General features: G+C 56.4%; 97 protein-coding genes, 1 tRNA gene and 1 pseudogene (2 of these 99 only partly in view). 45 read left to right on the forward strand and 54 right to left on the reverse strand.

Features of this window, described 5'->3' with window-relative positions; genetic code table 11:
* Window positions 1–1,920, reverse strand: the 5' portion of a protein-coding gene (locus ACSC94_RS10735) for a putative bifunctional diguanylate cyclase/phosphodiesterase (protein ID WP_435640834.1). It extends 261 nt beyond the left edge of the window; only the first 1,920 of its 2,181 coding nucleotides appear in the window; its start codon is at window positions 1,918–1,920; the stop codon falls past the left edge of the window.
* Between the two features lie 289 nt (window positions 1,921–2,209).
* Window positions 2,210–3,565 (reverse strand): dihydroorotase, encoded by a 1,356-nt coding sequence (locus tag ACSC94_RS10740; RefSeq protein WP_435640835.1) that lies wholly within the window; start codon window positions 3,563–3,565, stop codon window positions 2,210–2,212.
* A gap of 101 nt (window positions 3,566–3,666) precedes the next feature.
* Between ACSC94_RS10740 and ACSC94_RS10745 the strand changes: the two genes are divergently transcribed.
* From ACSC94_RS10745 to lptB, 3 genes are all read left to right on the forward strand, one after another.
* On the forward strand, window positions 3,667–4,551 hold the full coding sequence (locus tag ACSC94_RS10745) for a response regulator (RefSeq protein ID WP_435640836.1): 885 nt from the start codon (window positions 3,667–3,669) through the stop codon (window positions 4,549–4,551).
* A gap of 56 nt (window positions 4,552–4,607) precedes the next feature.
* On the forward strand, window positions 4,608–6,023 hold the full coding sequence (gene cysS / locus ACSC94_RS10750) for a cysteine--tRNA ligase (protein WP_435640837.1): 1,416 nt from the start codon (window positions 4,608–4,610) through the stop codon (window positions 6,021–6,023).
* Window positions 6,024–6,255: 232 nt separating this feature from the next.
* The gene (gene lptB / locus ACSC94_RS10755) at window positions 6,256–7,002 is read left to right on the forward strand and encodes an LPS export ABC transporter ATP-binding protein (protein ID WP_435640838.1); all 747 of its coding nucleotides are present in this window, start codon (window positions 6,256–6,258) and stop codon (window positions 7,000–7,002) included.
* A 1-nt stretch (window position 7,003) separates the two neighbouring features.
* Here lptB and ACSC94_RS10760 read toward each other — a convergent pair whose 3' ends face one another.
* Together ACSC94_RS10760 and ACSC94_RS10765 are read right to left on the reverse strand one after the other, a co-directional pair.
* Window positions 7,004–7,606, reverse strand: coding sequence for a hypothetical protein (locus tag ACSC94_RS10760; protein WP_435640839.1), 603 nt, complete (start codon window positions 7,604–7,606; stop codon window positions 7,004–7,006).
* Window positions 7,603–8,571: a hypothetical protein gene (locus ACSC94_RS10765; protein WP_435640840.1), complete on the reverse strand. Its 969-nt coding sequence runs from the start codon at window positions 8,569–8,571 to the stop codon at window positions 7,603–7,605. Before ACSC94_RS10765 ends, ACSC94_RS10760 begins: the two co-directional genes overlap by 4 nt.
* A 139-nt stretch (window positions 8,572–8,710) precedes the next feature.
* Here ACSC94_RS10765 and rpoN point away from each other — a divergent pair, with 139 nt between their 5' ends.
* The 4 genes from rpoN (at window position 8,711) to ACSC94_RS10785 (ending at window position 12,801) form a co-directional block, all read left to right on the forward strand.
* Window positions 8,711–10,219, forward strand: a complete 1,509-nt coding sequence (rpoN, locus tag ACSC94_RS10770; RefSeq protein WP_435640841.1) for an RNA polymerase factor sigma-54 — start codon at window positions 8,711–8,713, stop codon at window positions 10,217–10,219.
* A 371-nt stretch (window positions 10,220–10,590) separates the two neighbouring features.
* Window positions 10,591–11,208: a ribosome hibernation-promoting factor, HPF/YfiA family gene (gene hpf / locus ACSC94_RS10775; protein ID WP_435640842.1), complete on the forward strand. Its 618-nt coding sequence runs from the start codon at window positions 10,591–10,593 to the stop codon at window positions 11,206–11,208.
* 541 nt (window positions 11,209–11,749) lie between these two features.
* On the forward strand, window positions 11,750–12,229 hold the full coding sequence (locus ACSC94_RS10780; protein WP_435640843.1) for a PTS sugar transporter subunit IIA: 480 nt from the start codon (window positions 11,750–11,752) through the stop codon (window positions 12,227–12,229).
* A 383-nt stretch (window positions 12,230–12,612) separates the two neighbouring features.
* The gene (locus ACSC94_RS10785; protein ID WP_435640844.1) at window positions 12,613–12,801 is read left to right on the forward strand and encodes a hypothetical protein; all 189 of its coding nucleotides are present in this window, start codon (window positions 12,613–12,615) and stop codon (window positions 12,799–12,801) included.
* 78 nt (window positions 12,802–12,879) lie between these two features.
* Here the strand turns inward: ACSC94_RS10785 and ACSC94_RS10790 are convergent, their stop codons facing one another.
* The 3 genes from ACSC94_RS10790 to ACSC94_RS10800 all read right to left on the reverse strand — a co-directional run bounded on the left by ACSC94_RS10790 (window position 12,880) and on the right by ACSC94_RS10800 (window position 14,111).
* Complete coding sequence (locus ACSC94_RS10790) at window positions 12,880–13,119, reverse strand: DUF1150 family protein (RefSeq protein ID WP_435640845.1); 240 nt, start codon at window positions 13,117–13,119, stop codon at window positions 12,880–12,882.
* Window positions 13,120–13,227: 108 nt separating this feature from the next.
* Window positions 13,228–13,704: an Hsp20 family protein gene (locus ACSC94_RS10795; RefSeq protein WP_435640846.1), complete on the reverse strand. Its 477-nt coding sequence runs from the start codon at window positions 13,702–13,704 to the stop codon at window positions 13,228–13,230.
* Between the two features lie 221 nt (window positions 13,705–13,925).
* The gene (locus tag ACSC94_RS10800) at window positions 13,926–14,111 is read right to left on the reverse strand and encodes a zinc-finger domain-containing protein (protein WP_435640847.1); all 186 of its coding nucleotides are present in this window, start codon (window positions 14,109–14,111) and stop codon (window positions 13,926–13,928) included.
* Between the two features lie 128 nt (window positions 14,112–14,239).
* On the opposite strand from ACSC94_RS10800, the gene ACSC94_RS10805 reads away from it, so the two are divergent.
* Both ACSC94_RS10805 and ACSC94_RS10810 read left to right on the forward strand, forming a co-directional pair.
* Window positions 14,240–14,644, forward strand: coding sequence for a hypothetical protein (locus ACSC94_RS10805; protein ID WP_435640848.1), 405 nt, complete (start codon window positions 14,240–14,242; stop codon window positions 14,642–14,644).
* 32 nt (window positions 14,645–14,676) lie between these two features.
* Window positions 14,677–15,372, forward strand: coding sequence for a hypothetical protein (locus tag ACSC94_RS10810; protein WP_435640849.1), 696 nt, complete (start codon window positions 14,677–14,679; stop codon window positions 15,370–15,372).
* Here the strand turns inward: ACSC94_RS10810 and ACSC94_RS10815 are convergent.
* From ACSC94_RS10815 to ACSC94_RS10840, 6 genes are all read right to left on the reverse strand, one after another.
* Window positions 15,369–16,286, reverse strand: a complete 918-nt coding sequence (locus ACSC94_RS10815) for an LptA/OstA family protein (protein ID WP_435640850.1) — start codon at window positions 16,284–16,286, stop codon at window positions 15,369–15,371. The two genes, ACSC94_RS10810 and ACSC94_RS10815, sit on opposite strands and share 4 nt — an antisense overlap.
* A complete protein-coding gene (gene lptC / locus ACSC94_RS10820) occupies window positions 16,283–16,975 on the reverse strand; it encodes an LPS export ABC transporter periplasmic protein LptC (RefSeq protein WP_435640851.1) in 693 nt (230 codons plus the stop codon). The genes ACSC94_RS10815 and lptC overlap by 4 nt, the downstream gene beginning before the upstream one ends.
* Window positions 16,972–17,601: a DedA family protein gene (locus ACSC94_RS10825; protein WP_435640852.1), complete on the reverse strand. Its 630-nt coding sequence runs from the start codon at window positions 17,599–17,601 to the stop codon at window positions 16,972–16,974. The genes lptC and ACSC94_RS10825 overlap by 4 nt, the downstream gene beginning before the upstream one ends.
* A gap of 24 nt (window positions 17,602–17,625) precedes the next feature.
* Entirely contained in the window at window positions 17,626–18,657 is a 1,032-nt protein-coding gene (locus ACSC94_RS10830; RefSeq protein WP_435640853.1) for a KpsF/GutQ family sugar-phosphate isomerase, read from the reverse strand.
* A gap of 17 nt (window positions 18,658–18,674) precedes the next feature.
* Window positions 18,675–19,289 carry a ribonuclease D gene (locus ACSC94_RS10835; RefSeq protein ID WP_435640854.1) on the reverse strand — a complete coding sequence of 205 codons (615 nt, stop codon included), beginning with the start codon at window positions 19,287–19,289 and terminating at the stop codon, window positions 18,675–18,677.
* A 96-nt stretch (window positions 19,290–19,385) separates the two neighbouring features.
* Window positions 19,386–19,472 (reverse strand) — tRNA-Leu (locus tag ACSC94_RS10840).
* 233 nt (window positions 19,473–19,705) lie between these two features.
* On the opposite strand from ACSC94_RS10840, the gene ACSC94_RS10845 reads away from it, so the two are divergent.
* Together ACSC94_RS10845 and ACSC94_RS10850 are read left to right on the forward strand one after the other, a co-directional pair.
* Complete coding sequence (locus ACSC94_RS10845) at window positions 19,706–20,554, forward strand: DNA-binding response regulator (protein ID WP_435640855.1); 849 nt, start codon at window positions 19,706–19,708, stop codon at window positions 20,552–20,554.
* A gap of 501 nt (window positions 20,555–21,055) precedes the next feature.
* Window positions 21,056–21,394, forward strand: coding sequence for a hypothetical protein (locus tag ACSC94_RS10850; protein WP_435640856.1), 339 nt, complete (start codon window positions 21,056–21,058; stop codon window positions 21,392–21,394).
* A 15-nt stretch (window positions 21,395–21,409) separates the two neighbouring features.
* Here ACSC94_RS10850 and recR read toward each other — a convergent pair whose 3' ends face one another.
* The 4 genes from recR to ACSC94_RS10870 form a co-directional block, all read right to left on the reverse strand.
* Entirely contained in the window at window positions 21,410–22,021 is a 612-nt protein-coding gene (gene recR / locus ACSC94_RS10855) for a recombination mediator RecR (protein ID WP_435640857.1), read from the reverse strand.
* Entirely contained in the window at window positions 22,018–22,866 is an 849-nt protein-coding gene (locus ACSC94_RS10860) for an FAD-binding oxidoreductase (RefSeq protein WP_435640858.1), read from the reverse strand. The genes recR and ACSC94_RS10860 overlap by 4 nt, the downstream gene beginning before the upstream one ends.
* A 44-nt stretch (window positions 22,867–22,910) precedes the next feature.
* Window positions 22,911–23,660 (reverse strand): LolA family protein, encoded by a 750-nt coding sequence (locus ACSC94_RS10865; RefSeq protein ID WP_435640859.1) that lies wholly within the window; start codon window positions 23,658–23,660, stop codon window positions 22,911–22,913.
* 110 nt (window positions 23,661–23,770) lie between these two features.
* A complete protein-coding gene (locus tag ACSC94_RS10870; RefSeq protein ID WP_435640860.1) occupies window positions 23,771–26,326 on the reverse strand; it encodes a DNA translocase FtsK 4TM domain-containing protein in 2,556 nt (851 codons plus the stop codon).
* A 389-nt stretch (window positions 26,327–26,715) separates the two neighbouring features.
* On the opposite strand from ACSC94_RS10870, the gene ACSC94_RS10875 reads away from it, so the two are divergent.
* The 4 genes from ACSC94_RS10875 to ACSC94_RS10890 all read left to right on the forward strand — a co-directional run bounded on the left by ACSC94_RS10875 (window position 26,716) and on the right by ACSC94_RS10890 (window position 29,308).
* The gene (locus tag ACSC94_RS10875; RefSeq protein ID WP_435640861.1) at window positions 26,716–27,084 is read left to right on the forward strand and encodes a hypothetical protein; all 369 of its coding nucleotides are present in this window, start codon (window positions 26,716–26,718) and stop codon (window positions 27,082–27,084) included.
* A gap of 57 nt (window positions 27,085–27,141) precedes the next feature.
* Window positions 27,142–28,095 (forward strand): SPFH domain-containing protein, encoded by a 954-nt coding sequence (locus tag ACSC94_RS10880; protein WP_435640862.1) that lies wholly within the window; start codon window positions 27,142–27,144, stop codon window positions 28,093–28,095.
* Between the two features lie 192 nt (window positions 28,096–28,287).
* Window positions 28,288–28,728 carry an NfeD family protein gene (locus ACSC94_RS10885; RefSeq protein WP_435640863.1) on the forward strand — a complete coding sequence of 147 codons (441 nt, stop codon included), beginning with the start codon at window positions 28,288–28,290 and terminating at the stop codon, window positions 28,726–28,728.
* Window positions 28,729–28,744: 16 nt separating this feature from the next.
* Window positions 28,745–29,308, forward strand: a complete 564-nt coding sequence (locus ACSC94_RS10890) for a hypothetical protein (protein ID WP_435640864.1) — start codon at window positions 28,745–28,747, stop codon at window positions 29,306–29,308.
* A 15-nt stretch (window positions 29,309–29,323) separates the two neighbouring features.
* Here the strand turns inward: ACSC94_RS10890 and ACSC94_RS10895 are convergent, their stop codons facing one another.
* On the reverse strand, window positions 29,324–29,503 hold the full coding sequence (locus tag ACSC94_RS10895; protein ID WP_435640865.1) for a hypothetical protein: 180 nt from the start codon (window positions 29,501–29,503) through the stop codon (window positions 29,324–29,326).
* Between the two features lie 267 nt (window positions 29,504–29,770).
* On the opposite strand from ACSC94_RS10895, the gene ACSC94_RS10900 reads away from it, so the two are divergent.
* Window positions 29,771–30,412 (forward strand): c-type cytochrome, encoded by a 642-nt coding sequence (locus ACSC94_RS10900; RefSeq protein WP_435640866.1) that lies wholly within the window; start codon window positions 29,771–29,773, stop codon window positions 30,410–30,412.
* Between the two features lie 94 nt (window positions 30,413–30,506).
* Here ACSC94_RS10900 and ACSC94_RS10905 read toward each other — a convergent pair whose 3' ends face one another.
* From ACSC94_RS10905 to earP, 4 genes are all read right to left on the reverse strand, one after another.
* Complete coding sequence (locus tag ACSC94_RS10905) at window positions 30,507–30,956, reverse strand: DNA polymerase III subunit chi (RefSeq protein ID WP_435640867.1); 450 nt, start codon at window positions 30,954–30,956, stop codon at window positions 30,507–30,509.
* 12 nt (window positions 30,957–30,968) lie between these two features.
* Complete coding sequence (locus ACSC94_RS10910) at window positions 30,969–32,513, reverse strand: leucyl aminopeptidase (RefSeq protein WP_435640868.1); 1,545 nt, start codon at window positions 32,511–32,513, stop codon at window positions 30,969–30,971.
* A 148-nt stretch (window positions 32,514–32,661) separates the two neighbouring features.
* Window positions 32,662–33,219 (reverse strand): elongation factor P, encoded by a 558-nt coding sequence (efp, locus tag ACSC94_RS10915; protein ID WP_435640869.1) that lies wholly within the window; start codon window positions 33,217–33,219, stop codon window positions 32,662–32,664.
* A gap of 18 nt (window positions 33,220–33,237) precedes the next feature.
* Window positions 33,238–34,425: an elongation factor P maturation arginine rhamnosyltransferase EarP gene (gene earP, locus ACSC94_RS10920; protein WP_435640870.1), complete on the reverse strand. Its 1,188-nt coding sequence runs from the start codon at window positions 34,423–34,425 to the stop codon at window positions 33,238–33,240.
* Window positions 34,426–34,766: 341 nt separating this feature from the next.
* Between earP and ACSC94_RS10925 the strand changes: the two genes are divergently transcribed.
* Window positions 34,767–35,468 carry a tetratricopeptide repeat protein gene (locus ACSC94_RS10925; protein ID WP_435640871.1) on the forward strand — a complete coding sequence of 234 codons (702 nt, stop codon included), beginning with the start codon at window positions 34,767–34,769 and terminating at the stop codon, window positions 35,466–35,468.
* Between the two features lie 54 nt (window positions 35,469–35,522).
* On the opposite strand, the gene ACSC94_RS10930 is transcribed toward ACSC94_RS10925, so the two are convergent.
* Entirely contained in the window at window positions 35,523–37,142 is a 1,620-nt protein-coding gene (locus ACSC94_RS10930; RefSeq protein ID WP_435640872.1) for a leucyl aminopeptidase, read from the reverse strand.
* A 100-nt stretch (window positions 37,143–37,242) separates the two neighbouring features.
* On the opposite strand from ACSC94_RS10930, the gene lptF reads away from it, so the two are divergent.
* The 4 genes from lptF to ACSC94_RS10950 all read left to right on the forward strand — a co-directional run bounded on the left by lptF (window position 37,243) and on the right by ACSC94_RS10950 (window position 41,399).
* Window positions 37,243–38,415, forward strand: a complete 1,173-nt coding sequence (lptF, locus tag ACSC94_RS10935) for an LPS export ABC transporter permease LptF (protein ID WP_435640873.1) — start codon at window positions 37,243–37,245, stop codon at window positions 38,413–38,415.
* Window positions 38,412–39,551, forward strand: a complete 1,140-nt coding sequence (gene lptG, locus ACSC94_RS10940) for an LPS export ABC transporter permease LptG (RefSeq protein ID WP_435640874.1) — start codon at window positions 38,412–38,414, stop codon at window positions 39,549–39,551. Before lptF ends, lptG begins: the two co-directional genes overlap by 4 nt.
* A gap of 211 nt (window positions 39,552–39,762) precedes the next feature.
* Window positions 39,763–40,524, forward strand: a complete 762-nt coding sequence (locus ACSC94_RS10945) for an MlaA family lipoprotein (protein ID WP_435640875.1) — start codon at window positions 39,763–39,765, stop codon at window positions 40,522–40,524.
* 218 nt (window positions 40,525–40,742) lie between these two features.
* Complete coding sequence (locus ACSC94_RS10950) at window positions 40,743–41,399, forward strand: MlaC/ttg2D family ABC transporter substrate-binding protein (protein WP_435640876.1); 657 nt, start codon at window positions 40,743–40,745, stop codon at window positions 41,397–41,399.
* Between the two features lie 77 nt (window positions 41,400–41,476).
* On the opposite strand, the gene ACSC94_RS10955 is transcribed toward ACSC94_RS10950, so the two are convergent.
* The 4 genes from ACSC94_RS10955 to ACSC94_RS10970 form a co-directional block, all read right to left on the reverse strand.
* Window positions 41,477–44,167, reverse strand: coding sequence for a DotA/TraY family protein (locus tag ACSC94_RS10955; RefSeq protein WP_435640877.1), 2,691 nt, complete (start codon window positions 44,165–44,167; stop codon window positions 41,477–41,479).
* A gap of 183 nt (window positions 44,168–44,350) precedes the next feature.
* Entirely contained in the window at window positions 44,351–47,101 is a 2,751-nt protein-coding gene (locus ACSC94_RS10960; protein WP_435640878.1) for a DotA/TraY family protein, read from the reverse strand.
* A 103-nt stretch (window positions 47,102–47,204) separates the two neighbouring features.
* Window positions 47,205–49,925 (reverse strand): DotA/TraY family protein, encoded by a 2,721-nt coding sequence (locus ACSC94_RS10965; protein ID WP_435640879.1) that lies wholly within the window; start codon window positions 49,923–49,925, stop codon window positions 47,205–47,207.
* Window positions 49,926–50,152: 227 nt separating this feature from the next.
* Complete coding sequence (locus ACSC94_RS10970) at window positions 50,153–51,457, reverse strand: site-2 protease family protein (RefSeq protein ID WP_435640880.1); 1,305 nt, start codon at window positions 51,455–51,457, stop codon at window positions 50,153–50,155.
* An 84-nt stretch (window positions 51,458–51,541) separates the two neighbouring features.
* Here ACSC94_RS10970 and ACSC94_RS10975 point away from each other — a divergent pair, with 84 nt between their 5' ends.
* Complete coding sequence (locus ACSC94_RS10975) at window positions 51,542–53,674, forward strand: P-loop NTPase fold protein (RefSeq protein WP_435640881.1); 2,133 nt, start codon at window positions 51,542–51,544, stop codon at window positions 53,672–53,674.
* 53 nt (window positions 53,675–53,727) lie between these two features.
* Here the strand turns inward: ACSC94_RS10975 and ettA are convergent, their stop codons facing one another.
* Window positions 53,728–55,407, reverse strand: a complete 1,680-nt coding sequence (ettA, locus tag ACSC94_RS10980) for an energy-dependent translational throttle protein EttA (RefSeq protein WP_435640882.1) — start codon at window positions 55,405–55,407, stop codon at window positions 53,728–53,730.
* Window positions 55,408–55,581: 174 nt separating this feature from the next.
* Here ettA and ACSC94_RS10985 point away from each other — a divergent pair, with 174 nt between their 5' ends.
* Complete coding sequence (locus tag ACSC94_RS10985) at window positions 55,582–56,247, forward strand: hypothetical protein (protein WP_435640883.1); 666 nt, start codon at window positions 55,582–55,584, stop codon at window positions 56,245–56,247.
* Here the strand turns inward: ACSC94_RS10985 and ACSC94_RS10990 are convergent.
* Window positions 56,244–57,035 (reverse strand): hypothetical protein, encoded by a 792-nt coding sequence (locus ACSC94_RS10990; protein ID WP_435640884.1) that lies wholly within the window; start codon window positions 57,033–57,035, stop codon window positions 56,244–56,246. The genes ACSC94_RS10985 and ACSC94_RS10990 overlap by 4 nt on opposite strands.
* A gap of 195 nt (window positions 57,036–57,230) precedes the next feature.
* On the opposite strand from ACSC94_RS10990, the gene ACSC94_RS10995 reads away from it, so the two are divergent.
* On the forward strand, window positions 57,231–57,965 hold the full coding sequence (locus ACSC94_RS10995) for a Tellurium resistance protein TerA (protein WP_435640885.1): 735 nt from the start codon (window positions 57,231–57,233) through the stop codon (window positions 57,963–57,965).
* Window positions 57,962–58,750, forward strand: a complete 789-nt coding sequence (locus tag ACSC94_RS11000) for a TerD family protein (protein ID WP_435640886.1) — start codon at window positions 57,962–57,964, stop codon at window positions 58,748–58,750. The genes ACSC94_RS10995 and ACSC94_RS11000 overlap by 4 nt, the downstream gene beginning before the upstream one ends.
* A 93-nt stretch (window positions 58,751–58,843) precedes the next feature.
* On the opposite strand, the gene ACSC94_RS11005 is transcribed toward ACSC94_RS11000, so the two are convergent.
* Window positions 58,844–59,350, reverse strand: a complete 507-nt coding sequence (locus ACSC94_RS11005) for a hypothetical protein (protein ID WP_435640887.1) — start codon at window positions 59,348–59,350, stop codon at window positions 58,844–58,846.
* An 83-nt stretch (window positions 59,351–59,433) separates the two neighbouring features.
* Window positions 59,434–60,921: an exodeoxyribonuclease VII large subunit gene (gene xseA / locus ACSC94_RS11010; protein ID WP_435640888.1), complete on the reverse strand. Its 1,488-nt coding sequence runs from the start codon at window positions 60,919–60,921 to the stop codon at window positions 59,434–59,436.
* Between the two features lie 173 nt (window positions 60,922–61,094).
* Between xseA and ACSC94_RS11015 the strand changes: the two genes are divergently transcribed.
* From ACSC94_RS11015 to mbfA, 4 genes are all read left to right on the forward strand, one after another.
* The gene (locus ACSC94_RS11015) at window positions 61,095–62,612 is read left to right on the forward strand and encodes a pyridoxal phosphate-dependent aminotransferase (protein ID WP_435640889.1); all 1,518 of its coding nucleotides are present in this window, start codon (window positions 61,095–61,097) and stop codon (window positions 62,610–62,612) included.
* Window positions 62,613–62,658: 46 nt separating this feature from the next.
* Window positions 62,659–65,820, forward strand: coding sequence for a bifunctional proline dehydrogenase/L-glutamate gamma-semialdehyde dehydrogenase PutA (gene putA / locus ACSC94_RS11020; RefSeq protein WP_435640890.1), 3,162 nt, complete (start codon window positions 62,659–62,661; stop codon window positions 65,818–65,820).
* 35 nt (window positions 65,821–65,855) lie between these two features.
* Window positions 65,856–67,187 (forward strand): EAL domain-containing protein, encoded by a 1,332-nt coding sequence (locus ACSC94_RS11025; RefSeq protein WP_435640891.1) that lies wholly within the window; start codon window positions 65,856–65,858, stop codon window positions 67,185–67,187.
* Between the two features lie 110 nt (window positions 67,188–67,297).
* On the forward strand, window positions 67,298–68,254 hold the full coding sequence (gene mbfA / locus ACSC94_RS11030; RefSeq protein ID WP_435640892.1) for an iron exporter MbfA: 957 nt from the start codon (window positions 67,298–67,300) through the stop codon (window positions 68,252–68,254).
* Window positions 68,255–68,260: 6 nt separating this feature from the next.
* Here mbfA and ACSC94_RS11035 read toward each other — a convergent pair whose 3' ends face one another.
* Window positions 68,261–69,343 carry a prepilin-type N-terminal cleavage/methylation domain-containing protein gene (locus ACSC94_RS11035; RefSeq protein WP_435640893.1) on the reverse strand — a complete coding sequence of 361 codons (1,083 nt, stop codon included), beginning with the start codon at window positions 69,341–69,343 and terminating at the stop codon, window positions 68,261–68,263.
* 102 nt (window positions 69,344–69,445) lie between these two features.
* Between ACSC94_RS11035 and ACSC94_RS11040 the strand changes: the two genes are divergently transcribed.
* Window positions 69,446–70,972: a vWA domain-containing protein gene (locus ACSC94_RS11040; RefSeq protein WP_435640894.1), complete on the forward strand. Its 1,527-nt coding sequence runs from the start codon at window positions 69,446–69,448 to the stop codon at window positions 70,970–70,972.
* A gap of 22 nt (window positions 70,973–70,994) precedes the next feature.
* Here the strand turns inward: ACSC94_RS11040 and ACSC94_RS11045 are convergent, their stop codons facing one another.
* Complete coding sequence (locus ACSC94_RS11045; protein WP_435640895.1) at window positions 70,995–71,465, reverse strand: nucleoside deaminase; 471 nt, start codon at window positions 71,463–71,465, stop codon at window positions 70,995–70,997.
* A 41-nt stretch (window positions 71,466–71,506) separates the two neighbouring features.
* Here ACSC94_RS11045 and ACSC94_RS11050 point away from each other — a divergent pair, with 41 nt between their 5' ends.
* Window positions 71,507–72,505: a pseudouridine synthase gene (locus ACSC94_RS11050; protein ID WP_435640896.1), complete on the forward strand. Its 999-nt coding sequence runs from the start codon at window positions 71,507–71,509 to the stop codon at window positions 72,503–72,505.
* A pseudogene (locus tag ACSC94_RS11055) lies at window positions 72,505–73,038 on the forward strand (RsmD family RNA methyltransferase); the annotation flags it as partial. The gene ACSC94_RS11050 and the pseudogene ACSC94_RS11055, both read left to right, overlap by 1 nt.
* Here ACSC94_RS11055 and ACSC94_RS11060 read toward each other — a convergent pair.
* Window positions 72,932–74,080: an HAD family hydrolase gene (locus ACSC94_RS11060; protein ID WP_435640897.1), complete on the reverse strand. Its 1,149-nt coding sequence runs from the start codon at window positions 74,078–74,080 to the stop codon at window positions 72,932–72,934. The pseudogene ACSC94_RS11055 and the gene ACSC94_RS11060 overlap by 107 nt on opposite strands.
* 52 nt (window positions 74,081–74,132) lie before the next feature.
* Window positions 74,133–74,975: an undecaprenyl-diphosphate phosphatase gene (locus ACSC94_RS11065; RefSeq protein WP_435640898.1), complete on the reverse strand. Its 843-nt coding sequence runs from the start codon at window positions 74,973–74,975 to the stop codon at window positions 74,133–74,135.
* A gap of 66 nt (window positions 74,976–75,041) precedes the next feature.
* Between ACSC94_RS11065 and ACSC94_RS11070 the strand changes: the two genes are divergently transcribed.
* The 3 genes from ACSC94_RS11070 (at window position 75,042) to ACSC94_RS11080 (ending at window position 77,411) form a co-directional block, all read left to right on the forward strand.
* Window positions 75,042–75,242: a hypothetical protein gene (locus tag ACSC94_RS11070; RefSeq protein ID WP_435640899.1), complete on the forward strand. Its 201-nt coding sequence runs from the start codon at window positions 75,042–75,044 to the stop codon at window positions 75,240–75,242.
* 416 nt (window positions 75,243–75,658) lie between these two features.
* Window positions 75,659–76,279, forward strand: a complete 621-nt coding sequence (locus ACSC94_RS11075) for a YceI family protein (RefSeq protein WP_435640900.1) — start codon at window positions 75,659–75,661, stop codon at window positions 76,277–76,279.
* A 40-nt stretch (window positions 76,280–76,319) separates the two neighbouring features.
* Window positions 76,320–77,411, forward strand: a complete 1,092-nt coding sequence (locus ACSC94_RS11080; protein WP_435640901.1) for a cytochrome b/b6 domain-containing protein — start codon at window positions 76,320–76,322, stop codon at window positions 77,409–77,411.
* 67 nt (window positions 77,412–77,478) lie between these two features.
* Here the strand turns inward: ACSC94_RS11080 and ACSC94_RS11085 are convergent, their stop codons facing one another.
* Both ACSC94_RS11085 and ACSC94_RS11090 read right to left on the reverse strand, forming a co-directional pair.
* The gene (locus ACSC94_RS11085) at window positions 77,479–80,160 is read right to left on the reverse strand and encodes a LysM peptidoglycan-binding domain-containing protein (RefSeq protein WP_435640902.1); all 2,682 of its coding nucleotides are present in this window, start codon (window positions 80,158–80,160) and stop codon (window positions 77,479–77,481) included.
* A gap of 129 nt (window positions 80,161–80,289) precedes the next feature.
* On the reverse strand, window positions 80,290–83,034 hold the full coding sequence (locus ACSC94_RS11090; RefSeq protein WP_435640903.1) for an ankyrin repeat domain-containing protein: 2,745 nt from the start codon (window positions 83,032–83,034) through the stop codon (window positions 80,290–80,292).
* A gap of 297 nt (window positions 83,035–83,331) precedes the next feature.
* Here ACSC94_RS11090 and ACSC94_RS11095 point away from each other — a divergent pair, with 297 nt between their 5' ends.
* The 3 genes from ACSC94_RS11095 (at window position 83,332) to ACSC94_RS11105 (ending at window position 85,584) form a co-directional block, all read left to right on the forward strand.
* Window positions 83,332–84,000, forward strand: coding sequence for a glutathione S-transferase family protein (locus tag ACSC94_RS11095; RefSeq protein ID WP_051054872.1), 669 nt, complete (start codon window positions 83,332–83,334; stop codon window positions 83,998–84,000).
* Between the two features lie 99 nt (window positions 84,001–84,099).
* On the forward strand, window positions 84,100–85,035 hold the full coding sequence (locus tag ACSC94_RS11100; protein ID WP_435640904.1) for an SDR family oxidoreductase: 936 nt from the start codon (window positions 84,100–84,102) through the stop codon (window positions 85,033–85,035).
* 144 nt (window positions 85,036–85,179) lie between these two features.
* Window positions 85,180–85,584 (forward strand): hypothetical protein, encoded by a 405-nt coding sequence (locus ACSC94_RS11105; protein ID WP_435640905.1) that lies wholly within the window; start codon window positions 85,180–85,182, stop codon window positions 85,582–85,584.
* A gap of 9 nt (window positions 85,585–85,593) precedes the next feature.
* Here ACSC94_RS11105 and ACSC94_RS11110 read toward each other — a convergent pair whose 3' ends face one another.
* From ACSC94_RS11110 to ACSC94_RS11125, 4 genes are all read right to left on the reverse strand, one after another.
* On the reverse strand, window positions 85,594–87,666 hold the full coding sequence (locus ACSC94_RS11110) for a PAS domain-containing protein (RefSeq protein WP_435640906.1): 2,073 nt from the start codon (window positions 87,664–87,666) through the stop codon (window positions 85,594–85,596).
* A 167-nt stretch (window positions 87,667–87,833) separates the two neighbouring features.
* Window positions 87,834–88,127: a hypothetical protein gene (locus ACSC94_RS11115; RefSeq protein WP_435640907.1), complete on the reverse strand. Its 294-nt coding sequence runs from the start codon at window positions 88,125–88,127 to the stop codon at window positions 87,834–87,836.
* Window positions 88,128–88,272: 145 nt separating this feature from the next.
* Window positions 88,273–88,869, reverse strand: coding sequence for a thioredoxin family protein (locus tag ACSC94_RS11120; protein ID WP_435640908.1), 597 nt, complete (start codon window positions 88,867–88,869; stop codon window positions 88,273–88,275).
* 42 nt (window positions 88,870–88,911) lie between these two features.
* Window positions 88,912–91,050, reverse strand: a complete 2,139-nt coding sequence (locus tag ACSC94_RS11125) for a protein-disulfide reductase DsbD family protein (RefSeq protein WP_435640909.1) — start codon at window positions 91,048–91,050, stop codon at window positions 88,912–88,914.
* A 267-nt stretch (window positions 91,051–91,317) separates the two neighbouring features.
* On the opposite strand from ACSC94_RS11125, the gene ACSC94_RS11130 reads away from it, so the two are divergent.
* The gene (locus tag ACSC94_RS11130; RefSeq protein WP_435640910.1) at window positions 91,318–93,312 is read left to right on the forward strand and encodes an acetoacetate--CoA ligase; all 1,995 of its coding nucleotides are present in this window, start codon (window positions 91,318–91,320) and stop codon (window positions 93,310–93,312) included.
* A 53-nt stretch (window positions 93,313–93,365) separates the two neighbouring features.
* On the opposite strand, the gene ACSC94_RS11135 is transcribed toward ACSC94_RS11130, so the two are convergent.
* A complete protein-coding gene (locus ACSC94_RS11135; RefSeq protein ID WP_435640911.1) occupies window positions 93,366–95,510 on the reverse strand; it encodes an ankyrin repeat domain-containing protein in 2,145 nt (714 codons plus the stop codon).
* Between the two features lie 327 nt (window positions 95,511–95,837).
* On the opposite strand from ACSC94_RS11135, the gene ACSC94_RS11140 reads away from it, so the two are divergent.
* The 4 genes from ACSC94_RS11140 (at window position 95,838) to ACSC94_RS11155 (ending at window position 100,313) form a co-directional block, all read left to right on the forward strand.
* Window positions 95,838–97,073 carry a pyridoxal phosphate-dependent aminotransferase gene (locus ACSC94_RS11140; RefSeq protein WP_435640912.1) on the forward strand — a complete coding sequence of 412 codons (1,236 nt, stop codon included), beginning with the start codon at window positions 95,838–95,840 and terminating at the stop codon, window positions 97,071–97,073.
* 36 nt (window positions 97,074–97,109) lie between these two features.
* Window positions 97,110–97,688, forward strand: a complete 579-nt coding sequence (locus tag ACSC94_RS11145; RefSeq protein WP_435642175.1) for an RNA methyltransferase — start codon at window positions 97,110–97,112, stop codon at window positions 97,686–97,688.
* A 112-nt stretch (window positions 97,689–97,800) separates the two neighbouring features.
* Window positions 97,801–98,328 (forward strand): invasion associated locus B family protein, encoded by a 528-nt coding sequence (locus ACSC94_RS11150; protein ID WP_435640913.1) that lies wholly within the window; start codon window positions 97,801–97,803, stop codon window positions 98,326–98,328.
* A gap of 437 nt (window positions 98,329–98,765) precedes the next feature.
* Complete coding sequence (locus ACSC94_RS11155; protein ID WP_435640914.1) at window positions 98,766–100,313, forward strand: peptidoglycan DD-metalloendopeptidase family protein; 1,548 nt, start codon at window positions 98,766–98,768, stop codon at window positions 100,311–100,313.
* 55 nt (window positions 100,314–100,368) lie between these two features.
* On the opposite strand, the gene ACSC94_RS11160 is transcribed toward ACSC94_RS11155, so the two are convergent.
* Complete coding sequence (locus ACSC94_RS11160; RefSeq protein WP_435640915.1) at window positions 100,369–101,301, reverse strand: 2-hydroxyacid dehydrogenase; 933 nt, start codon at window positions 101,299–101,301, stop codon at window positions 100,369–100,371.
* Between the two features lie 228 nt (window positions 101,302–101,529).
* Between ACSC94_RS11160 and ACSC94_RS11165 the strand changes: the two genes are divergently transcribed.
* Window positions 101,530–102,033, forward strand: a complete 504-nt coding sequence (locus tag ACSC94_RS11165) for a Rap1a/Tai family immunity protein (protein WP_435640916.1) — start codon at window positions 101,530–101,532, stop codon at window positions 102,031–102,033.
* Here ACSC94_RS11165 and ACSC94_RS11170 read toward each other — a convergent pair.
* From ACSC94_RS11170 to ACSC94_RS11200, 7 genes are all read right to left on the reverse strand, one after another.
* Window positions 101,964–102,728, reverse strand: a complete 765-nt coding sequence (locus ACSC94_RS11170) for an SURF1 family protein (protein WP_435640917.1) — start codon at window positions 102,726–102,728, stop codon at window positions 101,964–101,966. The genes ACSC94_RS11165 and ACSC94_RS11170 overlap by 70 nt on opposite strands.
* 7 nt (window positions 102,729–102,735) lie before the next feature.
* A complete protein-coding gene (locus ACSC94_RS11175; protein WP_435640918.1) occupies window positions 102,736–103,104 on the reverse strand; it encodes a DUF983 domain-containing protein in 369 nt (122 codons plus the stop codon).
* Between the two features lie 78 nt (window positions 103,105–103,182).
* On the reverse strand, window positions 103,183–104,058 hold the full coding sequence (locus tag ACSC94_RS11180) for a cytochrome c oxidase subunit 3 (protein WP_435640919.1): 876 nt from the start codon (window positions 104,056–104,058) through the stop codon (window positions 103,183–103,185).
* A gap of 85 nt (window positions 104,059–104,143) precedes the next feature.
* The gene (locus tag ACSC94_RS11185; RefSeq protein WP_435640920.1) at window positions 104,144–104,821 is read right to left on the reverse strand and encodes a cytochrome c oxidase assembly protein; all 678 of its coding nucleotides are present in this window, start codon (window positions 104,819–104,821) and stop codon (window positions 104,144–104,146) included.
* A 28-nt stretch (window positions 104,822–104,849) separates the two neighbouring features.
* Window positions 104,850–104,975 carry a hypothetical protein gene (locus ACSC94_RS11190; RefSeq protein WP_435640921.1) on the reverse strand — a complete coding sequence of 42 codons (126 nt, stop codon included), beginning with the start codon at window positions 104,973–104,975 and terminating at the stop codon, window positions 104,850–104,852.
* Between the two features lie 24 nt (window positions 104,976–104,999).
* Complete coding sequence (gene cyoE, locus ACSC94_RS11195) at window positions 105,000–105,917, reverse strand: heme o synthase (protein WP_435640922.1); 918 nt, start codon at window positions 105,915–105,917, stop codon at window positions 105,000–105,002.
* A 56-nt stretch (window positions 105,918–105,973) separates the two neighbouring features.
* On the reverse strand, window positions 105,974–108,670 hold the full coding sequence (locus tag ACSC94_RS11200; protein ID WP_435640923.1) for a M16 family metallopeptidase: 2,697 nt from the start codon (window positions 108,668–108,670) through the stop codon (window positions 105,974–105,976).
* A gap of 238 nt (window positions 108,671–108,908) precedes the next feature.
* On the opposite strand from ACSC94_RS11200, the gene ACSC94_RS11205 reads away from it, so the two are divergent.
* On the forward strand, window positions 108,909–110,360 hold the full coding sequence (locus ACSC94_RS11205; RefSeq protein ID WP_435640924.1) for a TldD/PmbA family protein: 1,452 nt from the start codon (window positions 108,909–108,911) through the stop codon (window positions 110,358–110,360).
* A 71-nt stretch (window positions 110,361–110,431) separates the two neighbouring features.
* Here the strand turns inward: ACSC94_RS11205 and ACSC94_RS11210 are convergent, their stop codons facing one another.
* The 4 genes from ACSC94_RS11210 to ACSC94_RS11225 form a co-directional block, all read right to left on the reverse strand.
* On the reverse strand, window positions 110,432–111,754 hold the full coding sequence (locus tag ACSC94_RS11210; protein ID WP_435640925.1) for a TldD/PmbA family protein: 1,323 nt from the start codon (window positions 111,752–111,754) through the stop codon (window positions 110,432–110,434).
* Between the two features lie 155 nt (window positions 111,755–111,909).
* Window positions 111,910–113,448: a S41 family peptidase gene (locus ACSC94_RS11215; RefSeq protein ID WP_435640926.1), complete on the reverse strand. Its 1,539-nt coding sequence runs from the start codon at window positions 113,446–113,448 to the stop codon at window positions 111,910–111,912.
* 162 nt (window positions 113,449–113,610) lie between these two features.
* Complete coding sequence (locus tag ACSC94_RS11220) at window positions 113,611–115,134, reverse strand: S41 family peptidase (protein WP_435640927.1); 1,524 nt, start codon at window positions 115,132–115,134, stop codon at window positions 113,611–113,613.
* A gap of 155 nt (window positions 115,135–115,289) precedes the next feature.
* Window positions 115,290–115,343 carry the end of a S41 family peptidase gene (locus tag ACSC94_RS11225; RefSeq protein ID WP_435640928.1) on the reverse strand. The gene runs 1,455 nt beyond the window's last position, so 54 of the gene's 1,509 nt are visible here — the last part of the coding sequence; its start codon lies off the right edge, out of view — the gene reads right to left on this strand; it ends in the stop codon at window positions 115,290–115,292.

Here is a 115,343-nt window from a genome sequence, read left to right on the forward strand (position 1 = left end):
CAAGCGGTCAATCGGGAATTGGCGCAGGTACGACAGGGATGAATAGCCCGTACCAAAGTCATCAATGGCCAGCTCAACGCCCAACCCGTGCAGATCCTGCAACGTATGAATGGTGTGCTGGATATCGTCCATAAACACGCTTTCCGTGACTTCCAATTCCAGCATTTTCGGATTCAGGCCTGTTTTATTCAGGATGTCGCGGACATAGGCGACGAGATCGCTTTGATAAAACTGCGCGCCCGATACGTTGATGGCGATGCGGATATCGTGGCCATTGCGGTTCCATTCCGCTGCGGCTTCGCACGCTTGTGCCAGAACCCATTCGCCAATCGGTACGATCAACCCGGATTGTTCCGCCACCGGAATGAAATCGGCCGGGGAAATATAGGCGCCGCCTTCCTTGCTGTTGTCCGGTTTGAACCAGCGCAGCAGGGCCTCGGCCCCAATCACCTTGCCGGTTTTCAAATCCAGTTGCGGCTGGTAATGCAGATCCAATTGATTTTTGTCCAAGGCTTCGCGCAGGTCGCGCAGCATCTGGAATCGCTGCTGAACGGCACGGTCGAAATCTTCGGAATATTCCTTGACCTGATCGCGCCCTTCTTCTTTCGCGCGGTTCAGGGCGATGTCAGCGTTTTTCAACACCTGATCCGGGTCGATGCCATCATCCGGGAATGTGGCCACGCCGATGGATGCGCGAATCTGGAATTGTTCATTGAACACGCGGAACGGTTCGGACCGGATCACGCCCATGACGCGGTCGGCGATATCACGCGCCACCAACCCGCCCGACAGGGCGACGGTAATGGCAAATTCATCCTCGCCCGACCGGGCGACGGTTGCGGATTCGGGCAGGGAGCTGCGCAAACGTTTGCCAACGGCCCGCAAAATGGCATCGCCAATATTGTGGCCCATGGTGTCGTTGACGTCCTTGAAATGGTCAAGGTCGAGCGCGACAACGGCGAACCGCGTCATATTATCGGCGGCGTCGCGGCTGCGGGCGTGTTCGTTCAAATTCATCACGAACTGTGTCCGGTTTGGCAATCCGGTCAGCGTATCAAAATATGCCAGCTTGTGAATCTGGTCTTCGGCTGCGGCGCGGATGCGGCGAATATTGTCGGCATTTTGTTCGATCAGATTGTGGGACAGCGCAATGGCCCCACCGATTTCATCGGTCGGATCGTACGGTGAATCCGGCAATTGCGGGTTTTCCGGGTGTTCCGCCGCGACACGCAGATTGTTGCGCATGAACATCACGGGTTCCAGAAGCCAGCGGCCCAACGCCACCATCAATACGGTCGTCACAAACGCGGACATCAACATCATGATGGTCAATGTCTGCTTCACATACGCAATCACCTGCGGCTGTACGGCGGAGGCGTCGATGCGCACTACTATATTATAAGGACGACCCAATGCCGATGGGCGGAACACCGTTTCATATGTGTCGCCATTATTGGTGCGCAATGTGCGCGTCACGCTGTTGGGGTCGCTGAGCGTGATGGTGGTTGGTTCGCCATAGCTGCGCAGGAAGTTTAAATCGGCGGCATAAATCGAAATCCCGCGCACTTTCGTGGTGGACAGCAACCGGCGAATGCCCGTGTCGTTCAATGGTGATGTGTAATAATCCGGCACATCTTCGATCATCAGGGGAACGATGGCCGTGCGTGCCGTGTCCGACAATTCCGCCAGACGGTCATTGGCATAGCTGTTCACCGTGATCCACAGCGTAAAGACCTGCACGATCAGGATGGTCAAAAACACAACCATGGCAATACGCCAGCTCAGCCGGCTGCGCCAGATTTGCGCCGGAGAATAAAGGAGCTGGTCGGTCAGGCTGCGCTTTTTAACCTGTGTTCTATTTCGCTTCGCCTTGGCCACAGTTGAAAACCCGCTCGAGTGAATTCGGGATTGAAGATGCATTTTAGACCGTAATCCCACACATAAAACTATACGTTACAAAGCTGTTGAATTTGTGCGCAGGAAGGCCCCATCCGCCCGGTAAGGCGGGCAATGAAACCCCACACACGAGTCTGATTATGGCCGCGAAGTGTTAAAAACCACTTTAAAAACGGCAAAGAAAGGGTAAAGAAACGCCCTGTAACACCCTGATTTTCAATATTTATCAGGGTTTGCTAAAAAATTTTACGTTTTTGATTAAAATTTTTCGCAATTTGCATCCATCTCTGCAAACCAAAGAAAGCCGGGCGGTTCACAGACTTTCCCGGAATCGCACCGGAACCCCGAGGGGTGTGCCGATCAATTCATCCTCGCGCATGACGATATGGCCGCGAACCACGGTCATCATCGGCCACCCGGTGACGGCCATCCCGTCATAGGGGGTCCACCCGCATTTCGATTTTTGCTGGGCGTTGGTAATGGTGCGCTCCGCTTTCAAATCGACAATCGTGAAATCGGCATCATACCCCAGGGCGATGCGTCCCTTGTTGGCGATTTGGTGAATGCGTTGCGGGCCATAACTGACCAGCTCGACAAAACGCTCCAAACTTAACCGCCCTGCATGAATGTGGTTCAGCATGACGGGCACCAACGTCTGCACGCCCGGCGTGCCACTGGGGCTGGCGGGATAGGTTTGGTTTTTTTCATCGATCGTATGCGCGGCATGGTCGGACCCCAGAATATCGATCAACCCATTATTCACCGCCGCCCACAACGCGTCTTGATGCCGTTGTTCACGAATCGGCGGGTTTTGCTGGGCCAATGTCCCCAGCCGTTCGTAACACTCCGGCGCGGCAAAGGTCAGGTGGTTGGGCAATACTTCGCAACTGGCGATGTCTTTGTTGTCCTTAATAATCTCCAGCTCTTCCGCCGTGCTGATATGCAGAATATGCACCCGCCGCCCGGTTTTACGGGCCAGCCGGATCAACCGTGTCGTGGCCGACACGCACGATTCAACCGATCGCCAGACGGGATGCAAGCGCACATCGTTACTGTCGCCCAGCAAGGTGTCCTTGTTCGCATTCATCATGGCTTCGTCTTCGGCGTGGGCGGCGACGACGCGTTTGCCATGGCGCAGGATGTTTTCAATATGTTCATCCTCCGCACACAATAAATCACCCGTGGATGACCCCATGAAAATCTTGATGCCGCACACACCGGGTAAATTTTCCCATGCGGCCAATTGGGCCGCGTTGTTTGCCGTGCCGCCGAAATAAAACGCATAATCCACCCACGGGGCGCGGGCGGCCATCTGCATTTTATCGGCCAGCGTCTCCGGCGTGATGGTCAGCGGTTTGACATTGGGCATTTCGAAAATGGCGGTCACGCCACCGCATGCCGCGGCCATGGTGCCGTGTTCAATATCTTCCTTGTGCGTCAATCCGGGTTCGCGGAAATGCACCTGCGTGTCAATGACACCGGGCAGGATATGCAGCCCCGCGCAATCCACCCGATTCGCGGTTTTTGCGGTTCTTAAGTCGCCAATAGCGACAATCCGTCCATCCCGCACACCCACATCCGTCATGACCCGCCCGCCGGGCGTCATCACCGTGCCGTGGCTCAGAATCAGGTCAAAACCGGGTGTTTCAAAGGCGGGGGCTTGGGTCATAGCGGGGGCCTGTGATATGATTAAGGTCACGTTTTTACACGGAAATTTAAGGTCCGTACGGCGATAATAGGCGGCAGGGGTCCAAAGGAAAAGCACCTTTCATGGAAATTATTCGCGAAAGCGCCGAACATCATTTTCTCACCTTCGTCGAGGTGATGCGCACCGATCCGAAAGGGTGGGTGGGAATGATTCTGGGCCTATCGCGTAAATATAATCACGACGCGATGATCAATGATCTGATGACCATTCCGGCGAAGCAGGCCGCGCTGGCCGCTGAGGGGGATCAGTGGGTCGCATATTTTTCTGAAAAAATCGGCATTCTGGACAAACCGACGCTCTATCGCTTTGCCGATGGTGATGTGTTGCTGGTCACGCGCATCCTGACGGAACAGCAACAGGACCGCCTGTTCGACATGCACCGTGAAATCACGGACCAGCATAAAATTTCATCCTGTGATGTTTTGAATTTCGGGCGCGAAATGATGGTCGCGCAAAAATTGGCTGATCGTAAAATGCTGACGCAACAGCGCAGCAAGGCCTATCTGGCCATGGCCGATCAAAACCGCGTGTCGTCCATCGCCGTGCGGCGCGACCGGCGCGATGCGGCCCTGATTTTATTGGTCGAAGATGACCGCTTCACCGCCTCCTACACCACCGGAATCTTGCAAAAGGATTACGAACTGGTCCATTCCAAGGTGGGCGAGGATGCCATTCTGGCCTATATCGAACACGCCCCCGATGTGGTGTTTCTGGATATTCATTTGCCGGGCCTGAACGGCCATGAAACGCTGGACGCCATCCGCAAGGTGGACCCGGCGTCCTATATCATCATGCTGTCGGTCGATGCGGTGAAAGACAATATCGTCAATGCGTCCAAGGGTGGGGCATCGGGTTTCTTGAAAAAACCCTTCTCCAAGGACCGGATGCTGGCCATCGTCCAAAAATCCCCCTTTATCAAAGGGGCGAAGGTGCCTTCCTTTAACTAAATCATCCTGCTATAAATTTTCTACGGATTTTCAAACGTTTTTGACGGATCATCACCATGACCGATACGCCTGTTTTGCGGCTGCATAATTCTTTGTCGGGGGAGAAGGAAGCGTTCACGCCCGCCGACCCGAACCATGTGCGCGTCTATGCCTGCGGCCCGACGGTGTACAGCTTTGCCCATATCGGCAATGCCCGCATGGCGGTGGCGTTTGATCTGCTGAACCGTGTTCTGCGTCATATCTATCCGCGCGTGACCTATGTATCCAACATCACCGATGTAGAGGATAAAATCATCACGGCGTCGAAGGAAGCGGGCGAAGCGATTGAAACCCTCACCCGCCGCTACGAAAAGATTTATAACGACGACATGGCCGCTCTTGGCGTTCTGCAACCCGATGTGCAGCCGCGCGCGACCGAACATATCCCTGAAATGATCAAGCAGATTGAACAAATCATCGAACGCGGCCACGGTTATGCCGCCGATGGGCATGTTCTGTTCAATGTGCCGTCTTATGAATCCTATGGTGCCCTGTCGGGGCGCAGCCGTGACGATCAAATTGCGGGCGCGCGGGTTGATGTTGCGCCGTATAAAAAAGACGCCGCCGATTTCGTGCTGTGGAAACCCTCCACCCCGGATCAACCGGGCTGGGATAGCCCATGGGGGCGTGGGCGTCCGGGCTGGCATATTGAATGCTCGGCCATGGCGGAAAAACATCTGGGGCTGCCGTTTGACATTCATGGCGGCGGGGCCGATTTGAAATTCCCGCACCATGAAAATGAGATCGCGCAAAGCTGCTGCGCCCATGGGCACGAAACCGATCCGCGTGCCTTTGCGCGCATGTGGGTGCATAACGGGTTCGTGACGGTGGCGGGTGAGAAAATGTCCAAATCACTGGGCAATTTCCTGCTGGCCCATGACTTGCTGAAGGGTCATGCGGGTGAGGTGTTGCGCCTTGCCTTGCTGGCCGCGCATTACCGTCAACCGCTCGACTGGACCGAAAACGGCCTGCATCAGGCGCGCAAAAATCTGGATACGCTCTATCGCGCGCTGGATACTTTATCCGCTGTGCCGGATGGTGATGCCGTTGTGCATCACGGGGTCATGGCGGCCCTGTGTGATGATCTGAACATGCCGCTCGCGCTCGCCGCCTTGCTGGCCTTGGCCAAGGATGCCAACCGCACCGATTTGAGCGAAGCGGATAAAATCGCAATCAAAGCGGCGCTGAAGGGCACCGGGGCGTTGCTGGGCTTGTTGCAACAGGATCCGAAAGCGTGGTTCCAAGGAAAAGCGGGGGGCGGCGCGGCCAATGATGACGATGCCGCCATTGATGCCCTGCTGAAAGAACGGACCGAAGCCCGTAAAAACAAGGACTTCAAACGCGCCGACGAAATCCGCGATATTTTCGCCGCCAAGGGGATCGAGATCGAGGATACGCCAACCGGGCCAAAATGGCGCCGGGCTGTGAAGTAAGGGGTGTGCACCACGAATGGACACGAATTTACACGAATAAATTCACGCCCTTCATCATCGTCACCCCGGCGCCAGGAATTAATGGGGCCGGGGTCCATACGATCCATCCACTGGATACCGGCCTTCGCCGGTATGACGGTTGTTATTCGTGTAAATTCGTGTCCATTCGTGGTTTTCCTTAAAAAATCCCGGGATGACAAACAAGGCGTTTTCCGCTAAAACCGAATCCATCATGACCCCAGTTTCCAATATGCCGGCGCGCGGTCTGGTCGCGCACCATTTATCGAAGACCTACAAAAAACGTCCCGTTCTGCGCGATGTCAGCGTGCATGTGCAGCGGGGCGAGGCCGTGGCCTTGCTCGGCCCCAACGGTGCCGGGAAAACCACCAGCTTCTATATCATCACCGGTCTGATCGGTGCCGATTCCGGCATGATCATGCTGGATGGGCAAGACATCACCAACCTGCCCATGTATCGCCGCGCCCGTTTGGGCATCGGGTATCTGCCACAGGAATCATCCATCTTCCGCGGGTTGAGCGTCGAGGATAATATCCGCGCCGTGTTGCAGGCCCAGAATTTGAATCGCGAAGATCAGGAAGCCCTGCTGGATGAATTGCTGGCGGAATTTTCCGTCGACCATTTGCGCCGCGCGCCCGCCATTGCCCTGTCGGGTGGTGAACGCCGCCGCGTTGAAATCGCCCGCGCACTGGCCAGCCGCCCATCCTTCATCCTGCTCGATGAACCCCTCGCCGGGATTGACCCAATCGCGATTGGTGAAATTCGCACCTTGATTTCACATTTGAAAGATAAAGGCATCGGCGTCCTGATCACCGATCACAACGTGCGCGACACGCTCGATCTGGTTGATCGTGCCTACATTCTGCATGATGGTCATGTCTTGATGGAAGGCACACCCGCCGAAATCATCGCCCATGATGATGTGCGCCGTGTCTATCTGGGTGAAACATTCGCGATGTAAGTTACAGCGCCTGCTTGCTGTACATCGTGATGGTCAGATTCGTATTGTCATTTAATTCATGACTGTCGCGCAATTTGCGGTCCGCCATCAATTCAATGATGTTGTGAAATTTGGGGTATGTGCCATCAATGCGGCGCACATGCCATGCTTGAAAACATTCGCCACTGTCGTCGTTGCGAACGGCGCAATGCCAGGCCTGGGCAATGCCCATGCGTTGGTTGTCACGCGGTGAATAGGGGACAACGCGGTTGTTCACGATCATTTCGCGCGGAATTTCAAATTCGGGAACGAAAATGCCGTGATCCAGTTTTTCGATTCTGTCGCCATCACCGGACAGCGCATCGAAGTTGGATGGAAATTCAATCACGCCGCAATTCAATGACCCGGGGCAGAGTGTTTCCGGCCAGTCTTTTGCCGCTTCATCATCCAATGCCGTCCGTCCCGGGAAAACCATGCGGTTAAAGGCCCCTTCACCGGGCCGCACGGCGCAGCGGAAGGTTAGATGCAAGCGCCCCTGCGGGTCGAAGCCCGGCACAATAACGGGCTCCGCTTCTTTATGGGCCCCGATCAGCAATTTTGAAAAGAATTTGGAAATGCTGCTCATCGCCGTATCTCCACCCGCGGTTTTTGTGTCAGGGCCGCAATAAACTCACGGTGCCCTAGGGTTTTGGAGTGATAACCGCCTTTGAAATAGTCCATCAATCGGTCGCATTCCGCCATGGTCAGGGTGCTGAGGCTCAGGCCCGCATTCTGCAGGGCGTGGTCCAGCTCCTGCACATAGTCTTCCAGATGATCGTCGATAAATTGTCTTTTTGTTCCAGCTTCTGATCCGCACCAGACATAGCCGGATAAAATTTCGGCGATCTGCGGGATGGCGCCCTTGTTATAGGCGTCATTTTGAAACACGCGGGCCTTGTCTGTTTTGCACGCATATTGCCGCAAATGAAATGAATTCATTTCATGCGGTTTTTCAATCGATGCGGCGGCCAGAACGTGCCCGCCATTGTGATGGATAAAGCTGATCATATTCGCGGCGGTCGTACCCTGTGCATACACATCATCCAGCAGGATGAAATAAGACGGCCCTTGATGATCCTTGCGCACGAAAGGCAAATCGCCCATCTGTTCATTGGCGATGTAATCGAATTGGTGTTTCTTGCGCAATGTTTTCACCATATCCTGCCCTTTGGGGTTGGATCGGTTTAAATGCCGCGTCTCGCACAATCCGTCGGCAATAATCCAATTCACCTGCGGCATATCCTTGCGCAAGGCGGCGGCGAATTGTGCAGTCAACGACACCATGGCATGCGGCTTTTTCTTCCATGCGGATGCCGCTTTGTGTGGATAGGCAATGGTGATGTGATCCACGCTGTCCAGCGTTTCACCAACCTTGTCCAATTGCCGATCCAGCGTGTCTTTCAGCCACATGGTGGTGAAATTATTCTTGCTGCCGTTGACAAACGCCACCATCGGAAAATCATCGCGCAGTTTTAATCGCACATCGGTATTCGCCAACACGCGGGACGTGCTGGCGGCATGGGTTTGAAAGAGGCGCGTCAGAAGCGACATGGGGGCGGCGACCCGTTTTTAAAAGACCGTTTTTAAAGAACGGGGCACCGTATCGCACAGAATTGTTTTATGTCAAACATTTCAACCACATACCTACATAACCCCATGATTTCCGCCAATTTTGTGGTATATTGCTTGCATGTCCAATGTGTCCCAACGGCTGGATCTACGCCAGTCTCAAAACCTCGTCATGACCCCCCAGCTGCAACAGGCCATCAAGCTGTTGCAGATGAATAACATCGAACTGGCGGAATATATTGAGGAAGAGCTGGAGAAAAACCCGCTGCTGGAAAAGGGCGAATCGGACAATCAGGCCAGCGTCGAGGGCGATGCTGACACCACCGGGGCCGAAGACACGACCAGCCAGCAACGCGACGAAGTCGAAACCGAATTTGACGAAAGCTGGACGGGGAATGAGGCCGAAACGCCATCCTCCACCGCCGCCAATGCGGGCGATTACACCGGGGCCGATGCGTATAGCGGCACGGGCGCGGGCGGGCGCAGCAATTTTGAAAATGATGAAAATTCCCTTGAAAATACACTGACGCGCGATAAAACGCTGCGCGAACATCTGCTGGAACAGGTGGCGATGGATACGGCTGATCCGCGCGATCGCATGATTGCCGCCCTGCTGATCGATCAGTTGGATGAAACCGGGTATTTGCGCGAAGGGCCGGAAACATTGGCCGAACGGCTGGGTTGCCCGCTCGACCGGATGCAGGCCTTGCTGGCCCGTCTGAAAAAATTCGATCCGCCGGGAATCTTTGCGCGCGATCTGGCCGAATGTCTGGCCTTGCAATTGGATGATCTGGGGCAGCTTGATCAACCGATGCGCCTTTTGCTGCAAAATCTCGATAAACTGGCCAGCCATGATTACAATGCGCTGGCGCGGGCCTGCGGTGTCAATGAAACATATCTGCGCGATATGATTGATGATATCCGCGCCCTCAATCCGCGTCCGGCGTCATCGTTCGATCATTTCGTCGTGCAAACGGTGATTCCCGATGCGGCAATGCGCCCGATCCCGAAATCCGAAGGCGGTGGCTGGCGCGTTGAACTGAACAATGATGCCTTGCCGCGCGTGCTGGTCAATCAATCCTATTACACGACCGTGGCCGGACAGGCAAAAACCCGTCAGGACAAGGATTATTTAAGCGCGCAGATGAACGCGGCCAGTTGGCTGGTCAAGGCGTTGGACCAACGCGCGAAGACGATTTTGAAAGTGGCCGCGGAAATCGTGGAACAGCAAAATGCGTTCTTCCTGTTCGGGATTGAATTTCTGCAACCGCTGACGCTGAAAGACATCGCGGAAAAAATCGAAATGCACGAAAGCACGGTCAGCCGTGTAACCACGAATAAATATATCGCCACGCCGCGCGGTATTTTTGAAATGAAATATTTCTTCTCCACCGCGCTTGTGGCTGCGGATGGCACCAGCCATTCGGCAGAGGCGGTGAAGGCAAAAATCAAATCCATGATCGACGCGGAAAAGGCCGATGCGGTCCTGTCCGATGATGCCATCGTTGACATCTTGAAAGCCGAGGGCATTGATCTGGCCCGCCGCACGGTGGCCAAATACCGCGAAGGCATGAATATCCCGTCCTCGGTCCAGCGCCGGAAGCAGAAGAAAAATTCCGGGCCCGCCTGACCGACTCTTTATCTTGGTTTCATTCCTTTTTGCTGTCATTCCCGCGAAAGCGGGAATCCATACAGCATGTCCGTTCCTTTTCCATGGATTCCCGCTTTCGCGGGAATGACAAAGGAGGGGGGATTACAAAGTTTATTCTTGTCATAATTTTTATATAATTGATTTTATTAAACATTTTACCTTTCGATACGATGGGTAAGTTAAGTTGATGTCAATGATTTACGGACTAGACTCAATGATACGGGGGTATGAAGGCGCGCGATGCACCTTCTGGGATCTCCGAACCGTGGAGGATTTCGCTAAATAAGCACGTCACAATCATCCCGCCTAAATCGCAAGATTTTTCTAAACCAAATGTAAGGACGAAAACCATGGAACTATCCGTTCAAGGCAAACAGATCAATGTCGGCGACGCACTGCGCGCCCATGTCCAGGAAAAGCTGGAGGATCTGAATGCCAAATTCTTCAATCGCGCGATTGATGCGACTGTCATCTTTTCGCGCGAAGGCCATGCGTTCTTCAATGCGCATGTGTCCATTCGCATCGGTAAAAACATCAATATCGTCGCCGAATCAGAAGACACCGACATTTATGCGGCCTTTGATCAGGCTGCGGTGAAACTGGCCAAACAATTGCGCCGTTATAAAAACCGCCTGCGTGACCACCATCGCCGCAGCGAAGACATGCCGGACGATTCAATCCTGCAAGCGCGCAGCTATACCATCGCCGCCGAACAGGATGACGAAGATACAAAAGAAACCTCGGGTGAACAGGCCCCGATCATCGTCGCGGAAATGACCACGGACATCCTGACGCTCAGCGTGTCCACCGCCGTGATGCACATGGATCTGATGCACCAGAACGCACTGTTGTTCCGCAACGAAAGCCACGGCGGCCTGAACATGGTCTATCGCCGCCCGGACGGGCACGTGGGCTGGGTCGACCCGGTGGGCAACGGCCTGTCCGCGCACAAGGAAGCGGCGGAATAAAATACAGTTTCCCTTGAAACGGATAACAAGGCGGCTTCGGCCGCCTTGTTTTTTTGTAAACCACGAAGAGGGCGCGTCATCCCGGCGTATGCCGGGATCTTCCTCCGCCTTGAACAGGATTGAACCGCGACGGACGCAACGGGTTTTGTGTCCTGTTTTCCCGTTTCAGGCATTCCCGCGAAAGCGGGAATCCACACGCCCCATCCATTGGATTCCCGCTTTCGCGGGAATGCCCGGCGGTGGGGTTTGGTGAAAACGTCGCGTCCGTTGCGTCCGTAGCGGTTCAAATCTTGCGTAAATTTATCAAGATCCCGGCCCCATTCATCTCTGGCGCCGGAGTGACGGGGGAGGGGATTTATTTGCACATATGCGGCTTTCCCGTAACCGCCGTCCATCTTACGGTAATCTCAAAGTTGTGATTAAAATGAATCACGTGATTCAGAACCAGTTGGCGAACCGAATCGCGCCCTGTACAAAGGACGGCGTAGATTCTTCGCCTTATACGTTCACTTGGTTTTTAAAAGGAACGGGAAAAGACAGAATGTCCGACTCGGTATTTCACATCGACGCCGACCTGGTTTTGCCGCTGGCGAAATTGTCCACCCGCCGAAAAATCATTGACCGACTGGCCGATCTGGCCGCATCCCCTGCCTCTATGGAACCTGCCGCCATCGCTGCACGCTTGTTGCAACGTGAACGTCAGGCCACGTCCGGCATTGGTGGCGGTGTGGCCATTCCGCATTTGCGCCTGCGCCTTCTGGAACGCCCGGTCTTCGTGATGATGACATTGGCCGCCCCCGTTGATTTCGACGCGGTGGATCGCCAGCCCGTGGATATTGTGGCCATGCTGCTGTCCCCGGAAACGGATGGGCCGTTGCATTTGCGTCGTCTGGCGCGCCTGTCGCGTTTGTTGCGCGACGATATGGCCTGCACCGCCCTGCGCCGCGCCCGCAGCGAACACGACATCCGCATGGCCCTGAATGCCCCGATGGTGCGCACGGGCGGCATGTTCGCGGCGTAATTGCCCTGAAATTATTCCGGATCTATCCCAAAGAACCCCCGATTCGGTCCGATTCGCTGAAATCCGGCCCCATTCTCCACAATCACAGCACAAACAGCCTGTATAATGATATTATAGTTATGGAAATGTATAAGGATCAATTGATCGAAAAGAAGGCCGGATTCTGCGTGATTTGATACTGCCCCGCTCGACATTCATCCCGTCATCTATCCCGCGATTGCGTGTAAGCATGCTTGTCTCTTGACTTTTTCGCACGCTCGTGTATGGATATGTAAATACTCCGTAGCACAATTGCGTTGAAGGCGCTGGCCTTTCGGGACGAACCCGATCGTGAAGCAGCGCGCTATAAAAATACCCGTAAGGGCAAAGGGAGCCGATAAACCATGTTGAATATTCCGTCGATTATCCGCAGCTATAGCCGCGAACATTTCGTACCGCGTAAGGGTTTTATCCGTGGGCTGATTGTCCGCAACAGCGACTCGACCGACTCGCAACGTCACACCACCGCGCGCCAATGGCAAAATCTGCGCCTGAATTTGCGCTCCATGGCCAGCAACGATATCAAACAATAATCTGTCCACGTATTGATACAGATAAGAAAAAGCCGGTCATTGGACCGGCTTTTGTTATTTATGATCATGCGTGGTGCATTACTGCACGCGCACGGGCTCCAGATCATTCTGGCGTGTCAGAACCAAAGCCGCATCGAAATTATCATGGTACCCCAGCGGTGTACCGTCGGCGGCGTGGATGGAAAACACCTTCTGGCCGTTCAGAATGGCCGGGCGTACATACGCAAAATGTTGTACGCCAAAGCCCAGAAAATCCTGCGCGGAAATATCGCGTAAGCCGGAAGCCGATTTGCAGTCTGTTGTTTTGCAGTCCGTCATGGCTATTCCCCTTTCGGTAGAATGTATAGGAAAGATCCTAAGCAACGCTTAAGAAGGCGCGCGTTGCTTAGGGGGTGTGTGGATAGTTTCAGGTCTTATGATGGGGCCTTATTTATTCTGGCCCTCGACGTCGATCGCTTTGCGGGATGAATGACCATTTTGGCCAATCACATTTTGATCCTTGATGGCGATTTTGCGGGCCGCAGATTCGGGCTCGACCCGCTTCATTTCAATATGCAGAAGACCGCTGTCCAGTGACGCGCCGTCGACCTCGATCCCGTCGGCCAGAATGAAAGAGCGTTGGAACTGGCGCGCCGCGATCCCGCGATGCAGGTACAGGCGCGTATCGTCGTCTTCGGCTTGGCGGCCACGGATGGTCAGTTGATTGTTCTCAACCTCGACATCCAAATCGTTCATGGTGAATCCGGCAACCGCCAGTGTAATCCGCAACCCGTTCTCGCCAATCTGTTCGATATTATATGGCGGGTATCCGTCGGATGTTTTTTTGATCCGGTCCAGGGTGCGTTCAAATTGTTCAAAGCCCAGAAACAGGGGCGAATCGAATACGGTCAGGCGTGAAGTCATAATTATCCTCCTTCAAAGGTAAGCGAGGTTCGATGTTGGTCAGATCACCCGCCCCCTGATTGGCCCGAAAATTCGGCACCGTTGGTGGCGTGCAATCGATGGCCCGGCCATCCGGCACCATCCACTTAAATATATAGAAAACCCCCCGCCTTCATCAAGGCCAAGGGGGTAAAATGGGGGAGTAAAATGGGGCGTGAAATTAACTGGCGGATTTTCGCGGTTTACGCGGCTTTTTGCTCAAACTGGCGGTCGCAATACAGGCATTCCACGGTTTTCCGGCCATCGAACGTGTACCAGACTATCGGGTGCCCCAAGGCCCCGCCACCGCCATCGCAGCACACTTCGTCGCAATCTGCCTCAACCGCAATGATTTCCGGGGCTTGTGTGGGTGTGGGTTGTGTTGTCATAATAATGAAACCTTTAACGCGGCGTGCGCGGCGTTTACCAATTTGTTACCGAGTCACTTTATAAAAAAGGGGTAGGCCCGTCCAGAGGGGATCGGGCCAGCAAGCGGGAATCATCCGGGAATCATCCCATGGCGACAAAAGACGCGGTTAAAATTCCGGACTTTATTGCCAACCCCGTGACCACGGGGCGCGAAGACCGTTATGAAACGGTCATGATTGACGTGCCCAAAGTTTTGAAAAGCTGGCAAACCTCGCTCTTCTCCTATGAATGGATGCTGCCCGATGGCCGCATCAAGGATGTTGGTGAATTGCCAGAGAAAGAACAGCCCAAACGCGCCGAGGTCGAAGGCAAAATTTCCGCCGGCACCGCCTTGGAAATGCCGATCCTTGGCATTGGTCTCATGGAAAATATTGAAATCGGTTCTGGCCGTGCCACGTTCCTGACGCTGGCGGCGCATGGCGTGCGCACCATGCCCGTGCATATTCCAAAATCCAACCAGTCTGAATTCAAAGCCTTTATTGCGAAGGCCTAGCCAACAGGGGCCCCATCGGGCATCATAAATCCATGAAACATATTCAAGGTCGCCGCAATGAACGCGGCAACGTCTTCTTTTATATCTTTGTGGGTGTGGCCTTGTTCGGGGCGCTGTCTTTCGCGATTTCGCAGGGCAACCGTGGGTCCGTGCAAACATTGGAACGTGACCGCGATAAATTGCTGGCCTCCGATATAATCGAGTATGGCGAAACCATCGCCCGGGCTGTGGCGCAAATTCGCCTGCGCGGAGCAACGCCGTCACAGGTCAGCTTCGCGCACGACGATCTGTCCGGCACTTACGGCACACCGGGGGCCAATCCCGATTTCGAAGTCTTCGATCCCACAGGCGGTGGCGTTGTTTTAAAAACCATGGATGCGTCCTTGGGGGTTGGCGTGCCAACCATGTTGTTTACCGGGCATAATGAATTTATCGGTGCGGGCACAACGGCGGGCACGGCTTCGTCGGCGGATCTGATCATGCTGGTGCGTGATTTGCGCGCTGATGTATGCAAATGGGTCAATGTCGTGGTGGATATTCAGGAAGAGGGCGATGCCATTCCGGTGGATGCACAGGCCGATTTCACACTGTTTGATGGTACATATGCGGGGGCGGAAACGCTGGGCGATGATGACACCGAAGACCGCCTGCGTAACCACAGCTCCGGCTGCTTCCGCGACACGGCGGCGAACCAGTATGTTTTCTACCGTGTGTTGATCGCGCGTTAGGGCGTAACCGGCTCATCCGCAGCCGGTGCGGGAATGACCGTGATGATTGGCTTCAAATCCGTCTTTGCCGGTGTTGCCTCGGCCTTTGGCTGTACGGGCGTTTCCGCTTTCTCATTCGTCTTATCCTCTGGATAAAACACACCGCGCACGCGGCCATCGGCCCCTTTTTGCACGGTGTTTCCGGTCAATGTGCTGACATTGGTGGTCAGGTTGACGGTGGCTTTTTCGCCTTCCAGAATATTCTGGCCCCGGGTGATTTTGACATTGCCGGTGACGATCGCCGTGTTGGTGGCCGCATCATAATCGCCGCGATGGCCCGTCAGAATTTCCGTCGGGGTGGTGATTTTGATGCCGCCGGTGGCTTCCATGCGTTCCAGCTTGCGGGATTGTTCACTGTCCGCACTTTGCGCGGCGAAGAAGGCCGACATGCTGGGCGCTTCCAAAATATCTTCGCCACGGACTAGCTTGGCATTGCCAATCGCCGACAACCGCCCGCCATTCACGTCATATTCAAATTTTTCCGTGGCGGTAACCGTTTGCTCCGGCGATGTCATACGCAAATCACCGCCGGTCAATGTGGCCATGCCGCTATCCACGTCATAAATGGCGTGGTTGCCGTACGCGGTGTTGATGCCCGATGTAATCGCCACATCCGTTTCCGCAGTCAGGCGGTAAATATCCATGTTCTTGCCGTTGGCTTCGCGGTAATCGGCGGTCAGCGTTTCGGCGGCGATGATGGTATCGCCCTGTTGCGCAACGGCTTTGCCCTTGGCGATATAACGCTTGTCATTGCGATGCCATTCCAGCGTTTTATCCGCGCTGATTTCCAGCGGTTGCTGGCTGTTGTTCGTTTGGGCCATGGCCGCCGGCGTGTAAAGGGCGCACACGAGAAGCAGAGCGAGACATTTTTTCATTGCGAAAGCCCCTTCACAGAGCGGTTGAGAACCAGTGTCGCAGGCCCAGTGAAAACCAGAACGCCGCTGACGCCATCACCCTGCATGCCCGTGGCCTGTAATGTGCCCGCCGGGCCGCTGCCGCGCACGGCGTCGGTGGTGTTTATTGTCCGTGTATTCATATCAACGAACAGGGATGCGGTTTCCATCATGTACCCTTCATCCTGCGTCAAACGCACATTGCCGGTCAGGGTCAGATTCTTTTGTTCCTGACGGTATTCGCCCTGATCCGCTTCGCCCGCGATCCAGTGCCCGGATGTCAGTTTGATATCCGCCTTCGGCTTGTTCAACAGGATCAAGGTTTGATCATTATTGTCCTGTGTGGCGGATATGGCGGTGACGGTAAAGGGTTGGGCGTTGCTATCTTCGCTTTCAAAACGCGGATTGATCAGCTCGTTCCGGCCAACCGTCTGGGGCAGCAGTTCTTCCTTGCGGACCGGGGCCATGTTGTCTTCCATCTTCGGCCAGGCAATCACAACCGCGACAATCGCCAGCGCCGCCATCGGCAGCAACAGGCGCACCCACCGCATGATAAAGGTCCGGCGCTGCCCCGTCAGCCGCAGCCGCGCGCGTTCCCGCGTGCTGGGGCGTAAGAGCTGCGACAGGCGCGCCCGGTCCAGATCGTTATCATCGTCGCCGTGATGCGTCATGCTTTATCGTTCTCGGGTGCGGCGGCCTTGCTGGTGCGCATTTCTTTCCAGATATGGAAGACGGACGGCAAAACCGAAATCACGATAATCACCAGAATGATCGGCAGGATATACATGTCGATCTTGTCCTGCGGGATCAAATCGCCAAGGAAGAACCCCAGCATGGTCAGACCCAGAGCCCACGCCACCGCACCCACAATGGTGTAGATGAAAAACACGCGGTACGACATGCCCACCATACCCGCCAAAAACGGCGTGAATGTGCGGATAATTGGCATAAACCGCGCCAGAACGATGGCCATTTTGCCATGGCGGTCAAAGAAGTCGGACGTCATCTGAATGTATTTGGGCTTCAGGAATTTTTCCGTGCGCGGGTTGATGATTTTCATGCCCACGCGTTTGCCGATTTCATAGCCCAGCAAATTTCCGGTCACGGCGGCAACGAAACATCCGCCCGCCAGCCATCCAATCGGCATCAAATCCTGTCCCGCCAGAACACCAGCGGCGAACAACAACGAATCCCCCGGCATAAAGAAGCAGAACAAAATGCCGGATTCGGCAAACACCACGGCCCAAACGCCCCACATGCCCAGTGTTTCGATCAGGTGCAGAATATCAAAATGCATGGTGGTACGCCTTTATGGGGTGAATTAAACGATTCCGGCCTGCAGGCAATCCTGCAAACGGATCAATCCGGTCAGATTGTTCGCATCATCGACGACGATCAAACTGGTCAAATATTGGCCCGGTGTTTTGGTCATGACATCCACGGCCTCAACCGCCAGCGCGTCATGCGCGATGGTGCGCGGGTTCTTGCTCATGATCTCACTGACTTTGCGGGACAGCAGATCCGGGCCCATATGGCGCTTCAAATCGCCGTCGGTGATAATCCCGGCCAGCTTTTTCGATGAATCCAGTGCCAGCACAACGCCGAGGTTTTTTGCGCTCAGCATCAAAATCGCCTGATCCATCGTGGCCGATTGGTCGATGAGGGGCAGGGCGTCATAGGCATGCATCAACGCGGATACTTTTTGCAAACGCTGGCCCAGCTTGCCGCCCGGGTGCCAGACTTTGAAATCATCCTTGCTCAAGCCCATGCGTTCCAGCAACGCAACCGCAATCGCATCGCCCAACGCCAATGTCATGGTGGTGGATGTCGTCGGGGCCATGCCGATGGGGCAGGCTTCCGGCATTTGCGGCAACAACAACAACTGGTCCGCATGTTTGGCCAATGCGCTGTCCGCTTTGCTGGTGATGGCGATCAAGGTGATACCAAAACGGCGCGTATAATGGATCAGGTCGGAGAGTTCCGCACTGCCCCCGGAATTGGACAACAACAAGACGATGTCGTCTTCTGTCACCATGCCCAAATCGCCGTGGCTGGCTTCGCCCGGGTGGACGAAGAAAGACGGCGTGCCGGTGGAGGCGAATGTCGCGGCCAGTTTCTTGGCGATATGCCCCGACTTGCCAATGCCCGCCACGATCAAACGGCCCCGGCCCGTATCCTTCATCGCCTGAATGGCGGCGACGGCGCGGGCGAAATTATCATCCATCGATGCGGCCAGCGCGTTCAGCCCCGCCACTTCCGTTTCAATGGTGCGGCGGCCCGTGGCGATGTCGCGCGCGGCCTTGTCGGTGTCCATCGGCGTGGTGTCGGCGTCAAAGCGCGGTGCGGTCATCATGGCGGTCTTTCTTATCTTTAATTGTGCGCGAAAATGTCGGTTTCCGGCCAGCCCATTAAATCCAGTTGCGCGCGGGTCGGCACGAAATCGAACAATTTCTGCGCCAGCTCCAAACGGTTTTCGCGTTTCAGCATCATTTCCAGACGCTCTTTCAACGCATGCAGATGCAACACATCATTGGCGGCGTAATTCATCTGTTCCGGGCTGAGCGTATCATAACCCCAGTCGGATGATTGTTGTTGCTTGTTCAACTCAATGCCCAGAAGCTCGCGGCACAATTCGCGCAAACCGTGCTTGTCGGTATAGGTCCGGCACAGCATGGACGCCAACCGCGTGCACCACAGCGGGTTACACTCCACACCCAGATAATGTTTGATAATCGCCACATCGAACCGGGCGAAATGGAACAATTTCAAAACGCTCGGATCGCCCAGCAATTTTTTCAAATTCGGCGCGTCATATTGGCCCCGTTCAAACTGCACCAGATGCGCGGTGCCATCCCCGGCGGACAGTTGCACAACGCACAAACGGTCGCGGTGATTGTTCAAGCCCATGGCCTCGGTATCAACGGCGATGATTGTGCCGAAATTCAATCCCGCGGGCAGATCGCCCTTATGCAACGTCACGGTCATGGGTATCCCTTATGGTTAAAAAACAAAAACCCGCCACATTATCGCGGGCGGGTGATCGTCATTCAAGGCGTAAACGCCTCAATACTCTAGAATTAATGGTGCCCAGAAGAAGACTCGAACTTCCACGACCTTTCGGCCACACGGACCTGAACCGTGCGCGTCTACCAATTCCGCCACCTGGGCACGGCATTTGGATTTTTCTCCGCCTCGCGGCGAAGGCCCTTTAATTAGCGAAGCCTCATGCCCTTGTAAAGCACTATTTTGGGGCGGAATTCCCGGTTTTTGCCGATTTTGCGCCCTCTTACCCATTTTTTAAGACCAGCCTTGGCACAATGGGAAAATAGGATAGAATAATCAGACCTTTATTTAAGACATATCCCCCCGGATTTTCGGGGGTTTCAAGGGATCAGCCCACCATGAAAATCCTCGTGATTGACCGCGACAGCCTGACGACCCAGCTCGTATCCGCCCGCCTGCAAACGGCCGGCCATACGGTGGTGGAGGAAGCGGTGAAAAACAACGCGATTGAACGGCTGGGGGTGGAACCCTTTGACGCGGTCTTTATCGACCCCGCGCCGCTGAACAATGCGCGCCCGATCATTCTGGGCATTCGCCGTTCGGTGCGGAATTACCCCTATATCGTCCTGATGTCCGGGTCCATGGACCGGGTCGAAGCCCTGAAATCCGGGGCCAATGACGTGATGCTGAAACCCATCGACGGGGCGGGCCTCGAAAAAATGGGCCAGAACGCCGAACGTCTGACCAGCCTGATCGCCCGCATCGGTGACGATACCGAGGACTTCCCCTCCGCTGGCGGCGTCATCGCCAAATCCGCCTTTAACCAATTGTTCCTGTCCTGTCTGGACCGGGCCGACCGCTACGGCGAACGCTCTTTCCTCGTCTTTATCGGCATCAAAAACCACAAGGATGTGATGGAAGTGGACGGCCCGTACGCCGCTGCGGCCCTGTCCGCGCGCCTATCGCAAACATTGGTTCGCCTGCGCCGCCAAAGCGACATCATCGCGCAAACGGGTAAAAACGAATATTGCCTGATGCTGCAACGGCCCCAATACGAAACCGAACCGCTGGAAGCCGCCACCCGCTTTGCCGAGGCCCTGTCGAAAAACGCCGACCTGTCCTCCAGCGGCCAGATGGGCGTCCAGCTCTACGTCACCCTCGTCGACCTCCCCGTCGGCGCCCTCCACGCCGACCACACGGTCCAACCGGGGAACGCGACGGAATTTGCCATCGGGTCGATGGCGTAGGAGTAATTTGAGTATCTTCCATTATTTGATACTCAAAAGTTTGTCGCGACCAAACCGGGGAAGGCGTAATGCGATATAAAAGCATAGCTATAATATTTTTGTGTTGTTTAATGCTCGCCGCTTGTGCCACCCAACCCTATGCGGACACTTATGATGATGTCCCTGGATTTTTTTCTGGAATTTGGCACGGCCTGACAGCGTGGATTGCACTCATAGGGCATATTTTTGATGACAGCATAAGAATTTATGCCTTTCCCAATAGTGGCGGCTGGTATGATTTTGGTTTCCTGCTAGGCATTAGTAGCTGGGGCGGCTTATTTGCGGTCAGATAGTATGGTGCGTAAGGCAGGTGATTGGGAATTAATTCCTTGACAATGCATTGATCCAAGGCGATACTGGCCCCTGTCGCCGGGACCAATGTATCCATTTTTGCCCGGCTTTTTTGCGCGCTGACCTTCACGGTTCGGCGCGTTTTTTATTGTGATTTGAAGGAGATAAAGAATGGCAACTTTACTGCCCCGTGACAGTGATAATACCCCCATCCCCGCCGTGCGGCTGAAATCCGGTGGGGCGCATGCGTTGACCGCGGCGGCCACGTCCAGCCGGAATGCGACCGCGTTTGATGATGATACGCGGATCGTCAGTGTCTGTGCCACCGCCCCGGTTTACATTGCCTTTGGTGATGCGAGCGTGGTGGCGACTACGGCGGATCATTATTTCCCGGCCAATTTGTATTACGATTTCTGCATCGGCGGGGACCGCGTGGCGCATTACACCCATATGGCGGTGCTGCGCGTCGGGGCGGAAGATTGTTCCGTCTATGTGTCGGAAAAAGAATAGGAACGGCGCGAGGGTTTACGCCCGCGATTTCAACGCCGTGGCGATGGTGCCGTCATCCAGATAATCCAGATCGCCACCCACCGGAATACCGTGGGCCAGTCGTGTGACTTTCACGCTCTGGCCTTCGGTTCCGTGCCCTCTCAGGCGGTCGGTGATGTAATGCGCCGTGGCTTGCCCGTCCACCGTGGCGGCCAGCGCTAGAATGATTTCATCAAACCCGTCATGTCGCACGCGGTCTAGCAGCGATGCAATGCGCAGATCCTGCGGCCCGATTCCGTCCAGTGCGGACAGCAACCCACCCAGAATATGATACCGCCCCTTATACGCGCCGGTGCGTTCAATCGCCCATAAATCCGACACGCCAGACACCACGCACAACGTGCGGGCATTGCGGCTGGGGTCCTGACACACGCGGCAGGGGTCGGCCATGTCCAGATTGCCGCACGCCGAACAGGTGCGAATGGTTTCCGCCGCATGGTCCAACGCATGGGCCAGCGGTTTCATGGCCGTGTCCTTGCGTGACAGAAGATGCAGCGCAATCCGCCGCGCCGACCGTGGCCCCAGACCGGGCAGGTTGGCGAAGGCGCGGATCAACTGATCCATGGGTCCGTCATCGCGGCTGCTCATGATGGTTGGGTCCCGCCTGATTGGGTCCCGGCTGGTTGACGGCCCAGACCGCCCGCGCGGGCAGATGAATCATCTGTATGAATGTCGCCGCGCTGGGCGTTGTGCGCCAGCAATTGCGGGAGTATCGCCGACACCATCGGCGGCGGTCCGGCCACGTAAATGGATGCGCCGGATAAATCGGCGTGATCGTGAATGACGACATCGCCAACCATGCCGGCTTGGGCATCTGCCGGGCGACTTTTGTCATCGCGCACAACGGACACGAACCGGAATGTCGGGTGGGCGGTTTGCAGCGCGCGGAAATGATCGGCGATATACAGATCATCCCCATAATTGGCGCCCCAATACAACGTAATCGGACCCGGATGCCCGGTGTTCAGGGCGGATTCAACAATCGCCTTCATCGGGGATAATCCCATGCCCCCGGCAATCGCAATAATTGGTTTCACGCACCCCGGGGCCAATGTGGCATGGCCCATCGGTGCGGTGATGGTGGCGGTGTCGCCGATTTTCAATTGCGTGGCGACGTGCTGGCTGGCCGCACCGCCCGTGTTGCGGATGTGGAATTCCAGATGGTCGGTGGTGCCATTGGCATCGGGCGCATTGGCAATCGAATAAGACCGGGCGGGCAGTCCCGCCACAGCCAGATCGGCATATTGCCCGGCGCGATAGGCCAGCCGGGCATTGTTGTTCAGGCGCAAGCGGATGATGCGGATATCAGCGCTGGGCGCGTCAATCCCCTCCACCACCGCGTCAAAGGCGGCGGGTGGCGGTGTGGGGGGCAGGGCGGCGCACATCCCTGTGCATCCTGCCGGGTCGGCGCTGGCTTTCAGCGTGTCGCTCAATCGCGGTCTCCGTTTGCTGGCCATTCAAGATGCCTCGTTATACCCTATTGGTTCAGCGAACCAGCCTTTTTTTGCGGGTCGCGATAGACGAACAAATCACGCTCCAACGCAACGCCGGTCTGCATCTGGAACAATTCCACTTCGCTGACCGATCCCTGCGGGTCGATGACGCGCCATTTTTTCAACTGGAACGGCTCGCGCGTGAAGCCGAGGGTCAGGCTGCCCGCACCCGCATCGGCGGTCTGGCTCAATTTGATCTGGATCAACCCGCCGCTTTCCACGACGCTGTCGACCTTTACATCACCGGACAGGCGGATATCACTGCGCAACAGGAAATCGGCCAAAGTCTGGCCAATCGGCGCGTTGGATTGTTCACCCAGATTGGCGTCATAGAAATAAATGAACACACCATCGGCGACGACGAAATCCTTCACCGGGTCATCGTAATCAAAGCGCAATTTTCCCGGACGGTTCAGATAGAACGTCCCGATCAATTGCGTGCCATTCCCGGCGGTCAGCAAGAAGCGCGCGCGCGCTGTTTTCAATTGCTGCAACCATTGCTCGGCCTGCACGGCCATGGCGGTGGCTTGCTCGGGGCTGTAGGTGGTGACATCGGTCGGGATAGCGGGAACGGCCGCTGGCGTGGTCACGCTGGTCGCCGGGATTGCACCTGCGGCGGCCTCTGTCGCTGTGGCTTCCGTTGCCGCAGTTTGCGCGGATACACCCGTGCCAATAAATGTCGCAGCCCCCAAAAGAGCCAACCCGGTCATAATCGTCAAAATACGTGTTTTCATGGGGTCATTTGTACCCAAACAACCCGGCGAAAGAAAGGCATGAAGAAGGCCGGAACAGGGTGTATCCCGAGCCGGCCTTGCTATAAGGTTATGGTAATATATGCAAGGGGTCAGGCGTCGGAATAATCCCCGACCAGAACCTCGCGCTTGCCCGTCGCGCTGGCGCGGCTGACCACGCCTTGGCGTTCCATCTCCTCCATAATCCGCGCGGCGCGGTTATAGCCGATCTGGAAGTGGCGCTGGATAAAGCTGGTCGATGCCTTGCGTTCGCGGGCAATCAGGGCCACGGCCTTGTCGTAGAATTCATCGCAATCATTGCCGCCGCCACCTTCGCCGAACATCGCGGACATGATTTCGGAATCGCCGAAATCGCCGCCCTCGGTGACATCGTCGATATATGATGGCTCGGCCTGGCTCTTGATGAATGTCACAACATTTTCAACATCATCATCGGCGACGAACGGGCCGTGGACACGCGTGATGCGGCCACCGGACGCCATGTACAACATGTCACCCATGCCCAGCAATTGTTCCGCGCCGCCTTCACCCAGAATGGTGCGGGAATCAATTTTCGATGTGACCTGGAACGAAATCCGGGTGGGGAAGTTGGCTTTAATAACGCCCGTAATAACGTCAACCGACGGGCGCTGGGTCGCCATGATCAAATGGATACCGGCGGCCCGGGCCATCTGGGCCAGACGCTGGATCGCGTTTTCAACGTCTTTCCCGGCCACCAGCATCAGGTCGGCAAATTCATCGACCACGACGACGATATACGGAATTTCGTTCATATCCATTGGCTGTTCTTCAAACACGGGCTTGCCGGTGTCACCGTCAAATCCGGTTTGAACGCGGCGGGTCAGAACTTCGCCCTTCTTACGCGCTTCGCGCAGGCGCTCGTTATACCCCTCGATGTTCCGCACGCCCAGTTTCGACATGGCGCGGTAGCGGTCTTCCATTTCCTTCACCGTCCATTTCAGCGCAACCACCGCCTTGCCCGGCTCGGTCACCACAGGGGACAGCAAGTGCGGAATATCGTCATAGACCGACAATTCCAGCATCTTCGGATCAATCATGATGAATCGGCATTTTTCCGGCGGCAGACGATACAGCAATGACAAAATCATCGTGTTCACGGCCACGGATTTCCCCGAACCGGTGGTCCCGGCGACCAGCAAGTGCGGCATACGCGCCAAATCGGCGATAATCGGCTGACCGCCAATGTCTTTCCCTAGGATCAACGGCAATGCACCCTTGGCATCCTGCACATCCGATGTTTCCAGCATCTCGCGCATAAACACGGTCTGGCGCTTGCGGTTCGGCAATTCGATACCAATGACGTTGCGGCCCGGAATAACGGCGCAGCGTACCGATGTGGCCGACATGCTTCGGGCAATATCGTCGGACAGGGAAATGACGCGCGATGATTTCACGCCCGGTGCGGGTTCCAGTTCGTACAATGTCACCACCGGGCCGGGGTGGATGGATACAATCTCCCCCTGCACGTTGAAATCTTGCAACACGGTTTGCAGCAATTCGGCATTGCGTTGCAACGTCGCTTCGTCCATTTGCCCATCGCCCAGATTGTCCGGCAATTCGCGCAGCAAATCGGTCGACGGCAATTCCCATTCGCCATCGGTGGTGGCCAGCGCCAATTGGCGTTGCTTGGTCGATGGTTTCGGGGCCTTTTTCTTGGCCTTTTCCGGTTTGACGACTTTGGCGGCCTTTATCGGCGCGCGCAGACGCGGGGTGGATTCTTCATCCTCCTCGTCCACTTCTTCTTCGTCATCTTCGTATTCTTCGTCCTCATCGTCTTCGTCTTCTTCCTCATACTCCGCATCAATAATTTCTTCGTCATCATCGGCGGTGATACGGGCGCGGCGGGACCGGGATTTCGGGGCCTCCAATTGGGTCAGGCGTTCACGCGCCGGGGCGACGTATTCCGGATCTGAATAATGACGGATCCAATCATAAAACGCATGCGCGGCCCCAACGATCTTCTCGGTCGTCCATGCGGCCATATAGCGCAGCGAATCCCAGACATAAATCACTTCATCCTTCGTCACCGCCATGGCCAGCGGCAGACAGGCCAGCGCCCCCACAGCGGCGATCAACGCGGCAATCGTGTGCGCGCCCAATCCGGTGGATGACCCCGGCAACCATCCGGCCAGCGTGTTCAGCAAAACAACGCCGCCACTGCCGCCCAGCCAATCCTGCGTCATCCATCCGCCAGAGGGCAGGCGCGCCGCCGCCGTGGCCGTAAACAACGCCGCCAGAATGGTGAAAACAAACCGCAGGGTTAGCGGGCGGATCGGCGTGCGGCGAATAACCCGCGCACCAAGCGCGATCAGAACCAGCGCAAACACGCATGATCCAATACCCAAAGTCTGCAAAAACAAATCCGACATAAATGCGCCCGGCGTGCCCATCCAGTTTTGCGGGCCGGCCATCATTTCATTGGCGGCGCTGGCCGTATTGATCGACGGATCGGCGGGGTGATAGCTGAGCAATGCGGCGACCAGCGCCAGCCCGGCCAACGCAATCGCTCCCCCAAACCCATCGACCAGACGGTTGGCGGCAAAAGCCTGAATCCGCTCCGGCACAAAGGATGGTCCCTTTTGACGGGACGAAGAACGGGAGCGCGAGGAGCGACGGGAACGGGCCATGACGAGATACAGTCCAGAGGGGTGTGGTTATGAAAAGAATGACCCGGAGGGGCCGATTAGAAAGGGCAAGGCAGAGCGCCTTGTTCACTATTTTATCCCCAGACTCCGGCCTATACAAGCGGGGATCAGTACGGAAAATGGGGTTTTATGAGATGCCTTGCGGCCTCCCCCCACCCAACCCTCCCCCCTCGGGCGGGGGGAGGGCTTTTTCTCAATCCTCTCCTTCCCTCTTGGAGGGGATATAAGGGAGCGGGGGATAAAAAGGGCCCCGTTAACGCTTTATTAAAGTTTTTAGCCAAAATTCAGGGATGGAGAGTCCTGCGCTTTCTCCAAGCGCCGGGGTGTGTGTTTTTTGAAATTGATATTTGAGACGAAGGAAGGGGTTTTCAATGCCTTCAGCCGCTTTGCGCGATTCTGCAAAGAAATCTGCACCACCGGGCGCGATTGAATACAGCGTCTATACGTTCCAGAAATCGGGCGGGGCCTCGGGCGACCGCTGGAAAAAACACGATTCGTTTTCCGACATGACGAAAGCGGTGGAGCAGGCGGAAGGCCTGTTCGCCACGGACGAATATTGCCGCGTCGAAATCAAACAAAAATACACCGATCCAAAAAACAACCGCTGCGTCGACATGACGCTGAAAACCTATGAACGCAAAGGCGTGCGTATCTCCGGCACGGTCATGGCGCTGGGTGGGGCTGTGGCGTGTGGTGTTATTGCGTTTATCGCGGCCTATATCGTCGGCACAAAAATGTAGTTTCTTGATAATTCCCTCTTCGCGTTTAGCGCTCCTCAACACAAGGAATTTTTCTCCATGGATGGCTTTCTTTCCTTCGGTTTTATCGTGTTTATCATGTTCCTGTTCGTGGCGTTCAAGGGCGTCATCACGGTGCCACAGGGCTATGAATACACGCTGGAAATGTTCCGTCGTTACACGCGCACACTGGGCCCCGGCCTGCATCTGATCATTCCCTTTGTTGAAGGCATCGGCGCGCGCATCAATATGATGGAACAGGTGCTGGACGTGCCCTCCCAGGAAGCCATTACCAAAGACAACGCCATGGTCAAAGTCGATGGCGTTGTGTTCTTTCAGGTGATGAGCGCGGTGAAGGCCGCGTATCAGGTCTCCGAACTGAACCTCTCCATCCTCAATTTGACCATGACAAACCTGCGGACCGTGATCGGGTCGATGGATCTGGATGAATTGCTGTCGCAACGGGAAAAGATCAATCATCAATTGCTGCGCGTGGTGGACGAAGCCACAGCCCCATGGGGCATCAAAGTCACCCGGATCGAGGTGCGTGATATTTCCCCGCCGCGCGATCTGGTTGATTCCATGGCGCGCCAGATGAAGGCCGAACGTGAACGCCGCGCGGTCATTCTGGAGGCCGAAGGGATTCGCCAAAGCGAGATCTTGCGCGCCGAAGGTGAAAAACAAGCCGCCATTCTCGAGGCCGAGGGCCGCAAAGAAGCCGCCTTCCGCGACGCCGAAGCCCGCGAACGCGAAGCCGAAGCCGAGGCCCGCGCGACGCAAATGCTGTCGGATTCGATTGCGAACGGGAATGTGAATGCCATCAACTATTTCGTGGCCCAGCAATATGTGGACGCGCTGAAACAATTTGCGATTTCCCCGAACCAGAAACTGGTCTTCATGCCGCTGGAAGCCTCCGGCGTGATTGGCGCACTGGGCGGCATCACCGATTTGATCCGCGACGCCGGCTCGGCGCGCGACACCGCCGCCGCAACCAAAAGCCCGTGGAAGGAATAGCCTCTCACGTCATTCCGGCGAAGGCCGGAATCCATACGGTCTATCCAATGGATACCGGCCTTCGCCGGTATGACGAAAGGATAAAATTGAAATGAAGCAGGATGTTTGATCACGGATACACTGAACTTATTCTGGGGCTGGCCCGCGGCGTTTCGCCGCAATCAATAAACGGATAAAGGCGGAACGATAATCATGGATACACTCAATTTATTCTGGGGCTGGTTCGCCCTCGCCACGTTGTTTCTGGTGATGGAAATGATCCTGCCGGGCTTTGCGTTCCTCTGGATCGGTCTGGCGGCGGCGATTGTGGGCGTGATCGTTTTTGTGGCCCCCGTGCTAACCCTGCCGGTGCAAATCGCGTTATTCGGCGTGCTGGGCGTTGCGGCCTATTTCATCTCCCGCCGTTTCATATCGCAAAAAACCCGCGAAGAACCGGGCGGCATCGGCAGCAACGTCCATGCCCGTTATATCGGCACATCCGTCGTTCTGGATGAAGCCATCGAAAACGGCCGCGGCCGTGCCCGCGTGGGCGACACCACATGGGCCGTTGTCGGCCCTGATGCGCCTGCCGGGGCATCGGTGAAAATCATTGGATTAAAAGATGAAACGACGTTTCGGGTAGAGCCAGTTTAATAAACGGGGTCACTGCATGGAAAAGAACATTGGGCAGAAAATCTGTGATGCTCTTTTCAGTGGCGAGCGCCCACATTTTAGAGAAGTTCCCGGTGGCCTAGAAATTGTTTATCCTTGGCGTGGGCCGGGGGACGCGTTTTATATTAATAAGCAGCAAAAACGATGGATTGTGCTGCTTAATCGAACCCTGACCACCTTGTTTGTCTCTTCGGTTGCCTTGTTGACGCTGTTGTCAGATACAAATGCAATGAGCTTCGATAAACAATTTGAGGCCGTGCATATTTTGCTCTGGGTGTCGTTTAGTGTTTTGTGTGGCATTGTGTTTTTATTTGGAAAAAATGCGACGCCCTATACTGTCCCTGTGAGTGAACGGATTAAGAATACGCCTTCTTGGGTGTGGGCGTATTTTTTTATATTTTCGGCGTGGTTTTTCTTATCGCTCATAGGGTACGCCCCCATGAGCAAGATCACTTCGCTCCCATTCGTGATAATGATGCTTGTCCTAGATGGTTTCTTCGCCGTACTGGCGGCTTGGCTTCTCTGGCGCAGTAAAACAACCGGGCTCTATTTCTTCACTTAAGCCCCGGCGGCTCCATCACTCCCCATCCGGCAAATGCCCCAGCGGATCGACCTCGACCATGTTCGCCACCTGTTCAAACACGGTGGCGTTTTCTTCCATCTGGTCTTTCAGGACCGGGTTCTGTTCGGCCACGGTGCGGAAGAAGAAAGCGGCGTCGCGCAGCAGGCGGGCGGCCAGTTCGGCGTGGGTTGCCATGGGAAAATCCTCGGGTTTGGGGGTGGGGCCCCTGAACGGGGCCTGAAAAAACGATGCGGATAGTGTAGGGGCTTCAAACCGGGTCGCCTAGGTGAAATATTTTGTCATAATGTTGAATTTGTCCCATGATCCCCCGCATTCCACCCGCATCCCCCTCTTGGCTTTTTGTCCGTTTATCTGTATACCGCAAGGGGTGGGGGCCAAACGGCCAGCCACAGGTTAAACCTTTCTTTCCGTACGCGTTTTTGAGATTAGGGTCCGCACACCATGGACAACATGGAATTCAACAAAATTTTCGCCGCCGTGCTGGTGGCCGGTATTGTCGCCAGCCTGACGGGATTCATTTCCCACACGGTAATTCATCCGCACAAACTGCATGACAATGCATACAAAATCGAAGGCGTCGTCGAAGATGGCGCCGCTGGTGTTGCCGCCCCGACGGGCCCGCAACCGATTTTGGCGATGCTGGCCTCTGCGGATGTTGCACGCGGTGAACAAGCGGCCAAGGCCTGCGCGGCGTGCCACAGCTTCAACAAAGGCGGCGCCAACGGCATCGGCCCGAACCTGTATGGCATCGTGAACGCGAACAAAGCGCACTTGGCTGGATTTGCTTATTCCGATGGCATGAAAGCCAAAGGCGGCAAATGGGATTACGACAGCCTGAACCACATGCTGTGGAAACCGAAGGCCTATATCGCCGACACGAAAATGAACTTCATCGGTTTGAAAAAGCCGGAAGATCGTGCCGCTGTGATTGCATGGCTGCGCACATTGTCTGATTCTCCGGCGGGCTTGCCGTCTGCCTCGCAGATTTCGGCGGAAGAAGCCGAACTGGCGCCGCCGGCCCCGGCGGCTGAAGCAGCCCCTGCGGCGGATGCCGCACCGGCTGAGGCTGCTCCGGCACACTAAGCCAAACAGATCAAACCACATTCAATCATCCCGCTGTTCCAACGAATGGCGGGATGATTTTTTTACACTGTGATGATTGTACGGAAGAGGGCGTTTACGCCTTCTGCTCCCATCCGCCCGTTGGCGTTTGCTGCCAATAGGTGATGGCGTGGCCCGCGTCTTTGTATGTTTTCCACCGCTGCCGTGCGGCGGTGATCTGGGCCTCGTCATGCCCGTCCAGAAATTCGCACACCAAGGCGAATTGGTCGACATCCTCCGGCGCGACACCCAACCCGGTGATCAGCAAATCGGCCTTGTTCGGATTGTCGTTTCCGGCGGTGATATACACGGGCTGGTCTTCGGCAAACCCGTCTTTCTTTGTGCCGTGGGGCAGGAAGGAGTCGGGGTTATAGGTCCATAAATGCGCCGCCATTTTTTCGGCCAGATCATCATTGGGCAGGCGGACGATCACACGTTTCCCGCCGCTAATGGCCTTGGTCAAAACCTGGGGCAAAGCTTGCCCCAGATCCTGTGTTTGCAGATGGTAAAAACGAATTTCGCTCATCTGGTCTTTCTATCACGCTTTTGGCGCGGGTGCCGCTTCGGTTTTTGGGGCTTTCGGCTTTTTCTCAAAATGATCCATGATCAATTGGTTCAGCAACCGCACGCCAAACCCGGTGCCGATTTTATCGGGCATGGTCGGATGACCGAAGACGCCATTGGCCACACCTGCAATATCAAGGTGCGCCCATTTGGTTTTGCCTTCGATAAATTCCTGCAGGAACGCGGCCGCCGTGCTGGCCCCCGGTCCGCCATTGCCAATATTGACCAGATCGCTGTATGTCCCGCGAATGGCCGCGGAAAATTCGGGGCCCAACGGCATGGGCCAGCCGCGCTCGCTCACTTTGGCACCGCTGGCGCGGATGCGTTTGGATAATGTTTCATCATTCGAAAACACACCGCACATCGTGCTGCCAAGGGCGGCTTTGCACGCCCCGGTCAGTGTGGCCAGATCAATGACGGTGTGCGGGTTAAAGCGGCGCTGCACATAGGTCAGGCAATCGGCCAGAACCAGACGCCCTTCGGCATCGGTGTTTTGCACGTCGATGGTTTTGCCGTTCATCGCGGTGACAATGTCATCGACGCAATTGGCATCCGGGCCAATATCGTTGCGGGCCAGCCCCAGAACGGCGACCACATCCACGGGCGCTTTGCGTCCGGCCAGTGCGGCCATCGCGCCAATCACGGCGGCGGCCCCGCCCATATCGAACTTCATATTCGACATGTTGGTTTTCAACGACAGGCCGCCCGTGTCAAAGGTCAGCCCCTTGCCCACCAGCGCCAGCGGACGTGATGTGTCATTGCCCGTGCCGTTATAGCGCAGCACGACCATCATCGGGCGCTTGTCCGGGCTGCTGCCCTGACCCACGGCGACGAAGGCCCCGGCCCCCAAGGCTTTCAACCCGGCTTCGTGAATAATTTCCGGGTTTAACCCCAGCGGTTCCATCGCCACGCGCACGCGTTCGGCCATGGTTTTCGGGGTCAGAACGTTGGGCGGTTCGTTGGCCAGATCACGCGCCAAAAACGCCCCCGCCGCGACCGGGGCCAATTGCGCGAATTTTTCGCGCGCCGGGGTCGGGTTGGGCAGGGCGATGCGAATGGTGTAATCCGGCGCTTGCGGGGCCTGGGATTTGTATTTATCGAACGTGTAGGATTTCAGCACAAAACCATGGGCCAGATCGGCGGCCATATGGGCATTGGCCCCGCTGAAATCATTGGCCAGAATGGTGAGCGATGTCATGCCCGTTGCGGCGACCGCCGTATAAATTTTTCCGCCAATCGTTTCGGCGCGCAAACTGTCCATGCCCTTGGTCGCGCCCATGCCGACCAGAATCATTTTCTTGAAATTGCTGCCTGCCGGGGCGGGCACGGTCAGGGTCTGGCCGGTCTTGCCCTGAAAATGCAAATCGGTGGTCATGGCGTGTTGAATGGCCGCGCCCATTTGTGCCGGGGCGATCATGGTGGCCACGCCCGGGGCGCGCTTGTCATACACCGGAACGATCACGATATCGCTGGCGTGGTCGGTTTGTCCGGCTTGGCTGGTGAATGAAAAATGCGTCATGGTGCGCTCCCTTGTTCCGTCAGTTTTTTATGATTGGATGGGTAGTCTTGCGCCTCCGCGCCCGCACCGTCAAGAGACGGATATGGTGCAAGACAAAACCCCCTCCGCCACTGGGGCGAAGGGGGTTTAAGCCATTCAAAAATCAACCTTATTTCGCGCGGGAAACGTATTCGTCCGTGCGGGTGTCGATTTCAATTTTTTCGCCGATTTCGATGAAGGCCGGAACCGAAATTTCATGACCGGTGGCCAGCTTCGCCAGCTTCATCACTTTACCGGATGTATCGCCACGGGCGGCCGGTTCGGTGTAGGTCACTTCGCGAACGACTTTCGTCGGGATTTCGATGGACAAGGCGCGGCCGTCATACATGACGATTTCGCACGGCATTTCATCTTCCAGATATTTCAGGGCGTCTTCCATGTAATCCGGGGTGATTTCGTACTGGTTGTACTCGGCATCCATGAACACATAGTTGTCGCCGTCGTTATAGGAGTATTTCACTTCCTTGTGGTCCAGAACGACGTTTTCAAATTTGTCGTCGGCGCGGTAAACACCTTCGGTCGTGTTGCCGGTGATCAGGTTTTTCATCTTCAGTTTCATCACGGACGCGTTACGACCGGATTTGCTGAATTCAGCTTTCGTCACCAGCATCAGGTTGCCTTCCATGGTGACAACGTTGCCGGAGCGAAGTTCTTGAGCGATTTTCATCGTATGAATGTCCTTATATCAGTTTTGATCTTTTTGGTTCCGGATAAAGCGGACCAGCTGGTCGGCCAGATCCGCCTGTTCGGCAAGGGTGCTGGCCCAGTCTCGCGCGTGGGGGCCCAGCCGGGGCAGGGCCTCAAAAAAGTCGCGCATCACCCGGGTGCTGCCCTCTTCAAGGGCTTCTACATTCCACATTATAGTGAATTGTGCAAGCTTCTCCGCGTCTTCCGGGGCCAGATTCGCACCGTAACGGCTTAAAAACGCGCCCAGTTTGATCAGGTGGGCATTCTCCTCCTGCACATAAATCTGCCAGACCATGGGCCGCCCGGCCCAGATCGCCCGGACGAATGAATCCTCCCCCCGGACGAAATTGACGTGGCTGGTCCAGAGCAATTTGTCGTAATCATCCTGCGTCAAAAACGGCACGGTATGGATGGTGACGTGGTCGGATTGGAAATCCTTCAGCGCCGCCATATGCGTCGGGGCCACCCCGGCGGGGGCCAGGAACCGGGTTTTGATTCCGGCTCGGTCGATCACGCCCATCAGGGCGGTGACGGGTGCGTTGTCATAACAAAACAGGCTGATATCGATGATGGTCGGATCAATGGCCGGGATGCCGTGGCGGGCGCGCCATGTATTTTGGGCGGCGGTGTCCGACTGGAATGTTTTGATGTCATCCATCAATCCGGCCTCACGGCTCAGGCCCCCGGTGCGCGGGGTGAAGCCGGGGAAGAACAATGTCTTCTTCATCCCCGTCATCGGGTTGGTGGACGGGATGGCATGGACCCCATCGACCCAGTCCTCGGCACTGAGGTATTCAAGGTCGACCCAGACCGGATTCGGGGTGGTGGCTTTCATGGCCGCGATGACAGCTTGGGGCAGGTCACAGGCAAAGGCCTCGATCACCGCATCGGCCATGGGAAGGTCGGGGGTGTTATAAAATTGCCCGATGGCCTCCGCGGTCCAGCGCAGGATGGCGACCCCGTCAATGGTCTGCCGGATGGCATCCGGGTCCAGCCTCGGTTCGATCCGGGCAAAGGTTTTGAAGTCATCAACATACAGCCGGACCCCACACCCTTGGTCCCCATCTCTCCCTCTGGCCAGCTGCCGGGCAAACCGCCAGCACACCCCGATGTCCCCAAAATTGTCGATCACGCGACAGAAAAGGTCGATGGTCAGTGGGGCGTGGGTCGGGGGTGTGGGCATCATCGGATCACTGTTTGGGGTGTGATGGGTGTATAGCAGGGCGGGGCAACCGGGTTCAATCTTTTCGATTTGCCCCTCACCCCAACCCTCTCCCAGAGGGAGAGCGAGCCGGTCCCGCTGGCCCAAAAACCCTTCCCAATCGTCCCCCTCTCCCTCCGGGAGAGGGCCGGGGTGAGGGTGCCGCTCGTATGTCATGCACAAAACACTAACCCATTGATTTTATTTATACGTACAGTCGCATACGGGCTAGGTGTATGACATTTTTTGATCGGCGCGTATGCTTTTGCCAGTGTGTATGTGCGTGTATCTGTGGTAGAGTGCAACCAATTAAATCGGAGGTCCGGATGAAAGCTTTTATGCGCGAGGTCATCAATGTCGTCATAGTGTTGGCGCTCATCTGGTTTGGCATGTACGTGTCGAGTTTCGGTTTTATGTACTTGGCGGCTCGCTGGTCTACTGAGGCCCTTGCGCACGAGTATCAGGTTGAAAAGGACCGTATAGCGAAGCGCACGGAACCTTTGGAATACAACGCAACTGATTGTCAGGTGGCTTTGGGGCAAATCAATGGGTCTGCAGAATCTGAGCGCCGGGATGCCGCGATTGAAATTTGCCGCTATGTTGGTGCATGGGGAGATGCTCAAACGCAGTTTGAGTTGGGCCGTATGTACAGCGAAGGTACATATGGTGTTGCTAAGGATCAGGCGGAAGCGAATCGTTGGTTCCGGCGTGCGGCTTTGCAAAATCATGTACCTGCCCAATATAGTGTTATGTCAGCACTCTATGCGCAGGCGATAGCATCCAATGATGCTGAGGGACTTTTTCCGATTTTGGAAATGTATGGCTGGTTCTGTGTTCTGGAAAAAGGGCTGTTAAGGGTGGCTTCTTCCCCGGGGCCTGCTTTTGGGACGGATGCGGAGCGTACAGGCAAGGTATTGACTGATTTACGCCATGCCTTTGCGCAGGGCAAGAAAGCGCAAAGTTTTCCCTACAGGTTCGGTGTAGATCGTATGTGTCATGGGTATGTTCAGGTATTTTATCCAGAATAAACAAACCCCCTCGGGGTAGAGGGGGTTTGTGATTAGGTCAATTTTGTTTTCGTCTTACTCGTAATAATCCATCACCATCTGGTTCAAGACGCGAACACCAAATCCGGTGGCGCCTTTCGGGCCCAGTGGCTTGTCGGCCCCGACCCAGGCGGTTCCGGCGATGTCGAGGTGGGCCCAGGGGGTGTCGCCCTCGATGAAGTGTTGCAGGAACCCGGCGGCGGTACAGGACCCGCCATGGGGGGACCCGCTGATGTTTTTCAGGTCGGCGATGGTGGACACCATCGATTTGCGATAAAAATCGTCCAGCGGCATCCGCCACAGTTTTTCACCCGTCTTCCGGCTGGCGTCCTGCAACTGGGTCCACAGCGTTTCATCGTTGGCATAGGCCCCGGCATATTCGGACCCGAGCGCAACCATGATCGCCCCGGTCAGGGTGGCCAGATCAATGATCATCTTCGGCTTGTCATGTTTCTGGACATAGGTCAGGGCATCGCACAGGACCAGACGGCCTTCGGCATCCGTGTTCAGGACCTCAACCGTTTTCCCGGCCATCGACCCGATAATATCACCGGGGCGATAGGCGCGGTCTGATGGCATGTTTTCGGCCAGCCCGACAATGGCGACCACATCGACCTTGGCCTTGCGGCTGGCCAACGTGTGCATCAACCCGACCACGGCGGCGGACCCGCCCATGTCCATTTTCATGTCGTCCATGCCGGCGGCGGGCTTGATGGAAATGCCGCCCGTATCGAACGTCACGCCCTTGCCGACGAAGGCCAAAGGTTTGGTCATTTTCGGGGCTGCCTTGGCGGATTTCGTGGCTTTTCCGCCGGATTTCCCGGCATAACGCATAATCACCACGCGCGGCGGGCGGGCCGAACCCTGCCCCACGGCCAGATGCGATTCCATGCCCAGCTTGGCCATTTTCTTCTCATCCAGAATCTCGACATGCACGCCGAGGGGTTGCAGCATTTTTGCAATCCGTTTGGCGTAGCTTTCGGGATAAATCACGTTTGGCGGCTCGTTGGTCAGGTCGCGGGCCACATGGGTCCCGGCGGCGGCGGCGGCCAGATCGCGCTCAATCGCGGCGGCCTTGGTCGCGCCATCCAGTACAATATCGACGGATTGCAGGGTGCGGGCTTTCTTCTCGCCCTTTTTGCTGCTGCCTTTCTCGGCGGATTTATACAGGTCGAAATCATAGGCGCGCAGGCGCACACCTTCCGCGATATGGGCGGCGAGGGCATCCGCGCCAAGGGATTGTTTTGCATCGGATTTTTTGGATTTTTTGTCCGATTTTGCTGCGCTTTTTGCTGCAGCAAAAAGGGTTGCATGTTCCGTGCCTGTCGATTTCAGGGCGCTGTAAAATTTGCCCCCGATCACGGCGGCTTCGGCCGGGGTCAGATCGGCGGCTTCACCCATCCCGACCAGCATGTAACGCACCACGCCGTCCTTGTTTTTCGGGGCGGCGATCACGGCGATCTGCCCGGCCTTGCCGCTGAAATGATCTTGCGCGTCCATCCACTGGCGAATGGTCCCGCCGCTTTGTTTATTCAGGGCCTCGGCCTCCGAGCTGAACGTGCCATCGGCGCCAACGCAGGCGGCCAACGTGTCGGATTTGGACTTAGATTTGGGCTGGGGCGTTTTGGAAAAGGTGATTTTGACGGTTTTGGTCATGATTTTTCCGCTTTTTGAGAGATTTACGGCTTTGCCGCCCGGAACGGGCTTGGTATGGATAAAGGCCGACAAACTTTAACCCAGACGCGTGCCTTTTTCCATGGCTGTCTTCGACCGTTATCTGCTCAAAACCTTGCTGATCGCCACGGTGTTTATTGCCGTGGTGCTGGCGGCTATTATTTTCCTGACGCAGTCGCTGCGCTTTCTGGAACTGGTCATCAATGCCGGGGCGTCGGGCTCGGCCTTCTGGCTGCTGACCTTGCTGGCCTTGCCGCGCTTCTTTGAAATCATCCTGCCCATCGCGTTGCTGGCGGCGATTGTCTTTATCTATAACCGCATGACGATGGACAGCGAATTGGTGGTGATGCGGGCCATTGGTGCGTCGCCCGCCCGGCTGGCCCGTCCGGCCCTGATGCTGGCGCTGGGGGTTAGTGTTGTGCTGTTGATTATGACGGCGTGGCTGGCCCCGGTGACCTTGGCGGGGATGCAACATCTGCGGCAGGTGATCAAAGCGCAATATTCCAGCCTGCTGTTCCGCGAAGGGGTCTTCAACGCCGTGGCCCCCGGCCTGACCGTTTATATGCGGGAACGGCTGGACAACGGGGAACTGGGCGGGTTGATGATCCATGATACCCGGGCCGAAAACCCGACCCCGGTGACGGTGATTGCCAAGCGCGGCGTGATGGTCGCCACAGATTCCGGGCAGCAAGTCGTGGTCTATGACGGCTCCCGCCAGGCCATGGATGAAAGCACCGGCAACCTGACAAGGCTGGATTTTGACCGCTATCTGATTGATCTGCCCGAAGGATCCGGCGTGGTGCGCCAACGCTGGCGCGAGCCGGAGGAGCGGACCCTGTTCGAACTGTTCCGCCCCGACATGGCCAATGAACATGACCGCGCCAGCCGCCATGATTTCATGGTCGAAGCCCACCGCCGCATTATCAGCCCGTTTCTGGCCCTGACCTACAGCGTGATCGGGCTGGCCTTCCTGTTGCTGGGTCCGGTGGATCGGCGCGGGCAAAGCCGCCGGATCGTGGCCGCCATTGCCGCCGTGGTCGGGATTCAGGGGCTTTATCTGGCCGCCTTTAACATGGCGCAGGATCATATTGGTGGGCTGATTTTGATGGATGTGCTGGTGCTGGGGCCGCTTTTATTGTGCGGCTATCTGCTCAGCGGGGCCAGCGAAGCCATGCGGCAAAAACCATGGTGCCGCACCTTGTCGTCCCTGTTCATCTCCGGTGCGAAAAACACCAAGACCGGGGGGGCCGCATGATCAATCGCCATGCCACGCTGAACGGCTATCTGGGCCGTCTTTTCGCCCTGAATTTCCTGTTTATCACGGCCATTTTGCTGGGCGTTGTTTATCTGTTCGATACGGTCGAATTGCTGCGCCGGGCGGCGAAGCGCGATGTCGGCCTGTCCCGCGTGCTGGAGATGGGGTTGTACAAACTGCCCGAGGTGGGGCAGTTGATTTTCCCCTTCGCCATCCTGTTCGGGGCCATGTTCACCTTCTGGGTTCTGACCCGGCGCAGCGAGCTGATCGTTGTGCGGGCGGCGGGGTTCTCCGTCTGGCAGTTTCTGGCCCCGGTCATGGGTGTGGCGATCCTGATTGGCGTGCTGCAAATGGCGGTCATCAACCCGCTGGGGGCGATGATGCTGGGGCGGTATCAGGTGCTGGAAAACCGCTATTTGCTGCCCGAGGGCAACCAGATCGCCCTGTTCAAGGAAGGGCTGTGGCTGCGCCAATCCCATCATCTGGACAGCCCGTCCACTGACACCAGTGTGGACGAGGGTGTGGATGAAGGGTATGCCATCATCCATGCCGACAAAATCCAGTTGCCCGACTGGGAATTGCGCGGGGTCATGGTGTTGTTCTTTGACGGCGACAATAATTTCCTGCGCCGCATGGATGCGACCAGCGCCCGCCTGACCCGGGGGCAGTGGAATTTACAGGACGTGCAGATCAGCGCGCCGGGCGCGCGGGCCGAACGGGTGCAGCATTACGCCCTGCCAACCAAGCTGACCGCGGACGAGATCGAGGAAAGTTTCTCCTCCCCCGAAACACTGTCTTTCTGGAAACTGCCGGGTTTTATCGCCACGCTGAAGCAAACCGGGTTTGATGCCACCCGCCTGTCGATCCATTTCCAGTCCTTGCTGGCCCAGCCCTTGCTGTTTATGGCCATGGTGTTGCTGGCAGCGACAGTGTCGCTGCGGCCGCCACGCTTCCGTGGGGCCATGGCCATGGTGATGGCCGGGGTGATGATGGGGTTTGTGGTGTTCTTCCTGTCCAGCTTTCTGCAGGCGCTGGGCGCTTCGCAACAGATCCCGGTCCTGCTGGCGGCCTGGTCCCCGGCGCTGGTCACGGCCTTGTTGGGCGGGGCGGTGTTGCTGACGCTCGAAGATGGCTGATGCTTGTTTGCAACACCCTGTGTATTATCTTTGTCACACTGTCCCGAACGTCTTGAAATAAAGGCAAAAAAGGGCTACATCGGACCAGTTTTGTTAACTTGGCGTTCATGCCAATTTGATTAACTCAGGGGGTGTGGCGCGTTTTGCCATGCAGCCTGCTCTTAAAGTTTAAAAAATTCCATGAAACCCCTTCGATTGTGCGGGATGTAAAATGATGGCGCGTATTGCGTTTTTGAAATTCTCTCATGTTGTTCTGGCCGGCTTTGCTGCGCTGACCCTGTCTGCATGCAGCAGTACGCAAGCCACGGAACCGAACGATCCGCTGGAAGGCTATAACCGCGTGATGTTCGCCGTGAACGATGTGGTGGATCAGGCTGTGTTCCGTCCGGTGGCCAAGGGATATCGCTTTGCCGTACCGCAACCGGCCCGCAATGGCGTTCGTAACTTCCTGAATAACTTGCGTGCCCCGATCGATCTGGCCAACGAAACATTGCAGGGCGATTTTGCCGGCGTTGAAAACGTGCTGGTCCGTACCTCGGTCAACACGCTGATCGGCGTGGGCGGCGTGATCGACGTTGCCGGCATGGAAGGGTATGTGCATCAGCGTGAAGATTTCGGTCAGACGCTGGGCGTTTGGGGTGTTGGCCAAGGCCCGTACATCATTGTACCGCTGCTGGGACCCACCACGATGCGCGATGGCACCGGCCTGCTGGTTGATGGTTTCATGGATCCGCTGTTCTGGTACCTGTACAATATCGAGAAATTCGGCTGGTACTACGCCCGTCTTGGCGTGTCTTATATCGATGCGCGCGAAGAATTGCTGGATGCGCTGGACGATCTGCGCCGCAACTCGTTCGATTACTATGCAGCAACCCGCAGCGCCTATCTGCAGCGGCGTGAGGCGATGGTCACCGACATGTCGACGGGCGCTCTCGGGAGCCATATCCCCGACTATGACGCAGGCGAAGAATAAGCGCTTTACCGCATAATTTTCAGGAAACCGGGCCTTTTTGCGAAGGCTCGGTTTTTTATGACGCGGTCATCATCGTCATGTTTTTGCCTTTGATGTGTGTCAAACTATCTATAAAGTTTGCAGTGCATGGTGATAAGGCTGTATGGATGTGCCGATTTTCCCGTGACGTGTTTGATAAAGGAGTGTTTGAGGTGTTGATGCTGGATCGGAAAAGTGTAATGCGTGGATTGGTTTTGGGCGCGGCTGCGGCGGCGCTGCTGTCCCCGCTGGTGTCGTCTTCGGCCGTGGCCGCCGGTTCGGACGTGCGTCCGGCCTATCAGGTTGACGGCGCGTTCCTGCGCGTTGCGGATCAAAAGGGGGCTGAAAACTTCGTTGGTTCCATGGCGGGCCGGGCGATTGGGTTTTTGGGTGATGCGTCGCTGTCACAGCAACAAAAACGCGCCTCCTTCCGCAAATTGCTGGAAGATTCGTTTGATATGGCGACCATTGGCCGCTTTGCGCTGGGCACCTATTGGCGCTCGGCCTCCGAAGCGCAACGGGTCGAGTATCAGAAGCAATTCAAAGTGATGGTCGTGAACGTCTATTCCGAACGGTTCACCGAATACACGAACCAGACCTTCCGCACCACGGGCTCCCGCCCGGATGGGGAGAAGGATGTGATCGTGTCCTCCGTGATTGAATCGCCCGAAGGCAAGCCGCCGGTCAAGGTGGATTGGCGCGTGCGCAACAAGGATGGCCGGTACAAGATCGTTGACGTGATGGTCGAAGGGGTCAGCATGTCCCTGACGCAGCGTTCCGACTTCTCCTCCGTGATTCAGGCGGGCGGCGGCAATGTCCAGATTCTGTTGGATCATTTGAAGCAGAGAAACGGCTAAGCGCCCCGCGCTTCATGCGAACCCATAAAAAAACACCCGCCAGATTGGCGGGTGTTTTTTTGTTATCCCGGAGGACGTTATTGTTTCGCGAACATGCCCTGCAGGCTGCCCGCGGCCCCTCTGAGCGATCCGCTGACAGAGTTGGCGCCCATGGACACGTTGCGGACAAGGTGTTCCGCCGGGTCGCCGGAGAAGTCGCCGAAGCCGTTGACGTTCGTGCCCAGCCAGTACATGACGTGGTTCGGGATCAGGGTGATCAGCTTGAACGACGCCATGCCCATCATGTACACGATGATCGCGTAAATCACCGTATGGAAGAAATAGTCGATGGTGGAGCGCATAAATTCCCAGTTGCCCAATTGCCCAGCCAACGCGGCATCGGCCCCTTCGTTATCGAAGCCGGTCAGGTTGGAGACAACCAGATCGAAAATGCTGTTCAGCACCTGAACCTGCGCCGCGAAGATGGAGACGGCGGCAATCAGGCCAAAGACGATAAACAGCGGCCGCATAAAGATTTCAAAGATCAGGAAATACCCGTCCTTGGCCGCATCACCCGGCAAGCCATCCCCGTCGATCCGGATGTGCGCCAGCGCCCACAGCGGCACGCCCACCATGGCCTCGAACACGCCCTTGACCCAGTTGCCGACGGCAAAGAAGAAGTAAATAAAGGGCAGGAACGGCAAGACGTAATACAGCACGAAGCCCATGCTGAGCGTCATAAAGGCGACACCGCTGGCAATGCTGGAAAACGCCCCGGCCAGTGGTCCGATCCCGAACAAGCCGTTGAGCAGGTTGGATAAGGTGGCCACAGCCCCGGATCCGGCGGCAATCCCCAGATTGGTAATGGCCGAATCCACCATGGATTTACCCAAAGCGACCAATTGGGCCAGCGGGTGGGTGTTGGCGTTATCCCGCATGTTGAACAACCCTTCGGTCCCGAACAGGGCATTGATCACGTCGATAATGATGTTTTGCGATGTCGGGGTCGGAATGTTTTCCGCGCCGCTCGGCTGACCCGCCGCTTCGACGTTCCAGATGTCATAGGCGCGGTTCAATGCGGCGGACATGGCCGCACCATATTCGGTAAATTCCACCGCGACACCGTCCGACATGGTCGGCTGGTACCGCAGTTGGCTGATAATCTCGTTGTCCTTCTTGCGCTTTTCTTCCAGCACATATTCCATGATGGCCGGATATTTGGTCGGGAAGGGCAGGTTATAGGCCGCGGCAATCATCGCGCCGTTCATCTGTGCGATCTTGTTGTACCAGATGCCGCCGCCGCCCCAGCCCAGGGCCTGTTGCGTGTTCAGCCAATCGCCGCCACCAATCTGGGCCACCACGCCGTAATAAATCCACATATCGATGTTTTCATCCCACGACCGGACCAGATCATCGCGTTGCTGCGGTGTTGGCATGGTGTTGGTGATGCTGCTGGCCGTGCTGTTGGGCAGGGCTTCCTTCACCGCGGCATAGCCCGCGTTGATGAAATAGCTGGTGTTGGTTTCGTTACTGATCTGATCCCATGGTGTGCGGATCAGGCCCTCATAATAGGATTGCTGGATCGACCGCGATCCTTCTTCTTCAACATCGGTCGTGGTCATGGTGATTTTGCCGCAATAGGGCGAAACATAACCCGGTTCCTGTTTGTGGCGGATGGGGTCGCGTTCGCCGAAGACGACGATAATGTCGCCGTTCTCATAGAAATTTAAAGCCTGCTCCCAATCGGCATCCGCCAGCAGCATAAATTCCGGCGCTTTGGTCACGCTGCGGACCAGATAGGCGTTGATGCTGACGTTGCCCTCAGCCAGCAATTCATAGGATTTTTGGCAGGCGGCCAGCACCGTATAGAATTGCAACAAATCGTTGGGCTTTGGCTGGCGTGGTTCCGCGATCAGGAAATTGGGGTCGCCCAGCAACGTCGAACCCGTCAGGCGTTCGTTAAACAGGGTCCAGCCATTGCTGGCCATGTTCGATCCCCATTTGGCGGCATACAGCGCGATATATTGCGCGCCGTTCAGCCCGTAGCTGAGCGGAACCAGCAGGCCGAGCGCCACCACCATACGGATCGGGGCCCAGACATGGTTAAAGCGGCGGCCAAACGGCGTGCCGCTTTGCGCCGTTTCAACGACGATGGCAACGGCGAAATACAGGAAGATAATGACGGCAATGACCATCAGGCCAATGCTGTAGAATTGCAGCATGTCATGCAACGCGCCGTGATACGCAAACGGCCACGGCCCATCCGGAACGGCGGACCCAAGGCAGGGCGTGCCGTTGGCGACACAGGTGCCGCCGCCATTGGCGTCGGTAAACATGCCGGGAACGCCAAACACGCGGTCCAGCAGGATAAAGGCGATATCGCTTTCCGCATTCTGAATTTTAAAGAACTCTCCATACCCGGCGGGCATGGCGGCCTTGGCGCTTTGGACCATCAGGCTGAACAGCAAAATACCAATCTGCAGCAACAGCAACAGGAAGCCGAGGCAGACCATCGCGAAAATCACGATCTGGTCGACGTGGGATTTGTTGAATTGCAGGTTGCGGTAGGCCTCGCCCAGAACGTTGCTGATCCCGAATTTGCGGATGTTCTGCGGGCTTAAATACGGGTGGCCCGCGGGCAGCAGGCGCGCGGCGCGGAAGACCTGCGCCATAAAGAAGGACACGTGGCTGAATCCGGTGCCGACCAGATCCCGCGTCAACGGCAGAATCCCGGGCAGCAGTGCAAATTTCAGCACTTGCCCCGTCGTGATTCCCGTTGTGATCTTCATTTTATTATTGTCTGGCATTGATTTGCCTGGCCCCGCCTTATTGTCTCACACCACTGCTGTTGTTCAGCCCCGGATTATTAAAATTTTATTAAAATTATGGTCCACCCGGTTTCCCCGATTATACCACAACGCCTTGGTCTTTCTCCACAATCACGCACGTTCTGCGCATGATCGGGCCCTTATTTAGATTCTCCCGGCCGCATTCTCGCCCCAGCCCGCGCCACGGCCGGTCATCTGGCCGATAATGCTGCCGCCGGAGCTGAAGACAGAGTTGGTCCCCAGGAAGGCGTTTCGGGTGAGGTTTTCCGCAGCCGGTTGCAACTGGTCGCCGAAGGATTCGACCGAACCATGCATCCAGCGCAGGATGCTCTTCGGGATCAGGTCGATCAGCTTGAATGTGGATTGCGCGATCATGTACACGACCAGCGCATACAGGATCGTATAGAAAAACTGGTCAATAATGCCGCGGTAATAGGCAATGCTGCCCGTGCTGTTGGCGGCCACGGCCTGGGCGTTGGTGTGGTTAAACCCGGCCAGGTTGGACACGACGATGTCGAACATGTTGTTCAGCGTGCGCACCATGGCATAGAACACCACGATTGATGCAACCAACCCGAAGACGATCAGGATGGGTCTGATAAACACCTCCAGCAACAAATAATAGCCGTTCATGGCGGCGCGGCCCGGCAAGCCCTCGCCATCAATTTTCAGGTGCGCCAGCGCCCACAGCGGGACGCCGACCATGGCCTCGAACACGCCCTTGACCCACCCGCCAACGGCGAAGAAGAAATACAGGAACGGCATAAAGGGAATCACGTAAAACAGCACCAGCCCGATGCTCAGCCCGATCATGCCAATCCCCAGCAGGAAGCCGGACACGGCCTTGCCCATGCCGCCAACCATGGTGCCGCTGGTGACCAGACCCAGAATGCCCGACCCAGCGGAATAGCCCAGAACGGTCACGCCATGTTCAACCATGGCGCGGCCCAATGATGCCAATTGGGCCAGCGGATAGACGTGTTCGTTGCGGCGCATGTCCCACAGCCCTTCCAGACCAAACAGGACATAGATGAAATCCATCACCTGATTGCCTGTGGCGGGGCGGCGGCCGCAACCGATGTCGCTGGAAATGGCGCCGTATGAACTGTCACCGCATCCATATGTCGTGTTGTTCCACGCGACGAAGGCCTGATACATGGCCTGTGCGATCGGATACTGGCTCGGGTCCGGCAATTCGACCAGCTTGTTGCTGGAATGGTGCGGCTCGAATCGTTTGCTGCCGGTGATGGCGCTGTCTTCCTTGCGGTGCCCAGCCTGAATCTGCTCCATAATGTCCGGGAACTTTGTCGGCTGCGGCAGGTTGAACACGGCCGCGGTCAAATCGCCGTTGACCTGCGCAATCTTGTTGTACCAGATGGCGGCACCGCCCCATCCGTAAATCTTGGCATCTTCCGCCCAAGGGTAATTCCCCATCTCGGCATAGGCTTCACGCAGGGATTCTTCAATCCAGTACCGATAATCGGTCATGATGAATTGTTTTTGTTCTTCCGTCGGCATCGGCGCGTTGGGGTCGCGGTTTTGCGGCAAATAACGGCGATTGATGTTGCGGGCCCAGTCACCGATCCAGACGAAATCGGTGCCCGTGCTTTGGTTTTTGATATCTTCCCAGCCGAACAGGATGATGTTGTTGATATAGTTCCGCGTGATCAAATCCACCGGCGATTCCGTGGCCAGCGTCGTTCCGGTCGTGATGCTGGGCGCACCCTGCGACATGATCTTGAAGTTCATTTCGCCGCAATGGGGGAAGACGTACCCTTTTTCGTTTGGATACAGTTCCGGATTATATTCGCCGTAACGGATGACCATGTCCCCGCGGGTCCATTCCGCGATTTGTTGCACGGTCATGGGGTTGTTGTACATGTCGTCCAGCAGCATGTAAGACGGCGTATTGGACGTATTGCGCACCATATAGGCCTGAATTTCCCGGCCATACATGGTGCGATAAGCATCCACGCAGGTGGAGACGACCGTGAAAAATTGATAAATATCCTGCGGCATGGGTGGGAATTCAGGAATGGATGTCAGCGAGTTGGGCTCACCCAACAAAGTCGGGGCCGAAATATTATCGACGAAGCGGTTCCACCCATTGGTCGCAAACCCGGACCCCCACTTGGCGGCGTACAGCGTAATATATTGCGCCGAATTCAGGCCATAGGATACGGGCAGCAATAATCCCAGCCCGGCCACAAGGCGCAACGGCGCCCAGACGCGGTTAAAGCGCCGCCCAAACGGCGTGCCTGTTTCCGCGGTCTCCATCACAATGGTAACGATCAGATAGCCAACGATAATGGTCGCAACGATCAGCAGGGCTTCGCTGTACAAGGCGAACATGTTCTGCATCGCGCCGTGATACGCAAACGGCCACGGGCCATCGCTGACCGAACTGCCGAAGCAGGCAATGTTCTGTTCGACGCAGGACCCAAACAGGCCCGGAACGCCAAACACACGGTCCAGCAGGACGTAGGCCAGATCGTTTGTCGGGTCCGCCGGGGTGAACCAGCCCACGAAATCGGTTGGCATCGCCCCCGCCGCCTTGGCGGATCCGATGAAAAAGGCCCCGGCCAGCAGGCCGAATTGCATGGCCAGCAAAACAAAGCCGAGCAGCAGGATGAAGAAAATCACCACCTGGTCGATGTGTTTACGGTCGAATTTCAAATTCGACGCGGCCTGGAACACGACGTTGTGCAATCCATACCGGCCAAAATTCTCCGGGTTCAGATAGGGGTGTCCGGCGGGCAGTAACCCGACGACGCGATACACCAAGGCCGTGAACATCGCGATATACCGGAACCCACTCGCCATCAAGTCGCGCAATCGCGGTGCGATTCCGGGAAGGAAGGTGAATTTTAAAAACCCTTTTGGGGTCAGGTCCATGGTCGTCCTACGATGTGGTTGCCCACTTTTCTAAGCTGCAGACCGCATCCTGTGTGATGCGGCCCGTTTGAAATTATAATGCTGGTCCCACGCCCGTTGCCGGTTACGGGGTGCCGCCACCGCCGGTAATGCGCGAACCGGGTCCGCCGCCGCCCGGGCCAATGTTGCCAGCGACCGTGCCAACAGCTTTGCCCGCCAGATTCCCCGTTTGTGTCAGTGTGCCGGCCAGTTGGCTGGACATACCCATCCCGCCCATCGCGGCATACTGAACCAAACCTTCTTTCGCATCGCCCTGCGCATCGGCAAAGCCCTGAACACCCGAACCCATCCAACGCAGGATGCTCTTCGGCACCAGATCGATCATTTTGAAGCACGATGTGCCGATCATGTAGACGACGATCGTGTAAACGATGGTGAAGAAAAATTCGTCGATGACGCTGCGTTTAAATTCCAGCGGGGTGCCGCCGAACAATGTGGCGCCCGCATCCGTACCATCGAAACCGGTCAGGTTGTCGGTCACCAGCGGGAAGATTTCATTCAAAACCCGCACCATGGCCGAGAAGATGATGACGCTGGCCACCAGTCCGAACACGGTCAAAATCGGTCGGATGAAGATTTCGAAAATCATGAAATAGCCGCTCATCGCCATATCACCGGGCAAGCCATGCCCGTCGATTTTCAAGTGGGCCAGCGCCCACAGCGGCACGCCCACCATGGCTTCAAACACGCTTTTCAACCATGTCCCCACGGCGAAGAAGAAGTAGATGAAGGGCAGGAACGGCAAAACGTAATACAGGATAAACCCGACGGTCAGCCCCACCGTGGCCAATGAAACCAGCATGCCGCTGGCGACGTTCAGGAACGATCCCAGACCGGCAAATTGCGGGATTTGTGAAAACAGTCCGCCACCCATCGAGAACATCGTCGCGGCGAACAGGTTGCGCACCGTGCTGTCCACGATCCCCTTGCCGATGCCGACCAATTGCGCCAGCGGGTGAATATCCTTGTTTTCACGCATGCTGAACAGCCCGTTTGTCCCAAACAGGAAGTTCATCGTATCAAGGATGATGTTGTTCTTCGGTGTCACATCGGAATCCATGTAGACGCCAGCTTCGCCCCAGACTTTGTAGGCATGGTACAGCACTTCGGCGACCAGATAATCGTTGGGGTCTTCGAATTTAATCGGGTGGCCGTCCGACTGGTGCGGGGCGAAATAATCGGCACCGCCCAGATTTTCGTCGTGCATACGGCGCGATTCCGAAATGGTCTGCATCGGAACCGGCAAGCGGTTCGGGGACGGAATGTTAAACGCCGCGCTGAACAACGCGCCGTTCATTTCTGCAATCTTGTTGTACCAGATCCCGGCCCCGCCCCAGCCCTTGATCAATACTTCGGGCGGAACGGCAAAGCCGCCGGCGGCAATCATGTTGTCGCGGGCCGCGGTGACCTCTGCGTCAAACTGGGCGTGCATATCCTGAATCAACTGGTCGATAAAGGCCGCGCGGACGCCATCGTTACAGTTGATATCCGCATTGGATGTACCCAACGTACAACCACCTTGTGTGTTCGGCAGTTTTTTATAAGCCATGACCTCGGCAAAATCCGCAACGCGCGGGTTCTGCCACAGGAACATGATCATGTTGAAATACCCTTCCTGAACCTCCAGCGCGCCGACTTGCGTTACGGCGTTGGTGCGAACGACGATCTCACCGCAATAGGGTTTGATGCCGCCCGTATTCTGGTTGAAGTTCATCGACCCGCCGGGTGTGGGGTCGGCGGCACCGAAGGAAATGATAATGTCGTTGTTTTTATAAAACTGCAGGGCGGTTTGATAGAAGCCCGCACTGGCTGTTGGAATCTGTTGGTTGATCAGCGGGTTTTTGACCAGATAGGGCTCGATGGTGAACACCACATTGCCGGTGTTCCCCGCATTGTTCAAAAGCCGTTCATACGATTCTTTACACGTGCGGGCCATCGCCATGAATTTCACGATGGCGGCGGTGTCCGGAATGGTCGGGCGCGCGATCAGGCTTTCGTCCGACGTGCCCAACCCGTTGGTCAGGCTTTCGTTAAACAGCAGCCAGCCATTGGTGGCCAGACCGGAACCCAGTTTCGCCGCATACAGCGTGATGTACTGGCCAGAATTCAAACCGTTCGCAATCGGCACCAGCAAGCCAAGCGCAACGACCAGACGGATCGGCGCCCAGATGTGGTTGAACCGTTTGCCAAACGGTGTGCCCGTTTGCGCGGTTTCACCAACGATGACCAGAACGTAATACAAAACGACAATCACCGCGACGATCAGCATCGCCAGGCTGTAAAACTGGAACAGGCCGTGCATGGCCGTGTGGAACGGTGTTGATCCGTAGGACCCAAACATCCCCGGCACACCCAGAACCGTGTGCAACAGGATAAAGGCCACATCGTTATCGGGCGCAGGTGTGGAGAACATGCCGCCGCCAAAGGTCGGACCCGCCGCATGCGCGGTCTGCAACACCAAGCCCATGGCCAGCAGAACGAATTGCAAAACCAGAATGACAAACCCGATCAGCAGCGCGAAGAAAATCACGATCTGGTCGATGTTGGACCGATTCATTTTCAAATTGTTGGCGGCCTGGGCAATCACATGGCGAATGCCGTATTTCCCGCGATTGGCGGGATCGAGATAAGGGTGACCGTTGGGGAGCAGGCGGACCGCGTTATAAATGGCGGCCATCAGGAAGGCGAGCCAGCCAAAACCACTTTCGGCAAAGGCCCGGATCCGGGGAACAATCCCCGGCATAAAAGCATAGGCTAAAACCTGTTTTCCGCGTATTTCCTGCACTATTTCCACCACACCCGGCTTCACCACACCCGGTTTGATTTTAAGCCGGGATAGATAAAATTTTATTAAATTTTTAATTCGCCTTATTTATCCACATCCTACCACAGAATCAGGCCCTTCGGCCAAAAGTTTCAGGGGCGTGGAGGGTCGGGGCGGCGGCGCAGGGCGGGCTCTCCCCTGATTGGGGCGCGAAGCATAGTTTTCCCTAATAAAAACAATGTGTTATATTATGGTAATGCATCAGGGGCGGGCAGGACGTGGTGCAGCCCGTCCAGATTGGTCAGCAACCACGCCAAAACCATCCCGAAAATCAGGATCCGCCAGATATAGGGGTAAAAGGCCCGGGTGGTCTCAACCCCGACCATGGCTTCCATGGCGTAACGCAAGATCCAGTACCCATCCAACCCGGGCAGGGGGATCAGGTTCAGCAATCCGATCATGATCGACAGCAGGGCCATCATAAACAGGATGCCATGCACCCCGGCAACCAACCGCAACCCATCCCCCAGAATCTGGGTCTCGGGCGTGATGGTGGTGCGGTCCAGCGGCCATAAATTGCGGAAGGCATTAAACGCGCCATGGGTGAGCCGGGCAAAGGCGTGCCACCCGGTGATAACGGCCTGTTCAAATGTTTGCGGGCGGTACATGTCGCCGCGAATCTGCCCCATGTAAATCAAGGCGGGATCGGGCATGGCATCCAACGTGAAATCCGCATTGGTGACGGGGTCGATATAAACCCGATAGGGAATGGCCTGCCCGCTCGTGGAAAATAAATCCAGCACCACAATTTTCCCGACATGGTTTTTCAGCGCGTCGAACGCGGCCTGTCTGGTGGGGGTGGCCACGCCATCAACGGCGCGCACGGCGATAAGGTCCATCGGATTATGCTGGGCAATGGTGCCCAATCGCCCATGGGCGCGGTCAAATCCCCGCAAATCCGTATATTCATCCCATCGCGGCGTGATGGTGGTATCCATGACCGCTCCATCGCGCGTCAGGCGCAGGGAGATCGCGTCATCCATCGGCGTGCGCAGGGCTTGCACAATGTCTTCATACCGTTCAACGGGGCGGCCCTGAAACAGAATGATGTGATCGCCGGGCATGATGCCGGCCTGATCCGCCGGGCTGTCCACCTGCACCGCGGTGACGATGGGGCGTGTCGATGGTTGCCCGATCAACGCATAAAACCCGACAAATAAAACATACGCGAAAAAGAAACTGGCCGCCGGTCCCGCCAGCACCATAAAGAACCGGAACCACGCCGGACGCTGCGCAAAATCATCGGGGGTTTCGCGGTCGGGGTCGGTCAACTGGACCATGCCGCTGAACGGAAAAATCTTGATGCTCCACCGCGTGCCGTATTTGTCGGTGCGGCCCCACACTTCGCGGCCAAAGCCCAATGAAATGCGGGTGACATGCACGCCCAACAGACGCGCCATCAACAAATGCCCGGCCTCATGCGCCAAAAACACCACGCCCAGCGACAGCAGGAACAGAATTGTATAAACGATCTGGCTGTCGACGGGGAGCATTGTTGGTGGGTTGCCTTTCTTTTTTGGTGCAACTTTGATGCTTTTTTACTACGGTGTCCAAGTAATTTTTAATGAGAGATTGCGATGTATAAAATATTATATGACACGCCAGTAGAAGATGTTAATGACAGTGGCTTTTCTAACCACAAGGATATCGCAGAAGCGATTGTCAGGATTGTAAATCATAATAATGGCGGATCAATAGCGCTATTGGGGCCGTGGGGCAGTGGGAAGTCATCGATTATAAAGATGGTTGAGGGGCAGATTTGTAAAAACGACAGTAAGAATTTGTTCTTTATTTATGATTCTTGGCGATTTGAAAATGATCCGTCGCGGGTTTCATTTTTACAGGAGCTTTTGAATAGCGTTCCTGCAGATAAATTTAAACATTCGGAATATGGGGATGAACTAGAGGCGATTAAGACGGGAAGGACGATTCAAAAAAATAAAATTAAAATCGATTTTTGGTCCGGCCTGTTTTTTTGTGTTTATGCCTGTAGCGTTGCGGTAGCTGCAAGTAGCTTGGCGGAAGATCTGGCTCATTTTATGAGCCAGTCCGCACTTGTATCAAGTATGTACATTTTATCTATTCTTGCGCTGTTCATTTGGCCTGTATCTTTATTAATAGGTGGAAGTGATCGGTTTGGAAAAATGTTTCCTTTTGCTTTTTTTAAGAATGCAGATGTTTTTAAGGAAGTTTTGACGGAACATGAAGATCAAACGGCGACCCGCTTTCGAATTTTTTTCGAAAGAATATTGGGCGGTGCTTCGTTTGATAAAATCGTTATTGTGATTGATAACTTGGATCGACTTTCTCCGAATAAGGCTCAGGAGGTTTGGTCCTCGCTTCAAGGGATTTTTCTACAACAGGCGCATGAAAATCTTTGGGTAATTGCCCCTTTCTTGGATGATAAATTAGCTAAAGGTAGTGGGGTTGGTGGTAAGGCATTTGTTGATAAATTTTTCGACATTACGCTTCATGTCCAGCCGGCTTTGCTTCTGGATAAGCAAAATTTTATAGAAGAAAAATTGCGTGAGATTTTAGAGGCGGATTCAGGAAGTGCTGTAGAAAGGATTTCAAAACTTTACAGCTCCCTTTCGGGAGAGAGTATGAATTCTGATAAAACGCCGCGTGAAATAATCAAATTTTGTAACGAGCTTTTAGCTTTAAGGGCTGTGTGGGAAGGGGTTGATATACCTGTCACTACTATGGCGGTCTTTATTTTAAGGCGTTCGGATGTATTAAAAATGTTACTAGATAAAAATTTCTTAGGGAGCCTTTCGAGAAAAGATAAGAGATTGGTTGGTGATCAGTTTTTCGAAAAAAATATGGCGGCGTTGCACTATGGTGTTCGCCCTGAGCGCGCAATTCATGTTCTGCTTTATGAGCAAATTGAAAATTGTTTGCTGAAATCCGCGCGTTTAAATGAGGGTGGGGCATTGAATGACGCCAACCACTATCAGCAAGAATTGATTAAGCTGATGCGTTATGATGGTGCCTTGTCTGTTTTGCGAGAGATTGTGACTGATAAAATATCTTATTGGGTTCAAGATATTGATAAGGTTCTCAATGTGTTTTCCTCATTGAGTGGGCTGAATAGTTACTTTTTAAAAGATCAGAGAGAATTCCAAGCGATTTATTCTGAAATTCTTAATGAAATCAGTCATTATGGATCTGTGTTGAGTGAGAGCTCGTCTTGGGGAGGGTTTTCTCAAGATCCGTATTCTATCTTAAGAGATCTCATGTGTTTTACCCATCCTATGAATGAGGATTCGGTTAAGGGTTATGTAATAACGCGCCTGATGTCGGTCCACATTGATGCACATGATGTTTCGTATTCGCAGTGGCGGGAAGCAGTTCAGAGTGTTTGTTCTGATGATGATTTTTCTAATGTTAATTGGGGTTTGTGTAATGTTGAGGCATTATCGCCCGATGCTTTATTTTTTCGACTTAAGCGAAACTCTTTCTTAAATCATGAGCGCGTTGCTAAGGTTTTTTGTGCGTTATTAATTGCAAGTTTAAAAAAATTGGGTGGTTCTCCACAGACCTATGCGCAAGAGGTTTTTGATAAGACAGGTTTGTTAACATGGGTGGAAATGATACTAAATTCAGATTTAGTAGAGCCGGAAATGAAGGGGGAGGTTTTGTCGATGATGCGCGGTGTTTTTGGATTTAATCGATTATTTCTGAAAAATGTAGAGATGATTGCAAAATAGGGGGCTTGCGCCCCCTATTTATTGATTTTTTGTCTTCCGTTTAATGTGTGCTGTTACCCCGCCCGGCGCAGCGGTTTGTATTTGATCCGGTGCGGCTGGTCTGCATCGCGGCCCAGGCGGCGTTTGTAGTCTTTCTCGTAATCTTCGTAGTTGCCTTCGAACCACGTGACTTGCGAGTCGCCTTCGAACGCCAGAATGTGCGTGGCCAGACGGTCGAGGAAGGCGCGATCGTGGGAAATGACCACGGCGCATCCGGCGAATTGCTCCAAGGCTTCTTCCAAAGCGCCCAGCGTTTCCGTGTCCAGATCGTTGGTCGGTTCGTCCAGCAGCAGCACGTTCGCGCCGGATTTCAGCATCTTGGCCAAATGGACGCGGTTGCGTTCACCACCCGACAGGTTGCCGACTTTCTTCTGCTGGTCCGGGCCGCGGAAGTTGAAGGCCGATACATACGCACGGCTCGGCATTTCGATTTTGCCGAGTTTCAGAATATCCATGCTGTCGGAAATTTCTTCCCAGACGTTTTTTTCACCATCCAGTGCATCGCGGCTTTGGTCGACATAGCCCAGCTTGACGGTTTCGCCCACGCGGAACGATCCTTCATCGGGCTGTTCCTGTCCCGTGATCATGCGGAACAATGTCGATTTACCTGCGCCGTTCGCGCCAATCACGCCAACAATGCCGCCCGGCGGCAATTTGAAGGACAGGTTTTCGATCAGCAGACGGTCGCCAAATCCTTTGCGCAGATTTTCGGCTTCGATCACCACATGCCCCAGACGCGGCGGGGTGGGAATAACGATCTGGGCGTTGCGCTGGTCGCTTTTCTGCGATTCGGCCAGCAAATCCTCATACGCCGAAACACGGGCCTTGGATTTTTTGCGGCGTCCTTCGGGGGATTGTTGAATCCATTCCAATTCGCGCGACAATGTTTTCTGGCGATCGGCTTCCTGTTTGGATTCCAGTTCCAGCCGTTTGCGCTTGGCGTTCAGGTATGCGGAATAATTGCCCTCATACGGAATGCCGCGGCCACGGTCGACCTCCAAAATCCATCCGGTGACGTTGTCCAGGAAGTAACGGTCGTGGGTGACCATCACCACCGTGCCCTTGTAATCGGTCAGGAACCGTTGCAACCACGCGACAGATTCGGTGTCCAAGTGGTTGGTTGGTTCGTCCAGCAGCAGCAGGTCCGGCTTTTCCAGCAACAGACGGCACAGCGCGACACGGCGGCGTTCACCCCCGGACAGTTTCGTGACATCCGCATCGGCGGGCGGGCACCGCAGCGCATCCATGGCAATTTCAATCGTGCGGTCCAGCTCCCAGCCATCAACGGCGTCGATCTTTTCCTGCAACTCGCCCATCTCGGTCATCAGCGCGTCGTAATCGGCATCCGGTTCGGCCATTTCCACGCCGATGGCGTTAAAACGGTCCACCATGTCCTTCACGTCTTTCAACGCTTCGGTGATGTTTTGAACGACGTTCTTGGTCGGGTCCAGATGCGGTTCCTGCGCCAGATAACCGACGCGCGCGCCCTCGGCGGCCCACGCCTCACCCGTGAAATCCGTGTCCACCCCGGCCATCAGTTTCAACAGGGTCGATTTACCAGCCCCGTTCGGGCCCAGAACGCCAATTTTGGCCCCGGGGAAGAAGGATAAGGTCACGTTCTCCAACACCTTTTTGCCATTCGGCCAGGTCTTGGACAAACCGTTCATCACATAGACATACTGATAGGACGCCATCGCGCGCTCCGCTTCTCACAAAAAAGGGCTGAAATCAGCCATAAAACCGGAGGGCACTATAGCAGAGGGGGCCGGGAAGGGAAGACGGCCTTGCGTGTTTTTTTGTCCTGGCGGTATGCGGGGGTGCGTTTTTTCATTAACATCTTTAGGGTGAAACGAGTGGCGGTAAGACTCATGAATGTTATTGTAAGCACGATACGAAAACTATGCGGTGCGTTGGTTCGATTTTTGATCCATGTCAGCCTGCTGGCTGTCGGCATTATCCTCGGCCTGCTGGTCCTTTTATCACCGTTCTTGATTGAAATTGGTCTGGCGTGGTTGCCTATGTCGTATCAGCGTGATGTGGCTAATGAGTTTGCGCGGAATTTGCACCAACAAGTTGTCGCGGAAAAACGGGATATTTCACTCCACGATCTGGTGCCTATTGCATGGGATCGTGTCTGCTTTTTGTATGAAATTGACGACTCTTTTTCTGTCGAACAAATGCCGTCCTATATCAAACGTAAAAAACTACAGTTTGGCCATTGGACGCAGCGTGTTCCATCTCTTCTTGCCTTGTTTCAGAAAGAAGGGGAAATGGGATTGCTGCCTTCGTTCACGAATAGCTATTCGCTGGCTTTACTTTTTATTGATGGAAATAAGGTGGTGCGAGTTGTTGAGCCGGGTTACGCACAGGCACCGTACGATGTGTTTAGCTATCGCAGTTCTCTATTGGGCGGTACGTCAAAAATTTATGATGGCGAGTGTCTGCAAGATGCCACGTTGAGCGTCGCAAAAAAGCAAAAAGCTTACAGCATTTATTCCGTGCTGTGGAAACCTGTCGGCGATCCCATCCGCTAAGCCGGGCCGCCCTGCAGGCTGTTCAGGATTTTCTGCGTGTAAACCTGCCGCTTGGCCGCGATTTCTTCGGCGGTGGGGGGTATTTGGGCTGCGAGGGTGGCCTGTTTAAACGCGTTTCTGACGGCGCGGCGTTCAGCCGGATGGTCCGGGTTCAGGGTGACGCCGTGATCGAGCAAGAAGCTCAGGCCATCAAGGCCAAGAGTGCGCACGATTTCCGATGTTTCGGTTCGATCGTAAGCCAGGCGTGCATTGGAATTAAATTGGCCGCCATGATCGACAAAGAGTTGCAATCCCTCGATGCCGCAGAAGGGGGCGACCCAGAGCGCGTCGCTGCTTTTTCCGGATTGGAACGCGCCACCGTTCTTAAGAAACAGCTTCAGACCGTCCATTTTGGTGTGCATGGCAATGATGGCCACTTCGTTCATGCCGATGCTCGAGACGGCGCTGTGATTGGGTTTTCCGCCCTTGTCAAAAAACAGTTTTAATCCGTCGAGATTGCCGGCGCGGACCATATGCACCATCTCGGTATTCCCGATTCCATCGCGCGCATAAGGGGAGAGGGCGCCGCCATGGTCGAAGAACAGGCGCAGGCCATCCATGCCGGCTTTGTCTGCAATGACCATCAGTTCGTTGCGATGGCCATGCTCTGCCCATGATTGCGGGTTTACGCCGCGCTTGAGGGCGACATGGTGTTCCAGTCCCGCTAGCCCATCCTGCTCCACCCGCTCGATCAGGCTGATCGGCTTGATGTTGTGTTTGTCGAGAAAGGCGCGGATCCGTCCAGCCATGGTCAAAGCCCTTTTTGATATTGGGTTTTTTGAAATGAATGGCGGTTTTTAGCATGGGAGGGGTGAAAGGTCAAATATTATGAAAATAAAAAGGGGCGGTTATTTTCAAGGCACACGCACCCTGTTAATCTTTTCTGCGATAGACTATTCTTTGCGTTACGTTTTTTGCCCATCGATCCGAAAGGAACCATCCCGATGTCCCGTGAACAATTGTCGCAGGATTCCCTGTCCGAAGCCACGCGCAGCCGTGCGTCTTTCTCTGGCCATGGCAAGGCCAAGGGGGCGGCGGGATACCGCGCGCCATCGACCGATCCGGATTGTGAATTCCTGTCCCAGTCAGGGCAGATGAGCGTGATCAATCCGCGCGAAGGGGGTTTCCCGAAAATTCGTATCGGCGCGGCATGGGACAATGTTCAGGCACAACAATCCGGATTTTTTGGCCGTCTGCTGAAAAAAATATCCAAGCAGGGCGTCGATGTTGATCTGGGCTGCCTGTATGAACTGAATGATGGCCGTCGCGGCGCCATTCAATCCTTTGGTGATTTGTATGGCGCGTATAACGATGCGCCTTTCGTCCACCATACGGGCGATGAACGGACCGGCAACAAAGATGGTCTGGATGAAATCATTGAAATCAACGGCGCGCGTTGGGGCGACGTGAAACGCGTTCTGGCGTATGTTTACATCTATCACGGCGCACCCGATTGGGACGCCGTCCGTCCACAGGTGCAATTGCTGATCCCCGGTGAAACACCGATGATTGTGACACCGCGCGTGGCCCGCAATGATTTGTCGGTCTGTGCCGTCGCCATGTTTGAAAACCGCGAAAACGGCATTCGCATCACCAATCACACGGAATATTTTCCCGGTCATGCTGAAATGGACCGGGCCTTTGGCTTTGGTCTGGAATGGGAAGGGGGCAGTAAATGAGTGGCGGTATGGGCGATGATCCGTTCTGGAGCGAACCAACGGGCGATAACGATTTCGAACGCCCCATCGACATGATGGGCGATATGGGCGGTAACGGGAATGGCGGCCCGCAAAACACGAATTTGCCGGACAGCGGAATCGACATGATCGGTGATCTGGCCGCGTCCGCGCCTGCGCCGGCTCCGGCCCCGATTGATTTCAATCTGGTGGAAAAGGGCGATTATTACGATCTGGTGAAAAAGGTTCCGTCCCTGCGCCGCATCATGGTTGGTGCGGGCTGGGATCATAAAATGCTGGAAACGACCAAGATCGACGTGGACTTAAGCTGCTTCCTGCTGGACAAGCAGAACCAGACCCGCGTGGACGAAGATTTCGTGTTCTACAACAATGAAAGCGGATGTGATGGTGCCGTGCGCCACACGGGCGACAGCCGCACCGGTGCGGGCGATGGCGATGATGAATCATTGTTCATCGACCTGAACGGTCTGCCATTTGATATTCTGCGCATCATGATCACTTTGTCGATCTATAACGCGGCGGAAGCCGAACAACATCTGGGCATGGTGCGCAATATTTATCTGCGAATCATAAACGAAGAAGACGGCAACGAAATCGTCCGTCTGCAGATGGATGAATCCATGTTGAACGACGTCGCCGGAATGCAGGTGGCGTGTCTGGTCCGTGAAGGGCCGAAATGGTATCTGGAAGTGCTGGAGAACCCGGTGAAGGGTGGCCTTGGGGCCATCGCAACCCAATACGGGATCGTTGTGGGCGCAGGGTCGTGAAGAAGATGGAATCTCGGAGTTTCGGAATTTCAGAATCTCGGAACATCAGATTTCCGAGATTCTGAGATTCCGAGATTCTGAAGTTCCGCTCACCTAAAACCCGCGGCCTTTTTTCATGTCCAGCAATTGGCCCGGACGGATTTTCGGGGATTTGCCGCCGCCGCCGCCATATTGATCGTGAAACCGTTCGCGGCTGTGGAATTCTTCTTCGATCAGCGCATCAATATCCGGCATCTGGTCCAGCTTCATAAAGCGGGCCACGGCACCGAAGAAGTTGCAGCATTTTTCTTCCCAGTTGTAAATTTCGCGGTCAATCGGGTCACCCTTCAACCGGGCATTCACAACATCCCAATCGGCCCCAACAACGGGTTTGCACTGGAACCAGATGACCTGTTGCATCGGCAACTGGCCTTCGGTCGGCGCGTCATACATCAACTGAATTTCGGCTTCGCATTCATTCGGGTCCATGCCCATGCGGATTTCCGCGCTGCACGTCGCCCCCGTGGCCGGATCATACACGGTCAGCGGATAGGTTTCGTACGGCGACAGCTCATAGCCGACGCCCAGACGGTCCATCATGTTGCGGAATGTTTCGCGCATGGTTTCAATTATACTCCCGATCCGGTCAAAATACCCTGAAAACCGCCGGAATCATAGGGGGGAAGCGTCTTATAACCGGGTTTTCAGTCTTTAACCGTCGCGGTGCGGTGTTTCTTGTCGCGGAACTCCAGCGTGACGTCCGATCCCTTGGTCAGCGCATCGGCGTTCGACACGGGCGCGCCGTTTGCATCGCGCACCACGACAAACCCGCGATCCAGCACCCGTTCAAACGACAGTGAATCCAGAACGCGCACCGTGGCGGTCAATGTGCGGGCCTTGTCCGGGGTGATGGTTTGGGCCGCGCGGATCAGGCGTTCGGCGCGTTCGCTCAAGCGGCGTCCCGCATCCTCGACAATCTGGCGCGGGTGGCGCAGGGCGGCGGCCAGACGGTCCAGCTTGGCCACGCGGGCCTGCACCGCCTTGTCAAACGCGGCATCCAGACGGTGAATGGCATGGTCGGCGGATTGCATTTTGATCTGCAGCAATTTTTGCGGATCACCCAGCCGCGCGGCCAAGGATGCCACGCGTTCATGGTGGCGATCGGTGATGCGGTTCATGCCGCCCATCAAACGGCGGGCATCATCCATGATCTGGGCCATCAATTCGGCGCGCACGGGCACGGCCATTTCGGCGGCCCCGGTTGGTGTGGGCGCACGTATATCGGCGGCATAATCAATCAATGTCGTATCGGTTTCATGCCCCACCGCGGAAATTAACGGGATGGAACAGGCGGCGGCGGCGCGCACAACGATTTCCTCGTTAAACGCCATCAAATCTTCGAGGCTTCCGCCCCCGCGCGCGACGATCACCACATCCGGGCGCGGCACGGCTCCGTCTTTAGGCAACGCATCAAATCCGGCAATGGCGGCCGCAATCTGTGCGGCGGCGTTGTCGCCCTGTACCGCAACGGGCCACAGCAAAACATGGCGCGGGAACCGGTCATTCAGCCGGTGCATAATATCGCGGATCACGGCCCCGGTCGGCGATGTCACCACCCCAATCACGGTAGGCAAAAACGGAATCGGTTTTTTGCGGGCCGCATCAAACAGCCCTTCCGCCGCCAGCTTTTTGCGGCGGTCTTCCAGCATTTTCAGCAACGCGCCTTCGCCCGCCAATTCAATGGAATCAACGATAATCTGATACCGCGATGATTTCGGGTAACTGGAGACTTTACCGACGCACACCACATCCAGCCCGTCTTCGGGGCGGATGGACAATTTGGATAAATTACCCTTCCAGCAGACGATATCGATAACGGCATCCGCATCCTTGATCGTGCCATACAAATGGCCGGAGGAGGCGAGCTTCAAACCGGATAATTCCCCACGAACCCGCACACGGCCAAAGGTTTCCTCCAGCGTCCGGCGCAACGCATTGGCCAGATCCGCGACGCTCATTTCAGGCACATTGCTGTGCCTTAAGGGCGCACTCCCGTGCGCGGGCATCTCCGGCACATTGCTCCGCATCGGGGCCGATGGTGGCGGCTCGACGGGGGATTGCTTCGCGCTGGGAATGGGGTCCCCAACGGGCGCGGGATTGGGTGGTGGGTCGAATAACGTGCGGTTGGTCATGGCGGGCATCTTAGGGCCTGGGCTCTGGCTTGTCATTCCCGCGAAAGCGGGAATCCATACGTTTTTGCCGTTCTTTCCGGTGGATCCCCGCTTTCGCGGGGATGCGGATGAGGCAAGCTCAAGAATATGAAAATTCTGGCGTTGGGGCTGGCTTTTGGGCTATGACAGGCCCCATGACCCGTCAAAAACGCCTCGATTTGTCTTTGGGCGACCCGCTGCTGCCGTTGCGCGGGGTGGCGGCCTATGCGTTTCGCATGGCTTCGCGGGATTTGAACAATTATTACAACATGATCCCCAGCTATAGCGGGCCGGGGTCGGTGCGGGATGTGCTGCACCCGGTGCGCGATTATTTCAGCGCGCGGGGCTTCCATGACCAAGGCTGGTCCGGCCTGACCACCGAGGAAATTTTGCCCACCGGTGGCGGCACGACGGAAGGGTTCGATCTGGCCCTGCGCATGTTGAGCGCAGATGTGGTGGAGCGGAACGGTCAGGGCGCGGTGATTAAACCCGCCATCCTGATGCCCGTGCCCACCTATGGCATGTTTATGGATGCGGCCAAGGCGGCGGGGTTCCATGTGGTCAAGGTGGAGCGCGATCTGGCCGCGGGCGGTGTGTTAAACCGTGACACGTTGATTGCTGCGGTGAATGACGCGCACAAGGCCGGATACCGCATCATCGCCTATTACGATTGCAACCCGCATAATCCGACGGGGCTGATCCGGGGCAAAGCGGAAACAGAACATCTGGCGGAAATTTTTGAGGCCATCAACGCCCATTACGCGCAGCAGGATTTGAACGCCCTGTCGCTCAACACCCGCTCCCGTCTGTGGGATCATGCGGGCACGCGCGTGACCATTATCGACGATATGGTTTATGACGGGCTGGAAATGGGGGATGAAAAACCCTTTGGTTTCGCGCAATTGCCGCACATGTATCGCGACACCATCACATTGTTTGGCCCGTCCAAGGCGGGTCTGGTGGGGCTGCGGGCCGGGGTGGCCATTGGCCCCCGCGACAAAATCCGCGCCATGATGGGCCTTGCTCGCCACGCCGGATATTTCCCGCCGACCCCGGTGCTGCACGCGCTGGCCGCGTATTTCAATGATGATGCAAAATTTGCGGCGGCACGGGATAAACATTTGCTGCGCTTGAATGCGCAGCACCGCACAAATCTTCTGCTGATGAAGGCGCTGGTGAACGGCATGGATACAATGCCCGAAGCCGATGATGCGGATCGTGCCAAAATGCTGCGCATCGTGATGAAGGAAACCGGTATGGACCGCGCCGCATCGCGCGACCTGCTGACGCGTGGGATCAAGGGTGTGCGGATTATCACAACGCCGCAGGCGGGGTTCTTCCACCTGCTGGATTGTTCGGGCCTGCGGGACCGCGAATATTCCAATGAATTCGTGCCCTACCGCGCCTTTATGGGCACGGCCACGGCCCAGACGGAAGAGGCTATCGACCATGTTCTGGGGGCCGGGCAAAACCTGCAATTCGCCTATGGCAGCTGGGCCGGGTTACCGACCCATTCCATGATTGTCCGCCTCACCTGTGCCATGCCGCATCGCGATATCTTGGAGACGGCGCGGCGACTGGCGGCAGGCGTGAAAGATTTCAAAAAAGCCAAAAAAGTTTCCGAAATACAGGCCGCTGCCGGAGTTTCTTCCCTGCGCGCCCCATTGCCGTAAACGCGCAATCCTATACACTTCATCCACCCTCTGAATGGAGATATGGATGATGACCGCCACCACAAAATCCCACATGCCCAAATCCGCTTATGCCTCTGGCCTGAACCCACCGACTGTAACCGACCACGATCTGGCCCCGTATCTGTATGCCGATGAAACCGTGCGCGTGAATACGCTGCTGGTCGATCTGGCGTGGAAGGCGGAGCGCGCGGAGCGTGTGGGCAAGGCAGCTTCTGATCTGGTCACACGCGTGCGCGGGGCGAGACGCAAGGCGGGTGAGCTGGAAGCGTTCATGCAGGAATATCGCCTGACCACGGATGAGGGGCTGGCGCTGATGGGTCTGGCGGAGGCATTGCTGCGCGTGCCGGATGCAAAAACGGCGGACGCACTGATCCGCGATAAAATCACCGCCGCCGACTGGGCCCCGGAAGGCGCGGTCAATGACTGGATGGTCAAGGCCACGGGGCTGGGTCTGAGTGTGACCAAAGCCACGCTGGAAAGCGTCGTGGCGAAACTGGGTGAACCCGTCATCCGCACCGCGATGGGGCAGGCGATCCGCATTATGGGGCACCAGTTCGTTCTGGGTCGCACGATTGATGAAGGCATGAAAAACGCGCAGGCCTATGAAGCCAAGGGCTATCGCATGTCCTACGACATGCTGGGCGAGGGCGCGCGCACGAGTGTTGATGCCGAACGCTATTTTAATTCTTACGTGTCCGCGCTGAATGTCATTGCCGCCAATGGCAAAACGGTCAATGGCGTGATGCCGGGCATTTCCGTGAAATTGTCGGCCCTGCATCCGCGTTACCGATACAGCCAGGCGGATCAATGTATCCCGGCCTTGACCGATAAATTGATGGATCTGGCCCGTGTCGCGGCGGCGAAGGATGTCGCCCTGACCGTGGATGCGGAGGAAGTCGAGCGTCTGGAAATCTCCCTGGATATCATTGGGGCCGTGGCTGCCGATCCGTCTTTGAAACACTGGGACGGGCTGGGGCTGGCGGTGCAGGCCTATTCCAAACGCACCTATCCGTTGATCGACCGTCTGGCCGCCATGGCGCGGGCGGAAAAACGCCGTCTGTCCGTCCGGTTGGTGAAGGGGGCGTATTGGGACACCGAAATTAAACGCGCGCAGGTGATGGGTCTGCGCGATTACCCGGTCTTTACGCGCAAATGCAATACGGATTTATCGTATCTGGCGTGCGCACAAAAATTGATCCAAAACCGCGATGTGTTTTACCCTATGCTGGCCACGCACAATGCGCACACGGTGGCGGCGGTGCTGGACATGGTGCGCGAAAATGGTGGCGCGGCGGCGGGCCCGTTTGAATTCCAACGTCTGCACGGTATGGGTGAAGCGCTCTATGACATCGTGCTGGATGATGCGAAACAGAGCGAAAACATCCGGGTCAGCATGTATGCCCCCGTGGGCACGCATGAAGATTTGCTGCCCTATCTGGTGCGGCGTTTGTTGGAAAACGGGGCGAACAGCTCCTTTGTGAACAAGTTGCTTGATCCCAAAGTGCCAGTGGAAGAGGCGGTGGAAGACCCGATTGCCGATGTAAAACGCAATGAAACACGTCGTCACCCGCGCATTCCGTTGCCGGTCGATCTGTACGGTATGGGCCGTAAAAATTCCGCCGGGATGGATTTAACCGATCCGGATGTTGTCGGGCCGCTGATCCCGGCGATGAAGGCGGCCGTGGATGATGTGGAATGGGTGGCGGCCCCGCTGATCGGGGGCAAGCTCTACCGCGATGGGGCGATGATCCCGGTGACCAATCCGGCGCACCGTGACCATGTTGTCGGGCACGCGGTTTATGCCGGTGCCGACCATGTTAAACGCGCCTTTGAAACGGCCCGGAATGGTTTTGCGGTCTGGTCCGCAACCCCCACCCGCGACCGGGCCGCGTGTCTGGATCGTCTGGCCGATCTGATGCAGGATTATGCGATCCCGTTGATGGGCTTGTGCGTGCGTGAGGCGGGCAAGACCATGGATGACGCCGTGGCCGAACTGCGCGAAGCGATTGATTTCTGCCGCTATTACGCCATGCGCGGGCGGATCGATTTTGTCGATCATGGCCATGTCATGCCCGGCCCGACGGGCGAAAGCAACGTGCTGAACCTGCATGGGCGCGGCACATTCGTGTGCATTTCCCCGTGGAACTTCCCGCTGGCCATTTTCATGGGGCAGGTCTCTGCCGCCCTGATGGCCGGGAATGCGGTGATTGCCAAACCCGCCGAACAAACGCCGTTGATTGCGTCGCTGGCGGCGAAGCTGATCCACATGGCGGGTGTGCCGCATGATGCGTTTACCCTGCTGCCCGGTGATGGGCATGTCGGCGCGGCTTTGGTGGCGCACCCGGATGTGGCCGGTGTGGCCTTCACCGGATCGACCGAAGTGGCTCGCATCATCAACCGGACATTGGCGGCCAAGGACGGCCCGATTGCACCGCTGATCGCCGAAACGGGCGGCCAGAACGCGATGATCGTTGATTCATCCGCTCTGCCGGAACAGGTGGTGGATGATGCGATGATCAGCGCCTTTGGCTCCGCCGGGCAACGCTGTTCCGCCTTGCGTGTCCTGTGTTTGCAGGATGATGTGGCGGATAAAATCATCACGATGCTGCGCGGTGCGATGGAACAAATCCGCATCGGCGACCCGATGGATATTCGTACCGATATCGGTCCGGTGATTGATGATGAAGCGCGCCAGATTCTGGTGAAGCATCGCGCAGCGATTGAGGGGTTTGGAAAAATCGTGGCGTCCGCCCCGTTGCCGATGGGCGCGGAAAAACAGGGCACGTTCTTTGCCCCTGTTGCCTGTGAAATCAAATCGATCAGTGATTTGAAACGGGAAGTGTTCGGTCCGGTCCTGCATATCATCCGGTACAAGGCGTCTGAGCGGGATGCGATTTTGAAGGCGATCAACGAGACGGGCTATGGCCTGACATTCGGGATACACAGCCGTATTCAATCCACGATCCATGATTTGGCCGAAGGGGCCCATGCGGGCAACGTTTATGTGAACCGGACCATGATTGGGGCGGTCGTTGGGGTGCAACCCTTTGGTGGGCATGGACTTTCCGGCACGGGGCCAAAGGCGGGCGGGCCGTATTATTTGCCGCGTTTTGCAACGGAAAAGGTCATTTCGGTCAATACAACGGCCAGCGGCGGCAATGCCAGCCTGGTCAGTCTGGATGATTAACCTCTTAAACCCTAATCCTGATTTACAATAGGGATATGAACAAACCACACCCGACCTTGCAGTCTTTGACCAAAATCACCCCGCCCAGCAAGCGGGTGGACCGTGGCGTGCGTCTGCAAAATTTCAAGGCGGGCAGCGTGCTGTTCAAAGCGGGTGAGCCGCGGGACAATGCCTATCTGATTGAAAAAGGGACCGTGGATATTCTGGGTCCAGGACCGGAAGGGCCGCAAAGCCTTCTGGCGCGATTGAGCCCGGGGGATGTGTTTGGTGAAATGGCCTTGATCGACGGCGGTTTGCGCAGTGCCGCCGCCGTTGTGACCAGCGATGCCGAATTATTTGTTATTCCACGCGGCGCCCTGCGGGATCGCGTGCGTGATATGGACCCGATTTTATCGTTGATGCTGGCCTTGCTGGTGGAACGTTATCGCACTGTACGGGTCAATCTTCCTGAATCCATCCGGCAGGATCAGATATCGAATATGGCCCAGGCGATGGACCGCGCCGCGCATTACGATATGCCCGAAGATGCGGCCCGCCTGTCCGAACTGTGGCGTCAGCGCGATAACGCGATCAAGGAATTGAAGCTGGAACAGGAGTTACGTCGTGGGATTGAAAAGGGGGAATTCGTTCCCGCCCTGCAGCCCATTGTCGCGCTGCCCAGTCGTCGGCTGGTGGGGTTTGAAACGCTGGTGCGTTGGAACCATCCGGAGCGGGGCATGGTCTTCCCCGATGAATTTATCCCGGTGGCCGAACGCACCAATCTGGTGCAGTTTATCGACCATATGATGCTGCAAAAGGCCTGTGAATTGATGCCGGATCTGCTGTCTGACATGGGTGGCGATGATGTTCCTTTGTTTATCAGCGCCAACCTGTCCGGGATCAATTTTGAAAATCTGGATATCATCCAATCGGTGCGGGAAACATTGGTCCATAGTGGCGTCGACCCGCACCGGATCAAACTGGAAATCACGGAAAGCGCGCTGATTGATGACCCCGAAAAAACCGAACAGGTGCTCAGGGGGCTACGCGCGCTGGGCGTGACCATCGCGCTGGATGATTTCGGGACGGGCTATTCCTCGCTCGGCTATCTGCACCGCTTCCCGATTGATTCGATCAAAGTGGATCGGTCTTTCGTCAGCCAGATGCACGATGCCCCGCGCAGCATTGATATTATCCGCGCCATTGTCGGTCTGGCCCATAACTTCAAAATGGATGTGGTGGCCGAAGGTCTGGAAACCGAACAGGATGTCCAGATGATCAACGCCCTGGGGTGTGAGATGGCACAGGGGTATTTCTTCGCCAAGCCTTTGATGCCCGCACAGGCGCGCGAATTTGCGCAAGGCTTTGCGGTGCGCAAGCCCATCTGATCTCTTTGCGAACAATTCTCAATTATCCTTTTCAATCAATGTGTTCTTGATCTGTGGCGATCCGTCGTTATCATGTTCTCTGACTTAAATATCAATCAGGAGATGATCCGTTGAAACGCCTTGCCGATTTGAAAGAAGACGAAGTCCTCGCGCTGGCCGTGTCCAGCGAAGAAGAAGATTCACAAATCTACAAGCACATCGCCAACCGCTTGCGCGTTGAATTTCCCTCAACGGCGCAGATGTTCGAAGAAATGGCGGCGGAGGAGCAGGATCATAAAAACATGCTGTTGACGCTGTTTAAAAAGCGTTTCGGCGACCAGCTCCCCTACATCACGCGGCAGGACGTGCGCGGCTTCTTGAAACGCCGCCCGGTCTGGCTGATGGACAATCTGCCCGTCGATGCCATGCGCCGTCAGGCGGAAATTATGGAGATCGAGGCCTCCAACTTCTACGCCAAGGCCGCCGCACAGGCGAAAGATGTCGAAGTCCGCAAATTGCTCGGCGATCTGGCCCTGATCGAAAAGGGCCACGAAGCCCGCGCCGCCGATCTGGAAGAAAAGAACCTGCCCGCCGATATCAAGCATGAGGAAGCGCAAACCGCGCATCGCATGTTCGTGCTGCAAGTGGTGCAACCGGGTCTGGCCGGGTTGATCGACGGGTCGATTTCAACATTGGCGCCGATTTTTGCGGCGGCCTTTGCAACGCAGGATTCACACAGCGCCTTTCTGGTCGGTCTGGCCGCGTCACTGGGCGCGGGGATCAGCATGGGCATCACCGAAGCCATGTCGGATGATGGTGAAATCACTGGCCGGGGCAGCCCATGGCTGCGCGGCGGTGTGTGCGGTCTGATGACGGCGGTGGGTGGTTTGGGCCACACATTGCCCTATCTGATCCACGATTTCTGGACCGCAACGGCGGTCGCGGGAATCGTTGTTGTGATTGAACTTTGGGCAATCTCGTGGATTCGCTGGAAATACATGGACACACCGTTCCACTCCGCCGCCGTTCAGGTGGTTCTGGGCGGGGCGCTGGTCCTGATGGCCGGCGTGTTGATCGGCAGTTCGTAACGCGCCTTAGGATTTTACACAGTAGAGCAAAGCCAGATAAGGCGGCATGTTATTATGTGCCGTTGCAGCCCCTGTGCTTTCCATCAGGGATGTGCCTGCGGCCCCCAGTGTTGACAAGTCTGTCGGGCGGGCGGTTGCGCCAATATTGCTCAACGTCAGGGTAACCGTTTCCGCGCCGCCAGTATTGCCGCGGTTATACGTGGCACCATCGGTCCCCACGATCATACGGCCATTGGCGTTTGCAAAGGGCACCCAACCATCCGGGCATGTGCTCAGGTCAAACGCCATGACGGCCCCGTCCGGGATTCCGTTGCCCAAGGCGGTTGTGGATCGGACGCGAATAAAATCATCATACAAATTCGCGTTGTTCCCCGTGCTGCGCACGATGGTGCTGACGAATGTTGCATCATCATCGCAGTTTTCATTTTCGCGTGTCCCGGCGGTGCAGCCAAAACGCCCCGTTCCCGATGCGCTATAGGCCCCGGAATTGTTTTCACCGTGGCTGTTGATCACGTAATGGGCGGTGCCCGTTTCGGGGAAGGTCACAACCGGGTTTCCGGCGGCATCATTGACGAAAAGGGCCCCTTCCTCGCGGTTATAGGTGGTGGGGTGGGCCAATGATTCCGTGATGGCATAGGTGAAACGGCCCCCCCATGAATCGCGGATAAAATCATCGGGCAGGTTGAGCGTGCGTACCGGTACGGCGCCAATGCGCACGGCCCGTCCGCCGCGCCCGCCGCCTGCGGCAATCGTTTCATCGGCGGCGGGGGCCACCGTGTTGCATCCGTTTTCGGAAATTTCGACGCCAAAATTGGCGGTGTCGGGCGCGGCGTTCAGGCGCGCGGGGCAGGGGTAACGGCCATTCAGGCTGAGGAACAATTGCAGGGCCTCATCAATCTGGTCCAGCCGTTCCTGCGTTGTATTGATTTCGGTTTTTTTCAGATAGCCGAGCAACATGGTCGATGCCGTGGCCAACAAAATGCCGCCGATCAGCATAACGATTGCCACTTCCACCAATGTGAAACCACCTGCGCGGTTGGTCCGGTGTTGCGCCATCTTTTCCCCCCGGCCATAATCGGCCAAATTCATGAATAAAAACCAGATGTTACGCATTTGGATCAATTTTTACGCAAGTTTAATGAAAAGTATATATGATTGTTGGTTGAGAGGGCGTTAATGGGGGATACGGTCATGCAGAGTCATGAAAACCGGTCTGCGTGCAAATCTGACATTCCTGTAAATTATCGATCGCAAGCGGGCTTTTCGCTGCTGGCGGTGGCCTTCCTTATCATCATTCTGGGCGGCGTGGTGTCCGTCGGCGGGGCCTTGTACAAGGTCTGGTCCGAACAGAAAGGGTCCTCCACGACACAGGCGCGTATGGAGTATATCCAGGACGCACTGGCCAATTTTGCGGCGCATAATGGGCGTTATCCTTGCCCGGCGCGCTTGACCGACCCGTTTGATACCGCCAATTTCGGCGTGGAAATTTCCGATAATTGTGCTACCGACCTGACCGCCCCGGCGGGCACGACCCGTGTGGCCAGCGAAGACGCGACCAAGGGCTTTATCCGCATTGGTGCGGTTCCGGTGCGCACGCTGAACATTCCGGATGAATATATCGCCGATGGCTATAACCGCCGTCTGGTCTATGCCGTCACCGAATCCTACACCGAGGATGGCGCACCGCTGGCCGAGGATCGGGGGGCCATCCGGATCGAAGATGCTGCGGGCAACAGCGCAACATCCAAGCCCAACAATATCGTGCAGGTGGTCTACAGCATGGGCTGGGACGATAACGGGGCCTACACCGATAACGGGGCTGTTGTGGCGGCCTGTGACGCGGGCAAAAAATCCGGCATCAACTGCGATATCGCAAACAATGCCGTGTTTATGAACACGATGGAAAAATCATCCAACCCGGCCGATCCGTTCGTGTCGCGCGTGGCCTATCGCCCCAGCAAAACCGTTGTCGCGTGCGAGGACAAGGGCCTGAAAATCCCGAAAGACACCGCCTTCCTGATCGACACCAGCGGCAGTATGGTCAGCAAAGCCAATGGGTGCCCGGCCGAGGTCGGCAAGAATTGCACCCGGATGGATGTGGCCCACTGGGCGATGCGCCGGGTGATGCCCGCGCGGCTGTATTCCAACACGCTGAACAAAAACCCGGGTGACACCATTATGACCGGGTTTACCAATAAACAATGGCTCAAGGACGTGAACCCAGTTCTGGGCAGCAACTGGAACAATCTGATTTTTGACAAGGCCCCGACCGATGGGTCCGTCTATGTTCCGCCCAAGGACGATGAAATGATGGCCGATCTGGAAAGCGAGCTGTCCGGCATGTGCCCGTCGGGCGGCACGCCGCTGGGGTCGCACATGATGGGGCTGGCCAACCAGATCAAGGCGCATAAACCGGCGGGTTATGTCGATAATCCAGATTCCCCGGACAAAATCACCATCATTTCCGACGGGGAAAATAACGGTGGTGAGGACCCCATGTCCCTGCTGGCGGATTTAAAACTCAAGCACCCGAATGTGCAGGTTGACGTGATTGATGTGGTGGGAAACCCCAGTCTGGAAGCCATTGCGATCGCAACGGGCGGGGCTTATTACCGGTCGAACAACCCGGATGAATTGCTGGATGCCCTGTATAAATCCGCCGGGATTTGCAAACCCTATACCCCGGCCGCGGTGGTGGATAAGCTTTATTGTAAATAAGCGGGCGCATGTGCGCTTCGGCTTATTTCTTCCGTTTTGCTGCAAAGAAATCCTTGAGAATCTGGCCGCATTGATCGGCCATGACGCCGCCCGTGACCGCCGGACGGTGGTGACAGGTGGGTTGGGTAAAGAACTGGCCGCCATGGTCGATGCCGCCACCCTTGGGGTCCGGCGCGCCATAGACCACGCGGCGGATGCGGGCAAAGCTGATCGCCGCCGCGCACATGGCACAGGGCTCCAGCGTCACATACAAATCACAGGTGGGAATGCGCTGGGCCCCGGCGGTTTTGCACCCATCCCGAATGACCATGATTTCCGCATGGGCCGTGGGGTCGGCGCGTTCAATAGTGGCATTGCCGCCTTGGGCGACAATCTCACCCGTCTCCACATCGACCAGCACCGCGCCAATCGGAACTTCATCCCGAGCGGCAGCCTTTTGCGCCTCTTCCAGCGCGGCCTGCATATAGGTATAGTCGGGGTCGATGGGATCCATTATGGATGTCGTCCTTATTTTTACATCAGGACCTGTATAGCGTGAGCGACGAAAAAGACCAAGATACCCCGCAAGCGGACGAAACCGTTGCAGCCTCCGGCGAACGCATTGCCAAAGTCATGGCGCGCGCGGGCCTGTGTTCCCGGCGCGAGGCCGAGAGCTGGATTACGGCGGGCCGGGTCCGGGTGAATGGCAAAACGCTGGATTCCCCCGCCTGCCTCGTCGGGCCGGATGATCAGGTGTTCGTCGATAACAAACCCCTGCCCACGGCGCAGGTCACCCGCCTGTTCCTGTATCACAAACCCGCCGGGCTGGTGACATCGGCCCGCGATGAACTGGGTCGTCCCACCGTGTTCGACATGTTGCCTCCGGCCATGCCCCGGGTGGTCAGTGTCGGGCGGCTGGATTTAACGACCGAGGGCCTCTTGTTGCTGACCAATGACGGGGGGTTGTCCCGCCATCTGGAATTGCCCGCCACCGGGTGGAAGCGGCGCTACCGTGTACGCGTGTACGGCACCGTGAATGAAAAGAAACTGGCCGGGTTAAAGGATGGCATTACGGTTGATGGCGTGCGCTATGGCTCGATTGAGGCCACGCTGGAAGAGGCCCAGACCAAGGCCAATAGCTGGCTGGTCATCACCCTGACCGAGGGTAAAAACCGCGAAATCCGTCGGGTGATGGAAGCACTGGATTTGCAGGTAACCCGCCTGATCCGGGTGTCCTATGGCCCGTTCCGGCTGGGCAAGCTGAACGAAGGCGCGGTGGAAGAAGTGCCGCTGGCCGTCCTGCGCGAACTGATCCCGACCTACTTTAACCCCGGTGCCGTACATACGGATACGGACATTGAGGGGTTGGCAGATACGCCCCATACACCACGTACGCATACGGGAGCGGCCCCGGCCAAGAACGCGGTCAGCCGTAAAGGCTGGGCCAAGGCCAAACCTGACACCAAAGTGAAGCCGCGTAAAACTCACAGATCTGGCGGAAAACCTGGTGGTTCGGGTGGGAAGCCCACCGGGAACCGATCTGGTAAACGCTGATGGGTGTGCGTATTACCGGGGGGGAGTTTCGGGGTCGTCTGCTACAGGCACCGACGGGTACGCATGTACGCCCGACGGGGGACAAAAACCGGCAGGCGATTTTCAATATGTTGAATGCGCCGCGCTGGATCGACGACCTTTTGCCGGGGACGGATTTTGATCTGGAGGGGGCGGTCGTGCTGGATGGCTTCGCCGGAACCGGGGCGCTGGGGATTGAGGCTTTGTCCCGCGGGGCGGCGTACGGGGTGTTCTTTGAGAAGGATCGCCCTGTTTCGGGCTTGTGCCGTAACAATCTGCAATCATTGAAAATTATGGATCGTACGTCATTGTATGTCCGCGATTCGACCGTGCCGGGGAAGCGCCCGATGGCCGTACCGCCCGCCACTTTGGTCTTCCTCGACCCGCCTTATCGGCAGGGTCTGGTGCCTAAGGCGTGGGCAGCTTTAGCGGCTGGTGGGTGGCTGGCCCCAGGGGCGATCGCAGTCCTTGAAACTGAAAATACGGCGCCAAACGATGAACCGGCGGAATGGGCGTCAACTGTACGTATTCTGGATTCTCGGGTGTATGGCCTGACCCTGTTCCGGTTTGTTCAATATTGTGGCTAAAGCCATGGCCGGTCTTGAAATTGAAGACGGTGAACAAGGTGGTCAATGATCGGCTGAGCGTAATGTTCGGGCGGACATCCTGCCGCTTCATCGCCTTTTCAATCGCGCGCACGCCGAAGACATAGCCGGGGTCGGACATTTTCGTGGCGGCTTCTGCGGTTTGATGTTCCATGACACAGCCGCGTTTGTGCCAGGCAAAGGCAACCTTCAGCGGGCGGGCGGTGGCACCGTCCTTGTCGGAATCGCCCACCATCACGGCCCGGTTCGGGGCGCATGAAAAATCATTCAAAATCTGTTTCAGGTGTCTCGGGCTGGGTTTGGCCAGACGCTTGCCCGTGACCGGGTGCGGTCCCCACAGCGTCATATTGCGCTTAATCGCCTGAACAAAGGCTGGATCGATCTGGCTGAGCAGGCGATTGTCGGATTCGATGCTGGGTTGGCAGTAAAAATGATCGAAAAGGGCCGGAATTTCCATGAAATCGGCAATTTGACCGGATTTTTGCGCGTTTTGGGCCAAAAACCACAGGCGCAGGATCAACGACGTCGCCTCAGTGTCCGAATAAATCACCTGCTGCGCGCCATTGTCACGGACACCGCGCAGTGTTTCGACGGCTTCGGGATAGAAGGTGGTGAATTCCTTCTGTTCCTTCATCCAGCGGTCGCGGATGGCCCATTGTGTCGCTTTCAGCTGCGTTTCTTCAACCGGGTTGGCCCCTTGGGGCAGGATTTTCTGCGATGCCATCCATTGCAGGGCCCCGGTGAAATCATAAAAACGAAACTGGCTGGGGGTCTTGCGGAATGAGCGTTGGACCGTGGCCGGGTCCATGTCGTACAGGGACGCCGTGCGGGCCATGGCCCGACTGGTGGAAAGGGCCCATGTTTTGACCGTGTCGGTCAATGTGTTGTCCAGATCCCAGACGACCAGATGTTTTTCCGGGCGGCTGGCCTTTGCGTTACGCGGTTTAGGCATGAACGTGAACCCTGTTGTTATTTTCTATAATAACTCAACAGGGATATATGTATCAGCCCAGCATTCCGGTGTAAAGCAAAACCAGCAGGAACAATCCAAGACCCACGCGGTACCAGACAAAAACCATAAAACTGGACCGGGTCAGCCATTTCATCAGGATATGCATGGCCCCCAACGCGGCCAGACAGGACACGACGACCCCCGCCGCAATATCCAGCCACAACCCGTTGCTGGGCGGGTTTTCAACCATGCCCAACGCGGCCAGAAACCCGGCCCCGGCAATGGCAATACTGCCCAGCAGGAAGGAAAAGCGCGCGGCCTCGACCCGGCTCAGGCCCAGAAAGCGCCCGGCGGTCATGGTGATGCCCGACCGGCTGGTGCCGGGGATCAGGGCCAGACATTGGGCCAGCCCAATGATCATCACGTCCTTTAACGTCAGATCCGCCCCCGTGCGGGTGGCCGGGCATTTCAGATCGACCACGCCCAGCAGGATGCCAAAAATCACCAGCCCCCACGCCGCCAGCGGCAAGGACCGTGCCCAGACGGGTTCATAAATATGCAGGACCAGCCCAATGATCACGACCGGAATCGTCCCGGCAATCAGGAACAGGCAAAGTTTGGACCGTTGCGTCAGCCCGTTTTTGTGCGCGGAGAGCAGGTCGAACCCGCCCAGCACCACCTGCCAGATATCCTTGCGGAAATACATCAGAATGGCCAGCAAACTGCCGACATGGACCGCAATATCCAGCGTCAGTGTTTCACCCCAGTAATTGGGCTGGCCCGGCCCCTCATGCAGCAAAGCATGGGTCAGGATCAAGTGCCCGGATGATGAAATCGGCAAAAACTCGCTGATCCCTTGGACGATGGCCAGGATGATAATATGATAGAGCGGCATGATAACGCGGGGCTTTCCGTGATGCGGTCAGGTTTGTGATTCAAAACAATAAACGGATTTTTACCCATGGTCTATGTCATCGGTGTGGCAGGTTTTATCGGTGGTTTTGTGCTGGGCCTGATCGCCTTGCGCTACATCCTGAAAGACCGCAGCAAAGACGATTTGCTGCAGGATAAATCCCTGCGGATGTACGGCGCGATCACATGGCTGCTGGCCGCGCTGGGCGGGGCCACGGCAATGGCGTGTTATACGCATTTCTGGGGATAGGCTCCCCTGCGGTTCCCTCTCCCATGGGGAGAGGGCTAGGGTGAGGGGGTGTGGAGTGTGAGGGGGTAAGAGTGCGGTGTTTTATTCGGCAAGATCAAAACCCCTCACCCGGCTCCGGCTAAGGGCGTTGCCCTAAGCCTGCACACCCCTCTCCCCATGGGAGAGGGGCAACAAGAGGCGCTGATTTTAATATGAAAATACCGTTTGGTATAAAATTCTTCTGGTCTGCCCTTGACCCCGCATATGCCCCGCCTAACTAACTGAAAGTGCGCAAGAAAGCGTGTTACCATGGTGACGATTTGTTGAGGATTTGTTCATCCTTCATTCAGATTTTTGGTGTTACCTGAACGCCTCTGTCTTTCGCGTGATGATTGTTTTTGAAACCAAACACACTGACAAAAAGGAAAAGTCCCACCATGTCCCGTTTTTTATCCATTCTGGCCCTGACCATTTTGGCGGCCGCTTTGCTGATTACGCCTGTTGCGGCCCGCGCGGCGGATGCTGCTGAAACCTACACGCTGGAAACGCCGCACACGCAAATCGTGTTCGCGGTGAACCATTTGGGCTTTTCCAATTCCATCGGGAAATTTCTGGGCTATAGCGGGACGATCCATTTCGATCGCACCGACCCGGCCAAATCGAATGTCGATGTTGTGATCAAATCGGATTCGTTGGAGATCAATGATGATGCGTGGAACAAGCATTTGAAGAATGCCGATTTTCTGGATGTCGAAAAATTCCCGGAAATCACGTTCAAAAGCACGGGCATTGCCGTGACGGGTGAAAAGACCGCCGATATTACCGGCGACCTGACCATCAAGGGCGTGACCAAGCCGGTCGTTTTGAAAACCACCTTTAACAATGCGGGTCCGCACCCGATGAACCCGGAAGAACACCGCGCCGGTTTCTCGGCCACGACCAGCTTTAAACGCTCTGATTTCGGCATTACCTATGGCATTCCGGCCGTGGGCGATGATGTCGAGGTGCGGATTGAAGTTGAATCGATCCTGCAGCCTGCACCGGGCGTGAATCAATAACATCTAAAACCCGACCCATAAACCAAGAGGACCGCGCATTATGCAGTGGCGTAACACATCTGAAAATTACGGCGTCGTCGCCAAAAGCTTTCACTGGGTTATCGCCCTGCTGGTGATCGGTCTTCTTGGGGTTGGGTTATATCTGGAATCGCTGGACCCCAGCCCGCTGATGTTTAAGGTGTCGTTCTGGCACAAATCTTTCGGCATTACGGTGCTGGCGCTGGTGGTTTTGCGCGTGTTGTGGCGGTTCACCAACACCCATCCGCATTCATTGCCCAGCCATGCGCGCTGGGAAAAAACGCTGGCCAAAATTACTCATGGCTTGCTGTATCTGGCGTTGTTTGTGATGCCGCTGTCGGGGTGGATCATGTCATCGGCCAAGAGGTTTTCGGTCAATGTGTTCGGCTGGTTCACCCTGCCGGATCTGGTGGGGGAGAGTGAGCAGATCGGGTCGATTGCGCGCAGCCTTCACGGCTATGCCGCCTATACCCTGATCGCGCTGATCGGCCTGCATTTCGCGGGGGCGATCAAGCACCATGTCATTGACAAAGATTCGACATTGCGCCGCATGTTGCCGATGGTCGCGGTGGTGTTGGGCCTTATGATTGCGCCGGCATCCGCCGCCGATGCGCCGATCTGGGTCCTTCAAAAGGATCAAAGCACGATTGTCGTTGAAGGCACGCAAATGGGCGCGCCGTTCAAGGGTGGGTTTAAAACATTCGATGGGACCATTCATTTCGATGCCGCGAACCTTGCGGCATCCAAGGCCGATATGACCATCGATCTGGCCAGTTTCGACAGCGCCAGCAAGGATCGTGACGGGTCGGTGCAGGGGGCGGAATGGTTTGATTCCAAAACCTATCCGCAGGCCAAATTCGTCACCGATAAATTTGAAGCGGGCGCCGAGGCCGGGTCTTACGTGGCCCATGGCACATTGACCATTCGTGATAAAGCCGTGCCCGTGCAAGTGCCGTTTACGCTGGTGATTGACGATGCCGGTCTGGCGACGGCGGATGGGTCCATCACCATCAACCGTTTGGATTATGGTGTTGGGGCCGGGCAATGGTCCAATCCCAAAGACGTGGGGACGGATGTGAAGGTGACCATCCACATCGTGGCCCAGAAGCAATAGCCAGAAGCAATAAACAAAAAAACCCGGCGCATGTGCCGGGTTTTTTTTATGATTTTTTGGATGGCCCTTATCGGTTGCGTTCCGGGTAAATCGGCGTTGGGGGGATGGGAAGCGCCTGATGCAGGTTGACGGGATACGTGAAATCCGTCGCTTTGTCGCCCACCACGCTTTTGAGCGGTGCAGGCAACGTGCCCGCCGCACGCAAATGATCACGCAGGGCGGCAATGCTACTGCCCGGCTTGTGACCGCGCAGAACGATGCCAGCCTCTGGGGCCAGCGGCTGCGTGGTGCGGATGGTGAAGACATCGCCTCTCTTCACATCTTCGTAGGCGAAGGCAAAGGTGGACACGATCTGGCTGAATGATTTGGGCATCTGTAAATCGAACCCAGCCGGGGTCCGCACGGCGATTTCGCCATGGGCTCCGGCATATTGCGGGAATTTAAAGGTCAGTTTGCCCAGCGTCATATCCTGTGGCACGCGCACGCGATATTCGTATTCCGGCAATTTGGTGTACCCGACATTGATGCGCGTGGCCTGCACGGTGACCGTTGCCGTGATATCGGTGGCTGTGTGGCCACCCGTGGCCTTTAAATCCAGCATGGTTTGTATGGCGTTATGCCATGCCGGAACATTCAGGATACCGGGGCCGCATCGGTCATGGTGTGGCAATCCGCCGCCATTGGTCACAAACTCCGCTGGGGCCGATTGCAACGTGTCCTCGGTCGGGGAACCAAAAATGCTTTGATAGGAGCCGACATTTTCAAAATCACGCACGTCACGGCTGGCGGTCATCATGGCGGCTGCCATGATTTCCTCGAAATTCAATTGATCGCCATACCATGCGGCCATTTGCCGATACAGGGCCGCCGTTTCCGGGGTGCTGAATGACGTGCCGCTCATCTGCTCGCCCCGGCGGTTGGGTTGTTTGGTGCAGATATCGCCGCCAAATCCACTATAGCTGGACATGACGTGGAGCGGCGTGTCTTTTGAATCCTTGGTTTTGTACATCCCGCTCGACCCGACGATCACGGCGCGCGGTGAATGTGTGGTGCCATAGGGTTGAATGTATCGCCCCTCACCCGAATACCACCCATTGCCTGCGGCCTGAAACACGATTGGGCGTGATGTGTTCAGGGCGTCGACCGCCATGTTGGTTGCCCGGTACAGCAGCGTATCGGGTGTGTGGGCCTGGCCTTTTTGATCGGCGATTTTGGCCGACCGTGTGACGCTCATGGAGTGGGTGAAGACAACATTATCCGTCAATTGCGTGGTGGCGTTGCTGAACAACGCGCGGATTCCGTCGGATGTTTCCCCGCCCATGAAATACAGGACGGATTCGTCAAGGGCATGGAAATTTTTAAAATCCACAGCGGGGTTGATGGCAAAGGCCGTGCCCGTAGCGGTGCGGAACGTATCCATATGGTGTTCGCCAGTATCGCCCGCCGCCCGTTCGGCAACGATCAAGTCAATCCGCTTGTTGCGGGCGGTTGGGCCGGGTTTCAGGGCGTCTAAATGCTTATGACTGTCATACAGATAAGGCACGATGATTGTGTCGTCAGCGGTCAGGGGCGCATTGATGTCCATGCCGTTAATGCGTGCCAGCTCTGCGGCTATTTCTGCGGGCTTTGCATCGGGACGGTAATATCCAGCCCCCATCTGCTTGGCGATTTTTTCAAAGCTGGTCGTTTTTTTGTCCGCGTTAAAATAGGCCAGATCATCAACGAGCTTGGTATGGATTTCCCGCCCGACGGCCACGGGAATGTGAATGATCTGTCCAATCCGCAGGTTCTTTACCCCATCATTCTGCTGGGCGATCAGGGTGCGGCCGTCTTGCGTGGTGGTGGTGCCCATGATCGTGGCAAAACGATTGGCCAGCGCGCTCAGCGTATCGTTCGCGCGCACCGTATAGGCAAAGGGATGTTTCGGCACAGTGGCCGAAAAGTCCAATATCTTGGCCCCAAAGGCGCGCAGCAGGTCCGGCGTGATGTGATCCGTTGTGCTGATAACGCCGATGGCGGCTTCGCTGCCGTAATGCAGGCGGTTGCGTGTTTCTTCGTCGATCAACCCGGCTGTATAAAATTCATCAATACCGACGACATTGTGGATGACATCGGTGATTTTGTCGCCAGCCTGATGGGCAAGAATTTCTTTGGCATCGCTCAGCGGGACGCCGCGATCCATCAGGCGTTTCATGAGGATCAGGTTGAAACGCAGTTGGTCAATGGATTGATCCTGCGCGTCAATAACACCGTTCAGGGCGTGATCCATGGGGCCACGGCCATCAATGCCCTTAAAATTCACATCGGCCCCGTGGGCCAGCATGTGATCGAGCAATTCCGTGGATTGCAGCAATTGCGAGACTTTAAAGCATGCGGTAAAGGCGGTGGAATAGGCTTCATCCGCGATCATAAGCGAGCTGTATGTGTTGTGATTTACGTTGGCCCCATCATCGATCAGTTTTTTGATGGCCTTGATGTTGCCGCGTATGTGGGCATCATTTTGGGGGGTGTAGGTGGGATTGGTTTTTTTCTTTTCGTGCAGGAACTGGCCCAGCGATGCGACTTCACGCGACAATGCGTAATCCAGTTGGAATTGCTTTTGTGCGGCCTCTGACGTTTTTTCAGTGGAGGGCAGCGGCAGGTCTTCGCTCGGATGGGCGGCGGTGTTGAACGATGCGCTCAGGGCCAGCAGGCTGAGGCTGGCCGAAATAATCGTCTTGCGCAAAAGGCGCGCGGTTGTTGTGGTCATCGTTCCCGGTCCTGTTTTATGAGCTTGTTTTGCTGTGACCGTAGACCCGAAGTGCTTCGGGTGCAAGAAAAAGCAATCGGCCCCGCTTGGTGGTGCCGGGGCCGATTTTGTGTTGTTTTTCAATGTGTTCTACAGCGATGGGAAGAACGCGTCCTGCGGCCCCGGGGCCGCGGGCAGGGGTTTGTGAATATCCACCGGGGCGGCGGGGCCCGTGACCTTGTTCATCTGCATGGATTTCAACGGGGCGGGCAGGGTGCCGGTGCCGCGCAGATAATCACGCAAACCCGCGATGGAATTGCCCGGTGCATGGCCGTTAAAGACGATGCCCGCTTTTGGGCCCAGCGGTTCCGTGGTGCGGATTTCAAACACGTCGCCTTGCTTCACATCTTCGTATGCAAAGGCAAATGTGGACAGTGCATCCGTATAGGCTTTGGGCATCTGCATTTCAAACCCGGCCGGTGTGCGCACCACCACTTCGCTGTGCTTGTTCTGATGCTGCGGCAACAGGAAGGTCAGTTTGCCCAGTGTCATGTCGGCGGGCGCGGCGATGGAATAGGTGTATTCAGTTTTTCCCTCGGCATTCTTTTGCGCGCCAAAGGCGTTGATGTGGACGGTTTGGTGCGGCAGAAGCTTGGCCGAAAGGTTGAATTTTTCCTTTAACGACAGTGTTTTTTGAAGCGTGTCATGCCAGGATTGCGGGTCCAGAACGCCCGCGCCGCACCGTTCATGATGCGGCAGGCCGCCGCCATTGGTGGTGTACAGGGCGGGGACGCTGTTCAGCGTATTCAGTTTCGGGGCGTGAACCGGGTGATATTTGCCGATATTTTCGACATCCAGCACATCACGATCCGCGCTCATCAATCCGGCGGCCATGATTTCCTCAAAGCTCAAACGGTCGCCATACCATTCGGCAAGCTGGCGATATTGAGCGGCCGCAGAGGGTGTGGAAAAGGATGTTCCTGTCATCAATTCGCCGCGGAAATTCGGCACGCGGGCGCACACATCGGCGCCGTATGAACTGTAATGCGTCATGACGTGAATTTTGACGTTGGGCGCGGTGTTTTTGGTTGCGCTGATGGCGCTGGCACCGATTAAAACAGCGCGGGGCGAATGGGTCAGGGTGTAGCTCTGCATATAACGCCCGGACCCGAATCCGTACCAGTAATTGCCCGCCGCGCTGAACACGATGGGTTTGGCCTGATTGAGCGGGTCCAGCATCATGCCGATGGATTCCAGTGTCAGGTCGTTGGCGGAGCGGGATTGACGCGCGTCATCGGCTTGTTTTTCCGTTCTGGCGCTGCCCATTGAATGGCTGAACACGAACTGGTTGTTGGGGGAATCGGGGGCGTCATGGCCCGTATTCGCGCTGAACAACGCGCGCAGCCCGTCGGGGATTTGCGGGCTGGGGTAATCAATCGGCAGGGATTCAATGGCATGAATCCGGTCCAGATTGGCGGCGGGATTGATGCCATAGGTGGTTCCCGTGGCCACGCGATATGTGTCGCGGTGGTGCGAATCTTCAACTTTGATTGGCAGGGGATTGCCCTCGACAATAAACAGGTCAACCGGGTTGCGCGCGGCGGATGGCGCGGGTGCGATGCGCTTAACATGCGTGTGGCTGTCATTAATATAGGGGAACAGCACCTTCTGCTTTGATTTCAATTTCGTATCAAGCGGCAACCCGTTCAGGGCGGACAGTTCAGCGGCAATCGATTCAATCGGCGCGCCTATGCGGTAATAGGTTTTGAGATTGCCCTCGGCCAGTAATTTAAACGTGGCCCCGTCACTGTAAACGCTGATCACGCCGATTTCCCGGCCAACGGGCAGCGGGATTTTCAGTTCATCGCCCAGGGGCAGAATTTTGTGCGCTTCGGCTTCCGTGCCGGTAAAGGGGATGGCATTGGCATGCGCAATCAGTGCGCGGGCATGAACCTGATCCATCGCCCCCATGACGCGGTAGAAACGGGCGGCCATAATATCCAGCGTATCATCCATGGCCACAGTGGCGCTGAACGATCCTGCGGGGCGGGACTCTTCATACAGGGGTGTTAAGAGCCCGTGATCGCGCAGCATCGATGCGGTGATGTCCGGCGCGTTCAGCAAGGCGTCCCGGGCTGCATCCGTTCCCTTCAATGTTTGATTATATGCCTCATCCGAAACCAGACCGTGTTCGTGCAACACATGCATGCCGAATAAATTCTTGGCCGTGGCGGCGTAATCGCGCTGTTTCGCTGTCTTTAATGTTTCGCGCGTATCGTTCAGGGTTAATCCCTTGCCCTCCAGAATGCGCACAATATGCAAGGCGAGATCAATTTTCTCGCGGGATTGTGTCTGGGCATCCTGCAGATTGCTGATCGCGTAATCCATGATGGTCCAGCCATCGGCATCAATGGCGTACAGGTCCGCATTCTTGGTCAGGAAATGGGCGAGCAGTTCCGTCGACATCAGCATGCTGGACAGTTGTATGGAGGCCATGAACGGGCTGGACACGGTGCCCTTGCCCACGCGCATGCCTTTTTCAATGCGGAAATTCGGGTTTGCGCCCTGATCCAGCATGGATTTGATGGTGTCGATATTGATGCGCAGGGATTCATCGCGGCGCGGGTCATAATCCGGCGTGGTGCCGCGCTCTTCGATCAAACGACCAAGCGCGCGCAGTTCGGCGGTCAGGTCGCTGTTTAATTGGTACAGGGGGTCAATCACCACGCTGGCGGGCGGGGATTGCAGGGGCGTGGCCACCGCGTCCGGCGTTTGCGGACGATCCAGATTATCATTGATCGGGCTGATGGCGGCGGCGTTGAACGCGCCCAGCAAAGTCACGAATCCCAGACCCGCAGCGGCCGCAAGCCGCGTCAGTTTCTTGGCAGAAGCCATTTTTTATAATCCCTGTTTTACTTTTTTATTACTTTTTATACGCTTGGCAAAAACACTAGGAGGGATTGCCGGAGAATGCAAAAGCAAAAACCGGATTTTGGAATGGCTGGGTTGCAAGGGGCTTGCGTTATGACAACACCGGGCATAATGTTTCATTTTTGTTCTTTAAAATCAGGCCGATAAAATTTTTTTTCGGGGAAATGTGATTTTGCGACTGGGGAATCGGGCGGGAAAAGTCTATGATGTCAGTCAATTAAAACATGTCCTTCAAGGGACGTCTGGGATAGTCTGTGTAACATGAGAACTCTGTATCATCTTTGGCTTCACCCCTTTTCCCGGAAGGTGCGCATCGCACTGGCCGAGAAGAAGCTCGATTTCGAACAACGGATCGAAAAAGTGTGGGAACGCCGGACGGAGTTTCTGGCCCTGAACCCCGCGGGTGATGTGCCGGTGCTGGTCGAGGCCGATGGCACCACATTGGCCAATTCTCAGGTCATTTGCGAATATCTCGAAGAAGTGTACCCGGAAATCAACCTGCTGGGCTTTGACCCCGCACAGCGCGCGGAAACGCGCCGCCTGGTCAGCTGGTTCGACGTGAAATTCAACCGCGAAGTCACCGACAATCTGGTCGGCGAAAAATTGATGAAGCGGTTTTTGAAATTGGGTGAACCGCATGGCCCGTCCATTCGCGCCGGTCATGCCAACATTCATTACCATCTGGATTATATCGGTTTTCTGACGGAAAAACGCCGTTGGTTGGCTGGTGAGAATTTTTCGTTGGCGGATATTGCGGCGGCGTCGCATTTATCGGCCATCGATTATATCGGCGACGTTCCATGGGATGAGCATCAGGCCGCCCGGGAATGGTACGCACGCGTGAAATCCCGGCCCAGCTTCCAGCCTTTGCTGGAGGATCGGATCCCCGGATTTACGCCTGTTGGCCACTACGAAAACGTAGATTTCTAAGATACAGTATCGGTCCGTTTTTGTCGGGGAGAGCATAGTCTCCCCCGGGCTGGTGACTGCGCTTCACAGCGCGAGAGAAAAAGAAGAATGCAGAAGTAAATGACGGACAAAAAACTTTTTTGTTTTGGATACGGGTACACCGGCGACTATCTGGGGCAGGCTTTGAAAAAGGCCGGCGGATGGTCCATTGCGGGTACAACGCGTGACCCGGAAAAACGCCGCTTCCTGAAAAATCTGGGTGTGCGCGGGTATATGTTCGACTACACCCAGCCGCTCGAAGACCCGCAATTGTTCCTGAAAGGAACCACCCATCTCCTGATCTCCACCCCGCCCGCGGATAATGGCGATCCCACCTTCCTGATGCACGAAGATGATATTCTCTCCATCCCGACGCTGGAATGGGTCGGGTATCTGTCGTCGACGTCCGTGTATGGCGACCGGGACGGCGAATGGGTTGATGAAACTTCCGAAGTGCGCCCCTCCACCAAACGCGGTTCACGCCGCGCCCGGGCCGAAGCGCAATGGTTGTCGTTGGCGGGCCAAGGTGTGCCGGTGCATGTCTTCCGTCTGGCGGGCATTTACGGCCCCGGGCGATCCGCGCTGGATTCCGTGCGTGCCGGTATTGCCCGCCGCATCGACAAACCCGGCCACGCGTTCAGCCGCATTCATATCGACGATATTGTGCAGGTGTTGATGGCGTCGATGGCAAAACCCAATCCGGGCGCGATCTATAATCTGGCCGACGATCTGGCGGCCCCCAGCCACGCGGTGATTTCCTATGCGTGCGATATGCTGGGCCTGACCCCGCCGCCGCTGATGAAATATGACGACGCCGACATGGCCCCGATTGCCCGCAGTTTTTATTCCGACAACAAACGCATTAAAAACGACCGCATTAAAAACGAACTGGGCGTCATCCTGAAGCATCCGACCTTTATGGAAGGGTTGCAGGATTGTCTGACCAAGGAACAGGCACACCGTTCCCGTATGGGCGCCTTCGCTGCCGCTGCCATGGGCGGGGCCCGCGAGGGGTAGATTTTCAAGACAGGATTGAGGGGGCTTTGGCCTCTATTTTTATGTTTATTTTCAGTGTTTTAATTGCGATCACGCCGGAAAGTTTGTGCTGCTTTTCGCCTTCGTGCTACGACTATGCTTCATTAAAACAGGGCGGGAATGGTCATGGCCGGATTGGGCGAAACCTACACATTGAGCGACGATTACCTGCGCGGTGCGTTTGAACGCGCGCAGCGGGAAAAGAAAGATTTTCTGATCACCTACACTTACAGTGAAGAAGGCATGCCATGGGGCTATTGCCCGATGATTGATATTCACGAATCCTGCGTGGCCGTGACCAAGGACACGATGCGCCGCGAATTGCTGGGCGTTTATACAAAGCACGGCGTTCTGAATATCAGCCGTGTTTATGATTTGTCGTGCGATTTTGAAAATGCGTGTGGGGGTGTAGAAAAATTGCCGTACGAAGTGGATGTGGCCGCCAACGATATCATCGTCAAAGTGGGTGCAGTTGAAGAGTGGCAGAACCAACCCTTCTGGAAACGCTGGTTCACCAAACCGAAGGTATAAACGGTAAGATTAAATCAAATCATCGATGGGCGCGGGGAGGGATCCCTGCGCCTTCATCGCATCATAGGCATTGTAGGGCAGGCGGACGCTGACCGCTGTGCCGATGCCGACGGTGGATTCGATGTGCAATGTGCCGCCGTGCAGTTCGATCAATTCCTTGGTGATCGCCAGACCCAGGCCCGTGCCCTCATGCTTGCGCGTGTAGTGGGAGGCGGCCTGTTCGAAGGGCCTCGTGACGTTTTTCAGCTTGTTGGCCGGAATACCGATGCCTGTGTCGGTGACTTTGATCAGCACGTAATCATCGCGTTCCATGCAATCCACGCGCACCGATCCGCCCGCGTCGGTGAATTTCACCGCGTTGGACAACAGGTTCAGCAACACCTGCATCACGGCGCGGCGATCGGCGATGATTTGCAGATCTTCGTTCGCCATGTCGATGCTGACACGGATTTTGGCCTCGGTCGCGCGGCCTTCCATCATGTGGACGGCCAGACGAATGACCTTGGATACGTTCAGTTCTTCCAGATCCAGCTCATACTTCCCGGCTTCGATCTTGGACATGTCCAGAATATCGGCGATCAGGTCGAGCAGATGTTCACCGCTTTCGCGGATACCGCCGATATAATCCAGATAGCGGTCCGACCCGATGGGGCCGAGCAACTGGCGCTGCATCATCTCGGAAAAACCGATAATGGCGTTCAACGGCGTGCGCAGTTCGTGGCTCATATTCGCCAGAAATTGGGATTTCGCGGCATAGGCGCGCTCGGCGGCCTCTTTCGCTTCGTGCAGATCGCGTTCGTGCAAGGTGCGGTCGGTCACGTCCTGCATAATGCCGAACAGGGAGATCACTTCGCCGTCGGCGTCATTTTCACAACGGCCTTCGCAGCGGATATAGCGCACTTCGCCACTGGGGCGCAGGACGCGGAATTCCATTTCATACGGTTTTTGTTCGATAATTGCCCGCTGGAACGCCTGCAACAGGCGGCCCACGTCACGGCGGTGGAGCAGGGCATTCACACCGTCCAGCGTCGGATTGAAGTCTTCCGGGTCAACGCCGAAGATGCAGTAAATTTCTTCGGAGAAAATAATGTCGGTCGCGCCGACGATCCAGCGCCAATGGCCCATATGGCCGATGGCTTGGGCTTCGCGCAGCATCTGCTGCTGGCGGAACAAAGCGTCTTCCTGTTTTTTAATGGCGGTGACGTTGCGGCCGACGCTGTAAATCGCGTCACCGGATCGTTTGTTGCGCCATTCCATCCACAGTGACGCGCCATCGCGGGTCAGCATGCGGCATTCGAAATCAATGACATGGTCATGCACCGCGTCATCGGTCATCAATGCGCCAATGGCGTTGCGCACCATCGCTTTATCTTCCGGGTGGATCGCATCGAGGAAGCCCATGCGTTGCATCTGGCTTTCGGTATAGCCCAGCGTTTCGGCCATCACCGGATTGATCCGGGTAAAGCGCGCGCGGGTGTCGGCCACGGCCATCAGGTCGGATGACATCGCCATGAAATGCGCGGTTTCGCCATCGGCGGCGGCGTTCGCGCTGCCGTGCTTGGCTGTCGCATCATCGGCGCGGGTTTTCCATTCATTCCCGGCAATGCGGTCCAGCAGGCGCGCGGCCATGTCGGTATCCAGGCCCGCATTACGCGCGGTTTCACCGTCCGTGCCCGAGGCAATGATCAGGCCGCGGCCATCGGCCATTTTCAGGCGGTCAAACTGGTACGGGCCGCGCACGGGGGGCAAAGCATGGCCGGTCTGAATATCGACCAGATGCAACCCTTCGCGCAGGCTGGACAGAATGGCGTTCGCGTCATCTCGGCGCGCCCCGAACAGGGATGTCGCATGAAACGCATCATCCGGTTCGGCAAAGGTGAACACGCTGGTCAGCGCGCGACCCATCAGGTCGGCGGGTTCAACACCGCAGAGGGCTGCAAAATCAGTCGTGGCAAAAAGGATTTTTCCATCCTGATCGGCGATCAGGCGCGGCACGCCATCGTTCAGATCATCCAACGCCCGATTGGCGACCTGTGCTGCGGTCGCGGAGCCTGTCGGGGTTTGGGTGTCCTTTGGGGCCATTGATTTACCAACTTACGGGCCGTTTGGCCTCGTTATCCCTGTACAACTCACCGATTCGAACGGTTTCGAATCACATTTAACGCCTGCCATGATGACAGGCGGAGCGGGGCCTTTTCAACCAAAAGATTTTGGAAATTTGCGCGATTATTGAAAAAGATCGCTTGACCTTACGGTGCAGGCTTGGGGAGCGTTTGCACGCGATAGATCGCTTGTTCCACCACGGCGGCTACATGATCGGCATGATCCGGCGCATGCTGGTTCACATAGTTCATGATGGCGCAGAGCGTGGAGATCGGCCGCGCCGGGGTCAGGGACAGGGCCGGAGTATCCGCGCCGTGATGCAAGGCGCATTCATGGGTATTGGTGTCGATGGAAAACGACGCCCCGCCCTCATCCGGGGGCAGGGTGGTCAGCGCGTTGAGAACATCGCGCAACGGCGTCAAATGATCCGGCAAATCCATGGTCTTGGTACACCCAGCCTTATTTTTTTAATTATGGGAAAATATACATCTGGATGGTGCGGTGCGTCAAGTTTATTGGGAGGGGGCATAAAAAAACGCCCTCCCCGGATGATGCGGGAAGGGCGTTTTTTAAAATTTTTGCGGCTTAGTATTTCACGCCACAGCCATACGGTTGGCTGCTGGCCGTTTCCACCGGTTTCCCGGCGGCCAGGTCGGCCAGTGCGGCGCTGACATAGTTCTTTGCTCCGGCGATGGTGGCTGGGTCCGCGCTCTTGTTATCGTCAATCGCGCCTTGATACACCAGCGTGCCTTCGCCGTTGATCACGAACATATGCGGCGTCGTGCTGGCGCCATAGGCATGGCCGACGGTACCGTCACCATCCAGCAGATAGGCAGTGGATTTTATGCCGTCGCGGGTGATGATCTCTTCGGCCTGCGCGCCGGTCACGTGACCTTGTTTGCCTTCGGCACCGGAGTTAATCACCAGCCAGACCACGCCTTGGCCCGTGGCTTCTTCCTGCATGTTCTTGCTGTCGTAATGCTTGCGCACGAACGGGCATTCGGCGTTGGTCCATTCCAGAACAACGGTCTTGCCCTTGAAGTCGGACAGGGTGTGCGATGTGCCCTTGGAATCGGTCAGTGTAAAGGCCGGGGCGGCCTCGCCCACCGTTGCGGCGGCGTGAGCGGACAGGGTCGGGGCAAACATCAGGGCTGCAACAGCAGCGGCCAGCAGGATTTTCATGGTCAGTCTCTCTCCATTATGGTGGGGTTAAACGCAGGAAACTTACTCTTGATTGATGGCATCCGCCACGATGCCGGGTGTTAGAAGCTGTGGCAAGACCACCGCATCCGGGCGTGTGCCGTTCACAGCAGGCGGATAGTACACATAGAGCGGAACGCCGTTGCGTCCATAGGATTCCAGAAATTTTGTAATTTCCGGATTCTGGTTGGTCCAGTCGCCTTTTAGGTACGCGATGTTTTTGGCCTTGAACAAATCCATCGTATCCATCGTGGCGATGGCGACGCGTTCATTCACTTTGCACGTAATGCACCATGCGGCGGTCATGTTGACGAAGATGGCCTGATCCGTGGCCAGCAGGTCGTTCAGGCGCGCGGCGGTGAAGGGTTCGGATTCGCCGTTGGCGGTTTGCACCATGCCCACCGGGGCGGTGTCCATCATCGGCTTGGCCATCGGCGCGAAGGGCAACAGGGCCAGCGCCAGCGCAATCAACCCCAGAAGGGTGATGATGATGCGTCCCGAGCCTTGGTGCGGGCGGTGCGACAACATCCACAGCGCAAAGGCGATCAACACCATGCCCATCAACGCGGCCAGCACGCCGTGCGGTCCGCTTTGCAGGCTCAAAACCCAGATCAGCCAGACGGCAGAGGCGTACATCGGAAAGGCTAAAAGCTCACGGAAGCGCAACATCCACGCCCCCGGTTTCGGCAAGGCTCGCGCCAGCGCCGGAACGAAGCACAGCGCCAGATACGGCAAAGCCAGACCAAACCCCAACGCCATAAAGACGGACAGGGCGACAATGGGCGATTGCACCAGCGCATAACCCAACGCCGCCGCCATAAACGGCGCGGTGCAAGGCGTGGCGACAATGGTGGCCAGCATGCCGGTGAAGAACGACCCGCGCAGGCCCGATTGCCCCGCCAGTTTTTGCCCCACGCCGGCCAGTTGCCCGCCAAATTCAAACACGCCGGACAAAGACAGGCCGATGACGAACAGCAGATAGGCCAGCGCCAGAATGACCTGCGGGTTCTGCAACTGGAACCCCCAGCCAATTTGCGCGCCACCGGATTTCAGCGCGATCAACACCCCGGCAATAACACCAAAGCACAACAGGATTCCGGCGGTGTAGGCCAGCCCATGGGCGCGGGCGTAGCCTTTTTCCTTGTCTTGCATTTGCACCAGCTTCAACGCTTTCAGCGATAAAACCGGAAACACACACGGCATCAAATTCAAAACCAATCCACCCAGCAAGGCGAACAGCAAGGCCTGCGCCAATGTGGTTGTCGGGGCGGCGGGGGGCGTTGGTGTCGGTGTTGCCGCTGGTACGGGGGCCGCTGCGGCTTGAAGGGTGCCGGGGTTCAGCGTGACGACAAAGGCACGGTCGTTCAACGATAGCACCGCATCAAATGTGCCCAGCTCTTCGATCTTGCGGGTGGTGTCGCGGGCCTGACGAATGACGATGCGGCGATCGGTGGTTTCAATGACGGGGGCGGCATTGTTGATCACTGCGCCCCATTCCTGCGGGAACAGGCGCAGCGCAGTGGTATCCAGCCCGGCCAGAGCTGTGGCGTCTTTGGCGGTGATTTCAACGATGAAGTCTTTATCGTCCGCGCTGTATATCCCCGTTGCATCCAGCGCGGTGGGCAATGTGGCGCGTGCGGCGGCGATGGCGGATTCATCCGCCGGGGTGTCTGTGCCATCCCCCGCATTCAATGTGATTTCATGGCTGGAAAATTCCGGAATGCAAATGTCATGGCACACCAGAATTTCAACATCGGCTTTGATCGTGATCGGCCCGGCGGGCAGGGTGGCGGGGATCGTAATGTCCTGCAACAAGGTCACGGAATTTTCGTACCCGTAATTCATCAACCCGGCATAGGGCACCGCCTGCGGCGCGGGCCAGTGCAGGGTGGTGGCGGTGAATCCGTCGGGCAGGGTCCATGTGATATTCGGGGCCATGCCGGAATCGCCGGGGTTGCGCCAATAGGTATGCCACCCGTCCTTGATGGTTTGTTCCACTGCAATCTGGATCGTGCTGCCCGCATCCACCGGGTTTTTTTCCGGGATCAGGCGGATGGTGACGTTGGGCTCTGCATCGACCGGCTGGGCCTGCGCCGCTCCTACGGGAATCGCCAGACTGAGGGCCAGCAGAGAGGCGAGGGTCAACACGGGGCGAAAGCGCATGGTTAAGATCCTGATTTTTCCGGTAAAAAACAAACGGCTTCAATAATGTAGCCTATTCTGTCCCGCTGGCAACCATATCGCACCTGAATGTCATTCCCGCGAAAGCGGGAATCCAGAGAGATTATCCGTAAACTGAACCTTTGGTCCTGGATCCCCGCTTTCGCGGGGATGACGGTAAAGGAGGTGGCGGTCCGCTTGACTCTTATGGCGGGGTGTAGAGAATACCCGCGGACCTTATAAAGGGGATCAAAAATGGGGCAGGCAAAAATGACCAAAACCGACCGGGACGCCGTGACCACCAAAAACGGGAACGGCCCGCTCTGGAGCCCTGACCGCGTTCGCCGCGACCGGTCCCGCCTGCACCATTTTATGGAACGCGCCGAAGTGCGCGCCGGACAAGAATTCACCGATTATGACAGCATCTGGCGCTGGAGCGTCGAGAACACCGAATCCTTCTGGGATCTGGTGTGGGATGCGTGCGGGGTGATCGGGGACAAGGGTGCGACCATTCTGCGTGACGCGCAATCCATCACGGGCGCTGAATTTTTTCCCGATGCGCGCGTGAACTACGCCGAAAATCTGCTGCGCCGTCGTGATGATGCGGTCGCCATGATCTTCCGCAATGAAAAGGGCGAAGAGCGCCAGCTCTCCTTCAATGATGTCTACGACCTGTCTTCACAAATCGCGCAGGCTTTGCACCATGCCGGTGTGGGTGAAGGCGACCGCGTTGCGGCCTTTATGCCCAACACGCCGGAAACCATTATCGCCATGCTGGCCGCCACGTCGCTTGGTGCGATCTGGTCCTCGGCCTCGCCCGATTTCGGAGTGCAGGGGTTGGTGGATCGGTTCGGCCAAATTGAGCCGAAGGTTTTGTTCGCCGTTGATGCCTATTACTACAACGGCAAAGTGGTTGATTGCTTGCAGCGTGTGGCCGAGGTGCAACCGCGCCTGCCGGGCCTGCAACGCACCGTGATCGTTCCGTTTGTAAACGCAAACCCGGATCTGTCGGGTCTGCACAACGCCATGACACTGGGTGATTTTGTTGCGCATTGCGTGCCGCGCGATATGTATTTTAACCGCGTGGCGTTTAACCATCCGCTGTTTATCATGTTCTCATCCGGCACGACGGGCATTCCCAAATGTATCGTGCATGGCCATGGCGGCACGTTGATCCAGCATTTGAAGGAACATCAACTGCAATGTGATATTGGCGAAGGCGACCGCGTGTTCTACTTCACCACGTGCGGGTGGATGATGTGGAACTGGCTGGTGTCGGCGCTGGCGTCGGGTTGCACGCTGATGCTGTTTGATGGGTCGCCGTTCTACCCGAATGGCAAGACGTTGTGGAATTTTGCGGAAAAACATTCCTGCACCCTGTTCGGCACGGCGGCGAAATATATCGACGCGCTGAAGGCCGCGGGCCTGCGCCCCGGCGACGACCATGATCTATCCGCCCTGCGCGTGATAACCTCGACGGGGTCGCCGTTGGTGCATGAATCGTTCGATTATATTTACGATGCAATCAAGAAAGACGTGCATCTGGCGTCCATTTCCGGCGGAACGGATATTATTTCCTGTTTCGTGCTGGGCAATCCGCTGTCCCCCGTCTGGCGCGGGGAAATTCAGGGGCCGGGACTGGGCATGGCCGTGGATGCGTTTGACGAAGACGGCAAACCCATTCCGGCGGGCGCCGGTTCGGGTGAACTGGTCTGCACCAAACCCTTCCCGTCAATGCCGGTGATGTTCTGGAACGATCCCGACGGCGCGAAATATCGTGCCGCCTATTTTGAACGGTTTGACAATGTCTGGTGCCATGGTGACTGGATCGAACGCACCAACCATGATGGCTTTATCATTCATGGTCGGTCGGATGCGACACTGAACCCCGGCGGCGTGCGCATCGGCACGGCGGAAATTTACCGCCAAGTGGAACAAATCCCCGAAGTGATCGAATCGATCGCCGTGGGTCAGGATTGGGACAATGACGTGCGCGTCGTCCTGTTCGTGCGCCTGCGTGATGGCGTTGAATTGAGCGGTGAATTGTCCGACCGCATCAAATCGCAAATCCGCGCTGGGGCCTCCCCCCGCCACGTCCCCGCCCGGATCATCGCCGTCACCGACATCCCCCGCACCAAATCCGGCAAAATCACCGAACTGGCCGTGCGCGACATCATCCATGGGCGGAAGGTGAAGAATGTCGAGGCGTTGGCGAACCCGGAAGCGCTGGATTTGTATAAAGACTTGCCGGAGTTGCAGGCGTAAGAAGAAGGGCGGAAAAATCGCCCCTTCTTTTTTCTGAATTTTTGGTGCGAATGTTATTTCGGTCTGGCAATCACATATTGCTCTTCTGAATCGCGGTAGCCGTTGTAATCACGCGGCCTTGCGGGGTTTTTTGCCTCTTGAAGGCCCAGATCTCGGGGCGTGTTGCCGTCCTTGCCCAGATGAATGGTTTCAACACCTGCTTTGTTGGCGCTCTGTGCAAAGAGGGTGCAGAGGTTTTTCCATTGTGTCGTATTCATGTGGCTGGGCAGGTATTCCAGTGAATCCAGAACCAGCTCATCACTCTCACCGCGCCATGCCCAGCTCTGGGCGACGACCTCATCGGTCTTGTCGTTGGTGATGACGTAAAAACCTGATGCTGGTGACAGGAATCCATGGATGGCGCATGCGCGTCCCGCACCACCAACGTGCTGGCAGCAGGCGGTGAAGGCACCGAGGGCCAGGCCGCGCACATCGCCATCGGGCAGGCGGTGGAACGTAAACCCATCTTTACCGAAATGGTGGCCAGCAATCGTGATTGCGGGGATGGCGTTCTCGGGTTTGTGTTCGCCTTGCGCCGTATATTGATCGTGGTATGCGGCGTACGTTTTTTCAGCGATCGCGAAATCACCATCATCCCAAAACGCCTTCAATCCAATTTCGACCAGCTCCGGAGAGAAGTTGCGTGTAAATTCTGTATGCGTGGACAAGGCTTCAATTGTGCGGTCATAGGACCAGAAGCGTCCCGACGCATCCTTTTCCGGTGTGGGCAGGAAATGGGAAAATTTCACGAGATAGGCCATCTTGGGCCCGCATTGCAGAAGGGCGTCGCCCCAGGCTTTCAAGTCGGGTTTTTGATGTTGATCAATCTGATCCTGCGTCGGAATTTTGATCATCTGTATGATGTCATGCAAGGGTTGATTGCCCGGCTTTCCCCATTGCTCCAGATACCGCAGAACGCGGTCTGTCGTGCCAAACGTCGCGGCTGTGCTGTAGATGTAGGGCCATGGCGGAATCGAAGAATGGCTTTCGCTTTTAAACATGTCCTGCACATCAAAGAATGTCGTGCGTTTGACCAAAGCAGGATTTTTTCCGCAGAGATTGGGATTGGAAAAATCATGGGCATCCAGCCAAAGCCGCGTTTGTCGCAGCATGTCTCTGCCTGAATCATCCAGTATTGAATCATCTGCGCCAAAGTCATCAACCAGCATACACGCAGTTTCAAACTGCTCATTCCACATGGCAGCCTGCAGGGCCAGGTTGCCATCTGCATCTTTGGCGTGGACATCGGCATTGAATTCCTGAACCAGCATACGAACGAGCGTAGAGTTTCCATGGTCTGCAGCCAGTGTCAGAAGATTGCGGAAGGTTTGCGGATCATAAGCATCGTATTCGTTGATCAGCATGCGGATTGTATTGATCCCCTTGCTCTCTGTCGCTGCGCCCATGGCAAGGCCGATATAGATCTCTTTTTTTGCCTTCTTCATCAGGTCGAAGATTGTGCGGACCAGATCAGCGTGATCGTTTTCGGCGGCGCTTTTGATGGCAACGGAATGTTCATGGGCGTTGTAGTCGTTGAATAAAATTTGCAGCATGTCGGAATGGTTATTCTTGGCCGCGGCTGCAACGGCAGAGCAAAGATTTACGGGTGTCTTATATGCCGCAGCAATGGCGCGGAATGTTTCAATTTGATTAAAGCCGGCGGCTTCCTTCAGGAGGTCGGCAGGAGTCATCATCATGCTTTTTCCCGCGTCTTTCTTGATCAGAGCGAGAGCCAGATCTGTATGTCCAAGACGGATGGCCGTGAAAACGTCTACGGCGGCAAAGGCGGGCGACCTATTATCTCCTGCGATTGCGGCGAGATATTCTTCGGTATTTCCGGCCTCAAGGAACTGTTGGCGGTTTTGGGGTGGTGTCGTTGGGTAGCTGGCGATGATTTCATCATAGGTTTTCTGGCGTTTGTTTTTTTGCGGCCCGTCCAGTGACGCATACAGATCGCGCACATGGTCAGCACCCGCGCGGGCATGTGCGGCGAGCGCCTCGACCGAGATATCCAGATCATTGTGCGCCAGACGGCGCGCCAAGGGTGGCAGGGTTTTAGACAGTGCAGAAAAATCACCCTGCGGGTTTTCCGCGCGCACCACATCCAGCGCGGCCAGCGCGTTGGTGATTTCGATGGGTGGTGGGTTGTCTTTGCTCATAGCGCTTCCCGTTTTTGGTCCTTATGATTGTCATAATCTATCCTTTGGTGTCAAACTTAATGCGGGTGGTGGGTTGGGGGTGTTTTGAGGGTTGAAAATCGATTTTTTCTATTTTAAATCAAATGGTTGAGCGTTAACGTATAAAAATACAGCGCGTAACGCTATAAAAAACAATGAATTTCCTTTGACTTATTCTTAGTGTTTTCCCTATAAAACAAATTATAGACCACGGCGGACGCAAAAAAGATCGGCTGGGTCGAACGATGAACCGGGCAAATGCCGGTTTAGAGTTGGTGTGAAAAAGAAAAACGAAGGGTGTAAGGCGCTATGGTGGCTCTGCCTCCGCGCGATGGTAACGGCCAATTGCTTTCCGGTCTGACGAACGGTGAAGCATCAAGCGCCACGCCGTTTATGCGCCCGATCCTGAATGACATTCATCACAATCCCGGTGCCGAAATCGTCCGCTATGCGCGCGGGCGCGAGAATATGATCGCGCTCAGCATGGGCGAGGGCGATGCACCGACGCCGGATTTTATTATCCGCAGTCTTCAGGACGCGTTGGGCCGTGGTGAAACATTTTATTCCCCACCGCTGGGCCGCCCCGAATTGCGGCAGGCATTGTCCGCCTATTACCACCGCCATTACGGCCACGATATTCCGATGGAGCGTTTTTTTGTTACGCCGTCGGGTACATCCGCCGTGCATCTGGCGCTGTCCGCCGTTCTTGAAAAAGATGACGAAGTCATCGCCGTTGTGCCGATGTGGAAAAACCTGCTCGGCGCGATGCGTTTGCAACAGGCGGATATCAAGCCGGTTTATCTGGATCTATCGGCGGATGGTCAGGATTGGGTTCTGGATGTTGAGCGTATTTTTGCCACGGTAACACCGAACACGCGCGCCATCGTCATCAATTCCCCGAACAACCCGACCGGATGGATCATGACCACCGATCAAATGCGCGCGGTGATGGATTTTGCCCGTGCGCGCGGCATCTGGGTGATTTCGGATGAGGTCTATAGCCGTATGGTCTACGGCGTGTCCTGCGCTCCCAGTTTTCTGGATGTGGCACAGCCCGATGACCGCTTGCTGGTGATCAACAGCTTCTCCAAAAACTGGGCTATGACGGGCTGGCGTCTGGGCTGGTTGATCGGGCCGAAAGAGGCCGAGCAGAAGATTTACGATCTGGTCCTGTATGATTCCCTGTGCCCGAATACGTTCACGCAATTCGGGGCCATCGCCGCGCTGGAACAGGGCGAAGATTTTATTGCGGAGCAAAAAATCCGCTACGAACACAATATGCAGATCGTGCAGGGTTATTTCGACGATATTGGCGGCATCATTGCCCCACGCACACGCATGGGATTTTACAGCTTCTTCAAGGTCGATGGCCATGATGATTGCATGAATCTGGCCCGCAATCTGGTCGATCAGGCCGGGCTGGTTCTGGTGCCGGGTTGCGCCTTCGGTGAAAATGTGAAAGGTTTCATGCGGATGTGCTTTGCCGTTTCTGAACCGCGCCTGCGTCTGGCGTTGGATCGATTTGCAGCGGCCATAAAGCGCTAAGGTTCACCCTTAGACGACGAAGGTTCCCCCAGCATGATGCGCGGCTTCTTCGGTGTTGGTGTGCAAAGCATCAGCAAGGAACAAAATCTCGGCAATCTGGTCCGGACCACCCATGCCTTTGGCGGGTCGTTCTTCTTCACCATCAAACCGGACATTGATCTGGATCTGGTCCGTGTGTCGGATACGTCCGATGCGTTCGATCACCTGCCCTTGTATAATTTTGACTCGGTTGAAAATTTGCGTTTGCCCACCGGGTGCCAATTGGTGGGGGTGGAGCTGACGGAGGAATCCGTTCCGTTGCCGTCCTTTCGCCACCCGACCCGGGCGGCCTATGTGCTGGGGCCGGAAATGGGCAGCCTGTCACCCGACCTGCTGGCCCAATGCGACCATGTCATCCGCATTCCCATGAAATTCTGCGTCAATGTCGGGGTGGCTGGGGCCATCGTGATGTATGACCGCCTGATGTCGCTGGGCCGGTTTGCGGAGCGCCCTGTGGCGGCGGGCGGACCAATGGGGGATCAGATGGGTGGGCTTATGGGCAATATGCCGGACCCCGTCTGGCAACCGCGCCGGGTTGTGCGCCATCCGCTCAAGGGGCGGAAAGTCACGGAATAAGCCGCCGGTATGCGGAGGGATTTTTTACGGTTGCCAAGGCCGCTCGATTCTCTAAACTGGGCATCCTGATATTCCAATGAATGCCCACTGCAGGCAAAGGGTGCTTTTTATCATGCCGATGCTCCGATCTTCTTCGTTTTTCCTCTCGCTGGCTGCGGTTGCGGCCATCCTGCTCGCCGCTCCGGCGGCGCAGGCGCAAAACCCGGTTGAGCTGGGCGTCCACGGAAACTGGACGGCCTATCGCATTGACGAAACCGGGGGCAAGGTCTGCTATATGGCGGCCCAGCCGGACAAGGCCGAGGGCAAATATAACCGCCGCGGCGAAATCTTCGCGCTGATCACCCACCGCCCGGCGGAAGGCAGCCGCAACGTGTTCAGCTACATCTCTGGCTATGAATACAAGCCGGGCAGCGACGTGACCGTGACGATTGATGGTCAGTCCTTCACCCTGTTCTCACAAGATGACACGGCCTGGGCCCCGGATGCGGCGACGGATGAGAAAATCGCCAACGCCATCCGCAAGGGCTCCAAAATGGTGGTCAAGGGGCGTTCGGGTCGCGATACGGCGACCACCGATACCTTCATCCTGAAGGGGTCGGGCGCGGCCCATGATGCGATTAATGCGGCGTGTGCGAAATAAGAGTCCTCTTGAAATAAAATTGACTAAAAAGGTGCGGTTTTCCGCGCTTTTTTGTGCCGTGTTGCGGTGCAAGTCATTGAAACTAGACGGCATTTTATCAAATCCCATCACTTTGTTAACCCGTTGGGGATAAGATTAGGAAATAAGGCGATTTTGGGGCCGTTTTGGGGCGGTTCCACACAAAAAAGCCCTTTGGATAAAAGGGTTAACGCCCTTATAAAGCGGTTGTTCGCCCCCCGGCGCTGTGCTAATTCTGAGGGGCAAAATTAATGAAGTGTTAACGATTTGGGGTCACTGTACCTGTCGCGTTTTGGGGCGTTTGGCTCCTGATCTGGCGACGTGCCCCACCAACCAGGAGGATAGAACGTTTTCCCGCCTTGTCGGACTTTTGCATCGGTAACGGTGCATGGACAAACGGGGGATCGGATCTCTACCCAATGCCAAAGCTTAAACGACGCCCGAACAAAATTCTCTCTATGATCCCGCCTGTTGCGGTGCAAGATGTCTTGCATCGTTTGAACCGTTATTTGCCGCTGCGTCATCGCCATGTGCTGACCCGGAACAATACGGTGCGTCTGCGCTATGTCGCGGGCCCGGTTTGCGCTGTGGTCATGGTGGGTCTGGTTTTTTCCGCGCTGGGCAATCCGGCGCAGGGGATCTCGTCTGAACTGACGGCGCAGGCCTATGCCAATCTTGAGCCCGCCGCCGGTGGTGAGCGTCAGGATGGCGAAGAAGGTCTGGTGACCCAATTGGCCGCGACGCAAAAACGTCTGCAACGCTATACGGCCGCCTCGTACACGATGGATGCGGGCCAGACTGTAGCCATCAACCGCGCTGCGACCCTCGCGCCCAAGGAAAAACAAGTTAAAATCGCCCCCGGCGACACCCTGACAGGGGCGTTGTTGCAGGCGGGCCTGTCCGATAAAGACGCCTATGGCGTGGTGCAAGCCATGAAACAGCATGTGAACCCGCGCTCGATCCGCCCGGGTCAGGTGTTGCAGGTGCGCTTTGATCAAGGCGAAGGCGAAGTGAAGCCGTTGGCGCAGGTCAGCATGGCCATGGACGCGCTGAAAACCATCACCGTGGCCCGCGCGGCAACCGAAGAAGCCGGGTTCAAGGTTGATGTGAGCGAGAAGAAGGTCGTCAAAAAACTCTACACCCAAGCGGCGGACATTTCCGTGTCGGTTGTGGGCGCGGCGGCCAAGGCGGGCATCCCGTCGGCGGTTGTGAACGAAGCGATCCGGATTTATTCCTGGGACGTCGACTTCCAGCGTGACATTCGCCAAGGCGACAAAATCGAAATCACCTACGAAGCTTATGAAACCGAAGACGGCCAGCGTGTAAAAACGGGCGATGTCCTGTACACCCAATTGTCCGTCAGCGGCATCGACATCCCGCTCTATCGTTATGAAACCAGCGAAGGTCGCGTGGATTACTTCCAGCCGAATGGCCGGTCCATCCGCAAGACGCTGATGAAAACCCCGATTGATGGGGCGCGCATTTCATCCGGCTTTGGCGTGCGCCGCCACCCGGTTCTGGGCTACACCAAAATGCACAAGGGCATGGACTTCGCCGCGCCGACCGGCACGCCGATCTATGCCGCTGGTGATGGCACGATTGAAAAGGCCGGGAAATTTTCCAGCTTCGGGAACTATGTCCGCATTCGCCACAATGGCCAGCTGAAAACCGCCTATGCCCACATGAGCCGTTTCGGCAAAGGCATCACCCCGGGCACCCGCGTGCGTCAAGGACAGGTGATTGGCTATGTCGGCACCACTGGCCGCTCCACTGGCCCGCACTTGCACTATGAAGTTCTGGTCAACGGCGTGCAGAAAAACCCGCGCAGCCTGGACCTGCCCACGGGCGAGACGCTGGGCGGCGAAGAAATGCGCCTGTTCAAAGCCCACGTGAAGCAGATGGACCGCGACATCTCCAACGGCCGCGCCCTGCGTTATGCCCGCAACACGGCAAGCCCGGCGCAGTAAGCGGATATGAATTCAAAAAAGCCCCGGTGATGTCCGGGGCTTTTTTGTTTTTGTCCTAATACCCACGCCCAAAATCCACCAACCCCGGCGGGTCCTCACCACGGTCCAGCATGGTGATCGCCTGACGAATGGCGGCCACGCCTGTTTCTGGGATGGTGATGGCGGCGATGTGGGGGGTCGCCAAAATTTGCGGGTGGGACCAGAAGGGATGGTCGGCGGGCAGGGGTTCGGTGCGGAACACGTCCAAAGCCGCCATGCGCAGTTGCCCGCTGTCCAGTGCCGGGATCAAATCGTCTTCGACCAGATGCTTGCCGCGCGCGGCGTTGATCAGGCAGGCGCCTTTGGGCAATTGCGCGAACAAATCGCGGTTCAGAATGTCTTCCGTGTCGGGCGTCAAGGGCAGCAGGCAGACCAGAATGTCGCACCCTTTCAGGAAATTGGGCAATTGGTCATGCCCGGCATAAACGCCCACCCCGTCAATCGTATGGCGCGTTCTGGCCCAACCGCGCACGCGGAAACCGAGGGCGGCCAGCGCGCGGGCGCAAGCCCCGCCCATTTCGCCCAGCCCCATAATGCCAACGACGCGATCCTTGGCCAGTGTCGGCATGATCCCGCCCCATGGGATGGACGACCCACCCGCCTGCACCAGATCATGGTCGCGGTGAAAGCGCAGGACATAGCTGGTCACATAATCGACCATGCCGGATGACAGGCCCGGTTCAATCATGCGGATCAGTTTGGCGGGATGGGGAAAGTCGGGGTGGCCAATATATTGGTTCACACCCGCCGACAGCGATAAAACCGCGCGTAAATTCGGGTGCGCATCGCGGTCACCGGAGAAAATTTTCCACGCCACCATGTGTGTGATGTCGGATGGATCGCCAACATCGGGCCAGATGCGCATATCCAGATCGGCCAGACCGGCGCGCAGTGCGGGAACCCAGTGCGGGTTATCAACAGAATAAACAGGGCGAAAGAGAATCGCCATCTCGTCATTTCCTCTTTGATGGTGAATGATGCGCAAAGTGATTCTTTTAGGGTCTGTACTCAATTGACGGATTTTGTGCCGAAAACGGTGGTTTTCGAGAACCGCCCCGCAGAATACATTGATGTATTTGAGGAGCGGAAGCGCAGAAAAGCGTCGTTTGCAGGCCAAAAGACTATAATTGAGTACAGACCCTAATTACTTTATTCCCATCCGGATCGAACACAAGCCATGAATATTGCCCGCAAATCCATCCGTCTGACTTTTTTGCTGGGGTTGGCTTTGATCCTGCCCGGCCATGTGTCCCTTTCAGGGGCGCAGGGTGTGCCGAATAATTTGCCGCGCACGGCCATGTCGGGCCAGACATTGATGACATTCTGCGCCAGCAAGCATGACGTGGATGCCGGGTTCTGCAGTGGGTATATCGCCGCCGTGGCCGAAGCTATGCTGGTCCAGCCGACTTACGCCCAACGTGCCTGTGACCATGCCACGGTCAAGCCGCAGCAATTGGTCGATACGGTGAAGATCGAAGTGGATGCCGACCCCTCCCTGACCCGGTTGCCCGCCGGGGTGATGGTGGCGCAGGTGATGGCGATGTCCTATCCCTGCTATAACGATTATGCCCCGGCCGCCGGGGATGTTGTGACCAGCGGTGTCGCTGGCTATCAGGTTGAACCGTTGCCGGCACCGCCCGTTTCATCTGAGGCTGTATCGTCATTCGGCTTGCGCCCGTAAACGATAAACCGCAATCCATACATAATGATCAGAATGCCCGCCATCGTGAACCAGAAGATGGCGTAGGACAGGTGATTGTTGTTGGGTGTTTGCCACGCCTCAACCGGTAGGGGCCAGCCCACATCGTCGCGCTTGGTTTCTTCGTAAAACGCCAGCGGAACGACATTCTCCAGATTGTGGGAGGCGGCCAAAGCGGCGGGGTCCAGCGTGAACCACATATTTTTGTCCGGGATGTTTTGCGGCGTGAACGCATTCGTTTCCGTCGGGTGGCGCAGCGTGCCGGTGATGGTCACGCTGGGGTCCGGGCGTTGGATAAACGTATCCGGGTCATCACTGACCCAGCCGCGTAAAACCGGAACGATGGTCTGGCCATCGGATAACAGGAACGGCGTTACCAGATGCGCGCCCGTTTTTTGCCCCATCGGGCGGGGTTTCAGGAAAATTTCATGGTCATGCAAATACCGCCCGGTCAACGTGCCGCGGACCAGTAAGCCATCTTCATCCACCAGCGGTGCAATGGTGGCCGCATCCAGCGTCAACGGCACGGCGGTGCGTGCGGTTTCGATGCGATCGAGCAGATCGTTTTTCCATTGCAGGCGTTGCAATTGCCATGACCCGAGGCCGCACAGCACGATGACGCCGACAAGGCTCAGGGTTGTGGCCCAGAATGGAATGCGAAAGGGGGTGGTGGTCATGGTGCGATTATTCTTCCCAGTCACTGGATCGGTGTTTGTATTGCAGGGCGATGACATAGGCCTTGATCGGGCGCAGCAACCCAACCGTGATGGTCAGCGCCACGGTCGTCCACACGATCACATGCAGCCAGAGCGGCGGCGTCAGCCAAACCTCGACAATCAAGGCCAGCGGGACGAGCAGGAAGCTGAGAATAAAAATCAGGAATACGGCGGGGCCGTCGGCGCTGTCATTCTTCGCCAGATCGAAACCGCAATGATCGCATTTATCGGCCAGATTCAGGGTCAGGCCCGGTTTGTACAGGTTCCCGATGCCGCATTTCGGGCATTTCTGCCGCAGGGCCAGTTTCATCAATTGTGTATCGGGATTCATGTCCATCGTGGGACCTCCTTGAAGGAAAAAAACCCTCCCTGTGGAGGGAGGGTTTTTGATTTCTGTACTCTGTATCTTCGTCCGTTACGGGGCCGGTACGGCGTTCACGCCGATGGTGTTGCCCCACCAGTAAATGGCCACGAACAGGAACAGCCAGACCACGTCAACGAAGTGCCAGTACCAGGCGGCGGCTTCGAAACCGAAATGGTGTTTCTGGTCAAAGTGACCTTTCTTTGCGCGCATCCAGCACACGAACAGGAACACGGTGCCAACGAAAACGTGGAACCCGTGGAAGCCTGTCGCCATGTAGAAGGCCGAAGCGTAAACGGTGTCTTTGAACCCGTATGCGGCGTGGTGATATTCGTAAATCTGGAAGCACAGGAAGATCACGCCCAGCAATACGGTCAGGCCCAAAGCCTTAACCGCCTGATCGTTATGACCTTCCAGAATGGCGTGGTGCGCCCATGTCACGGTGCAGCCAGACAGCAGCAGGATCATGGTCATCAGCAACGGCAGGCCGAACGGCATGATCACTTCGATCGTGGCCGGGGGCCAGACGAAACCAATCGCTTCGGTCGGGAACAACGCCGCGGCAAAGAACGCCCAGAAGAACGCAACGAAGAACATCACTTCGGACGCGATGAACAGGGACATGCCATAGCGCAGGCCGATTTCAGCAATCGGGGTGTGTGCTTTTTCTTTCACGGCTTCGAAAATAATATCTTTCCACCAGAAGAACATGACGGCCAGAACCGACAGCAGGCCCAAACCAACACCGATCAGGCCCGGGGAAATGCCGAACACTTCAGTCTTGTGCATGAACAACACCATCATGGCGGCGAGCAAGCCCGCTGCGAACGATCCGGCCAGCGGCCAGATGCTGGGGCGAACCAGATGGTACGGGTGCGGTTTGCCGGTGGTGCCGAAATGGGTTCCGGTTGCGTGATGGTCGTGGGCCATGAGTAACAGTCCTTACTGAAAGATCGTAGCGAATCGGTCAACGTGAATCCCGGCCCGGGCCGGGGGTCGATATACGGCTCTGTTTTTACTGCTTTTCTGGTTCCAAGGCAACGGTGCCAACCAGTGAATCAGCGGGGGCAGAACCAGTTTTTACGACACCTTCGTTATCGGGCCCGTTATCGGCCTGGTTAAAGGCCTCCCACGCGGCGTCCAGTTCGGGCGTATCCGCCTTGAAATAGGTATAAGACAGGGTGATGACCGTCACATCGTCCAGATTGGGGTCCTTGGCCATGTCGGGGGACAGGAAAAACACGACGGGCAGGGTGGTTTCCTGCCCTGGCTGCATGATCTGCTCGGCAAAGCAGAAGCACTGTGTTTTATGAAAATATTTCCCGGCTTTGGCTGGGGTGACGTTATAAAGGGCCGTGCCCGCCACGGGGACGCGGTCCTGGTTTTCCAGCGTGAAGCTGGCCAAAGCGGGCTGGCCGATTTTGACTTTGACCGCGCGCTGGTCGGCTTCAAACTTCCACAACAGATTGCGGCCCGTGTCGGTATTGAAATGAATGGTGATGGTGCGGTCGACAATTTCCGACGGGTCCGGGGCCGTGGCCGACATTTGCGTGGTGCCGCCAAATCCGGTGACGCGGCAGAACAGGTTATAAAGCGGAACGGCGGCAAAGGATGCGCCGATCATCACAACAACCACGACCAGTACGCTGATCAGGATACGGCGGTTTTTGGTTTTTAAATCGGGTGTCGGCATGGTGGCGCCTTCGTCTGACAGGAAAAGGTTACTGCATTCCTGCTTTGATCTTGATCATGGTAATCACCCAGATCACCGCAACCCAGCCCATGATGGCGGCCAGAATGGTCAGATTCTTGGTCAGCTTCTTTTTATGCATCTGTGACAGGGGCATGTGTATTCTCCACTTCTACTCTGATTAAACGGCGTCGATCATCAGCGCCAGAAACAGCGCGAACAAATAAAATACGGAATAGCCGAACATCAGCCGCGCGCTTTTCAAACTGTCATCCATCAAAACGCGGATCGACGTGAACACGAAAAATCCCGACAGGATCAACGCCGCCGCGCCATACCCATATCCGGCAAAGCCCATGATGGTCGGCAGCAACGACAAAGGCAGCAGGATCAGCGTGTAAACCAGCATCTGGATTTTGGTTTTCCGCTCACCCGCAACCACGGTCATCATTGGAATATTGGCGCGTTTGTAATCTTCGTTCGCGAACAGGGACAGCGCCCAGAAATGCGGCGGCGTCCAGAAGAAGATCAGCGCGAACAGAACGATCGATTCAATTGTAATGGTGCCCGTGACGGCGGCCCAGCCAATCATCGGCGGGAATGCCCCGGCGGCACCGCCAATAACAATGTTCTGCGGCGTGCGGCGTTTCAGCCACATGGTGTAAATGATGCTGTAGAAGAAATTGGCGAAGGCCAGGAGGCCCGCGGCGGTCCAGTTCACGGCCACGCCCATCGTCATCACGGACAACGCGGACAGGACGAGGGCGAAGCTGACCGCTTCATCCGGGTTCATGCGGCCGCGTGGCAGGGGGCGACCCGCGGTGCGTTTCATCACCGTATCGATGTCGCGTTCGTACCACATATTCACGGCCCCGGCGGCACCCGCACCAATGGCCAGACACGCAACGGCCACGGCAATCATAAATGGATGCATATCGGAAAAACCGGGCGCAACCCACATGCCAGCAAAGCCAGAGAAGACGACCAGCGACATGACGCGGGGTTTTAGCAACGCCCAAAAATCCCGCACCCGCGATGTGTCCTTCGCGGGGGTGGATTCGGAAATCTGCGGATCTGCTTCAGTCTGTACATCACTCATGGCCGTTCTTTTAGCCCGAAACGTGATGCAGATGCAAATGCGCGCTGGGTCAGGGCTTAAGGGGCCGGGGTCGGGGTGGCCGGGCCAGGGTTTTTGCCTTTTTTCTGTTCTGGAACAAAGGGTTGATCGCGCAAGGTCAAAATATCCGCATAGGTGGGGATATGCGCGGGCTTTATGCCCTTGGGCACATCCAACGCAACGCACAGGGTGGTTTTCAGCAGATTGTCGGTCACCCGGCGGACATCGGCCAAGGTCAGGGCCTGAACCCGGGCGGACATGGCGTCCAAAGATTCGACGGTGCCGCCATACAAGGCCGCCTCGCCATACAGGTTGCACAGGGCGCTGTTGCTGGCGGCCCCGGCCATCAGGTTCATTTCCATCTGGGCCTTGGCCATGTCCAGCTCGCCCTGATCCAGCGTGTCGCGGACATCGCGCAGGCTGGCGAAAATTTCGCTCAGGATCAGGCGGGTGTTCTGTGGTGCTGTGCTTGTCGCCATGCAGAACTGTCCGCAGGTGGGGTATTGCTGGGGATAGGCTTCGATGTCCAATGTCAAAAACATCTCGTCCACCAGCTTGGACGGCAGGCGCGCCAGCGCGCTTCCGACCAGAAGGGTCGACAACGCTTCATAGGCGACCGTGTCCGCGTGGCCTTTGGGTGGAATGTTAAAGGCTGCCATGATCATGCACTGATCTTTGATCTCGGATTTCGTAACGCTCAGCGCGCCATGAACATCCGGGGTGGGCAGCGGCGCGACGTCACGGCTTTGCAGGTTGCCGTATTTGTGCGCGATCATATGAACAACATCAGCGTGTTTGACCGGACCTGTAACGCTGAACACGACATTGTTGGGGACATAATATTCGTCACGATAGACGGTCAGGTCTGCGGCGCTGATCGCATTCAGTGAGGAGGCCGTGCCCAGAACGGGGCGTCCATAGGACTGGCCTGGATACATTGTTGCATCCAGAACGTTGTCCAGACGGGCTGCGGGCATATCGTCATATTTTTTTATTTCTTCTAAAACGACGCTGCGTTCGCCTTTGGTGGTTTCGCCACCGGCATATTCGGTGTGATCCAGATTGGCTTTGAACACCAGCTCACCACAGACATCCAGCGCGCGGTCCAGATGGTCGGGCAGCAGCATGTCGAGCGTGTAGGCGGTTTGATCCTTGCTGGTATAGGCGTTCAATCCACCCGCCATTTCATTTTCGACGATGCGTGTAACTTCGCCGGGGCCGAACGATGTCGTGCCGCGGAACATCATATGTTCGTTCATGTGCGTGGCACCGCTCAGTTCCGGTGTTTCATGGGCTGCGCCAGCACCGACCCATGCGCCACACGATACCGTGCCCGGCCGTGTCGTCGTAACGATGGTCAGGCCATTGTCCAGTACGGTGACGTGGGGGCCGGATGGTTTGACGGTTGTTACGCGGCTGGCCGCGTTGAATTGCGCGCTCAGGCTGGGGCGTGGTTTCAGGTCGAAGGGCTCAATCCGGGCCGCTTGTTCATCCAGCATATCCGCAATTTGTTCCGCGCTGGGCATGGTGTCCATCGGTCCGGAGCAAGACAGGGCATAGCGCCCATCGCCCAGCATTTCGGTCAGGGCAATTTGGATGTCCACAGATGTAACGCGGGCCAGGCTGGCTTCGATTTCATCCAGTGGGACAACACGGCCATAGTTCAGCAAGTGCGCCATGTTACGCATATTGGACATGTGAGGTGCTTCTGTTGCCACGCTGATCTTGCGCATGATGCGGCTCCGCGCGCGGTCCAGCTCCTGCTGTGTGAATCCTTCGCTGGCTTTTTGGCCGAGCAGGTCAATGGTGGCCTGCAGCAATTCGGTCGCATTGGCGCCGGTCCCGGCATGAATGGCGAAATAACCACTGCTGTCCAGCGGGACGTAGTCGGCCTGAACCGTGTAGACCAGACCGCGTTTTTCACGGATTTCCTGAAAAAGCGGGGCCGACATGCCGCCACCCAGCAAATCTTCCAGCAGATGGAATGCGTGGTGTTTCGGGTCGTTCAGGGATGGCGCGGGGAACCCGAAGGACAAAACCAATTGTTCATTGTCGTTCTCGCTTGCGATCTCGCCGCCGGTAAAGTGCATCAGCGGGGCCGCAGGCATGAAGGGGGTTGGGCCTGCTTTCATGTCACCGAAATGGGTGCGGGCCATGGCTTTTGCCTGCGCCAGTGTCAGGTCGCCGCTGAAGGACAGGACGATTTGTTCCGGGTTGGACGTGATTTGCGCGTGTTTGATGCGCAAATCATCCGGTGTGAAGCGGCGAATGTTTTTCTTGGCGGTGATATCAACGGCGGACACGGTCTGGTTCATAAAGGCCATCATCATGAATCCTTCATGCACGGCGTCCTCGATACTGCTCGCGCCTTCGTCAATGGACATGATGGTTTGTTTTTTAATGCGTTTTACGAATGCTGGGTCGAAAGCGGGATTGCGCAGCGCATCGGATAAAACGGCGAAGACATGGTCGGCGTCACGGGCCAGCGCGTCGGCGCTCAGGATCATGCTTGTGTCATCGATGTGCCCGCTCAGGCTGCCGCCTGTGGCTTCGGCCTCGGCCATGTGATCGTCGGTGAGCAGGGTGTTGAGGATCATGTGGCCCACCCCCTGTTCCGCCGCCCCTTCAAGGCAGGTGCCATAGCGCAGTCCAATGGACATATCGACCGTGCCCGTTCCGGGACGGGAATCGCAAACGCAGGTAATGCCATTGGGCAGGCGGAAGGTTTTAATCATGTCGAGGCCCCTGTTTTTTACACTTTTTATAGTTATGTCTATTTGCAATAGCATGATGGGGCGGGGGCTGCATTAAAAAATCCGCGTTGCGGTGCCACAAATCCCGGGTTTTTGGGGCGGGTTTCCGCCGAAGGGGATAAGGGCGCCAAAGATTTTGACAGTCCGGGAAAACCCTCCTACAACCAAGGGGTAACCATAATCATAAGAATAAAAGAGCAGGCAAGGGAGCCCACAGCCAATGGCCGATTATCCATTCGACACATCCGTCAATAACCGTTTCTTCTTCGCCGCCACGGGCATGGACCCGGATGCGGTCACCAAGATCGTGCGTAACGGTTTGGCCAAGGCCGATGGCGGGGAATTGTATTTGCAACGGACGCAGGGCAAGTCGATTTCATGGTCCGATGGGAAATTGCAGGGCAACAGCTCGTCCATGGATCAGGGGTTCGGGTTCCGCTATATCGCGGGGGATGCCGTGGCCTATGCCCATTCCAACAATCTGAGCGAAAAAAGCATCGCCAACGCCGCGCGCACCACGCGCGATATTCGCAACCACGCCAGCCTGATGGGCAAGATCGCGTTGCCGGGGCATGGCGCAAACCGCATTTACACAGGCGAAAGCCCGCTGGCCGATATGGCCGAGGCCGCGCAGATCCAGATGCTGGGTGAAATTGATGCCTATGTTCGCGCGGCGGATTCCCGCATCGTCGATGTGTCGGCGGCGATTTCCACCAGCTGGGACATTGTCACCATCATTCGTCAGGACGGCACCCGTCTGGACGATCTGCGCCCGATGAGCAGCCTGAACATCTCCGTTGTGGCGGAGGAAAATGGCCGTCGTGAAACGGGCCGGGGCAGCCTGTCCAGCCGGACGATCCTGACCCGCATGTTCAATGCAAAATCCTGGCACGACGTGGCCGACAAGGCGATCAAGCAGGCGCAAACCAACCTGCGCGCCATCGCCGCACCGTCGGGTGATATGCCGGTGATTGTGGGCAATGGCTGGGGCGGCGTGTTGCTGCACGAAGCGGTCGGGCATGGTCTGGAAGGCGATGCCGCACGCAAGGGCTCAACCGTTTTCAAAACCAGCATGATCGGCCAGAAAGTGGCCGCCGATTGCGTCACCATCGTGGACCAAGGTGATTTCGCCGAAGCGCGCGGATCCTTGTCCTTCGACGACGAAGGCGTGCCGACACAACGCAACGTGCTGATCGAAAATGGCATCCTGCGCGGGTACATGCAGGACACGATCAATGCCCGCCTGATGGGTGTGGCGCCGACCGGGAATGGTCGTCGCGAAAGTTACGAACACGCGCCGATCCCGCGCATGACCACCACCTATATGGAAGGCGGGCAATACACGCTGGACGAAATGATTGAATCGGTTGATCGCGGGATTTATGCCGTCGATTTCTCCGGCGGTCAGGTCGACACGGTCAGCGGCAGCTACGTTTTCGCTTCCACCGAAGCCTATCTGATCGAGAACGGCAAAATCATTGCCCCGGTCAAGGGCGTTATTCTGGAAGGCAACGGCCCGAAATCCATGGGTCTGGTTGAAATGGTCGGCAACGACATGGAAATCGCCCAAAGCGGATCATGCGGCAAGGATGGCCAGTCCGTTCCGGTTGGCATCGGCCAGCCCTCCGTCAAACTGCGCGGCATCCGCGTTGGCGGGACCGAGCCGACTTAATAAGCGTCATAGAACAAATAAAAACCCCGCCATCATCTGGCGGGGTTTTTGTTTGTCTGGTGTGATTGGGCCTACGCGATTGTCATGCCGTCAACGCGCAGCGTCGGGGCGGAGACTTTGCGTTTGAACCGGTCCAGATCATCGGCGGCGACCATGTGTTTAAACATCTCGCGCAAATTCCCGGCGATGGGCACGTTGGATACGGCGAAGGCGATTTGACCATCGCGGATCCAGAAGCCCTGCGCCGCGCGGCTGTAATCGCCGTTGATCAGGTTGATGCCCTGACCCATCAGGCCCGTGACATACAGCCCGTCTTTAATGTCCGCGAACATATCGGCCAGTTTCATGCCCGGCTCGATTGTCATGTTCGATGCGCCGCCCGTCGGGGCCACGCCGAAATGGCGGGAATCTTTCAGCCCCATAAACACGCCGCGTAAAACGCCATCTTCGACCAGAATGCGGTTTTGTGTGGCCATGCTCAGGCCGTTATACATTTTCGACCCCAACCCGCGTTTCAAATGCGGGTTGTCGATGATGGTGATGCCCGGCGCGAATAATGCCGTGCCGATTTCATCCAGATTCATGAAGGTGCGTTTGTAACGCAAAACGCCACCCTGAACGGCGGAGGCGAAATGGCCCAGCAAGCCCGCCGCCATGTCCGGTGCGAACAGAACCGGGTAACGGCCCGACAGACCTTGTTGCGGGTTCAGCGCTGCGGCGGCTTTCTCACCGGCCTTGCGGCCGATCATGGCCGCATCGGGCAGGTCGCTGCCGTAAATGGCCACGCCGTAATCATAATCGCGTTCCATCGCGCCGTTTTCTTCGGCAATCACAACGGCGTTCATGGAATGCACGGTGCCACGGTTTGTGAAGATCACGCCATCAGTGTCCAGCGAAACGGATGTGCTTTTGTGCCATGACGCGCTGCCGCCTTCGGAATTGGTGATTTTTGCAACGTTCAGCGCGGCGCTTTCAGCATCCCGGGCGCGGTCCAGCATTTCACCGGCGGTTGGGACGCGCGGATCATACAGATCCAAACGATCATTGTGACGGATTTTGGCCAGCATATCGGCCTCCAGCGGGCGGCGCTCCGGGTCTTGCTCAGCCAGTTTGATGGCGGCATGCATGGATTCGATGGCCGCGTCGATATCATCCGGGCTCAGGCTCGACAGGCTGGTGGTGGCCGTCTGGTTGCCGACCCACGCTTGCATGGACACGCCCAAAGATTCGGATGTTTCCATCTTTTCAATCTGGCCCATGCGCACGCCCACTTCGCGCGCTTCGGATACGCTGTAGCTGGCTTCGGCATGGTCCACGCCGTCGATCTTTTTGATCTTGTCCAGAATACGCGCCAGCGTATCGGTCATCTCGGTCATTTGTTTGGTGGTTTTCATTGTGGGCTCCCGGTTGTTCGTCTGCGCGGTCATTGGGCCGCGTCGCGTCATTGTTCTTCGTGTTTTTTGATGGTTTAGGCGTAGCATGCCCGCCCCCTTATGTCAAAATTTAGGGGCGGGTTATTCAGGTAAAAATAATGTTATTTTTCAGCGTGTTATGGTGCCGGAGCCGCAGGCTTTGCGGGGGTGTTGGGCCGGGTGATTGTGTATTCGCTGCTCCGTCGTAGATGGTCGACGGCGCAGAGCAGGATTTTGTCCGGCCCGCCGCTAAACAGGCGCAGATCGTCATTGGCAATATCCGTACCCAGATCGTCGCGCACGCGGCACAGGCTGCCAGCTTTGCGGGCTGCGGCCTTTTCGGCGTCAGGGTTTTTAATCATGCGGTCCTTGTCGCGTTCATGCTCTTTCAGTCTGGCCTCAACCCCTTCGACCAGAATATCCGGCATGACGCCGTATCCTTGCAGCCACGTGCCGGACGGCAAGCGGTACAATGCGGTCGTCACCCGCACGGCATCGTCACGGTCTTCGCCGAGGCGGCTGAGATAAATCGTGCTTTGAACCGATCCCTTGCCAAAGGATTGCGTGCCGATGATGGTGGCGCGCTTATGGTCCTGTAGCGCGCCGGACAGGATTTCCGCCGCTGATGCCGATGCGTCATTGACCAAAACAACCAGCGGGGCACCGTTCAGGATATCCCCCGGCGTAACCTTTTCATCGTAAGTGTATTTTTTATTTTCAACGATGACGGAAACACCGCTTTCGGCGTCAATAAATCCATTGGCAATGCGGGCGGCCAAGTACACCAGCCCACCCGGATTGTTGCGTAAATCCAAAATATATCCACGCAATGGATTACTTCTGTGCGCCTCGTTCATTGAACGAATGGCGTCGTTGATGGTGTTGAACGCATCGCGGTCGCTGAAATTGCGCAGGCGGATGTAACCAATATCGCCATCAATCACCTTGTGGCGGACGGCTGAGAATGTCACGACACTGCGTTTTAGGGTAACGGTTTTTTCTTCTTTTTCGCCCGCCGGAATGAATGTCAGTGTCACAGGCGTTCCAATGTCACCCAGAATCATGTTGGCGGCGTCGTTAAATTTTCCGGCGACGCTGATATTTTCGACTTTGGTGATAATGTCGCCGCGCTTGATGCCGGCGGCTTTGGCGGGGCCGTCATCGGCGGTGTCTTCGATAATCAGGCCGCCAATGCGTTTTTCGTCCTGATAAATGATGCCAATGCCCTTCAGTGAACTTTTTCCGATAATGGCTTCGCGCACTTCGTCCGGAGTGATGTAATAATCGTGTGGGCTGACGCTGGACATCGCACCGATAATCGCATCGATAACGATTTTTTCGTGTTCTTCTTTGGTGACGCCCTCGCCATCAATCATGGCTTTGATTTGTGCGTCGGTGTCGCGGACGTGGTCGGGGCCGCGTGTTTCGCGCACGTTCTTGATCGCGCCACGGATCATGTCGTCGATTTTTGGATTGACGATTGATTCCTTTGCCACCTCATCCAGCAGCTTGTTCATCAGGTCATACTTGAAATATTGTGTGGGTACTGGCTCCGCGGGCGCGGTTTTTTGTGCGTTCGTATCGGACGGGGCTGGTCCAATAGAACCACATCCCGATCCCAAGACGCAGGCCGATGCCAAAAAAAGAGCGCAAAGCTTTTTCGCTGTGAAAGCCATGATATGCGATATCCCTGTTCTTTATTTTCGTTTTTTATTGAGAGAACCGTAGGGCAGAGGGGCGCGGCCTGTCAAGAAAACCATGGTGTCTGCGGCCAATAAAAAACCCCGGATTTCCGGGGTTTTTTGCGTGATGTATCCCCCAAGCCCCGTATGAGGGCCTCAGCGCCCCGGCGCGGGCAGTGTGCGCGTGCGCGTATGGGTTTCGGTGCGGCGCAGATGGTCCAGCGCACAGAGCAATGTGCGGTCGGGCTGGCCGCGATAATCGCGAAAATCGGCGTTCAGGTCGTTTGCCGCCACCGCATTTTTCAACATGCAATGCGCGCTGAATCGCCGCACGGGCTTGGCTGTGCCATTCGGGTTGGCCAGTACGTTGGTCAGATCGCGTTCATGTTCCTGCAGCAAGGGTGTGACATCTTCGACCAGAATGTCCGGTGTGATGCCGATATTCTGGATCGATGCGCCAGACGGTAAATAATACATGGCCGATGTCACCTTCATCGCATCATGGCGTTCGGGCCAGACGCGGCCCAGTGAAATGCGGGTCTGCACCGATCCCTTGCCATAGGATTGGGTGCCCAGAACAGTAGCCCGTTGATGGTCCTGCAACGCGCCGGACACGATTTCGGCGGCGGAGGCCGACCCGTCATTGATCAAAACCGTCAGGGGTTTACCCTCTAGCGCATCGCCCAGATGGGTTTTTTCGCTGTAGGTGTAATTGCGGGCGCGCACTTCGACGCTGGGCGCGCCGGCCTTGTCAACGAAGGCATCGACGAGAATGCGGGCTTCCTGCACCAACCCACCGGGGTTGCCGCGCAAATCGAGAATATAGCCCTTGATCTTGTCTGGTCCGATGGATTGTTCCAATCCGGCCATGGCGTTGACCACCGCACCCGCCGATCCACGCGATGAAAAATCACGCAGGCGGACATACGCAATATCACCCATCGCCCGCGCCGATGTGGGTGTGTATTTATAAGAATCGCGCATGATCGTGATGGTTTGCACGGTATCCGTGCCCATGCGCCGCACGGTCATGGACACGGGCGTGCCCTTGTCCCCGACGATCATTGCGCGCGCCTGTTTGGTTTTCAATCCGGCCACGGGTTTGCCATCAACGGCGGTGATGATGTCGCCAATGCGCAGGCCAGCCTTGGACGCCGGGCCACCATCGGCCATGTCGAAAATCAGCAGGCCGCCGGCTTTATCATCCACCTCGAATGAAATGCCGATGCCCGTGACCTTTGGGCTGCCGCGCCAGAGTTGTTCGACCTCGGCTTCGGTCATATACGCATCGTGCGGGCTGAGGATTTTGGCCAGACCCTTCACACCGCCAACGATGATTTTTTCGCGCGTTGCGGCATCGGTGCCGGGCGCGTCGATCAGGGCGCGGATCTGGCTGTCGCTTTGGGTTTTATACGCATCGCCCAATTCTGTGCGCGCACCATCGACGACGCCCGCCGCCATGGTGGCCGCATCGCGCCCGACGACGGAATAATACGCCGTGGTTTTCAGCAATTCGTTGAAGGGCGCGTAGGCGAAGGGCGGCGCTTCGGCGGATTGGCTTTGCCCTTGTGGAGAAGGTGGTTGCGGATGATTGGGTTGCGTGCTGCTGCACCCGGCTGCGGCCAGCCCCATGGTGGCGGCAAAGAAATCCAGTGAAAGGGTTTTGGCCCGAATGCGCATGATCATAATCCCTGTTGGTCGCTTTTTATAATTTTGTTTCCACGACCCTAGAGCGCTTTGCCGAAAACTGTCAAGAAATGCGCGTGTTTGTGGCGCATATAAAAACCCCCGCCGAAACGGGCGGGGGTTTTGTAATTGTTTCAGTGTATTACCAGTTATGCGCCCGGTTGCGGGGCCGGGGGAACCGGTTTGGTCGTCGTTTGCGACGG

It is taken from the genome of Micavibrio aeruginosavorus (assembly GCF_051245535.1).
Lineage (GTDB): Bacteria > Pseudomonadota > Alphaproteobacteria > Micavibrionales > Micavibrionaceae > Micavibrio > Micavibrio aeruginosavorus_D.

Coding starts and splice junctions, on each gene's coding strand:
- ACSC94_RS10740 (WP_435640835.1), bottom strand. CDS start 3,565: ATGACCCAAGCCCCCGCCTTTGAAACACCCGGTTTTGACCTGATTCTG.
- ACSC94_RS10745 (WP_435640836.1), top strand. CDS start 3,667: ATGGAAATTATTCGCGAAAGCGCCGAACATCATTTTCTCACCTTCGTC.
- cysS (WP_435640837.1), top strand. CDS start 4,608: ATGACCGATACGCCTGTTTTGCGGCTGCATAATTCTTTGTCGGGGGAG.
- lptB (WP_435640838.1), top strand. CDS start 6,256: ATGACCCCAGTTTCCAATATGCCGGCGCGCGGTCTGGTCGCGCACCAT.
- ACSC94_RS10760 (WP_435640839.1), bottom strand. CDS start 7,606: ATGAGCAGCATTTCCAAATTCTTTTCAAAATTGCTGATCGGGGCCCAT.
- ACSC94_RS10765 (WP_435640840.1), bottom strand. CDS start 8,571: ATGTCGCTTCTGACGCGCCTCTTTCAAACCCATGCCGCCAGCACGTCC.
- rpoN (WP_435640841.1), top strand. CDS start 8,711: ATGTCCAATGTGTCCCAACGGCTGGATCTACGCCAGTCTCAAAACCTC.
- hpf (WP_435640842.1), top strand. CDS start 10,591: ATGGAACTATCCGTTCAAGGCAAACAGATCAATGTCGGCGACGCACTG.
- ACSC94_RS10780 (WP_435640843.1), top strand. CDS start 11,750: ATGTCCGACTCGGTATTTCACATCGACGCCGACCTGGTTTTGCCGCTG.
- ACSC94_RS10785 (WP_435640844.1), top strand. CDS start 12,613: ATGTTGAATATTCCGTCGATTATCCGCAGCTATAGCCGCGAACATTTC.
- ACSC94_RS10790 (WP_435640845.1), bottom strand. CDS start 13,119: ATGACGGACTGCAAAACAACAGACTGCAAATCGGCTTCCGGCTTACGC.
- ACSC94_RS10795 (WP_435640846.1), bottom strand. CDS start 13,704: ATGACTTCACGCCTGACCGTATTCGATTCGCCCCTGTTTCTGGGCTTT.
- ACSC94_RS10800 (WP_435640847.1), bottom strand. CDS start 14,111: ATGACAACACAACCCACACCCACACAAGCCCCGGAAATCATTGCGGTT.
- ACSC94_RS10805 (WP_435640848.1), top strand. CDS start 14,240: ATGGCGACAAAAGACGCGGTTAAAATTCCGGACTTTATTGCCAACCCC.
- ACSC94_RS10810 (WP_435640849.1), top strand. CDS start 14,677: ATGAAACATATTCAAGGTCGCCGCAATGAACGCGGCAACGTCTTCTTT.
- ACSC94_RS10815 (WP_435640850.1), bottom strand. CDS start 16,286: ATGAAAAAATGTCTCGCTCTGCTTCTCGTGTGCGCCCTTTACACGCCG.
- lptC (WP_435640851.1), bottom strand. CDS start 16,975: ATGACGCATCACGGCGACGATGATAACGATCTGGACCGGGCGCGCCTG.
- ACSC94_RS10825 (WP_435640852.1), bottom strand. CDS start 17,601: ATGCATTTTGATATTCTGCACCTGATCGAAACACTGGGCATGTGGGGC.
- ACSC94_RS10830 (WP_435640853.1), bottom strand. CDS start 18,657: ATGATGACCGCACCGCGCTTTGACGCCGACACCACGCCGATGGACACC.
- ACSC94_RS10835 (WP_435640854.1), bottom strand. CDS start 19,289: ATGACCGTGACGTTGCATAAGGGCGATCTGCCCGCGGGATTGAATTTC.
- ACSC94_RS10845 (WP_435640855.1), top strand. CDS start 19,706: ATGAAAATCCTCGTGATTGACCGCGACAGCCTGACGACCCAGCTCGTA.
- ACSC94_RS10850 (WP_435640856.1), top strand. CDS start 21,056: ATGGCAACTTTACTGCCCCGTGACAGTGATAATACCCCCATCCCCGCC.
- recR (WP_435640857.1), bottom strand. CDS start 22,021: ATGAGCAGCCGCGATGACGGACCCATGGATCAGTTGATCCGCGCCTTC.
- ACSC94_RS10865 (WP_435640859.1), bottom strand. CDS start 23,660: ATGAAAACACGTATTTTGACGATTATGACCGGGTTGGCTCTTTTGGGG.
- ACSC94_RS10870 (WP_435640860.1), bottom strand. CDS start 26,326: ATGGCCCGTTCCCGTCGCTCCTCGCGCTCCCGTTCTTCGTCCCGTCAA.
- ACSC94_RS10875 (WP_435640861.1), top strand. CDS start 26,716: ATGCCTTCAGCCGCTTTGCGCGATTCTGCAAAGAAATCTGCACCACCG.
- ACSC94_RS10880 (WP_435640862.1), top strand. CDS start 27,142: ATGGATGGCTTTCTTTCCTTCGGTTTTATCGTGTTTATCATGTTCCTG.
- ACSC94_RS10885 (WP_435640863.1), top strand. CDS start 28,288: ATGGATACACTCAATTTATTCTGGGGCTGGTTCGCCCTCGCCACGTTG.
- ACSC94_RS10890 (WP_435640864.1), top strand. CDS start 28,745: ATGGAAAAGAACATTGGGCAGAAAATCTGTGATGCTCTTTTCAGTGGC.
- ACSC94_RS10895 (WP_435640865.1), bottom strand. CDS start 29,503: ATGGCAACCCACGCCGAACTGGCCGCCCGCCTGCTGCGCGACGCCGCT.
- ACSC94_RS10900 (WP_435640866.1), top strand. CDS start 29,771: ATGGACAACATGGAATTCAACAAAATTTTCGCCGCCGTGCTGGTGGCC.
- ACSC94_RS10905 (WP_435640867.1), bottom strand. CDS start 30,956: ATGAGCGAAATTCGTTTTTACCATCTGCAAACACAGGATCTGGGGCAA.
- ACSC94_RS10910 (WP_435640868.1), bottom strand. CDS start 32,513: ATGACGCATTTTTCATTCACCAGCCAAGCCGGACAAACCGACCACGCC.
- efp (WP_435640869.1), bottom strand. CDS start 33,219: ATGAAAATCGCTCAAGAACTTCGCTCCGGCAACGTTGTCACCATGGAA.
- earP (WP_435640870.1), bottom strand. CDS start 34,425: ATGATGCCCACACCCCCGACCCACGCCCCACTGACCATCGACCTTTTC.
- ACSC94_RS10925 (WP_435640871.1), top strand. CDS start 34,767: ATGAAAGCTTTTATGCGCGAGGTCATCAATGTCGTCATAGTGTTGGCG.
- ACSC94_RS10930 (WP_435640872.1), bottom strand. CDS start 37,142: ATGACCAAAACCGTCAAAATCACCTTTTCCAAAACGCCCCAGCCCAAA.
- lptF (WP_435640873.1), top strand. CDS start 37,243: ATGGCTGTCTTCGACCGTTATCTGCTCAAAACCTTGCTGATCGCCACG.
- lptG (WP_435640874.1), top strand. CDS start 38,412: ATGATCAATCGCCATGCCACGCTGAACGGCTATCTGGGCCGTCTTTTC.
- ACSC94_RS10945 (WP_435640875.1), top strand. CDS start 39,763: ATGATGGCGCGTATTGCGTTTTTGAAATTCTCTCATGTTGTTCTGGCC.
- ACSC94_RS10950 (WP_435640876.1), top strand. CDS start 40,743: ATGCGTGGATTGGTTTTGGGCGCGGCTGCGGCGGCGCTGCTGTCCCCG.
- ACSC94_RS10955 (WP_435640877.1), bottom strand. CDS start 44,167: ATGAAGATCACAACGGGAATCACGACGGGGCAAGTGCTGAAATTTGCA.
- ACSC94_RS10960 (WP_435640878.1), bottom strand. CDS start 47,101: ATGGACCTGACCCCAAAAGGGTTTTTAAAATTCACCTTCCTTCCCGGA.
- ACSC94_RS10970 (WP_435640880.1), bottom strand. CDS start 51,457: ATGCTCCCCGTCGACAGCCAGATCGTTTATACAATTCTGTTCCTGCTG.
- ACSC94_RS10975 (WP_435640881.1), top strand. CDS start 51,542: ATGTATAAAATATTATATGACACGCCAGTAGAAGATGTTAATGACAGT.
- ettA (WP_435640882.1), bottom strand. CDS start 55,407: ATGGCGTCCTATCAGTATGTCTATGTGATGAACGGTTTGTCCAAGACC.
- ACSC94_RS10985 (WP_435640883.1), top strand. CDS start 55,582: ATGAATGTTATTGTAAGCACGATACGAAAACTATGCGGTGCGTTGGTT.
- ACSC94_RS10990 (WP_435640884.1), bottom strand. CDS start 57,035: ATGGCTGGACGGATCCGCGCCTTTCTCGACAAACACAACATCAAGCCG.
- ACSC94_RS10995 (WP_435640885.1), top strand. CDS start 57,231: ATGTCCCGTGAACAATTGTCGCAGGATTCCCTGTCCGAAGCCACGCGC.
- ACSC94_RS11000 (WP_435640886.1), top strand. CDS start 57,962: ATGAGTGGCGGTATGGGCGATGATCCGTTCTGGAGCGAACCAACGGGC.
- ACSC94_RS11005 (WP_435640887.1), bottom strand. CDS start 59,350: ATGCGCGAAACATTCCGCAACATGATGGACCGTCTGGGCGTCGGCTAT.
- xseA (WP_435640888.1), bottom strand. CDS start 60,921: ATGACCAACCGCACGTTATTCGACCCACCACCCAATCCCGCGCCCGTT.
- ACSC94_RS11015 (WP_435640889.1), top strand. CDS start 61,095: ATGACCCGTCAAAAACGCCTCGATTTGTCTTTGGGCGACCCGCTGCTG.
- putA (WP_435640890.1), top strand. CDS start 62,659: ATGATGACCGCCACCACAAAATCCCACATGCCCAAATCCGCTTATGCC.
- ACSC94_RS11025 (WP_435640891.1), top strand. CDS start 65,856: ATGAACAAACCACACCCGACCTTGCAGTCTTTGACCAAAATCACCCCG.
- ACSC94_RS11035 (WP_435640893.1), bottom strand. CDS start 69,343: ATGAATTTGGCCGATTATGGCCGGGGGGAAAAGATGGCGCAACACCGG.
- ACSC94_RS11040 (WP_435640894.1), top strand. CDS start 69,446: ATGCAGAGTCATGAAAACCGGTCTGCGTGCAAATCTGACATTCCTGTA.
- ACSC94_RS11045 (WP_435640895.1), bottom strand. CDS start 71,465: ATGGATCCCATCGACCCCGACTATACCTATATGCAGGCCGCGCTGGAA.
- ACSC94_RS11060 (WP_435640897.1), bottom strand. CDS start 74,080: ATGCCTAAACCGCGTAACGCAAAGGCCAGCCGCCCGGAAAAACATCTG.
- ACSC94_RS11065 (WP_435640898.1), bottom strand. CDS start 74,975: ATGCCGCTCTATCATATTATCATCCTGGCCATCGTCCAAGGGATCAGC.
- ACSC94_RS11070 (WP_435640899.1), top strand. CDS start 75,042: ATGGTCTATGTCATCGGTGTGGCAGGTTTTATCGGTGGTTTTGTGCTG.
- ACSC94_RS11075 (WP_435640900.1), top strand. CDS start 75,659: ATGTCCCGTTTTTTATCCATTCTGGCCCTGACCATTTTGGCGGCCGCT.
- ACSC94_RS11080 (WP_435640901.1), top strand. CDS start 76,320: ATGCAGTGGCGTAACACATCTGAAAATTACGGCGTCGTCGCCAAAAGC.
- ACSC94_RS11085 (WP_435640902.1), bottom strand. CDS start 80,160: ATGACCACAACAACCGCGCGCCTTTTGCGCAAGACGATTATTTCGGCC.
- ACSC94_RS11090 (WP_435640903.1), bottom strand. CDS start 83,034: ATGGCTTCTGCCAAGAAACTGACGCGGCTTGCGGCCGCTGCGGGTCTG.
- ACSC94_RS11095 (WP_051054872.1), top strand. CDS start 83,332: ATGAGAACTCTGTATCATCTTTGGCTTCACCCCTTTTCCCGGAAGGTG.
- ACSC94_RS11100 (WP_435640904.1), top strand. CDS start 84,100: ATGACGGACAAAAAACTTTTTTGTTTTGGATACGGGTACACCGGCGAC.
- ACSC94_RS11105 (WP_435640905.1), top strand. CDS start 85,180: ATGGCCGGATTGGGCGAAACCTACACATTGAGCGACGATTACCTGCGC.
- ACSC94_RS11110 (WP_435640906.1), bottom strand. CDS start 87,666: ATGGCCCCAAAGGACACCCAAACCCCGACAGGCTCCGCGACCGCAGCA.
- ACSC94_RS11115 (WP_435640907.1), bottom strand. CDS start 88,127: ATGGATTTGCCGGATCATTTGACGCCGTTGCGCGATGTTCTCAACGCG.
- ACSC94_RS11120 (WP_435640908.1), bottom strand. CDS start 88,869: ATGAAAATCCTGCTGGCCGCTGCTGTTGCAGCCCTGATGTTTGCCCCG.
- ACSC94_RS11125 (WP_435640909.1), bottom strand. CDS start 91,050: ATGCGCTTTCGCCCCGTGTTGACCCTCGCCTCTCTGCTGGCCCTCAGT.
- ACSC94_RS11130 (WP_435640910.1), top strand. CDS start 91,318: ATGACCAAAACCGACCGGGACGCCGTGACCACCAAAAACGGGAACGGC.
- ACSC94_RS11135 (WP_435640911.1), bottom strand. CDS start 95,510: ATGAGCAAAGACAACCCACCACCCATCGAAATCACCAACGCGCTGGCC.
- ACSC94_RS11140 (WP_435640912.1), top strand. CDS start 95,838: ATGGTGGCTCTGCCTCCGCGCGATGGTAACGGCCAATTGCTTTCCGGT.
- ACSC94_RS11145 (WP_435642175.1), top strand. CDS start 97,110: ATGCGCGGCTTCTTCGGTGTTGGTGTGCAAAGCATCAGCAAGGAACAA.
- ACSC94_RS11150 (WP_435640913.1), top strand. CDS start 97,801: ATGCCGATGCTCCGATCTTCTTCGTTTTTCCTCTCGCTGGCTGCGGTT.
- ACSC94_RS11155 (WP_435640914.1), top strand. CDS start 98,766: ATGCCAAAGCTTAAACGACGCCCGAACAAAATTCTCTCTATGATCCCG.
- ACSC94_RS11160 (WP_435640915.1), bottom strand. CDS start 101,301: ATGGCGATTCTCTTTCGCCCTGTTTATTCTGTTGATAACCCGCACTGG.
- ACSC94_RS11165 (WP_435640916.1), top strand. CDS start 101,530: ATGAATATTGCCCGCAAATCCATCCGTCTGACTTTTTTGCTGGGGTTG.
- ACSC94_RS11170 (WP_435640917.1), bottom strand. CDS start 102,728: ATGACCACCACCCCCTTTCGCATTCCATTCTGGGCCACAACCCTGAGC.
- ACSC94_RS11175 (WP_435640918.1), bottom strand. CDS start 103,104: ATGGACATGAATCCCGATACACAATTGATGAAACTGGCCCTGCGGCAG.
- ACSC94_RS11180 (WP_435640919.1), bottom strand. CDS start 104,058: ATGGCCCACGACCATCACGCAACCGGAACCCATTTCGGCACCACCGGC.
- ACSC94_RS11185 (WP_435640920.1), bottom strand. CDS start 104,821: ATGCCGACACCCGATTTAAAAACCAAAAACCGCCGTATCCTGATCAGC.
- ACSC94_RS11190 (WP_435640921.1), bottom strand. CDS start 104,975: ATGCCCCTGTCACAGATGCATAAAAAGAAGCTGACCAAGAATCTGACC.
- cyoE (WP_435640922.1), bottom strand. CDS start 105,917: ATGAGTGATGTACAGACTGAAGCAGATCCGCAGATTTCCGAATCCACC.
- ACSC94_RS11200 (WP_435640923.1), bottom strand. CDS start 108,670: ATGATTAAAACCTTCCGCCTGCCCAATGGCATTACCTGCGTTTGCGAT.
- ACSC94_RS11205 (WP_435640924.1), top strand. CDS start 108,909: ATGGCCGATTATCCATTCGACACATCCGTCAATAACCGTTTCTTCTTC.
- ACSC94_RS11210 (WP_435640925.1), bottom strand. CDS start 111,754: ATGAAAACCACCAAACAAATGACCGAGATGACCGATACGCTGGCGCGT.
- ACSC94_RS11215 (WP_435640926.1), bottom strand. CDS start 113,448: ATGGCTTTCACAGCGAAAAAGCTTTGCGCTCTTTTTTTGGCATCGGCC.
- ACSC94_RS11220 (WP_435640927.1), bottom strand. CDS start 115,134: ATGCGCATTCGGGCCAAAACCCTTTCACTGGATTTCTTTGCCGCCACC.